The sequence below is a fragment of the Parabacteroides sp. Y3-G-102 genome, from assembly GCF_023656845.1.
GTDB classification, from domain to species: Bacteria; Bacteroidota; Bacteroidia; order Bacteroidales; family Tannerellaceae; genus Parabacteroides; species Parabacteroides distasonis.
In genome coordinates this window covers 1-108,187 of the sequence record NZ_JAMOKU010000017.1, presented here as the reverse complement: position 1 = coordinate 108,187, position 108,187 = coordinate 1, and the positions used below count along the sequence as shown (strand labels likewise).

The window sequence follows — 108,187 nt, the reverse complement described above, 5'->3', positions numbered from 1 at the left end:
ACTCCTTCAGCATACGGAGCTTGAACTCCATGCTGTAATTTTTACGTTCTCTTAACTTGTTTGACATGTTACACACGTTCTTTTAATTGTTAATTACGTGTGAAGTAAATCTGTATCATGTCAAAAGCTAAAGACAACACATTACCACTAATAACAACAAATGTTTTATTCAAGCCTCTGTTTAGTTCCTTCCAAAAAATATTTGTCAAAAAGAACACACTAAGCTGTATAATACAAGCAATACATAAAGTACGTATGGTATACCCCACTAATTGCAGCCAATTCTCCATCGCTTCTACATCTACAGTAATACCAAAGAGGGTCACCGCATAAATCAATGTTATAACCATCATTAATCTATGTTCTTTCTTTAATCCAAGTACCAGATCAAACATTCTTTCCCACATACTATCCTTATATTTTTTCGCCAAAGATACAAAGATTGCTTTAAGCACATGGTATATAATAAAAAAGTGGATAAGCCTTTTCTCATATCCACTTTTTTATTTGTTACTTGAATAAGAAGCTACTTCTTGCTATCGATTACCAATAACGGAGTATCGGTGTGGAATAACATCTTTCTCGCGATCGAAGGATTGAACATTCGGGCTAGGATATTACGGCGATATGTGCTTAGGGCTATAACATCAATTTGTTTATCACGAACAAATTTCTCGATGGCTAACAGCAAGTCACCATCGGCAAGCACCGTATGGGAAATATGGGCATGTGGATATTGTTTCTTGAAATATTCACGGACGCCTGTCAAACGAATCTCATTCCATTCATCTTTGCTGGTAGAGATATTGAATAGATGAATATTAAAATCAAAGCCTTTGATGATTTCCATGAACTCGTCGAAAGCGACCAAATCTCTCTGGTTAAACGATGTAGCGAAAGCGATATTCTTAGCGTCTCTCAAATCCGTGAAAGGAACATTCTCCGGTATCGCCAATACAGGAACCCGGTTCACCTCGATAACCTCTCCGGTCACGCTACCGATCAGATCCATATCTTTTTGGCTCTTACCTCTCGTTCCCATCACGATCAATGTCGGATGATACTCCTTGCTATAAGCGATGATCTCCTCTTCCGGCAAGCCTTCACGTAATACATAATCGTATTTTACCTTGGGTAATTCGCCAGAGGACATCTTCCGGTTGATATGCGTACAAATATTCTCCATATCGATACGGACACGTTGTAAGATATGCTGTACGGATTCCTCCTCGTTTACTTGGTAAGCTAATGTATCTCCCATCGGGATAGCAGATGGAAAATAGGGGCTGAAATAGGCGTGCATGATCATCACCTCCGCACCTACCGCATGAGCGTAATTAATTCCCAACTCACAAGCCTTGGCGGAATAATCCGAGAAATCAATCGGGATCAGCACTTTCTTGACCGCATTAACCTTCGCCTCTTCCTCCTTTGGTTCCTCAAACCACTTATTGTCTTCAATAATGCGTAAAGCATGCGGTAAATCACTCTCCTTAATACGCACACGCACTCCTGCCGAAACGACCGGCTGAATCTGGTTTACATTATGTATATAGACCTCTATGCCTTCTGTTTCGAGGATTGTCTTGAGAATCTGGGCTTTCTCGAACGTGTGGATAGCCAATGTCACTAATTTATCTTCCATACTCAATACATTTTTATAGATGAAACAATCGGGATTTATGAATTGTTGAATATAAAAAAATCCCAAAGCGTTCTTTCATTTAGCTATGGGATTTTTTATACGAATGAATTTCTCTTACGCTTTCTGTGCTTCGGCATCCTGACTCTCGGCCAGTATCTGCAAAGCACGCTCGAAAATAGTCGTATCATCTAAAACAACCAACCCTCCGTCTGGACCGGGCTCGATATGGAAACCACAACTCCGTCCATCTTGAAAATTATGTCCACCGAAATAGTTGCGAACTGTCTCAACCTTTAATCCCAACTCATCAGCGATGCGTTGTATACTTCCGTCAGGTAACGAATCTTTAATTCTTCTCAGTTCGTTAAATGTAATCGTCTTTGTCATGGCTTTCTTATTTTGAAGGTTAATACTTTTGTTTAATATTATGGCACTAACTTAGTCATTTAATAGCATTGAAACAAATTATTATTGAGAAAATCAGCTGAAAACAAATATGCTTTACGACATACTTAACGAAAATCTCTTATATTAAGCACGATACCAATTGCTCATTAAATAGAGCTATTAAAAGGATGGTCAACCAAATCGCATAGGTGATCAAACGTTTCCGGGTATCCGAGTAAATGGCCTCCGGACGTACCCAAGAATCTGCCGGAATCAATTTAGGCCTTATATAGAGGTATAACAGATATACAAGATACCCGAATAGCAGACCGGATAAAGCTCCCGGAATAATATCCGTGATAAAATGCACTCCTAAATAAATACGAGTATAGGAAGTCAAAATCGCCCAAAAGAAAATAGTCCATCCAAATAGCTTATTCCGGAAGATCAGCGCCATCAAGGTAGCGAAACCGAAAGCGTTCGCCGCATGGCTGGAGATAAATCCATACATACCTCCCCGATAACCGAACACCACCTTTACCTGATCCATAAAATCAGGGTGATGAGTCGGACGGAAACGGGTGAAGATGGGCTTACAAACATGCGAAGCGAACTGGTCGCATAGCGTGATCGTCAAGACTATGGCCAATAAGATCAACAACCACTCCTTCCAGTTCTTCTTATAGCACAATACCACCAATATAAAAAAGGCTAACGGTAGCCAAACCGCCTTGCCTGAATAGATCCACATAAAGCGATCTAAAAAAGCGGAGTCGCTACCGTTAAGCATAAAGAACGCATCACGTTCCCAAACCAATAATTGTTCTAGCATGTATCAGATTTTTTCTATGTCTTTACTAGGCATCCATCCTACGTTCCCATCCTCAAGCTCGATCTCGCTCCATTCGCCGAGCGTACTCTTCACGGTCACGTTCGTTCCCTCATGTAATACGAAAAGATCCGTACCGCTAGCGTCGGGCGAGCTTTTCACCGTAACGGTCGGGGCGAATACGATGGCATGTTTACGGTTTATCATCTCATCCTTCTGGTCGCTGGCGAATATATTGGCAAAAACAACCATGATAATAAATAGGACACCCAAATAGAAACCGATCTTCTTCAAGCGTACCCAACGGGAGAAAAAGAACAAGATCAAGCAACCGATAAACAACAGGAAGCACACGATACCTGTCTTCGCCCAAGAGTCTGCGGAACCGAGGTTCTCCACGCTCTTAAACCATTTGACCAAGAAAAAATCACCAACCGGCTCAATCTTATCGATCGTCTTCTGACGGGCCATCTGTAAATTGAAGCGAGCATCGCTATCACCCGGATCCAGCAGAAGACAACGTTCGTAGTTCAATATAGCCGGAGCGATCTTACCCGCCTTATAATAGGCATTTCCCAAATTATAATAAACGGCGGCAGACTCGCCATTGCTCTTCAAGATTCCCTCATATAGCTCGATCGCCTTCGCATAATCTTCTTTCGTATAAGCGACCTCGGCCTCCTTCAAGGCGGTATCTTGCGCATAAGCGGATCCTATCAGACATAGAGTCAATAAGAAAAACAATACCTTTCTTAAATTTATAGTCATCTTCATCTTCTTACTTTTTAATTGTATTCTCCATTTTACCAATAGCGTCTACCGTCAGCTCATACAGCTTATCCATAGCGTCTGACGCTTGGGACGGAGCGTAACGAGCGAACTCACAAGTATTCAAGATATCCATGAACTCATTCGTCAAGGATTCGTCTACACCGTATTTAGCCAATTCTGTCTCTACGTTATCCTTGGTCAGATCGGATTGCGGGATACTCAGCTTATCGCTCAAATAGCCCCACAACGCACGCAGTACCTCGTCGTAGAATTCTTCCTTCTTGTTCTCTTTCATCAGCTTGCCGGCGTTCTTCAGACGTCTAACCGCCATCTTGTTCGCCTTCTTGGTACGAACCAAGGCGATGTCGGCGTTTTCCTTCACCTGCTTACGATAAATAAAGAAGAATACGATAAACAAGATAGCCGGTACGATATAGCAAAGATAATACATAAAGGAACCGAAGAAAATACCATCACCTCCCTCGATAAAGGAGAAGCCTTTCGTCTTTAGGTAACGGATATCCTTGCCTAAGTATTTCACGCTCTCTTTATTACTGAAGTTCGATACGACCGGGGAAGAACCACTACCACCCTTGCCTTGCTCCACATGCAACTTATAAGGCTCGGACTTGATGGTCTTATAGGAACCGGACTTGATATCGAAATAGGAGAAAGCGATCGCCGGGATCTCGAAATCACCTGCGTAACGGGGTATCGCCATATATTCGATCGTCTTGCTTCCACTGACACCGGCAGTCGTGGTCTTGATGTCCATCTCTACTTTTGGGTCGTAGACATCGAAATCGTTCGGGAAAACCACTTCCGGGTTCTTCACCAACTTCACGTTTCCGTTACCCGTGATTTTCACCTTTATGGTTACAGCCTCGTCTGTCTTGACGTTGTTCGAGCTGATATTAGCCGTCATGGAGAACGTACCTACGGCACCGGAGAAAGAAGCGGGCTTACCGGAGGGCAAAGGCTTCACGTCGATAGTAACCGGAGAGGTGGTCAACACCTTGCTCACATCCCGATACGAGTCGAAGAAGCTATCGAAGATGCTACCGCCGCCCGCTTGTTGCATACGGACACGCACCACGGCATCATACTTTCCACCTTCGATCGTGATCTTACCGGAACGTTGGGGATACAGGATCACCTGACGCATCACGGCCGACTGGTAGTTACGCCCGTTGTAGTTTTCCAAGGTCAGTTGTTTCTCTTGCGGCAACTCAACCTCTTGTACCAAGAAACCCTCGAACTCCGGATATTTCAATCCCGTAATCGAGAAATTTTCCAAGGAATAGACCTTGAAAGTCACCAAGAAACCTTCTTGCTCGAACACGCTTCGTTTGGATACGTCCATCTTCACGAACAGCCGATCGTTAGAGATCGCCCCGCTCGCCGTCGTTGTCTCCGCCTCTTGCTTACCCGCCTTATCCGCCGGAAGCACCTTGATGGCCAAGCCATTCGATGTATAATTAGAGCCGTTCACCTTGATCGTTGCCGGAGCTATATTAAACGTACCTTCCTTCTTCGGCATCAAGACATACGTATACGTAACGGTTGTCTCGCTGGTACTCTTCCCGTTCACCCAGCTACTGCTATAGGAGGTGGATTGGGAGGGACCCATTAATACGTCAAAGTCTGGCATCTCCTGCACTCTCAAATCCTTGCCTTCGGCATTGACGGTGAAAGTCAAGCGAAACTGCTCTCCCATTACCACCGCTTGGGGCGCCGAGGCCTTGAAGGTCACATCCGCGGCCTTTGTCGCCACCCCTACCGTTAACATCAGGATGAATAAGAAAATTAATTTCCTCATTGTGTATCTCATTTTTTCGTTAATTATCCAGTTTACCACTCCTTCTCGGTCTTCCGGCGTTGTTGCTGCTGCATCTGCGCCTTCTTCACCTTCTCTTGGGTGTCTTTCTCATCTTGCAGGAAGGCGTCCAACATCTGCTGGGCATTGTCCTTGCTCATTTGCTCGTTGGATTGCTGTTGCTCTTGGGTCTTATCCTGCTTCTGGTCGTCTTGCGGCTGTTGTTGTTGCTGTTGCTGCTGATCGTCCTTCTGATCCTTGTTCTCCTGCTTGTCGTCGTTCTGTTGATCTTGGCTCTGATCCTGATTCTGCTGATCCGACAGCAGTTTCTGGGCCAAGGCCAAGTTATAACGGGTCTCGTCATCTTTCGGGTTCAAGCGAAGCGATTGCTTATACACCTCCACGGCCTTGCCGTAATCCTTGTTCTGCATGAAGATATTCCCCATATTATGATACACCTCCGACAAGCGTGCCTTCCCTTCCGGCGTAGCCACCATCTTCTCCCCTTGCCCGGCGATCAATTGATATTGCTCGGCGGCCTCGGGGAACTTGCCTTGCTTGTATAGGGAGTTTCCCAGATTATAGGTTCCTTCCGTAGAGCGGGGATTCACCTCCAAGCTCTTGCGATAAGCGATCTCGGACTCGGTGTATTTCTCGCTCTCATAAAGCTTATTCCCCTCACGCACGTTCTTCCGTTCCGCTTTCTGGGCAGAGACCGCCCCAGCGCTGAGCGCCAAGACCGATACCCATATCATAGATTTATATATACGTCTCATCACTTCGTCGAATTAAGAGAATAATTTTACTTTCCTAAATATACGGTTCTTACGATCCAAGGTCATGAAATCGGCGATCAAGAGGAACAAAGCTATCCAAGCGAAAATCTGGAACTGCTCGTCATACTCGGAATAAACCTTGCTATCCAGCTCCGTCTTATTCATTTTCTCGATTTCTTTCTGAAGGGCTTTCAAGGCAGAATTCGTATTGTCCGCACGTACGTACATACCGTTTCCGGCGGCGGCGATCTCTTGACCCATCTGCTCGTTCAGCTTCGTGATCACCACGTTTCCATCCTTATCCTTCATATAATTATTGCTTCCTTGGATGGGGATCGGAGAACCTTTCGGATCACCCATTCCCACGATGTTCACGTGGATGCCCTTCTCGGCGGCGGCTTTGGCGGCACCGATAGCGTCGTCCTCATGGTTCTCGCCGTCGGTGATCAAGATGATCGCCTTATCGGTCGTCTCGTCCGGGGTAAAGGAACGGGCGGCCAAGTTGATGGCGGCACCGATCGCCGTACCTTGCGTAGAGACCATCGACGGGTTGATAGAGGACAAGAACATCTTGGCGGAGATATAATCCGAGGTGATCGGCAACTGCGTGAAAGCGTCGCCGGCGAACACGATCAAACCTACCTTATCATTCGTAAAGCCGTCCGTCAATCGGGATAGCATCTGTTTGGCTTTATCCAAACGGTTGGGCGACACGTCCTCGGCCAACATGGAGTTGGATACGTCCAGACACACCATGATCTCTACTCCCTGACGCTTCACCGTCTCCAGTTTCGAGCCGAATTGAGGCCCCGCTATAATAAAGATAACCATGGTAATGGCTCCGAACAACAGCCAAAACTTCAGATGCTGGCGCTTGGTCGATACCTCGGGCATCAACTCGGCCAACAACGTAGGGTTACCGTATTTCTTTATCGCTTTCTTCTTCACGATCATGGCATACACGTAGAACGCCACCAATGCGGGAAGGAGAAAAAGCAAATATAAAAAGTCCGGATGCGCAAATCGAAACATAAGCCTTTTATCTTTATGGTATATTTCTCAACAATGTATTTCTCAATAAGATCTCCACCAGCAACAAGGCGAACACCAGCAAGGCCCAGTTCTTATACTCCTCCTGCTTCTTGCTGTACTCCTGTACGCTGATCTTGGTCTTCTCCATCTGGTCGATCTCGGAATAGATCTCCTTCAGGCTGGCGTTGTCCGTAGCACGGAAATATTGCCCGCCCGTGGTAGAGGCGATCTGCTTCAACGTAGCCTCGTCGATCTCTACCGGTATATTCTGGTACTGCACGCCGAAAGCGGTCTGGAACGGATACGGCGCCATGCCTTTCGTTCCGACTCCGATCGTATAGACACGCACGCCGAACGTCTTGGCGATCTCAGCGGCGGTAACCGGAGCGATCTCGCCGGCGTTGTTCGAACCATCGGTCAGAAGGATGATCACCTTCGACTTAGCGTGGCTGTCCTTGATACGGCTCACGGCATTCGCCAAGCCCAACCCGATAGCCGTTCCGTCTTGGATCATACCGCTTTGGATATCCTTGAAGAGATTCAGCAAGACCGTATGATCGGTTGTCAACGGGCATTGCGTAAAGCTCTCGGCAGAAAAGACCACGAGACCGATGTTATCGTTCGGACGGCCGTTGATGAACGACGCGGCCACATCCTTCGCCGCCTCCAAGCGGTTCGGTTTCAAGTCTTGCGCCAGCATACTACCCGAGATATCCATCGCCAACATGATATCGATACCTTCCGTGGAAGAATTGGACCAACTATTCGTGGATTGCGGACGGGCCAAGATCACGATCAGCAACGCTACCGCTACCATACGCAACACGAAAGGCACGTGACGCAAGTACACGATCCATGATGTCGCTCCCGGCGCCTCGAACGCCTCCGACGAGGAGACCTGCAAGCTGGCCTGACTCTTGCTCAGCTTGTAGACGTACCATCCGATCATCGGAATGAGCAACAACAATAAATATAAATAATTAGGATTCGCAAATACCATCTCTTAATCCTTTAAATTAGTTGTATCGTTCGTAGATTCGGGCTCTTGCATCTCCTCCACCTTCGTCTGGTTCACGAACAAATACGCATTCATCATACTCAAATCATTCTCATCCGGCAGCGGGTTCATCTTGGCGAATTTCACGAAGTCGGCCAATTGCAGAATCTGCCTCAAGTTATCGTACACGCTCTGCGCCTCAGAGTTCTTGCGGATCAGCTCCAAGATCTCACCGGAAGTCATCTCCATGGCATTGATACCGAAACGTTCCTCGATATACTTACGCAGCGTATCCGTGATCAAGGTGTAATACTCCTTGCTTCGTCCTTGCTGCCAGAGTTTCTGTTGCTTGATCTCGTCCAGTTCCTTGATAGCCTGCTCGTGAGGCGGAAGTTTCGGCTCCTCTTTCTTGAATGGGATCAACGACTTCTTCGCACGGATCCGTTTCACGATATAGGCGATCACGCAAATCAAGAACAGGGCCAGCAAGATCCCGTAAATGATCGGATAATAATCGGCCCATACGAAAGGCGGCTTCCATACGGTCTTGATGTCGTTGAACTCCTCCGGCTTGTCCGCGTTCACGGGAATCGTGGAGACCTTCAAGGCGACTTGGTTGGAATATACGGTATCCACCCCGTCTATCACCTTCAACGGAGGTAATAGATAGAGTGACGAATCAAACGAGGTAATCAATACATCCTGCTTGATAACGAGCCGGTCGTTCTCGATCTCCGTGGAGTCCGCCTTGGAGAGATTCAACACCTCCACACCCGTCATCAAGGTATCGTTCGGGATCACGATCTGCACAGGGCGATCCTTATCCGCCGTTACCGTAAGGTGCAAGGTAGTCTGCTCTCCGATCAATATGGCGGCCGAGTCGATAGCGACATCGATCAACGGTCTCTGCGCATATGCCCTTCCCCCCGCGAGGGAAGCGGCGGCGACCAGAAACAGGATACTTTTCTTTATCAATTTCATCTGCTTGCTTTAATTACGTTTGTCAAAAAGAGCAATCAATGCTTTCACATAATCATCCTCGGTACGGACAGAGACGGAGTCTACACGGCATTTCTTGAACGTATCGCTCATCTTCGCCTGCCGTTTCTCCCACCATTCCTTATAGGCCGCACGCACACGGGCGGAGGAACTGTCTATCCATTGCTCCTTCCCGGTCTCGGCGTCCTTGATCTTCATAAGGCCTACGGCGGGAAGCTCGGTCTCACGACGGTCGTACACCTGAATGGCTACCATGTCATGCTTGCGGTTGGCCACCGTCAAGGCGTCCTTGAAACCCTCCTTGTCAATAAAATCGGAGATGAGGAAAGCCGTGCAACGCTTCTTGATGGCGTTGGTCAAGTATTTCAACACTTGGCTGATATCCGTCCTCGTCTCCTCCGGATGGAAATCGATCAGCTCCCGGATAATATATAAGATATGTTTCTTTCCTTTCTGGGGCGGGATAAACTTCTCGATCTTGTCCGAGAAGAACACCACGCCGATCTTATCGTTGTTCTGTATCGCCGAGAAAGCCAAGGTAGCGGCGATCTCGGTGATCACCTCCTTCTTCATGACGTTGACGGAGCCAAAGTCACGGCTACCGGACACGTCGATCAGCAGCATCACCGTCAGCTCACGCTCCTCCTCGAACACCTTGACGTAGGGGCGGACGTAGCGGGCGGTGACGTTCCAGTCGATATCCCGGATATCATCGCCGTATTGATATTCCCTTACCTCGCTGAACGCCATACCACGGCCCTTGAAAGCCGAATGGTACTGGCCGGCGAAGATGTTACGGGAAAGACCACGGGTCTTTATCTCGATACGGCGGACCTTTTTTAATAATTCACTTGTCTCCATTTAAGGAACTTCTACTTTATTCAAGATCTCGCTGATTACCTCCTCTGAAGTCAAGTTGTTCGCCTCGGCCTCATAACTCAAGCCGATACGATGGCGCATCACGTCGTGGCATACCGCACGGATATCCTCCGGGATCACATAGCCCCTACGCTTGATGAAAGCGTACGCACGGGCGGCCAACGCCAAGTTGATAGACGCACGAGGGGAAGCGCCGAAAGAGATCATGCTCGCCAAGTTCGGCAAACCAGCCTCAGCCGGGAAACGGGTAGCGAAGACGATATCCACGATGTAACGCTCGATCTTCTCGTCCAAATAAACCTCACGAACCACGTTACGGGCGTCGAGGATCTCCTCTTTCGTCAAGATCGGCTTGATCTCCGGACGTTCTCCGGATATATTCTGGCGTATGATTAATTTCTCTTCCTCCTTCTTCGGATAATTGATGATCACCTTCAACATGAAACGGTCTACCTGCGCCTCAGGCAACGGGTACGTACCCTCCTGCTCGATCGGGTTCTGGGTAGCCATTACCAAGAAAGGCTTCGGCAACTTGTAGGTATGCTCGCTGATCGTGACCTGACGCTCTTGCATGGCCTCCAACAAGGCACTCTGTACTTTCGCCGGGGCACGGTTGATCTCGTCCGCTAACACAAAATTAGCGAAGATCGGGCCTTGCTTTACCTGGAACTCTTCGCTTTTCTGACTGTAAATCATCGTACCGATCACATCGGCCGGAAGTAAGTCCGGGGTGAACTGGATTCGGCTGTATTTAGCGTCGATCAACGACGACAATGTTTTAATGGCAAGTGTCTTAGCCAAACCCGGCACACCTTCCAACAGGATATGTCCGTCCGAAAGCAAACCGATCAACAAGGATTCAACCAAATGCTTTTGTCCGACGATTACTTTGTCCATACCCATCGTAATCATGTTCACAAACGAGCTTTTACTTTCAATTCGCTCATTCAACTCACGAATGTCTACTGTCTGACTCATAAGATTTATTCTATTATATTGTTATTATATTGTCCCAATTTTACGTTGATTTTTTAGGATGCACAAAATTAGAAATGTTAAATTCGTATCCTTCACTTTTGCAGTTAAATAATACTAACCAACACTTCCTCGTTTTGTTTTATTTTACTTAAAAAAGGGGGATTTCTCTTACTCCCCGGCAAGTATCTCTGTTTGTAGGGCGGCGGCTTTCTCCCGCGACTCACGGCTCTTGGCATCGATGCCATACGATTCCGGTGCGGGTATCTCGATCACGGTACCGATCGGGACGTTGTTCGGGTCTTTTATAACAGCCTTATTATGTTGGTAAATATACACCCAGAATAATTTATTGCCATAATATTCCAAGGCGATCACGGTGAGGCGGTCGCCATGCTTGATCTTCACCTGCCCCAATGGTTTTGGCGCCGGTTCCACATAAGGCTCCGGTTCCGTATGCGGGGTCTTCTCCGCTACCGAGTCCGGATGAAGCATCCAAGCTGATTCTTGAACCGTGTCCTTGGCCGTATTCTTGGCTTCCGTTATCACCTCTTCTTGGGCAGGCGCCGGTTTCCAATTATTTCTTCCCAGATAGAAGAATACAGAGATTACGATTATCAAAAAGGCGACGATCATTAATACCCCCTTTTCCTCCGGTTTCCTACGGGCTTGCTCTTCCGGTCTCTCTGGTATGGGAGATGGCTCCGCGGGCGGTTCCGGTTCCAATCCACGTTCCGGTTCAGATACCGATGACGGCTCCGGATCAAACGCTTGCTCTGGCTCAGGCAATGGTTCAGGTTCAGGTTCTAGTATCGGTTCGGGCTTCTCTTTGGGCTGAGTATTTGCCAAAGGGATTTCCTTATCCGGCATTACCTCCTCCACGGACTCGTCTTCCGTTTCCTTCTCCTCTACGGACTCATCCATGTCCGAGAAATCCACGTTCTCGTTGATCTCTGTCGTCTCAAAGATAGAGAAAGGCTTGTTTACCTGTTCCCGCAGGTCTTTATCCGGCAGGAAAGAGAATTTATAATGTTCGGGGATCAAGAAACGTTCACCGGTATTCACGTGGATACTCTCCCGCTTCTCCACAGAGATAATCTTGAAAGTACCCAAGCCCTTTACTTTTACGATCTTATCCGTATAGACCCCTTCGGATACCACCGAGATAAAATCTCTCAAGAAACGCTCTACCTCTCCTCTGTCCTTGCCGGTACGCTCCGATAATAAACCGGCTAAATCTTGTATATTCAGCCGGTTATTCATGATCACCCAATTCCTTTAAACGATTCTTCACGGTCGTTCCGGGCTTGAACACGGGAACTAATTTAGGGGGAACCAGATATCGCTTCCCGTTCGCCGGATTCACGGAAATACGTTCCGCTTTCTTTTTCACCTCGAACTGGCCGAAGCCTTGCAGATAGATCGTATCGTTATCCACTAATTTCGAACTTACGACGGAACTGAGCGCAGAAAGCATGTCGGATACCTCCTTCGAGGTCCAATCCATGCGATTCGCCAATTCCGTTATAAGTTCCTTGTTTTTCATATCTAATTCCATAACAGTTCGTGCTGCTATATTAGTTATTTTTTCGTTAACCGACAAATATATTGACAGTTTTTACATCAATTCAACACTTTACCATACAGATCAAACGCTTGTGCGTCAATCACCTTTACTTGGTAAAAGCTACCCGGACTCAAGGGAGTATCCTTGGAGATCAATATTTCCGGATCTACCTCGGGCGAGTCGTATTGCGTACGTCCCACGTAAAAATCCTCCTCCTCCCGGTCTACGATCACTCGGAAGGTCTGCCCTACTTTCGAGGCGTTCACGTCGGCGGAGATGCCTTCTTGCACACGCATCAAGTAATCCAGTCGGTCTTGCTTCACCTCCTGCGGGATCTCGTCTTTATAATGCTGATAAGCATAGGTACCCTCCTCATGGCTATAAGCGAAAGCGCCCATACGCTCGAAGCGGATATCTTTCACGAAGCGGATCAACTCCTCGAAATCCTGTTCCGTCTCGCCGGGATGACCCACCATCAAGGTGGTGCGTAGATGGATGCCCGGCACTTCCCGGCGCATACGCTCCAACAGCTCATAGGTCTCGGCCTTCGTGATATTGCGGCGCATCATCTTCAACATCGGGTCGCTGATATGCTGGAGGGCGATGTCCATATACTTGCAAACGTTATCACGCTCACGCATCACCGGCAACAGGTCATAGGGGAAATGAGACGGATACCCGTAATGCAAACGAATCCACTCCACGCCCGGGATGTCGGATACCCGCTCCACCAGTTCCGGCAAGGCCATTCGCTTATAGCGATCGAGGCCATAAAACGTAAGATCTTGGGCGATCATCTGGAATTCTTTCACGCCTTGCGCGACCAAGCCACGCACCTCGTCTACGATCTCGTCCATCGGACGGGATTGATAAGCCCCGGTTATGATCGGGATCGAACAGTAAGAACAAGTACGGTTGCATCCCTCCCCGATCTTCACGTAAGCGTAGTGCCTCGGGGTGGTGAGCACACGATCCGTAGCCAGCTCTTGATGGTACGACTTGCCCAGATCGGAGATCAACTCCTTCCAATTGAATTTCCCGTAGAAACGATCTACCTCGGGAAGTTCCTTCTCCAGATCTTTCAAGAAACGCTCCGACAAGCACCCCATCACGAAGAGCTTCCCGATCCGTCCTTTCTGCTTTTGCTCGCCCAGCTCGAGGATCATATTGATCGATTCCTCTTGGGCGTCGCCGATGAAACCGCAGGTATTCACCACCACGATCTCGCCATTGATCTTATGGGGATCATGCTCTACCGTATAGCCATTGGCAACGAATTGGCGCATAAGTTGCTCCGAGTCCACTAGGTTTTTCGAACACCCCAGCGTAATAATATCTACTTTATTTTTTCTCATTCTCCAAATAACGAATTGACAAACTCACGTTTGCGGAATACTTGCAAATCCTCCATCCCCTCGCCGAGTCCGATATATTTCACGGGGATACGGAAATGGTCGGAGATACCGATCACGACACCCCCCTTGGCGGTACCGTCCAACTTGGTCACGGCCAAGGCGTTCACCTCGGTGGCGGCGGTAAATTGTTTCGCTTGCTCGAAAGCGTTCTGCCCGGTAGAGCCGTCCAATACCAACAATATCTCGTGGGGGGCGTCCGGGATCACCTTCTTCATCACGTTCTTGATCTTGGTAAGCTCGTTCATCAAGTTGATCTTGTTATGCAGACGTCCGGCAGTATCGATAATCACCACGTCGGCATCGTTCGCCTTGGCGGAGCTCAGCGTATCGAAAGCCACGGAAGCGGGGTCCGAGCCCATGTTCTGCTTCACGATAGGTACGCCTACCCGCTCGCTCCAGATCACTAGTTGCTCCACGGCGGCGGCACGGAACGTATCGGCGGCGCCCAGATAGACCTTCTTGCCGGCTTTCTTGAACTGGTAAGCCAGCTTACCGATCGTGGTCGTCTTACCCACCCCGTTCACGCCTACAACCATGATCACGTAGGGTTTCTTGCCCTCCGGAAGTGCGAATCCCTCGGCATCCTCCGTATTGTTCTCTGTCAGCAAGCTAGCGATCTCGTCACGCAGCAGGGTGGTCAATTCTTGGGTGGTGACATACTTGTCACGGGCCACACGCTTCTCGATACGGTCGATGATTTTCAACGTGGTATCTACACCGACATCCGAGGTAATCAGTACTTCCTCCAAATTATCCAACACATCGTCGTCCACCTTACTCTTACCGGCGATCGCCTTGGTAATCTTGGAAAAAACACTCTCCTTCGTCTTCGACAGACCTTTATCCAAGGTTTCCTTCTTGTCCTTACTGAAAAAGCTAAAAATACCCATATTTATTTTGTTTCTGTTTTTATTTACTTCAAATCACACTTATCAAGTAGTTTCCGGATCTCCTTAACGGACATAGACTCAATCTCGCTCTTATCATACATCGTCACAAGAAAAATTGTTCCTTCATCAACGCTGACAAGTACCGTAAAAGTTATCACCCGAGCTCCCCCTCTCTTGCCCTGTGATTTCGAGTGGATGGACATCCGGACCTTACGGAGGCCACCTCCCAAATCCGTTCCCGACAAAGGGTTCTCCAGCAGTTCGTCCCTCAACCTTAGGATATCTTCTTTCAACGACTTATATCGTTTCGCCAAATATTTCACCTCCTTAGCGAAGGGCGGTAATGCCTCAATCTTATAACTCATTCAATAGATCCTCCAATGGGCGAGAAGTTATTTTTCCCGCCTTCAAGTCTTTTACGCTCTGGAAAGCCTCTTCCAGCACCTCCCGCTCGCTTCGCTTGGCAGGCGAGAAGGTCTTCTCTTTTAAGTTCCGCAAGAGCGATAAAGCCTTACGCATAAGCTCCTCATTATCCAAGATACTCATGGCTTCCTCCATGTATGTATATTTCAACTCATTCGCTGTCATGGTCATATTCCTCCCTTTGCTTGTTTTTAATCCATCCTGTTCTTATAATCCTCATAGCCGAACGTACGGTACATCACCAGCTGGTTGTCCTTGTTCCAAAGGGCCAAGGAAGGGTGCGGTATGCCGTTGAACATATTCGTCTTCACGATCGTGTAGTGGATCATATCCTCGAAAATCAGCTTGTCGCCGATCGCCAAAGGCTTATCGAACGACCAATCCCCCATATAATCACCGCTCAAACAGCTATTTCCCCCGATCCGGTAGGTAGGTTTCCCTTCCACGGCATCCGTAGCGAAACGGATAGCCGGTTTGTAGGGCATCTCCAAGCAATCCGGCATATGGCAGGTGAACGAGGCGTCGATAATCGCCGTCTTGATACCGTGGTTCTCCACGATATCCACCACGGTTGTCAGCAAGAACCCGGTCTGCCAAGCGAAGGCGCTACCCGGCTCCATGATCAACTCCAAGTTCGGATATCTCTCCTTAAAGCCTTTCAGTAAAGCGATTAAATGCTCCACGTCGTAATCCTTACGGGTCATCAAATGACCACCTCCCATATTCAGCCACTTGACGTGAGGCAGGAAACGGCCAAAACGCCTCTCCACCTCGGCCAGCGTCCGCTCCAGATCATAGGAAGTGGACTCGCACAAGGTATGGAAATGCAGCCCCTCGATACCCTCCGGCAACGTGTCTCCCAGCAAGTCGCCGGTCACCCCCATCCGGGAACCCGGAGCACAAGGATTATACAAGTCCGTCTCCACGTCCGAGTATTCCGGATTGATCCGCAACCCACAAGACACCCGGTTACCATCCGCCCGCACCATCGGATAAAAACGATGGAACTGAGAGAGCGAGTTGAACGTAACGTGACTACTGTATCTCAAGATCAACGGGAAATCAGCCTCCGTATAAGCCGGGGAATAGGTATGCGCCGGACTTCCCATTTCCTCGAAGGCCAACTGGGCCTCAAATTTAGAACTTGCTGTCGAAAAAGGAATGTACTCACGTACGATCGGGAACGCTTTCCATAAAGCGAAAGCCTTAAAAGCCAATATGATATTCACTCCCGCACGTTCTTTTACGCTCTTGATCAAGGACAGGTTGTTTCTCAGTAATTTCTCCTCCATCACATAGCAAGGCGAGGGTATCTTGTTGATGTCTATCATGCTGTATCTCAATATTTCATATTAACATGCAAATATAAGAAAAACATTCTGATATTACAACTATTATCGGGGTAATTCATTGAATATGTCGCAGAAAAAAGACAGTTGTGTTAACTTGCGAATACTACTGTGTTCGTAGACAAATACTATAGTACTTGGGCACAAGCACTATAGTATTTCTGGGTTCTTTTCATTCTCTTTTTAATCGAAAAAAAAAGAAAGGAGGCATCTTGCCTCTATTCTTTATATTTTTATTATAATATCTATTTATATCTTATATGATGCGAAAGTGAGTTCGAAAGCCCATTCGAAAATAAACCTTTCCTTTTCTGCCAATCATTAAAATCCAACGACTTAGCTTCAAAAAGCAGTGTTCGATTCGGCATTCGAAAATGAATTCGAGCAAAAACGCACTTAGCCTAACACGCTGAGTTTGGCAAACTTAAGCAAAAGTCGCCTTTCTCCGAAATTCTTGAAGGCGACCGTCACTTTCGCATCACCTCCCTCACCTTCCATCGAGACGATCTCGCCATCGCCGAAACGGTCGTGATTGACCTTCTGGCCCACCCTCAAAACAGAGGCATCCGTGGCCGGAGCCGCCGAAAAGGACGATTCCATCGTGTTTTTTAACTTCGTAAGATGCCCTTGACGCTGTGCCGCTTGCTTCACCGGCGACACGAAATCATCCTCAACCGCCCTTGGTTGCCGGAATGGAGAGGCAAAAGCCGGGCGCCCGTAGCGTTCACGGGCCGAGGCGAATGCATCTGAAGCGCCGGCATCCGAAGGCATATCCAGATACTTAGCGTCTATATCCTTCAAGAAACGGCTGGGCGTACACATATCCGTCTTCCCGTTACGATAGCGGCTCTTCGCATAGCTCAATACGCAATTTTGCTCCGCACGGGTAATCGCCACGTAGAACAAACGACGCTCCTCCTCTACCGCTCTCGGGTTATCTTTCGATAGGGACGAGGGGAATAGGTCTTCCTCCAAGCCTACCACGAAAACATTCGTGAATTCCAATCCCTTGGCGGCATGTACGGTCATCATCGTGACCTTATCGGAGTTTTCCTCTTTATCGTTATCTTGATCGGTGAGCAAGGATACCTCCGCCAAAAAGTCGGACATGGCGACTTGCTCCATGCCCTCCTCACGCCGGATCTCGCAAAACTCGGCGATACCTTTCAGCAACTCCTGCAAGTTCTCTTGCTTGCTCACGCCCTCTACGGAACGGTCTTGAAACAGGTCGGAAACGATGCCGCTACGCTTCACCACCAAGGTAGCCAATTCCTCTGCGGAGAGTTTTTTATTCTCTTCAATGAAAACTTCAATCAAACTACGGAAATCGCTCAGTTTCTTAGCTGTACCGTTATTTATCGGTAGCGAATATTCTAAGGGGGCTTGAAGCACGGTCCATAGACTTACCCCGTATTCGGTAGCGGCACCGACAAGCTTACCTACCGTCGTATCCCCGATTCCCCGGGTGGGATAATTGATGATTCGCTTCAAGGCCTCCTCGTCGTGCGGGTTCACGATCAGGCGGAAGTAAGAGATCACGTCCTTGATCTCTTTCCGCTGGTAAAAAGACAAACCGCCGTAAATCTTGTAAGGGATGCCCCGCTTTCGCAACGCCTCTTCCAAGATACGGGACTGGGCGTTGGTACGATACAGGATAGCGAAATCGGCATACGAGAATTTCCCTAATATCCCGTGCATCTCGTTGATTCGGGCGGCTACGGTGTAGCCCTCCTCATAATCGGAGTACGAGGTGAAAACACTCACCTTGTTGCCCGCCTCCTTCTCGGAATAGACCGTTTTGGGTATCTGACGTGTATTCTTGTCGATCAAGCTATTGGCGGCGTTCACGATATTCTGGGTGGAACGGTAATTCCGTTCCAGCTTGAAGATACGGCAACCGGTATAAAGATTCTTGAATTGCAGGATATTATCTATATTAGCGCCTCGGAAGGAATAGATGCTCTGGGCGTCATCCCCTACCACGCAGATATGGCCGTGTCTCTCGCAAAGCCGTTGCACGATCAAGTGTTGGGCGAAGTTCGTATCTTGATACTCATCCACCAATACATACCGGAAGAAGTTCCGGTATTTCTCCAAGACGGCCGGATGATCCCGGAACAGGATATTGGTTTGCAGCAACAAGTCGTCGAAATCCATGGCTCCCGCTTGCAGGCAACGGCTCTGGTAACGTTTGTAGATTTCCCGGAGCAAGGGGACCTTGGCGTTTATATCGCTTTCCACGAGCTCTTTATTTTGCTCGTAGGCCGTATAAGTTATCAAGGAGTTCTTCGCGTTGGAGATCCGGCTCTGCACCATTCCTAGGCGGTACACCTTATCGTCCAATTGCATTTCCTTGATGATGGATTTCAGTAAGCTCTTGGAATCAGTGGCGTCATAAATCGTGAAATTGGAAGGATAACCGATATGCTCCGCCTCGTTCCGTAAAATACGGGAGAAGATGGAATGGAACGTTCCCATCCATAGCCGACGGGCCGTTTGGTCACCGGTGATGGCCGCAATACGCTCTTTCATCTCCCGGGCCGCCTTATTGGTAAAGGTCAGCGCCAAGATACTATAGGGAGGCAATCCCAATTGCAATAAATAAGCGATCTTATAGGTCAGTACCCTTGTCTTACCGGAGCCAGCCCCGGCCACGACCAAGGATGGCCCCTCATTGTAAACCACCGCTTCCCGCTGGCTCTCATTCAGTTGATTCAAATACTCTTCCACATTCATCCGTTTTAGGGATACAAAATTAGGGAAAATAAGCGATTCCACATAAAAAAGTTGGGCAGGTCGCCGATAATATATACATTTGCCTGCATATAATCAGTAGTATTAACCAAAACAAGGGACTATGGGAAATTGGGAGAGACAACAGACAATGAGGAAAGAACGGGACAAGGTCCGAAGGGAGACTTTAGGGAAGTTCTTTTTTGACTTGGCTAAATTAATGTTTACGACGATGGTATTAGGAGAAATGCTCCTATTAGCAAAAGACATCGGCGACATTAATAATTGGGGTATGTTAAATATAGGGATTTTAGGTACTTACCTATTAGCCCGAGTTGGAAATAGAATATTAAAATAATATGATTATGATAAAAGATTTAAATGGATTGACAGTGTTGATGCTCGTTGTTACCATTTTAGCCGCTATCTTCTTAGCTTGGCTTTACACAAAGCCCGGCAAGAAATGGTTGGATGAGTTATGATACCGTAGGTGGTGTGCCATATTGTGGATCATGGCACACCATCTTCTTTATTTAGCGTCCAACAGATCATCATTCCTTATGCTCCTCCCCGCCTTCTTCACGCTCGCTTTTAAATCACCGATCCGGTAGCTGATAGCGATGCCGAAACCACGGCTAAACATACGCTCGGTCTGCCGGATATGAAAGTCCGGATATCGCTCGTTAATCTGTATCGTCTTATGATCTCCCAGAAAATCTTGCGCCCGCAGCGTACAAGTCAATTTATCATTCAAGAAGCTCTTTACCACACTCAAGCCGTAAAAATAAAAGCCGTACGAGTCCATCCCCACATTCGGCTCGGAGCGCACGTATCCACCCGACAGGACAAAACGCCACCCGTACTTAAACTTCTGCGAGAAATCGACAAAAGCAGAGCCACAAAAGCCGGAATTACGCACATCCGTATCGTAAACCTCATTCCCCTCCTGCGCCCGTAAATCCAGATAATGCAACATGCTGTTCAGCGACACGCTTGTCCGGGGCGAAGGATTATAGCTTAGATAAAGGTTTCCTCCCGCTGCTTTCACGTCCACGAGATTATCATACGTACTATTCACCACATTCGCCGAATCAATGAACAGATACTCATCAATCACCCCTTTTCCCAAGGTGCAGAGCACGGAAGCCTGCACATTCAATTTCGTTCCGTAATAACTGTATGACGCCGAAAGACGATGATGTTTCTCCGATACCAATCCCGGATTTCCATACGAGATAGAGGTCCCAGACACGAACACCGTAGGATTCAAATAGCTGATATTCGGGCGACGTAAACGTAAGTTGTAAGCCAAGCGAAACAAATTCCGGTCGTCCAAGCGGAAAGCGGAGGTCCAAGAAGGAACCCAATCCGTTACACGATAATTAAAATCCTTGCCTTCGCCTTGTTTATAAGTCACGTCCTGCCAAGTATGTTCCATACGAATGCCCGGGTTCAAGCTCCATTTACCATACTTAAATCCATATCCCGCATAGGCGGAGCCTATATTCTGCACATGCCGATATTCCACCAAAGGTTGTAAATCAGCGGGTAACCAGACACCCTCACCCAACTCCTTTACCTCCGAAGTAGCGTGGCTCGTACTGTTACGCCGAATCAGCTTCAAACCGCCCTCGATGGAATGCGTACTTGTAAAAGGATTCACGTAATCAAGCTGGGCCGTATGCTCATGGGTGCGGGCATGACTGATTTGCCGGGTATAATCGGCCTCCAGTTGGGGTAACGAGACATTGCCCATCTTGTCCTTATCATGAAACACGCTATAAATATCGTTCGGGATATAATCGTACTGATAGGAAAGCGTTAGCATCTCTTCCTTATTTCGTTTGAATAAACGCTGATAATCCGCTTTTAAGGAGGCACTACCCCATTCGTTCTTCTTACTCATATCCTCGTTATAAGCATAGATTTCTTCCCCCTCTTTATCAAACCTGCTATAATGGCTATTCCAAATAGAGTTGCTGTTTCCGATATTCAAGTTTCCGGACAAGGAGATCAAATTCAATGTATCGATCTCGAAACTGCCTTCCAGACTTCCATAATGGGCCGGATATTTCACGTCTACGTCCGAGAGCATCCGGAGCTTCGCACCGTCTCCCGACTGAGTACGGAGATAATCCGACTCGCTCTCGGACGATTGTTGGCTAAACGTATAATTTCCGGAAAGCGATAATCGGCCATATTTCAGCGTAGCGAAACCACCGACACTCTTAAATAAGTTCATCACCGTAGTGTTTATACTCGCGTTATATCCCTCGAACTCCGCTCCTTTCGTCACGATATTCAAGATTCCGCTGACACCCTCCGCATCGTAACGGGCACCGGGATCTGTTATCACCTCCACTTTCTTGATCATGCTGGCGGGGATACTACGCAAGACCTCCTTGGGATTATTGGAGAACATATTCGAGGGACGCCCGTTCATATAAATCTTAAAACTGGATTGTCCGTTTACCTTCACGTTATCCTCGCCATCCACGGTCACTAGAGGGACTTTTCGCAACATCTCCAGCAAAGTATAGGTTCGGGAATCCGGGTCCTCGGCGATACTGTAAGTAGTCTTATCCGCCTCTGCCTTTATCAAGGGTTTCACGGCGACAATGTTTATCTCGGGCAAGTCCTCGTTCAAATACAATGAATCGGGAGAGACGAGTTGGGCAGTCAACGTCGAGTTCCAGTTTCCCACAAGCCCTATCAAGGCCATCATCATCAGAAATCTTTTCATATCCGTATCTTATTTGATTTGTTTTCGGGCAAAAGTAGAGGCAACAGACAACAACAACGTAAATAATCGCCGGATAAGTAGCTGACATTTCCATGACATTTCCATGACATCCGGTCATTTAGCAGGATTTAGGTCTATTTCATCCCGAATCCTATCGAAAAGGATACTTTCCTTCTATAATATTTAGTACCTTCGAGCGTTCTTTTTATGTTAATTCTAATCTAGCGAATAATGAATACACGACTATCGGCCAATCTATCCGTTTTGGGTACCTCCTTAATGCTGATCCTCTCGTTCAGCTTCGGTTTCCATAGTTATACGGAAGCCAAGAAAACGATCGTGACAGACTTGAATCAAGCGTTGCAACAAACGATCCTGCAAAACTCCCACCTATGGATGAGCCAAGATTCCATACGCACCTATGCCAATCTATCCAAGCTTTTCGGCAATCCGGTATCCATAGAAAGTTATAACAAGGACTTTTCCGACGCATTGAGTTATACGCCCGACAAGAAGAAAACGGGAATCGTGATCCACGTACTCAATAAAGATCCTCAAACCGAAAACGCTCCCGCTAATACCAACAAGAAACTCAACGAATATTATATCGCCAGCGATACGATTATCTGGGCATCATCCATAGCGAACAGCCCCAATACTGCCACGGATCATATCGGGATCTCATTCCAAGGGTACGCCAATTGCTCCACCCTTGCGGTTATCGGGCTATCGGACAAATCTTTGCCCGGCCTATTCCTCGGGCTTGCCTTTTTATCCGCTACCCTGCCCCTATTGCTTAAACGTTATAGAAAGGAGTTGATAATGCCTCAGCCTATCCATCCGGGAAAGACCATCTCTTTCGGTAATTTGAACCTTTCTTGCGAGACCGCCTCCTTCTATAAGGAGAATGAGGAGAAACTAAAACTCACCCCTCAGCAATATGCCTTGATGGAGATGTTTTTCCTATCGCCTACGCATATCTTGAACCGCTCGGATATCTGCGAAAGTTTATGGCCGGGAAAGATCAACGCCGACGAGACCTTGAACACCTTGATCCGAAGGCTACGGCCTTTAGTGGAGGAAAACAGTAACCTAAAGATCACGACAGACAGAGGACGAGCTTATGCGCTTGAAATAAAAAAGAGCGACCATCTCTGATCGCTCTTTCCTTTTTATCTAGATAGAATTAATATCTTCCACCATCCCGGTTAGAACCATAACCGCCACCTCTGTTAGAGCCATAGCCACCGCCTCTGTTGGAACCGTAACCGCCACCTCTGTTGTTATTGAAACGACCACCTCTGTCGCCTCTATCCTCTCTAGGTCTGGCTTCTGTTATATTGATGACTTTGCCGTCATAACTTGCTTGGTTTAACTCCTCGATAGCCTTTTTAGCTAGCTCATCATCGCTCAGCTCAACGAAACCGAAGCCTCTTGAACGGCCGGTTTCTCTATCCATAATAACTTTTGCTGAAGTAATCTCACCGTAATCAGCAAATAACTGTCTTAAGTCCTCATCAGAGATGTTGTAACTTAGATTTGAAATGTAAAGATTCATTTTGTAAACTTTAATTAAATGGTTAATTGAGCTGAGTATGTCGACTAAAAAAGTTTACCTAACAAATCAAGTTGTGAGCAAATACTTTCTAATACTAACTTAAATCAATCTCAAATATGCTGCGAATGTAATGGTTTTATTCGAGCATACAACTATAAATCCAATAAATTTCGAAAAAATATAAGGGCGGGGTCTGCCCGCCCCCACGAAATTAGAATACGGTAACTTCTTGTCCCGCGGTATTCGCACGGATTAAATAATCGTACATCGCCTCGCAATACACCGGAGGCAGGTAGAAGCGGCCCGGGTAGACTGCGCAAAGATTGATCTTCACGGTCACTTGACTGCCTGCCGGCAGACGGTCTATATAACTATAAACACGGTCGTCACGAATATCCTGATAATTCACTCCGGCGGTCAGGCTGTCCGTAGCAGCTCCATTCAGGAAGCGGGTATTCAGTATTTCCCATCCGGCAGGGAAGATCTCCGATAATACCAAATTATTATATCCCCGGGCCGAAGGGTTCTTTACCGTAACCACGGCGGAGAAATTCGTACCTTGCTCCAATTGGGCGACATTGACCGGACGTCCGTTCAAGTCCACATAGCTAACCGCCAACGAGACACCATTCGCATACGCTTTTTCCTCTCCCTGCTCCGGTATTCCCTCGGTTATAATACGGGCGAAGAGCGTAGATTTACCCGTGTTCTTCAACTCGACGCTCGCCGAGGTTCCCGCCTTATCCAATAAGGTCTCGGACCATATATTCTTATCCGTTTTCACCTGTCCATCCTTTCCGCCACAAGCGTACGTGAAATCCATGGCCCCGTCTACCCGATATTTAGCTAGGTAGTCCGACAAGGCAACTAAAGCGAATGCCGTAGATTGTGTGCTCAACCAATCATCCGAAGAAAGCTGTTTGGACAATTCTTCCACCAAAGTAGCGGCCTCCTTGCCTTTATCCAACAAGCAAAGCGTCATTAACTGGATGGATTGATCCCGGACATCACTGCCGAACGTCTCGTCATACTCGGAATAACCGGAAGGAAGAGCCGTCGTCTTACTGATCAAGTCTTGAGCGACATCCTCACGGCCGACCAAGGCATAGGCGGAAGCTAGCGACCAGCGACTCATGGAGGCCAAGTCTTTCATCTCTTTCAAGCGGTTCATGGCACCCATCTCCGGCGACCCGGCCAAAGCCAATACATACAGGCGATAGGCTTGGGTAGTCTCTTCCGAATCCATATAATAAGAGGTAGCCGGCTTCCAATTACGGGCTACCCGGCGTAGATTATTCAATACGCTTTGTTTCATGGCCTCGGGAACCAAGTAGCCTTTCTTCGAGGCTTCCAGCAAGAAATGAGTAGCGTAAACCGTACCCCAGCCATTGCTGCTCGTTCCACCCGGCCAATAGGCGAAAGCCCCATCTACGGTCTGGTAAGAGCGCAGACGGCGGATCACCTCTTTCACGGCTTCCTCCGTGGATTTCGCCTGTCGCGGGGTCAAATCCGTAAACGAGGAGATATAAAGCTGCGGGAATCCTTTCGAGGTGATCTGTTCCAGACATCCGTGAGGATAACCCAACAAATAAGATAGACGTGAGGATAAGTTCACGGGGGCGATATCCGACACTTCCAAAGTCAACTGGTTCGTACCCGTGGCACCCGGCATCGCAACCGTCTCTTTCCAAGACTTGCCGGCCTCCAAGGTAGCGGCGGTAACTTTCACTTGTGGGCGGCGTACCGTACGGATCTCCAGTTCCGTCTCATAAACGGATTTATCCCCTTTACCCGTAGCGGTTATCGTTACCTTCCCGATACCCGGGTTCTTCTTCACCCGGATACGGAACGAGGCTTGCTGATCCCCTTTCCGCTCGAAGCTCAAGCTCCTCGTCGCCTCGCCGACCACTTCCATATTCGAGCTGCAAGCGATAGATACATTCACGGCTCCTACGCCATCCTCGGTAGCGAATACCGTAGCGGGTACTACCATCTCCTCGCCCACGCCGATCACCCGGGGCAAGGTTCCTAGCAGCATTACGGGCTTACGTACCATCACGCTCTTATCGGCATGTCCATAAGCCTCCCCGTTTCCGGCTACCACCATGATCTTGACACGCCCGTTATAATTCGGCATCTGATAGGTATGCCGGGCGGTCTTCCCCTTCTTCAGCAAGAACGGGCCGTCAAATCGCACCACGGGCTTGAAGCGGTTCACGATCGCTTTCGGGCCTTTGTTCAGCGCATCGTCGCCGCCGATACTGAACAATTGCTCGATACGGCCGCCGTAAGCGCCAACCACGTAGTTATACAAATCCCATGTATTCACGCCCAACGCTTCCCGGGCGTTAAACGCCTTCCAAGGCTCCGGCGTACGGAAACGGGTCAAGTCCAGCAAGCCCTCATCCACGATCGCCAGCGTATAAGCCATCTCCTTTCCATTCTTCTCGGAGACGGAGACGGTATAAGAGGCATCCGGTTTCAGCTCGGCGGGAGATTGGATGACCGGAGTCAGATGGCTCTCCGGAGAAGTTACCGTGAACGGGACCACGCCATACAAGCGGATCGGCAAATCGTTCTTCGTGATGCCATGAGGCTGCAAAAGGGTGATATAGACGTAAGCGTTCGGCTGCATATCTTTCGTCACATCCAGTCTCACGGTCGTTTGTTTATCCTCGCACGTATGTTCCGTCAAGGAAAGGACACGCACGCCGTTCTCTATACTGATAATCGCACGGCTTCCTTTCGTAGAGGGGAAGGTGACTACCATCTTCTCGCCGGGCGTATAACTATCCTTATCGGTCTTGAAACTAAGCATCGTGGCGGACTCGCTGCCATCGGTGTTACGTCGGCCCTCGTTATAAGGCCAGTCGAAATAACTCATCACTCCCGTAGAGTGCTTACTCTCCTTATCTTTCACGGAGATGAAATACGTTCCCCACTCCTTATCCGGGAAAGAGAGCTGGAACATACCCCGGCCGTCCCCATCCGTACGGATGGCAAATGTCTTTACCGGCTTATTGTAGGAATCCGATACGTAATTGGCCAAACCGCTACTGTTGGAGTCCCACCACCAATACCAATAGACCTTATATACTTTCACGTCTAATTCCGTATTCGCTTGCGGTTTCCCTAAATAATCAACAGAAGCGACCTCGTAGGTATAATTGGCTCCGGTATTTAGTTGTTCCTTATCTTTCTGCGGAGATTTGATACCGGCATACCGGCGATAAGGCGAGTAAAGCATCCGGTCCGCGTCGATACTGAAATCTCCGGATTCCTCATAGACCCGGGTCACTAGGTTTGCCAGCAACATTCCGGGAGCGGTAGAACCCAGCTCGAAGCGGGCTTGTACCGTGGCATCGCCCCGCTCATTGGTAACGCCGGAGATCAGCTTGCTCTCTTCCGTATTAAATACACGGGAAGGATCGTCGAAATAGAAACCCTTATAGCCCTCGAAGGTAGTCGGGGTAGCGATAAAGGTTCCTTGTATATCGTATTTCAAGTTACGGGCGATAGCTCCTTGCAGCCATTCCACATGCAGGCGGGCATCCATAGGCTCACCACGCAACAAGGTCTTCTCCGGCATGGATAAGGCGATCTTCAGGCGGTTCGGCTTGATGGACTCGATGCGTAAGCGCTTCGAGAAAGAGACCCCACCCACTTGCGCCTTCACATTCCACGCACCCGTGGGAGCATCCGCCTCGGTAACGAAATCGAAGACATAAAGCCCCAGCTCGCCACGGGTCTGCGTCTTACGGGCATACATTTGCCCTAACGGGTTGTACAGCTCCATCACCACCGGATGCTCTGCCGGCAATTGCTTCGCCCGGTCGTTCAGCATAAAACCCAGATGCAACGTATCACCCGGACGCCATACGCCCCGCTCACCATAGATAAAGCCCTTGATCCCTTTCTGGACGACCTCGCCCGATACATCGAACGAACTGAGCGAGAGAGCCGATCCGTTATCCACCCGCAGATAGGAACGTTGGGTTCCCTGTGAGGCGATCAGGTAGAACGGACGTCCCGAGGAGAGATCCAGCCGTACCTGCCCCTTGTCATCGGTCGTGCCCGAGGCCAACGCTTGGTGTTGGTAATTATAGGCGGTAACCGTAACTCCTCGCTCCGGCTCCGTATTCTGTATATTATGCACCAACACGGTCATATCATTATCCTGCCCCATCAAGGCGACCAGTCCCAAATTGGTAGCCAAGATATTCTTTCCCTCTACCTTATTAAAGTAATAACTATCCGAGCAAGGATCGTTCCATTCTTTCCAATTATAACTAGACCAATCGTATTGACGGTAATAATACGCTCCCTCGTCAAAACGGGCGGACTCTTCCTTGAAACGGATCTCGTCCGAGGCCAAGATCTGCTCCTTCGAGATCTTCAACGTATCATTCCCGCAAGGATAGGCCGACAAAGGCCGGTCAAACGAAAGCTCCAGACGGTAGATAGCGCCCGGTTCCGGCTCGATCAACCGCTTTAAATCGACCGCAAACGTATTCCACCGGGACAGGTCAAGACCCTCCTCATCCAAGAAGATCGTCTTACGGGCGATCAAGCGTCCGACACGCATCAGCTCCCCGGACTCATCCAAGTTGTTCGATTGCAGGAACTGACCGATATTCTGCTCCAATATCTTGATAACGCTCACCGTAACCCCTCGCAAATAAATCGCTTGGAAAGGAACGGATAATTGCGTGGATTGCGGGATGATCACTCCTTTCCCGATAAAACGGACACCGGGTTTCTGCTCATCTAGGATTATTTGACGCACGACAGCCTCTTTCAGGTTCAAGCCGCTCTTGCTGCGGATGCCTTGGTTCAGGTGGATATTCATCACGCCCTTTTGCCACAAATCGGCATCCGGATATAGGCGTAGCTTGTTTCCGTCCACGGTTACGGTCTCCGACGTATTCTCGGCGATAAAGGCCAAGCCTCTCATATCTTGGCTCGCATCCAATAACTTCGTGAAAGCGACCTCCACGTAACGCTCCGGCTCGGACACATACGTCACGTCGTACACCGAGAAATCATTCTGATCCGGAACGCTCACTGTCACGACATCGGCCTTTTCCACGCCTAGTTTATTAGAAGAGACGGAAAGCCTAAGTGTCCGTTCCCCCTCCATCCCGGCGGAGACATTGAGTAAGGTCACCTCATGTTTCTTTCCATCCGGGCTGTGTTGCCAAGTAGCGTCTACCTTCTCCGAGAAATCCACCAACGACTCCACGGTCTCCGGAGATTCCTTATCCGGCGTGAAAAGCACGGCGGTCAGATCGTACCCATTCTCGTTTTTCTTGTTGATATCCATCGATTCCAGATTCCCCCGAAGGGCTAAAGGGAGCGTGGTAAAACCAAAAGCGAACCACTTATCCTTACCTTGTGCCTCAAACCATTCGGACAAATCGGCTTTCACTTGATAAGAGGTGTTTCGCTCAAAGCCTTTCTCCGGCTTGAATACCAACGTCCGGTTATTCTCGAAAGCCCATTTCCCCGGCACATCGGGCTTGAGGCGCACGAGTTTCCCCAATCGGTCCGCCTTTAATCGATCCGCCGGGATCTCTTGATTAAAGATCAGGTAAACGGGAGAATACCGGGAAATCTTCCCGGTAGTAAACGCCTCTACATTCGGATTATAAGGGGGGAGATCTTGATCCGTGGAGCTTGTCGTATGACAACTTGTCAAGATAGACAAGAGACAAAGTACGCAGAATAAACCGATAGACCGTATCATACACATGAATGTTTAAATGGTTAATCCACAAATGTACATAAATAGAAGGATTTCTCTCCTATACTTTCAGACAAACTGATAATTTTCGTACATTTGTCTTAAATATGGAGCGACCAGTATGCCACCAAAGAAGTACAGGAGTCGCTAAACAAGAGGAAAGAAAAGTATATGGCGAAGAAATTCGAAATTCGAAATAGCACGGCGGAATTCCTTATCTTCATGCTAGAAGGCAAGGAAGATGGCATACAGGTAATGTATCATAACGAAACCATCTGGTGCACGCAGAAAGCGATGTCTACCCTGTTTGACTGCTCTACAGACAATATCGGATTACACCTAAAGAACATCTTTACATCCGGTGAATTACGGAAAGATTCAACTACCGAGTTTTTCTCGGTAGTTCAAATCGAGGGCGGACGGCAAGTATCCCGAAAAACATTGTTTTATAACCTTGATGCGATCATTTCTGTCGGTTATCGTGTAAACAGCGTTCGTGCTACACAATTTCGCCAATGGTGCACATCGGTCATCCGTCAATTCGCTATCCGTGGTTATGTGATAGACAAGAAGCGTATGGAGAACGGCTCTTTCATCGGTGAAGATTATTTTGAACATCTACTAGCCGAGATACGGGAGATACGGTTAAGCGAGCGTCACTTTTACCAAAAGTTGACCGATATCTATGCTACCGCTATTGACTATAATCGTGACGCACCAACCACCCGCCTCTTTTTCCAAAAGGTACAAAATAAGATACATTATGCCGTACACGGTCATACCGCCGCCGAGTTAATCGTGAACCGAGCCAACTCGGAAAAAGAACATATGGGACTGACCACATGGGAAAATGCGCCTAAAGGGAAGATCGTAAAAACAGATGTGGCCATTGCCAAGAACTACCTTAACGAGATGGAGTTGGACGACATGGGACATTTAGTCAACGCAGTTCTGGATATGGCAGAGCGCATGGCTAAACGACATATACCCATGACCATGGAAGACTGGGCAAAACGTATCGACCTGATACTCGAAGCCGGAGGTAATGACTTATTGACCAACGCCGGCAAGGTGACAGCCGAATTAGCCAAAGCTTTCGCAGAAGCCGAGTTCGAGAAGTATCGGGTCATTCAAGACCGTCTCTTCCAATCGGATTTTGACCGTTTCGATAGCGAGACCTTGTTCCCGACAGATTTCAATCCCGATAATACATAAATAGCAACATCATGACCAAGAAACTACACAAGGAAATCCCCATCGACTACGCCGTCTGCCAGCAACAAGATTGCCCTCGGGCCGAGAAGTGTCTGCACCAGATCGCCTACCGGCCGCTCATCGAACAACCGGCAACCGTATTACGGCTGCTGAACCCCACCCTCTGTACCCGGGATGGGGCTTGCCCCTACTTCCGAGACTCCGCTCCCGTCACCTACGCACGGGGCTTCACCGGAATACAGAGCCGGATGTTCCCGGCGCAATACCAGCAATTCATGTCGATACTCATGTCCCATTTCGGACGTAACCCCTACTTCGAGCGGCGAAGGGGCGAATTTCCACTCTCACCTAAAGAGCAAAGGATCGTGCTAAACGCCTTGCGAAGGGTCGGAGTGACGGAAGAGCTAAGGTTCGATCATTATGAGGAGAGTGTCAATTGGTATGATTGAGGCAGTACTCCTTATAAAGTACCGCAATACTCAGCCGGACAGTACCGCAGTACTTCTTAAGGAGTACCGCAGTACTTTGCTCACAGTACTACAGTACTTCCTACGAAGTACTGGCAGATACCTCAGCCATCTATCCAAGTCGCTACTACCGAGGCCGGGACGAGTGCCATGGCACCTCCTCGCATCCCTCTTGGGGATCGGCGGGGCGGCGTGGTGTATCCTGTATGGCATCGTGCCCCGGCAATTATTTCCCGCCCCCTGCTCTACCTTATTATATTCGGCCGAGGGCGAGCTTTTAGGCGCACGTATCGCACCGGACGGGCAATGGCGTTTCCCGGCGGCGGATAGCTTGCCTGATAAATTCGTGGATTGCTTGCTCACGTATGAGGATAAACGGTTCTTTTACCATCCCGGTATAGACCCCGCCGCCATCTTCCGGGCGATCCGCTTGAACGGGAAAGCGGGGCGTGTGGTGAGCGGAGGAAGTACCTTGACCATGCAATTGGCACGCATAGCGAGAGGGAACCAAGACCGGACCTTCTACGAGAAAACGATCGAGATGTGCTGGGCGCTCTTTCTAGAAACCACCTATAGCAAACAAGAGATACTGAACCTCTATGCCTCGCACGCTCCCTTCGGGGGAAACGTGATCGGGCTGGAGACCGCCGCATGGCGTTATTTCGGGCGAAGCGCCTCCGAGCTATCGTGGGCCGAGAGCGCCACGCTCGCGGTTCTTCCTAACTCCCCCGCCTTGATCCACCCCGGGAGAAACCGGAAACAATTGAAGGAGAAGCGGGATCGCTTATTGGCTTCCCTTCAAAAGAAAGGTGTATTGGAGGAGACCGAATACGAGCTGGCCTGCATGGAGCCACTTCCCGAAGCCCCTCTCCCTTTACCTAATGATGCCCCTCACCTGTTAGAAAGACTGGCCGCAGAACAACCGGGACAACGCATCCAAACCTCCGTCCGCCAAGCCCTGCAACGGCAGACACAGGCCCTCGTAAACCGTTATGCCCGTGAATACAGTTCCAACCATATCTATAATCTGGCGGCGATCGTAGCGGACGTGGAGACCGGGGAGGTATTGGCCTACGCCGGAAACGCTACCTATCCGGCCGACGAGCGGCGGGGGAACCAAGTGGACATCATCACCTCGCCCCGCAGCACGGGAAGTATTCTCAAGCCCTTCCTGTATGCCGGTATGCTGCACGACGGGCTGTTGCTCCCCTCCATGCTGGTATCGGACGTGCCCTTGAATATAAACGGCTTCTCCCCCCATAATTACAACAAGACATTCTACGGGGCGGTACCGGCCCATGTAGCCATAGAGCGCTCCTTGAACGTGCCCTTGGTACGTATGCTCTCCCAGTATAATACCGGACGCTTTATGTCTTTACTGAAATCGTGGGGAATGACTACCTTACGTTTCTCCGAGGAACATTACGGGGCCTCCTTGATCTTGGGAGGGGCCGAGGGAACCTTATGGGATCTTTCCGGTATGTATGCCTCCATGTCTCGTGTGCTTAAACATTACCGTACTTACAACGGACGCTATAATCCGGCGGATATCCATCCGCTGACTCCCTTTCCTGCGGAGAGGAAGGAACCCATCCGTTCCCTTACCGATAGCCGGCTCACCGATAAGGCGCTCCTTTCCTCCGCGGCCCTGTGGTACACGTTCGAGGCGATGTCCGCCCTGAACCGTCCCGAGGAAGAGGCCGACTGGCAACAATTCGAGTCGATGAAACGGATCGCGTGGAAGACCGGGACGAGTTACGGGGGACGAGACGCTTGGGCGATCGGCACGACTCCCCGCTACGTCGTCGGCGTATGGGCCGGTAACGCTTCCGGCGAGGGCCGTCCAGGACTTACGGGTGTCGGCAACGCCGCCCCGGTCCTTTTCGATCTCTTTTCCCTATTGCCCGGTAGCGAATGGTTCGACCTGCCCTACGATGAGACGCTTCCCCTGGCGATCTGCCGGAACAGCGGACATAAAGCCTCGCCCTACTGCGAGCAAACGGACACCTTATACATGCCGCTGTCCGGCAATAACACGGGGATTTGCCCCTACCATAAGCTCGTGCATCTATCGGCGGACGGACGGTACAGGGTCAATAGTTCCTGCGAGTCTGTCGACCGGATGATCAGCCGCCCGTGGTTCGTGCTTCCTCCCGCACAGGAGTATTACTACCGCAACTATCACATCGATTATATCCCGCTCCCTCCGGTAAAACCCGGCTGCGGGCAAGACCTGAACCGCCAGATCGAACTGATCTATCCCGAGCATAACGCCATTCTCTACCTTCCGAAAGGCTTCTCCGGAAAGTCCGAGAAATTTATCTTCAAGGCCGCCCACGCCCGCCGTGACGCTACGATTTACTGGCATCTGGACGAAAGCTATCTGGGAGAGACCACCGAGAATCACCAGATCAGTTGCTCCGTGAGCCAAGGAAAACATCTCCTTACCCTCATCGACAACGAGGGGAACCAGAAGAAAATACAATTCGAGGTCAAGTAAAGCATCCGTTAAGCCTTGACCCAAACAGCCAATTTGCCTCCCTTGACAAGGAAACGGCCCTTCCCTTCCTCATCAATCGTCACGGTATCTTTTACCGAGCCTGTGATCTCATGCCATACCTCGCCTTTCCGGTTCTCCCCCACAGACATTGTTTTCTCTCCATCTTCCCCGTTCGAGATAACCACCGCCAAGCCCGAATCAGCATGTCCCGGATCTCCCAAGCGTACGAAGCCGATCGTGTTCGGATGATCAAAATAATCCACCTCTTCCCCGTACGCATATTCTTTCCGGACACGCAATAGCATATCCAATACCTTACGATGGGGAGATTTCTTCCCTTTTACGCCATAATAATCCCCATAAAAGATACACGGATACCCTTTCTTCATCAACAGGATCAAACCGTAGGCGGAAGGTTTGAACCAATCCTTCACCTGCGACTCCAAAGAACTGTTTTTCTGGGAATCATGGTTATCCACGAAGGTGACGGCTTGATCCGGGCATATCTCGACCAAGGTCCCTTTTAATAGATCGCGTAAATCATAGTCACGACCTTTCTCGGAAGCCTCATTCAAGTTATAATGTAAGGCTACGTCAAACAAATCCACGTTATATTCTACTTGCGACAGGTAAGCCTCCAACGATTCGGTATCGTTTTTCCAATATTCCCCGACAGCGTAGAAACCCTCTCCCCGATCCGCTCTCACCGCCTCCAGAAAATGCTTGATAAACTGGTCGTTCATATGCTTGATCGCATCGAGTCGCATACCGTCCAAGTTTAGTTCGTTCGATACCCAGATCCCCCATTCCTGCATCTCACGCACGACTTCAGGGTTATCGAAATCCAGATCGGCGAACATGAGATAGTCGTAATTTCCATTCTCATCATCGACTCCCTCACTCCAATGTTTTCCCTCTCCCAGAATCTGGAATATACCTTCCTTCTTGCGGGACACATCATAGTCCGTCCCGGAGAAATGAAACCAATGCCATTTAAAATTAGAATACATATTGCCACGCCCCGGGAAGTCGAAGCCGGTCCATCCCTCTATCTCATGGGGTTCGCTGGTAGCGTTTTCCCGTTGCCCAGGATCTACCTCTTGCGCCATAAACCACTCGGTATAATCGGCTCCCGCCTTATGGTTCATCACGGCATCCAGATATACGCCAATCTGGTTCCGGTGAAGTTCCTCGATCATTTCTTGAAGTTCCTGTTTAGTTCCATACTTGGTGCGTATGGTCCCTTTTTGGTCGAACTCCCCCAAATCATATAGATCATAGGTTCCATACCCCTCGTCCGCTTGCTCATGGCCTTTGTAAGCGGGTGGAATCCATACGGCGCTGATCCCGATCTCATGTAAATGCGAGGCGTCATCCTTCAGCCGTTTCCACAGCATTCCATCGTTCGGCAGATTCCATTCGAAATACTGCATCATTACTCCATTTTCCATATGTTTCTTCTATTTGTTGATAAAACAACACTTCCTAAGCGTCATAAGTTGCTGAAACTAACCACCACATCCTTTTGTTATAGTAAAAAACTAAAGAATAATAAGATGGATTCAAAGCATGTTACAGAGAGTACGTCCGGTCAAGAGGACATTCAAAAGACTTGGTGGAAAGAAGCGATTATATACCAAATCTATCCCCGTAGCTTTCAGGACAGCGATGGCGACGGAATCGGTGACTTAAACGGTATCACCTCCCGCTTGGATTATATACAAAGCTTGGGTGTGGATATCATCTGGTTAAACCCGATCTTTCTCTCTCCCAACGATGATAATGGTTACGACATCAGCGACTATCGGGAAATCATGAGAGAATTCGGTACGATGGAAGATTTCGACCGCCTCCTGAAAGAGATTCATAAACGGGAGATGCGACTGGTACTGGACTTGGTAGTAAACCATACCAGCGACGAGCATCCTTGGTTCGAGGAAGCCCGTAAATCCAGACATAATTCCTATTATAATTATTACCATTGGTGGCCGGCCGAGAAAGGTGAGCCTCCCTTGCGCCTCAGCTATTTCGACGAGGAAGGCAACGCTTGGACGTATAACAAGCCAACCGACTCGTATTACCTGCATTATTTCTCCCGGAAACAACCCGACTTAAATTGGGAGAACCCAGAGGTACGCCAAGAGATTTTCGATATGATGCGCTTCTGGTTCGATAAAGGGATAGACGGTTTTCGCATGGATTCCATCTCTCTTATCGCCAAAGATCCCTCATTCCCTCTCATAGATTCCAAGAAATATCCGGATATCTTTTCTTTCTATGCCAAAGAGCCTCGCCTACACCTCTATCTTCACGAGATGAATCGGCAGGTATTAAGCAAATACGATTGTATGAGTGTTGGAGAAGGTTCGGCCGTGATGGTAGATGATGTCGCTAAATTTGTCGATCCGGCCCGGGAAGAGTTGAATATGCTTTATCATTTCGACGCCGCCCGTATCCGGAATACAACCCTACCGGACAATCCGGAATCCGGTATAGACTATAGCTTGATCGCCCTAAAGAAGATGTTTACGGAATGGGATAAGGCGGTAGATAAGGGTTGGCCCTCGATCTACTTGGGTAATCATGACCAGCCCCGTATGGTCAGTCGCTTTGGTAGCGATAAGGATGAGTTCAGGGCCTTGTCCGCTAAGATGCTTATTACTTTTCTGCTTACGATGAGAGGAACGCCTTATTGGTTCGCCGGGGACGAGATAGGTATGCGTAACATTCGGTTCGACCATATCGAGGATTATAACGATATCGATACGATCAACCGCTATAAGAAAGCGAAAGCAGAGGGTAAAGATCCGCAGGCGGTATTGGACGAACAGAAAGAGACCGGACGAGACAACGCCCGCACTCCTTTCCAATGGGATCGCTCGCCGGAAGCGGGATTTACGGCAGGAACCCCTTGGTTAAAGGTAAATCCGGATTATACTTGGATAAACGTAGCGGACGAAGAAAAAGATCCGACCTCCATACTTAATTATTTTAAGAAAGTAGTCAGTTTCCGTAAGGAGAATCCGAGTTTGATTTATGGCAGTTATCATTTGCTGGATGCGGAGAATCCCCAATCCTATACCTTCTTACGCAAGACTGGGGCCGACACTTATCTGATTATGCTCAATTTCTCCCCCAAGGCGGCAATCTCCACTCCGGGGATAGATATGAGTAACGCACACGTCCTATTGGACAATTACGGGGACCGAAGTCATATGGCGCCTCAAAAAGATATCACGCTCCGTCCTTTCGAAGCGATTGTCTTTCAATTGAACCATCCCGTCTATGAATCCTTCATCGATTCGCTAGATCTTTTGGAATGATTCGTTAAAAAGAGGTACAAAGCGCAACTAAAGACTTTTAGGATGTGTTTAAATACAAAGCATCAGAACTTTTTAATAAAATATAAAACTATTCGTTATGGGATTTATTTGGTCTATTATCATCGGTATCGTAGCCGGTTATCTGGCTGGTAAGATTATGCGTGGAGGAGGTTTCGGGGTCATTGTTAATTTGATCCTAGGTATTATTGGAGGTGTATTGGGTGGCTGGGTATTCAGCTTACTAGGCATATCGGCCGGTGGTATCTTAGGAAGCTTGATAACCTCTACGGTCGGAGCTATTTTGTTATTATGGATCGGCTCGCTATTCAACAAATCCAAAGAGGTTTAAGAAGGCGTGCTCAATTATCAAATCATATATTACATGGCAACAAGATCTCACGAAACTTTAGTTACGGCATAATATAATGTAAAAGGCAGTCCTTTGCAGGACTGCCTTTTTATTTAGATCGTTTCCACTTTTTCTTTAGGTAAAACCCATTTCAATACCAGATAACCGCAAAGACCGGATATAAACGATCCCGTGAATACACCCAGCTTCGCCTGATTCAAGAGATCGGCACCCGCCGCCGTACTGCCGTCAAAGGAAAGATTCGCTATAAACAAAGCGACCGTGAAACCGATTCCTCCCAACATGGATACTCCAAATAAATTACGCTTGCTCATGCCTGTAGGCATGGAGGCAAATGGCGTACATGCGAACAAGTAAGAGAAAGAGAATATACCTAATGTCTTTCCTACAAATAGGCCCACGAACACCGCCAACGGTACATTAACTAATGTCTGGGGTTGGATATCCCCGAATGTCACACCGGCATTCACGAAAGCGAATAAAGGAAGTATCACATAGTTTACCAAAGGATGCAACTTATCAGCGATGGTCTGCAACGGACTGATCGTTTTATCTGCCAACGTATGGATGTTATTCAATACCTGAATTTGTGTAGGCGTAAGCACTTCCGCTTTACGGGACTGACGAACCTCGGTATAGTCCAGCATATTCAAATACCCGGTCATATCACACGTGAAATCATCTAGCTTAACAACCGGACGGGCTGGAACCGTAAAGGCGATCAACACGCCGGCGATTGTCGGATGGATTCCTGACTCCAGAAATAGCAGCCAAACGATAAAGCCACCGATATAGAAAAACAATCGGTTGTGTACCCGGAACTTTCCTCCCACATACAACAAAGCGAGGACTATCAGGGATATCAACAAAGGCTCGAAAGCGATATGCCCGCTATAAAACAGGGCGATAATTATAATACCTCCAATATCATCCACCACAGCCAAGGCGGTCAAGAAGATACGCATGCTCAACGGCACCCGCTTCCCCAACAAGCCCAATACGGCCAAGGCGAAAGCGATATCCGTAGCCATCGGAATAGCCGCCCCGTTTACCTCGGGAGGCGTATTACATACTAACATATAAAATAAGACCGGCACGATCATTCCACCACAAGCGGCGATAATAGGCAATAGCGCCTTCCGCACGGAACTCAACTCACCGATCAATACCTCTTGCTTGATCTCCAGACCGATCACGAAAAAGAAAACCGCCATAAGGGCGTCGTTCACGAAAGCCAACATAGACATAGTCTCGCCATGATGCGCGAAGAAGTTAAACTGCCCGGCTTGCAGATCGATTGGAAAAGCTAATAATAAATGATACTTATGTGCCCAAGGCGAATTGGCCAAGACCATAGCGATGATGGTGGCGGCGAATAGTAAAAGACTGGCGTTCGGCTTCTGTATAGCGAAGCGACGCAACGGTTTAAGGATAACATTAATCGTACGGTCCATAAATAATAAGTTAGATGAAGGTCTTCAACAATTGATCGTACTATGACTATTCCCGTTCCCTCCCAAGAGGGAAACGGGATATCATCTTGAAATACCTTCAAGTGTTTTTTCTATTAATTGACAGCTTTGGCTTTTCCTGCTTGCTCCAGGTTATAAGCGCTGCGTGTGAGTTTCTCTACCCAGATGACAAAGATACCAGTTAAAATTAAATTAAACACAATAGTTAACACAGAAATTATCAACATAGGGCCACCTAATCCATACCCCAAGGCTATGAAAATAACGCCGGCTCCTACCTCTCCACGGGTAAACATACCGATAGACAGCGCCAAACGCTCCCGTTTCATCCGGTCACGGTAGAAAAACAAAGGAAATAGTTTACCGATATTGGATAAGAATGAGACGATTACGACGTGTAAAGCGATCATCGACCATGACATCATCGGCTGGGAACCTGTCACCGTAGTTACTTCCGCCGCTTGCTGAGCGAAATCCACGCCCATAAACACCGGCATGCTCACTCCGACAAGGAACATAAAGAGATAAGAGATAAAATCGGACACTTGGTGCTCGATCTTGGTATCGATATGCTTATGCCGCATGATCATACCTACGACAAACGCAGGTAAAAGTACCTCGATATGGATGCTAGCCTCCTCCCCGTACATATGTTTCGATACCAGATAAATCACTTGCGTGATACCAAACGTCACGACGGCATAGAACAAGATGGCTTTCCAGTCTTGACGTACATTATAATATCCCATTTTCTTCCAGCCCAGGATCAAGAGCAATACCACAACCAGAATAATGACTCCCAATTGCCAGCGCAAGCCGATCATCATGATTTGCAACGGGATCATCAACAGGATCGTATCCAAGTCGTCGAAGATCGCCAATACCTGTACTTTCTTATATACCCAAGAGGCTTTTAGCCCGGCGGCGGCCAACATCGTAAACAAGATACCCGCCGAGGTAGGCGCGGCGAACCGGCTTAGCAACAGGTTCTCCTTCCAAGCGTCCCAACTTCCCCATAAATCACCCGGAAGCAAGACAAACATATAATATAAAGCCACGAATATCCACGGAAACGCAGCCGTAGCCATCGCTATGAAATAATCTTCGGTATAAGACTTCCACCGGGTCTTATCAATCTCGAACTCACGCCCCACATTAATCATGATAAACGCAAGGCAAATAAACAAAAACGTATTAGAGATCGTCTTTACCAGCGAATACTGTTCCCCCACCATAGCGGGAAGCATTTGCGACACGACCAAACCCAACACTAGAAAAAGAGAGAATAAAAGAACTTTTTTCATTCAGATAAAACTATATTAATATTTACACAATAAAATGCAGGGGCAGGGTTCCTCATGAGCCTTGTCTCTACAAAAAACAATTGAAAATTGAATTAGTTGATCGCTTGCTACTCTTTTAGATAAGCGGTCTCAACCTTTAACAAGCGATTCTTGAGGCGTTCAGCCTCTCCTTTACGGATACGAAGCGTCATCTCGCAATCCATCTCGAACTTCTGTGAGATGATAGCGGGGTTATCCTCTTTTACGATACGCATGATCCCGTTCAGGTATGGGTATTCGAAAACGACCGTGATGTCCTCGTCTACCGTACGTTCCTCGATCTCGGCGGCGGCGATAGCCTCGGCGGCGGCCGTGCGATAAGCGACGATCAGCCCGCTGGTACCTAACTCGATTCCACCAAAGTAACGTACTACGACAATCAATAAATCGGTCAGCTCATTCGAGTTGATCTGTCCGAGGATCGGTTTCCCGGCCGTGGAAGAAGGCTCCCCGTCATCGTTGGCCCGGAACGTCTGCCGCTCTGGACCTAACATATACGCCCAGCATACATGGCGGGCATCATAATATTGTTTACGGTATTTCTCCAGTTGCTCCTTCACCTCTTCCACCGTACGCACGGGGATAGCATACGAGATAAAGCGGCTGCGCTTCTCGGTATAATATCCCTCGGCTACTTGCTTGATGGTCTTGTAACTGTCGTCTGCCATAAATCAATCCGGTATTTTAGTGTTAGACACTTCCTCCCGATACGCCCGGAAATCTTTCATGATCTCTTCGATCTCCTCGATGAAATAAGGATCTTTCACCTTATTCCTCACCTCCTCATAATAGGTCTCTATGGCAGCCAACGCACATACGTCCTGCCCTCTCAGCACGAAGTAAGGTTCCTCCTTCTCCACGCACTGCTTGATCATTTGTATAGGATTCTTCATTTTTTCTTATTTGCTATATCTAACTCTTCTTTCAAGAACGGAGCCGTAAACCCGACGCCACTCTTCGCTAAAGCCTCCGGAGTCCCTGTGAAAAGGACGTTACCTCCACGGCGACCGCCCTCGGGGCCCATATCGATCAAGTAATCGGCGCTTTTGATAACATCGAGGTTATGTTCGATAACGATGATCGTGTTGCCTTTATCCACCAACTTGTTCAATACCCCCAGCAAGACCCGGATATCCTCGAAGTGCAGACCGGTGGTAGGTTCATCCAATACATAAAGCGTCTTTCCCGTATCCCGCTTCGCCAGCTCGGTAGCCAGCTTGACACGTTGGCTCTCGCCACCGGATAAGGTAGTAGAGGGTTGCCCCAACTTGATATATCCCAGCCCTACATCCTGCAGGACCTTGATCTTTGATAAGATCGTCGGGATATTCTCGAAGAACTCCACTGCCATATTAATCGTCATATCCAAGATATCCGCAATTGATTTCCCACGAAAACGAACCTCTAGGGTTTCCCGGTTATATCGCTTGCCGTGACAATCCTCGCAAGGCACCAGCACGTCCGGAAGGAAATTCATCTCGATCGTCTTATAGCCATTTCCCTTACAGGTCTCGCACCGTCCGCCCGATACGTTAAAAGAGAAACGTCCCGGTTTATACCCTCTCACCTTCGATTCCGGAAGTTCCACGAACAGATTCCGGATATCCGAGAATACCCCCGTATAGGTAGCCGGGTTGCTCCGGGGGGAACGACCGATCGGAGATTGATCCACATTCACGATCTTATCGACATGCTCGATTCCCTCGATGGCGTCGTATGCCAAGGGGTCTTCCAGCGAGCGATAGAAATGCTGGCTCAAGATCGGTTGCAGCGTGCGGTTTATCAAGGTAGACTTTCCGCTACCCGACACACCCGTGACGCAAATAAGAGTACCCAAGGGGAAAGACACGTCCACATGCTTCAGGTTATTGCCGCTGGCTCCCTTGATCGTAATAAACTGCCCGTTGCCTTTCCGACGCTCGGCAGGAACGGCTATCTCCGTGTTTCCATTCAGATAGGAAGAGGTCAAGGTATCTACACGCAGCATCTCCTTGGGCGTTCCCTCAAAAACGACCTCACCCCCCAGACGGCCCGCTTTAGGCCCCATATCCACCACGTAATCGGCACTCAGCATCATATCCTTATCATGCTCCACGACGATCACGGAGTTTCCCGTATCACGCAATTGCTTCAAGGAGTTAATCAGACGGACGTTGTCCCGCTGGTGCAAACCGATACTCGGCTCATCCAATATATAAAGTACGTTCACCAATTGGCTTCCGATCTGGGTAGCCAAACGGATACGCTGGCTCTCGCCACCGGACAAGGTAGCGGAACCCCGGTTCATGGAAAGATAATCCAATCCCACATCCAGCAAGAAGCGCAGGCGGGAGCGTATCTCCTTCAATATCTCCGTAGCGATCCGAAGCTGTTTCGGGTCCAGCTTCTCCTCGATACCCTCCAGCCACTCGTATAATTCCGAGATATCCATGGCCGACAACTCGGCGATATTCTTTCCCGCTATCCGGTAGCTCAACGCCTCCTTATTCAACCGCCAGCCGTTACATTCCGGACAAGTGGCCATCTTGATGAATTGTCCCGCCCATTTCTGCGCCGAGGCGGATGCCTCGCTCTCCTGTTGCATCAAGATATACTTGGCGACTCCCTCATACGACAAGAAATAGTTAGACGATCCTAACGAGTCATTCTTGATCTGCAACCGCTCGTCCGTACCGTTCATGATCTCGTCCATCGCCTCCTCGGGAATATCCCGTATAGGCGTCTTGATCGTCACGCCATGCTTTTGGCAAAGCGCCTCGATCTGCCAGAATATCAACGAATTCTTATATTTACCCAAAGCGACGATGCCACCGCTATATATACTTAAGGATGGATCGGGAACGATCTTGTCCATATCCAACAAATTGACCTGTCCTAAGCCTTTACATTTCGGACACGCTCCTTGAGGGGAGTTGAACGAGAAATTATGCGGAGCCGGCTCACTGTAAGACAATCCAGTCACCGGGTCCATCAAGCGACGACTATAATGGCGAACCTCGTTAGTCTCGGCATCCAGTATCAGCACAAGGCCATCGCCTTGCTTCATGGCGATCTTCAAGCTCTCTTTCAAACGACGCTCGTCTGCCTCGGAGACAATCATCTTATCGATCACCACCTCGATGCTGTGCATCTTATAACGATCCAGCTTCATCCCATGGAAGATCTCTTTCAACTCGCCATCGACACGGACGTTCAGATATCCTTTTTTACGTATCTGCTCGAAAAGTTCCTTATAGTGCCCCTTACGATTACGGACCAACGGAGCCAAGAGATACGTTTTTTTCCCGTTGTACTCATCCAAGATCAGCCGTAAGACTTGATCCTCGGTATATTTCACCATCTTCTCCCCGCTCAAATAGGAATAGGCCTCTCCCGCCCTAGCGTAAAGCAAACGGAAAAAGTCATAGATCTCGGTAGTCGTACCGACGGTGGAACGAGGATTCTTATTGGTTGTCTTTTGCTCAATGGAGATAACCGGACTCAGACCCGTTATCTTATCCACATCGGGTCTCTCCATATTCCCTAAGAAATTCCGGGCGTAAGCCGAGAATGTCTCCACATACCGCCTTTGTCCCTCAGCGAAAATCGTATCGAACGCCAATGATGACTTGCCGCTACCACTCATGCCGGTAATCACCGTCAACTTATTCCTCGGAATCTCTACATCTATATTCTTCAGATTATGAACACGTGCGCCAAGTATGGATATGCGCCCGCCTTCCAATGCCTGCTTATCTTTTATCATCTTTTACCTATCTGGTTTTAGGGGCCGTAAAGATACGAAAAAAACAGAAGCCAATCAAACTTTCCAGCAAATCATAGTGTAATCTCAGCCACTTCCTCCAGCCTGTTTGTTCCCTACGGGAAGACCTCGCAGTATCCACCGTAAGGAACCAGGGTTTCTATTTATCCTTCACCTCTGGCTGGGGAGAAGGAGCCTGTATGTTCTCATAAAACCTCTTTTTCTCCTCGTTACTTTTTTGGACAAGGCTTGTCACATATACCGTAAATATTGGAAACATCATCATGCCCAAAGCAGCCAATACGACTGAGAGGACTCGTCCCGTAACCGTAATAGCGGATATGTTAGAGCCAACCGTCGTCACATCCATAAACGCCCACCATAGAGCGTCCCCATAATTAGCCACCAACGGGTTCACCTTATGCTCCAAGACAAAAAATATAAGACTTGAGAAATAAACCGTGGCCAACAACATCGTCAAGTAAGAAACAAACAAGCCGGATGCCTTATTATACGATAACCATCCCACCACGATCGCCAACGCATACCCGCCCCGTACCAAAGGAACGAAACGTAAGAAATAACTAAGCTCGGGTGAGGTGATAATATGATAATATTCTATTATATTTTGGTAAGGGATCGCTACGAGCAAGAAAATAAAGTGCGTTCGCAAATAACGTAATTTATCTTTCGATAGGAAAAGTTCCAAAACAAAATCGAAAAGAAAAAACAAACAGATCCATAATTGAATCTTCTTATAAGAAGTTTGCGTGTAAAAGGGAATATTCTTAAATGTATCGATGGAGATACTGATAACCAAGAACAGCGACAACAATAGTATAATGATATGTAACACACCATATACCCCCTTCTTTCTCAATGCGAAATCAAATACGGCCATTTTCATAAGCGTTACTATTTATTTAATTATAATCCTTTTCATTTTGGTTTATGACAACAAACCTCATATACCATTTGTTTAAACAGCGAAATGTGTTAATTAACCAAGTTTTACGTAGCAAAAACAAAACAACTTCTTTGATTCGCTGTTATAAACTCAGACTTAAACGAGAGAAGTAATTCTCATTTTTAAAACATAAATCTATGGCAAATATCAACAAGACAGTAAAGCTAGGTGTGTTTACCCTAGCAATCATGAACGTGACGGCAGTAGTATCTTTACGCGGACTGCCAGCAGAAGCCGTATACGGACTAAGTTCGGCTTTCTATTACTTATTCGCGGCAATCGTATTCTTAATCCCGACCTCTTTGGTGGCAGCGGAATTAGCGGCAATGTTTCAAGACAAACAAGGTGGTGTATTCCGTTGGGTAGGTGAGGCCTATGGAAAACGTCTAGGCTTTCTGGCTATCTGGGTTCAATGGATTGAAAGTACGATCTGGTATCCGACTGTATTAACTTTTGGAGCCGTATCCATCGCCTTCATCGGTATGGATCATCCCGAAGATATGCTGCTGGCGAATAACAAATACTACACGTTAGCGATCGTGTTAATTATTTATTGGCTGGCTACATTTATCTCACTAAAGGGATTGAGTTGGGTTGGAAAAGTAGCGAAAATCGGAGGTATGGTAGGTACTATCATCCCGGCGGCGTTACTCATCATTTTAGGTATCGTATACCTAGCGACTGGCGGGCATTCCAATATGGATTTCCACAGTAACTTCTTCCCCGACTTCAGTAAATTCGACAACTTAGTCTTAGCCGCAAGTATCTTCCTTTTTTACGCAGGTATGGAAATGGGCGGTATTCACGTGAAAGACGTTGACAATCCTTCTAAAAGCTATCCGAAAGCTGTATTTATCGGTGCCTTGATCACCGTTGTAATCTTCGTACTAGGAACTTTTGCGTTGGGTATTATTATCCCAGAGAAAGACATCAATCTTACGCAAAGTTTATTAGTGGGATTCGACAATTACTTCAAGTACATTCATGCCTCATGGTTATCTCCAATTATCGCTATCGCTTTGGCATTTGGCGTATTAGCAGGAGTATTGACATGGGTCGCTGGTCCTTCCAAAGGTATATTCGCAGTTGGTAAAGCAGGTTATCTGCCCCCGTTCTTCCAGAAGACCAATAAGATCGGCGTACAGAAAAACATCCTTTATATCCAAGGAGCGGCTGTTACACTTCTTAGCTTATTATTCGTGGTAATGCCATCCGTACAAAGCTTTTATCAGATCTTATCACAGCTTACGGTGATCTTATATTTAATAATGTATATGTTGATGTTCTCCGGAGCGATCGCATTACGTTATAAGATGAAAAAGGCAGGTCGTCCTTTCCGTATCGGAAAAGGTGGCAATGGCTTGATGTGGTTGATCGGAGGTTTAGGATTCTGTGGTTCCTTATTAGCGTTCGTATTAAGTTTCATTCCTCCTAGCCAGATTTCTACAGGAAATAATACGGTTTGGTTCGCCGTTCTCTTCATCGGTGTAATTGTTGTCGTTGCGGCACCGTTTATTATCTATGCGTCTAAGAAAGCATCTTGGGTAGATCCGAACACTGAATTCGAACCGTTCCATTGGGAAGTAAAAAATGACGTATCCGAGACGAATACGACAAAAGCATAACACACATTCATCTCGATAATTACCTAGTCCGGGCTGCGAAAATATTGCAGCTCGGACTTTTTCGTAAAAATAGCACAGAATATTTACGTTTTATTATGTGTATTATAAAAATGTAATTATCTTTGCGATAGTATTCATAAAATAAAATATCAAAAGAACTATGGCACGTACAGTAGATTATTCAAAAAAGGCAGAGAAAATCAAAGAGCAAGTAGATGAATTAGTACAAGAATTAATGGCTGCTAAATCGGCTCCGGTAGTCTCCAAAAGAAGTTTAAAAGTAGCTGACATCAATTTCGAGAACGAGGATGTTAATACATTAATGCAAATACAAGCTCGCCTCGCTCGAGTTATCTTGGAGAAGAGCAAATAAGAAAAAACTCTGCTAAGGTTTTAATAAAAGCGCCTTTCCCGTCTTTAAGGATGTTTCGGGAAAGGCACTTTATTTTTCAGGTCTCGTGCGAACTTTCAAAGAAAAAGCTTATCTTTGAAAACCTAATCAATAACATGTATGGAACTAACACTCCCAACGAAAGTTAATGTGACACATCCCATCATGCTAGACACGAAGATATTAGTCGTGATCGGAGCGAACGGTGCGGGGAAAAGCTCTTTTGGCAGAGATTTATTGGAGAGATATGCGGGTCAAGCGAAAAGAATATCCGGTATACATGCCTTATTCATCAGCGATGACGAATCTAAATTATCGGCCTCCAATGAATTCGCACGTTTACAGTCTATGATCAAAGAACGACTGTTCATGCCACGTATTTCTGAATACGAGAAACTGATTTTGCAACTCCAGAGCGAGGAGTTCGAGGCGGCAGTCAATTTCAAGGAAGCCTGCAAGACTAATAACGAAGTAGATCCTCCGATCACCAAGATAGATATTATACAAGCGATCTGGGAAAAGATGTTTCCGCATAATCGTCTGATACGAAAGTCGGGATTTATCGAGCTTGTATCCACGGGGCGTGATTCAAATTCCTATACCGCCGGACGCATGAGCGATAGCGAGAAACTGGTGTTCTACTTGATTGGGGCCGCATTATGCGCATGCCCGAACGCCTTGCTCGTGATCGAAGAGCCGGAAACCCTTCTCCACAACTCCATAAAGAACCAGCTTTGGGACGAGATTGAGGCGATACGCCCGGACTGTACGTTTGTTTATCTCACACATGACATTGATTTCGCCACCTCCCGCTCCGACAGCAAACGGATCTGGATTCGTTCTTACGACGCAGATCATTCCGTATGGGATTACGAGTTGATCGAGAGTAATGAAAGTTTTCCAGAAGAAGTATATATGGAAATACTTGGCAGCCGGAAACCGATCTTGTTTATCGAAGGGACCGACACGAACAGTATCGACAGCAAGCTTTACCCCTTCATATTCCCCGATTATTTGGTGAAACCGATGGGTGGTTGCCAAAAAGTAATCGAGACAACCAAAGCGTTCGGCCAACTGAAAGACTTCCATACATTAGATAGCAAAGGTATCGTAGATCGTGATAGGCGTACGCAAGGAGAAATAAACTATCTACGGGAACAACATATTTATGTACCGGACGTAGCGGAAGTGGAGAACCTATTGATGATAGAGGATGTGATCAAGACGGTCGCCAAACGGTTGATGAAAGATCCGGACGATGTTTTCAAGCAAGTGAAAGAAAACGTAGTACGTCTTTTCCAAAAAGAACTGGATTCGCAAGTAATCCTTCATGCCAAACATCAAGTCCGTAAAAAACTGGAGACTACCGTTGATCGCAAGATAACGACGGTGGAGCAATTAACCGAACATGTAGAGAGTATCCGTCTGAACATCCATGCGGAAGAAATATACAAAAACATAAAAGAAGAGTTCGAGTCTTATATAGAAACGGAGAACTACAAAAGCATCCTCCGTGTTTATAATCAAAAAGGGATGTTACCACAGAGCCGCCTATGCGCGATCTGCGGTATCAGTAACAAAGAGAGTTATTTAAACCTGATTCTCTCCATATTAAAGGAAAACAAGGAGGATGCGGAAGCGATACGAAAGGCTATCAAACATTCATTGGGCACATAAAAAGTTTCTAAAAATGCGGGGAAAGTCCATAAAAAATTGTTCTTTTGCAAACTGTTTTATAACATTAATGGGCCAAAGCCCTATATATTAATTGTCATATGCGTACACCTACACTTCAATATCTTTACTTGCAAAAGCCGGTAACCATGATGGTAGTAATCTGTATTATATCTGTGTTACCTTGGATTGGCCTCGGCGACTTTTCCACCAAAGGGGAACCTCGGGAAGCGGCTGTAGCGATCTCCATGCTCGAGACAGGTAATTGGGTCTTGCCACAATCTTACGCGAACGAGTTCGCTTTTAAGCCACCGATGGCGCATTGGTTAATGGCTGCTTTCTCCTATCCACAGGGATATGTTTCCGAGTTCACCTCCCGCTTGCCATCGGCTTTAGCCTTTATTACCTTGATCGGGTTCGTATTGGTCTTTTTCGGTAAACGAATCGTAAAGTTTCAGGAGGCATTCATAGCGACCCTCCTATTGGTCACCTGCGTAGAGATACATCGGGCGGCCATGACGACTCGGGTGGATATGTTGCTCACTACTTTCATCGTCATAGGGCTTTTCCAGCTATATCGATGGGAAGATAAATTAGAGCTGAAAGGACTTCCCATATTCATACCTTTATTATTAGGATGCGCCGTTCTGACCAAAGGACCGGTAGGCGTAGTATTGCCCCTATTCGTATTCGGCATTTATCTATTAATGTTAGGTCAATACAGTTATCTCACCATATTCAAGACTTTATTATATGCGGGAATTTCCTCTTTATTCCTACCGATGTTGTGGTATACCGCTGCATGGAAGCAGGGTGGAGATGAGTTCCTTAATGTCGTATTAGCGGAGAATTTCGCTCGTTTCTTACACCTAAACACTCCTGAAATTTCCTATGATCTGGGGCATGAGAATGGTGTTTGGTACAATTTCATGACGTTGGCGGCAGGCTTTATACCTTGGACTATTTTCTTTTTCTTCTCTTTATTCGGGCTGAAACTTAGTAAGCCTGAGCAACCTATTAAAGAGATCTTAAAGAATACGTGGAAACGTATCCGCTCCATGGAAAAAGTTCGTTTATTTAGTTTGGTTGCTTTAGTCGGCATCCTTTTCTTCTATTCGATCCCTTCCAGTAAACGAAGCGTATATTTAATGCCGGCTTATCCGTTCATTGCCTTGTTCTTGGCTCAGTATGCCTTATATATTACAGAATACCGTACGAAAGTAACTCGGGTATTCGCTGCCTTTTTAGCTTCCGTAGTAAGTGTCGTCATGATAGCGATCTTGCTTACGGTATTCAGTATTATTGATCCTGTTGGTATCGTCGGTCAATATACACAAAACGCATCGACCTTGGACATGGTACAAATGGTATCAAAAGTATTAGTTCACCCCAGTACGCTTACGATCTGTATTATCTTCATAAATCTATTGATATTAGGAACGGTCTATTACCAGATGTTCAAGAAAATAAATATCAAGATTCTCTACGCTACGATAGCCTTGACATTCTCGGTTAATTTATTAATTGATGGTGTCATTATGAGAGGTATTCGTGAAGGGGATTCTTGCCGTGTTTTCGCTGAACGTATCCTGAAAGAATATCCATTGAATAAAAAGAATGTATATGTCGTAAATAACCTTCGGATTTATCGGAATCTGTACGGGTTAAACTTCTATATGGGAAATATCTTCCATGACTTCGATAAAGAAACACCCGCCAAAGGTTATTTCCTGATCGGAGAAAATGAGATGGAAAAGGTACTTTCCACATACGGGGATAAATATACCTTCCGTACACTGACTAAGTCAGATCAAACGTTCAGCGAGCTAAAACAAAAAATCGTGCTTAGCGAGTTCGAGTTGAAATAGAAATGTAATATCTAATAGTATACCATGAATAGTTCCTATATTTCCCCTTTCGCCAAGCCGGTCTACATCATGTTGAAACCGGTTGGTTCTGTTTGTAATTTGGCATGCGAGTATTGTTATTACCTTGAGAAAAGTAAGTTCTATCCGGACGTGAAGAATCACATCATGACGGATCAGATACTCGAGAAGTTCATCAAGGAATACATGGAATGCCAAACCATGCAAGAAGTCTTGTTTACATGGCATGGAGGCGAGACGCTGATGCGGCCGATCAGCTTCTATAAAAAAGCCTTGGAGTTGCAGCGTAAGTATGCGGGAGGACGGCAAATAGATAACTGTATCCAAACCAATGGTACCCTATTGAATGATGAGTGGTGCCAATTTTTCAAGGAAAATAATTTCTTGGTGGGTGTATCTATCGATGGCCCGCAAGAGTTCCACGACGAATACCGTAGGAACCGGCAGGGACTCCCCTCTTTCTATAAGGTGATGAAGGGAATCGAGTTGCTGAAAAAACATGGGGTAGAATATAACGCCATGGCCGTCGTGAATGATTATAACGTGGATTATCCGCTGGAATTCTATAATTTCTTCAAGGAACTGGATTGCCGTTTCATCCAATTCGCCCCGATCGTGGAGCGTATCGGCCGGCACAAGGAAGGTACCAAGCTATCTTCTCCCGAGGAACAAGACGCTGCGATCGAGCTAGCTCCGTTCTCGGTAGATAGCGAGAAATGGGGGGATTTCCTTTGCGCCTTGTTCGACGAGTGGCTGAAAGAGGATGTCGGCAAGTTCTACATCCAATTATTCGATTCCACCTTGGCCAACTGGGTAGGCGAGCAACCCGGGGTCTGCTCCTTGGCCCGCCATTGCGGTCACGCCGGGGTAATGGAGTTCAATGGCGACGTATATGCTTGCGACCATTTCGTATTCCCGGAATACAAACTCGGGAATATCCAAACAAAGACATTAACGGAGATGATGTACAGTCCGGTACAACAAAAGTTTGGAACGGATAAAGAAGATAAGCTCCCTACGCAATGCAAGGAATGCGAATATCTTTTCGCTTGCCATGGGGAATGCCCGAAAAACCGGTTCCTCCATACGCCGAATGGAGAACCGGGACTAAATTATCTATGTAAGGGATACAAGAAATTCTTCAAGCACGTAGCTCCTTACATGGATTTTATGAAAAAAGAGTTATTGAATCAACGTCCACCCGCAAACGTGATGGATTGGGCTAAACAACAACAACATGAATATTAACAGACGTGATTTCATTAAAACAGGAAGTATGGTTATGCTTGGAACATTAGCGGCTCCTTCCCTACTAGGAAGTTGCACCGGTAGTGAGAGTGATAAAGCAGCCGGTATTTCATTCGCCATGAATTATTTCAAGGTGAGTGAGGGGGATTTGAGGAAAGTATTGGCAGCAGCCTTGGAGAAAGGCGGGGATTATGCCGATTTGTTTTTTGAGCATTCATACAGGAACAACGTGGGGTTGCAGGATGGTGCCGTAAACCGTGCCTCATCTAACATCGATTTTGGGATGGGCGTACGTGTTTTGTCCGGCGACCAAACGGGATATGCCTACGTGGAGAACGTCAGCTTGGACGAGATGCTGAAGGCGGCTCGTACGGCCGCACGGATCGCCACCGGATCAGCGAATACCGCTCCTATCAACTTAACGGAAGAAAAGCATACGAACAATTTCTATAGCGTACAAACACCTTGGGACGAGATAGCCATTAATGACAAGATGCCTTTCTTGCAGAAACTGAACGATCAGATCTTCGCCAAGGACAAGCGGGTCACCAAGGTGATGGCCTCTTTGGGAGACACGACCTCTCATATCTTATTCTGTAACTCGGAAGGGCAGATTTATTACGATTATCGCCCGATGAGTGCTTTGAGTGCCGTCTGTATTATGGAGGATAACGGGAAGATCGAGAACTCGTACGCCGCACGGGCTTTTCGTATGGGAGCGGAATTCCTGACGGACGACCTGATCGACGAGCTTGCCCAAGAGGCGGTGGATAAGACCTCTATCTTATTTCAGGCGATCAAGCCTAAAGGCGGGGAAATGCCCGTTGTCATGGGTGCCGGTGGCTCTGGCATCTTATTGCACGAGGCGATCGGCCATGCTTTCGAGGCAGATTTCAACCGTAAGAACACCTCTATTTTCTCTGATCAACTGAACAAGAAAGTTTGTAACGAGCATATCAACGTGGTGGACGACGGCACGATTCCTTTCAACCGGGGCTCGGTCAATATCGATGACGAGGGTGTGGACGGACAAAAAACCTATATCGTACGGGAGGGAGTCTTGACCAGTTATCTGCACGATCGTATCAGCGCGAAACATTACGGCATCCCCTCTACGGGCAATGGCCGCCGGGAGTCTTTCCGTCAGATGCCTATCCCCCGTATGCGTGCCACTTATATGGAAGCGGGAAACGTGACGGAAGAGGAGATCATCTCTACCGTAAAGAAAGGTATCTATGCCGCCAACTTCACGAACGGGCAGGTACAGATCGGCGCGGGCGATTTTACCTTCTTCGTGAAGGATGGTTACTTGATCGAGAACGGCAAGCTTACCCAACCTATCAAGGATATCAATATCATCGGTAACGGCCCGAAAGCGTTGGCGGATATCACGATGGTGGGTAATAATTATAAAATGGATAACGGCACATGGACCTGCGGTAAGGATGGACAGTCTTGCCCGGTAACCTGCGGTATGCCGTCGGCTTTAGTCAGCAAACTTACAGTAGGAGGAGAAAACTAATATGATAACAAACGAAAATAAGAAATTGGCTCAATGGGCCATGGAATATGCCTTGAAGAATGGTTGCCAATCTTCACGTGTCACGCTTTACAATGGTTCCAGCAGTTCGTTTGAGATACGGGATATGAAAATAGACCGTCTGCAACAGGCGTCCGAGAACAGCATGGTGGTTCATTTGTTCGTGGACGGCCGTTACGGCTCCTACTCTACCAATCGCTTGGATAAGAAAGAGCTGGAGAAGTTCATCAAGGATGGTATCGCCGCCACTCGTTTCCTCGCCGAGGACAAGGCTCGCACGCTGCCGGACGCTTCCTTGTATTATAAAGGTGGGGCGGCGGACTTGCGATTGGTCGACCCGAATTTCGACTCCGTGCAACCGGACGACAAGGTAGCGTTGGCCATGAGCGTCTGTGAGGAGATCATGGGCAAGGACGACCGGATCATCTCCGCCAACGCTTCCTACAGCGACGAGAAGGACTTTAAGTACATGGTAGCCAGCAACGGTTTCGAAGGCGAGGCTTCCGGTTCCTCTTATGGCTTGGTGGGGAGTGTCAGCATCCGTGGGGAGGGCGACGCCCGTCCCGAGTCTTATTGGTACGACTCTTCCTTGTATTATGACGAGCTGGTGAAGACCGGTATCGGTACGAAAGCGCTGGAACGGGTGCTTCGAAAACTGGGACAGCGGAAAGTGGCGTCCGGTAAATATACCATGATCGTGGATAACATGAACTCCAGTCGTCTGCTTTCTCCAGTAATCGGAGCCATTTACGGTTCCTCCATCCAGCAAAAGAACTCTTTCTTGTTGGATAAGATCGACCAAAAGGTAGCGAGCGACAAGATGACCTTGATAGATGAGCCTCATTTGGTAAAGGCTTCCGGCGCACGTTATTTCGATAGCGAGGGTGTTGCCACGAAACGTCTTCCGGTATTCGAGCAGGGTATATTGAAAACGTATTATATCGATACGTATTCCGCCAACAAGATGGGCATGGAACAAACGATCGGCTCTCCCTCGATTCTTACCATGCGGAATGGTGATAAGGATCTGGACGGATTGATCGCCTCTATCGACAAAGGTATATTGGTGACCGGCTTCAACGGTGGAAACTGCAATAGCACGACCGGCGATTTCTCGTATGGCGTGGAAGGTTTCTTGATCGAGAGAGGCAAGCTATCCCAACCGATCTCCGAGATGAACGCCACGGGTAATATGCTCTCCCTATGGAGTAACCTAGCGGAAGTCGGAAACGACCCCCGCCTATCCTCCAGCTGGCGAATCCCTTCCTTGCTTTTCAATGGGGTTGATTTTAGCGGATTATAAATACGAGAAACAACATACGGAAGAACAAGAAACAAAGAAGCCGGAACCGCCAAACACAGTTCCGGCTTCTTTATTTTTCCTTACACCAAATTATAGATCGCTATAAAATGGCAAACCGTTCCCCCGAGAACGAATAAATGCCATGCGGAATGCATATATTTATATTTATCCAGAAAGAAGAAAATCGTTCCTAAGGAATAGAACAAGCCTCCTCCGATCAGCCAATATAAGACATACATCGAATCCGTACGCTGGAAAACATCGATCAAAGGTTTGAAAGCGATAATCACCACCCAACTCATCAGCAGATAACAAACCGTTTTCAGATTATCCTTTTTCTTCATCCGACGGAAACTAAACCATACGCCGATAACCGCGGCCAGCCAAACCGTAATAAATAATCCCCAGCCCCAGAAACCCTCGTCGCGGAGAGCCACCAAGGTAAATGGCGTATAAGTACCTGCGATATGCAAATAAATAGCGCTATGATCCCAACGGCGCAACTGGCATTTTCGCTTGGGATCGGAAGCGGCGTGGTAAAAGGTAGAGGTCACATACGAGGAAGTCATGCACAACGCATAAACGGCGAAACTACCGATCACCCACGGATCACCTGTACGAATCCCGGCGATCATCAAGACGATAATCGCCGTTAAGCCGAACAACATACCCGCGCCATGCGTAAGCACATTCGCTACTTCCTCACCATGAGTCTGTCTTTGTTTTCTCATCCATCCGATCGCTACGACTACAAGGCGCTGGCCTTGAAACCGGCCTCCGATACGGCTGAAAGAATGGTCTCCGCCGGAAGATCGGTTGTTATAGTCAATGTTTTATCCGGGGATTTCAAGTCGATCGACCATGCGTCCTCTTTTACTAATTTATTCAACTTAGCGCCGATAGCCGCTACACATCCGCCACATTTAGCGTTTGTCTTAAATTTTAATGTTGCCATATCTCTACTTATTATTTAAAGTTTACTCCATTTCAACCGTAAGCTATTTAATACCACCGACACGGAACTGAAAGCCATCGCGGCGCTCGCCAACATCGGGTTCAGTAACAGTCCGTTCACCGGGAATAAGACACCCGCCGCCAATGGGATTCCGATCAAGTTATAGATAAATGCCCAGAATAAATTCTGGTGGATCGAGCGAACCGTACGTTTCGACAAGCGGATCGCATCCGGCAATAACATCAAATCCGAAGTAATCAACGTGACCATCGCCACATCCATGGCGATATCCGTTCCCTTACCCATCGCAATGCTCACATCCGCACGGGCTAAAGCTTGCGAGTCGTTGATACCATCCCCAACCATAGCCACTTTCCTTCCGGCGGCTTGCAAGGAACGGATATACTCCTCCTTATCGCTCGGCAAGACATCCGCCTTATAATGACGGATATCCAGCATGGCCGCAACAGTCTCGGCAGTCCGTTTCCCATCGCCGGTCAATAAATGAACCTCGATACCCATTTCTTTCAAGGCCTCTACCGCCTCTCCCGACGTAGGTTTCAACCGATCCGAAATAGCCATGACCGCAAGCAATTCCGCTTCCCAACCGTAATAAACGATACTCTTGCCATCCTCTTCCCACCGGATGATTTCCCGCCCAGCCTCGGGCGGAACCATCGCCTTGAAGGTTTCCAAAAAGCCTTTGCTTCCTACCCAATACGTCACGCCATGTACCTGCATTTGGATACCACGCCCCGTTACGCTCTCGAAACTATCAGCGTCGATCTCCGCAGCCTCCGTTCCTTTCAACCATGAGAGGATAGCGGACGCCAAAGGATGCTCAGACTTCATCTCGGCAGTATAAAGGATATCCAGCATATCCCGGCTCGCCTCCGATATCCAGAAAGAGTCTGTCACCTCGGGCACGCCCTCGGTCAAGGTCCCGGTCTTATCCAGCACGACGGTATCCACCTTACAAAGGTTTTCCAAGGCAAATGCGTCTTTGATCAATATATGATGCTCGGCGCCTTTACCCATCCCGACCATCAAGGCAGTTGGCGTAGCAAGTCCCAACGCGCAAGGGCAAGCGATCACCAATACCGATACCGCCGATAAGAGAGCGTACGAGAAGTACCCGCTTCCTCCTACTACCAGCCAGACGATAAAAGTGAGTATCGCCAATCCGACAACGATCGGTACAAATATACCACTTATTTTATCAACGATACGCTGCACGGGCGCCTTACTTCCTTGAGCGGCTTGTACCATCTGTACGATTTGCGATAATACGGTAGCGCTCCCCACCCCGGTCGCCTCCATCAAGAAAGCGCCCTTTTGGTTGATCGTCCCGGCCAAGACCCGGTCACCTTGTGATTTCACGACAGGGATCGGCTCGCCACTCAACATGCTCTCATCCACGGAAGAGGAACCTTGAGACACCATGCCGTCCACCGGGATCTTCTCACCGGGACGGACACTGACAAGATCTCCCACCCGCAAGAACGAGATAGAGACCTCTTCCTCCTGACCATCTCGCACACGACGGGCGGTTTTAGGCTGCAATCCCATCAAGCTCTTGATAGCGGAAGAAGTGCTGTTCTTCGCCCGCTCCTCCAGAAGTTTGCCCAACAGGACGAACGCTATGATCACGCCGGATGCCTCATAATAAACATGCGGCTCCAATCCTTTCTCATACCAGAACCGCGGATATACGGTATTGAAGAAACTGAACAGGAAAGCGATCGAGGTACTCAACGCCACCAATGTATCCATATTGGCGCTACCGTGCAACGCATGGCGCACGCCGTTCACGTAGAACGACCGCCCGAACACGATCATAATCACCAAGGCCAGCGCCATCATGATCCAGTTACCGCCGGGCGTATGCATAAACACCATTCCCAGCAGGGCCAGCGGAATGGAAAGTACCCACGCCCCGATCGTATTCCGGCGTAGCTTCCGGTAATGCTCTCGTGCCATCTCTTCCTGTACCGCCGTCGGATCCTCTACCTCCACGACCAAATCGTATCCGGCCTCCTGCACGGCCTCTCTCATTTTCTGAGGAGTAATCAAGGATGGATGGTATTTGACGGAAAGCGTATTCACCGCGAAATTCACCGATGCCTCCTCCACGCCGGGAAGTCCCTTCACCGTATTCTCTACGTTATTGGCACATACGGCACAACTCATCTCGAGAACCGGTAGTATAATTGTCTCCAAATCTTTCATAGATCGTATCACCTGTTTAGTTATATATAAATGAATAACAAAGATACGATAAATATGATTGCAACCAGATTGCAAACTTTACGAAACAGTATTTACGTACGTTAAGAAACCTAGGAACTTAATAGATTTATTTGAGAAATATGACTATTATTTAACAGGGAAATACCCGACATTTGTAACGATTTTCAAACCAATTACTAAAACTTAATAACAATATGATTCTAGACTCACTTGAGAACTCTAAGCGGATCGAATGTATCCATCCGCTGTTTAAGCAGGCTTTTGACTATGTTAAGTCTACTGATTTTTCAAAAATGGAAGATGGTAAATACGATATAGCGGACGCTGGTTTCACGGTTAGCATCGCCAGCCTCTTCGGAAAGGAGAAGTCGGAAGCGGCCATCGAGACCCACAAGAAATTTATCGATATCCAATTCCCCTTATTGGGCGTAGAGAAAATCGGATGGAAACCGGGAGATCAATTACTAGAGGAGTCCGTTCCATACAACGAGGAGCAAGATATCGCCTTTTATATCGACAAACCTACCGCCTATACGAAAATCTATCCCGGACAATTCGCCATTTATTTCCCGGAAGACGGGCACGCCCCGGGTATCGGCCAAGGGAATATCCGGAAGGTGGTTATCAAGATCCCGGTCCAATAGTATCGAATACCCTATCTGTTCCGCAAGAATAATCAGCTGAATACTTATATATTCTATATCGGATCTACTTCTATTCTACAAACCACGGCGTGGTCTTTGTAAACCACGCCATGATCTGTAAAGACCACGCCGTGGTTTATAGGATTCACGACGAGAATCAAGGAATAGATACAGATACGATTATCTTTATTCATAAGAAGATTTCCCTATTCAACCGTATATTCGCATATATGCGTTTGTAATACTTTATTCACCTCAAATCCACTTAAATCTCGTAAATTCTTGTTACCTTTGATGCCCGGTACAAAATAAAAGTAATACAAAGGAAGATGATTTCAGAAGAATTGAAGAACGACCTAAAGATAAAATGGGATCGGATGAGAGATGGTATGGCAAAAATGGGTATGGATGCCTGTTTGCTTACCGTAGATGTAAATCTTTATTATACGACAGGACAAATCTATAGTGGTTATTTTTATTTGCCGGTAGACGGTGAGCCGTGGTTCTTGATCAAGCGACCGAACGGGCTTTCAGGACATCAAGTGGAATACATCCGTAAGCCGGAAGACATCCCACCCTTATTTGCGGAACGAGGAATTAAGATGCCGAAAAGACTCTTATTAGAGGCAGATGAGTTAACTTATAATGAATATATCCGTTTACAAAAGGTATTCCAACCGGAGGAGGCCGGTAACGCCACCGCTTTCATGCGAAACCTTCGCCGGGTAAAAACCCCTTGGGAGATCGGGCAATTCCGTATCGCCGCCCGCAAGCACGAGGCTACTTATAGCGAGATCCCGGAATGCTTCCGTCCCGGTATGACAGACTTGGAGTTTCAGTACGAGATCGAGAAACGTATGCGCAAGAACGGCTCGATCGGTCTTTTCCGTGCTTTCGGAGCCAATATGGATATCTATATGGGTAGTATTCTCGCCGGGGAAAACGCCGAGACCCCATCCCCTTTTGATTTCGCTTTGGGCGGAGGCGGCATAGACGCTTCTTGTCCGCTAGGCGCTAACGGTACTTTATTAAAAGAAGGTACCGCTATCATGGTGGATATGGCCGGCAATTATACGGCTTATATGACGGACATGACCCGTGTCTTCTCCGTAGGCCGCCTGACGGAGGAAGCATATCGGGCGCATCAAGTGGCCCTTACGATACAACAGGAGGTGGAAAACGCTACCCGCCCGGGAACCGCTTGTTCGGATTTATATAATATAGCGGCGAATATCGCTAAGAAAGAAGGTCTTTCGGCTAACTTTATGGGAACCGAGCAACAGGCTAAATTCGTAGGACATGGCATCGGTATACAGATCAATGAGCTACCTGTGCTTACCCCTCGCTCGAAAGAGGAGCTTTTACCGAATATGGTATTCGCCTTGGAGCCCAAATTCGTGATCCCGGGTGTCGGTGCCGTGGGTATCGAGAACAGTTTCCTTGTAACGGAGACGGGCGTGGAGAAGTTGACACGGTTCAACGAGGAGATCATCCCACTTGGAAATTAAGATTTAATAGAAGAATTTGTTATACATTATTAAATTAAAGCACATGAAAAAAACATTAGCTTTTCTACTTTTGCTGGCTATTATCATTATGCCGGCCAATGCCGTGGAAAAGGAGAACGTGAAGCCTGTCAAGAACGTGATTCTCTTAATCCCGGACGGAACCTCATTGGCGACTATCTCTATCGCCCGTTGGTTACAATGGTACCAAGATCCCAGCAAACCGAAATTGAACATCGACCCGTATTTGTGCGGAACGGTGCGTACGCATTCTTCTAACGCCCCTATCGGCGACTCCGCTCCTACTACATCATGCTACATGACCGGACAGCCGAGCCGTACGGGTTATGTATCCACTTACCCGGAGAACGACGGTGATAACGATATCTACCCGACCGACCCGGCCCGTGCCTTCCAACCGCTTACCACCGTATTGGAGGCTGGCAAGATGTTGCAGGGCAAAGCTACAGGATTGGTTTTCACTTGCGAATTCCCACACGCTACCCCGGCGGACTGCTCCGCTCATAGCTACAATCGTGGTAAATACGACTGGATCGCTCCGCAGATGGTTCATAATGATATCGATGTCGTTATCGGTGGTGGAGTTTCTATCCTTACAAAGGATATGGAAGATTATCTATTGGCGAACGGATACAATGTTTATAAAAATGACTTGAAAGGTATGCGTGCCGATAATAATCAGAAGATGTGGGCTTTATATGGCAACAAGGAAATGGCTTACGATATCGACCGCAATCCGGAAGAGCAACCTTCTATCGAGGAAATGACTCGTAAGGCGATCGACAAATTATCCAAGAACCCGAATGGTTTCTTCTTAATGGTAGAAGGCAGTAAGGTAGACTGGGCCGCTCATGGCAATGACCCGGTAGGTATGGCTACCGATTTCTTGGCATTCGATCGTGCCTGCGGTGCCGCATTGGAGTTCGCACGCAATAACGGCGAGACTGCCGTTGTCATCGTACCCGACCACGGAAACAGCGGTATCAGCTTAGGTAGAAGAGATTGTAAAGGTTACGATAAATTGACGAAAGACCAATTGTTCCACCAATTCTCCCTGTATAAATTGACCGCCGAGGGTTTCGCCAACAAGGTAAACAGCGTTCCTAACTCAGAAGTGCAAAACGTATTCCGCACCTACGCCGGCTTCGAGCTGACTCCGGAAGAGATGAACGCGTTAAACAATTGCAAGGATTATAAGAATAGCCCGATACCGGAAGACCAACGCAAACCGGAAGATAATTCCTCCATGTACAGTGGCTCGTTAACCGGATTGATGGCGCATATCATCACTTCCCGCACTTGCTTCGGTTTCACGACCGGCGGCCATACGGGCGAGGAAGTATTCCTAGCCGCTTACCATCCGCAAGGAACCTTACCCCTAGGTATGAATACGAACATCGAGCTGAATGAGTACTTATGCAATTTGTTCGGATTGACACACGAAAACTTGGAAGATCTTACAAACAAGAACTTCGCACGCCACACGGACGTATTCGAGGATTACACTTGCGAGATCGTCCCTGCCGCCGACGAGAAAGGTTCTCCAACCTTGATCGTTAAGAACAAGAAAGATAAGAAAAAACAGCTAACGATCACCCCGTTCTCCAATATCGTGAAGTCCGGGAAGAAAGGCCAAGATGAGATACGGTTAAACTCTGTCGTCGTTTATGTCGATAAAAATAACACGTTCTATCTTCCGGCAAGTCTAGTTGATTTCTTAAAATAAAATATAAAGCGGAGGCCCTTCGGTCTCCGCTTTTTTTATACATTCGCGTACATAAGACAGAATATACACAACCTATGAAAAGTAAAAGTTTAGTTTCTATCGATCAATGTTCCAAAGAGGACATTCTTCGTATTCTGGATAACGCAAGGAAGTTTGAGGAGAATCCGAACCGGAAATTACTGGAAGGCAAAGTCGCCGCCACCCTGTTCTTCGAGCCCTCTACACGTACGAGACTGAGTTTCGAGACAGCTGTAAACCGTTTAGGTGGACGGGTGATCGGTTTCTCGGACGCTTCCACGACTAGTTCCTCCAAGGGCGAGACCTTGAAAGATACGATCTTGATGGTAAGCAATTACGTGGACTTGATCATTATGAGACATCATCTGGAAGGAGCCGCCCGCTATGCTTCCGAGGTGACGGATGTCCCTATCATCAATGCTGGTGACGGGGCGAACCAACATCCCTCGCAAACCATGCTGGACCTGTATTCCATTCGCAAGACACAAGGCAAGCTGGATAACCTCACCATCACGATGGTCGGCGATTTGAAGTATGGCCGTACGGTTCACTCCTTGATCGTGGGAATGTCTCACTTCCATCCGACCTTCCACTTCGTCGCGCCGAACGAGCTGCGCATGCCGGACGAGCAAAAGAACTTCTGCGACAAGCACGGACTCAAATACGAGGAGCATACCGATTTCACGGAAGATATCATCAACCAGACGGATATCCTTTATATGACCCGTGTACAACGTGAGCGTTTCACAGACTTGGAAGAGTATGAGCGGGTAAAGAACGTGTATATCCTGCGTAACGACATGCTGAGAAACAGCCGTGAGAACCTGCGTATCTTACATCCGCTACCCCGTGTGAATGAGATAGCTTACGATGTAGATGACAATCCAAAGGCTTATTACATCCAGCAGGCACGCAACGGGCTGTTCGCACGCCAAGCTATCATTTGCGAAGTTTTAGGTATATCTATCGACGAATAAAAACGAAGTTTTATGTCAGCAGAAAAGAAAAAAGAGTTGCAGGTAGCCGCTTTAGAGAACGGTACCGCCATAGACCATATTCCTCCCAGCCAATTATTCAAGGTAGCCTCTTTACTGGGACTGGAGAAAATGAACAATACGATCACGATCGGCAATAATTTCCATAGCAACAAGATGGGATGCAAGGGTATGATCAAGATCGCCGACAAGTTTTTCGAGGAGGACGAGATCAACCGTATCGCCATGATCGCCCCGAATATTATTTTGAACATTATCCGTGATTATGAGGTTGTAGAGAAGAAGACGGTTACTTTACCCGACGAGCTGATTGGCTTGGTCAAATGTAACAATCCGAAATGTATCACCAATAATGAGCCGATGCTTTCCCGCTTCCACGTGATCGACAAGGAGAAGGGAACCATTAAATGTCATTATTGCGAACGTAAGATTAATAAAGAGGACATAATCATTAGATAATTGAAAATTAAGAATTGAGAATTGAGAATTAGCTTTACGGAATCTTTAATTCTCAATTCTCAACTTTCAATTATAAAAACGCAGTTTTTATTATGAAGCACGATTGGAAACCGGGAACCATGATCTATCCATTGCCTGCCGTAATGGTGAGTTGTGGGAATGAGCCTTCCGAATACAATATAATAACAGTCGCATGGGTCGGTACGATTTGTACGAATCCGGCGATGTGTTATATATCCGTACGTCCGGAACGATTCTCTTATCCGATCTTGAAGAAGAATATGGAATTCGTCATCAACTTGACGAATCGTGAGCTGGCCTACGCCACGGATTGGTGCGGGGTAAACTCAGGGAAAGACCATCATAAATTCGAGGAGATGAAGCTCACTCCCGGAAAAGCGACCGTCGTTAACGCCCCTACGATAGACGAGTCTCCGCTTTGTATCGAATGCCGGGTAAAAGAGGTAATCGCTCTCGGAAGTCATGATATGTTTATCGCTGATGTCGTAAACGTACAGGCCGATGACCGATATCTAGACCCAGAGACAGGGGCTTTTGATATGCAGAAAGCGGATCTTTTGGCTTACTCGCATGGTAAGTATTACGGGTTAGGTGAATTTGTCGGTAAATTCGGCTGGTCCGTGAAAAAGAAAAAATAACGGTATGAAAAAAGTCTACCTTATAGGAGCGTTGCTATCTTTCGGTCTGTTAGCAGAAGCCCAGAGCTTCATGCGTTTCGAGGACAAAGCATTCAACTTTGGAGCCAAAGTAGGATTCAACGCCACTTTCCCAGTCATAAACTCCCTTTCCATCAATGGGAAGGAAGCGGAGAATATAGACATCGAATATAAGGTAGGTTATCTGGCCGCGGTCTTTTGCCGGGTCAATATCGAACGGTTCTTCCTCCAGCCTAGTTTCTCATGGCATCGTTCTGAGGGAAATATCCGTTTTTCCATACCTCAAAGTTTGCCGGAAAATAATATGATGTCCAATACATCGGCAACTACCGACCTCTTGATGATGAAAACCAGTTCCTTAGAGGTTCCCATAATGGTAGGCTATAACCTAGTGAAGAAAGGGCCTTACGGACTTAGCCTTATGGTCGGCCCCAAATTAAAATACAACTATAAGATCGCCTATACGGTAGAGTCTTCCACCACGCACGTAGAATACGTGAATGACAACACCCCGTTCGGAGTCAATATCGCTACGGGCGTAGGGGTTAGCATCGGACGGCTATTCTTCGACTTTGTCTATGAGTTCGGATTGAATCAAGTGGAATCCGATTTCGAGAAAGTCAACAACCCGGTTCCCGAGATTAATTATGATATCAATATTGACAAGCGAACGAACGTGATGAGTATCTCACTCGGCGTACTCTTCTAAAAAGACATTTTACCCATTTTTCAAGTACTTGACCAAAACCTTATCGATCCGGGCGCCATCCATATCTACGATCTCGAACTCAAAGTCCAGCCACTTTAATTTCTCACCCGTCTTCGGTACACGTTCCAATATCTCTAGGATCAAGCCGCTCAAGGTATTATAATCATGCTCGGCATACAAATCCTCCATGTCGAAATATTCCAAGAAATCATAGAAAGAATATTGGCCGTCCACCAACCAAGTACCATCCTCACGTTGTATGATCTCGGACTCCTCTCCGACTTCCGGTACTTGCCCGATCAAGCCTTCCATGATATCCTTCAAGGTTACGATACCTTGAATGCCTCCGAACTCATCCGTAACGAGTCCATATTTCACGTGTGTCTGCTTGAAAGATTCCAAGGCGTTATATACGCTCTGGTTCTCGGGAACGAACTGTGCCGGGCGAAGTACTTGGTTGATCGAGAAATCCGGTTGGTCGATCCTTCCGAACAAATCTTTCAGATAAACGACTCCTACTATATTATCGAACTTCTCCGAAGCCACGGGATATATATTAAATAAGTTCTCCTCCACTTTCTCCCGAATCTTCTCCGTACTATCCGTCACATCCAGCCAAACCAGCTCGCTACGATGCGTCATGATAGAACCCACGTTACGGTCTCCCAGATTAAAGACCCGCTCTACGATGTCCTGCTCTACCTCTTGCACCTCGCCACCGTCGAAGCCCTCTTTCACGATCGCCTTGATTTCTTCCTCTGTTACCCTATTTTCCTCTTTCGTATCCACGCCCGTCATCTTCACAGCCAACGCCGTACTCTTTGAAAGTAGCCAAACAAAAGGAGAAGATATCAAGGAAAGAAAATTCATGGGTTTAGCAACTAACATAGAGACCTTCTCGGCACACCCCATGCCGATCCGCTTCGGTACCAACTCTCCGAATATAAGTGTAAGATACGTCACGATAATAACGATCGTCGTTTTAGCGATCCCCAACGCATACGGTTCTAGGGCCGGTATTTGCGCTATTATAACAGCGAAATTATGAGCTAACGCCTCGCCAGAGTACAAACCGGTCAAGATACCGATCAAGGTAATTCCGATCTGGATGGTTGAGAGAAACTTATCCGGCTCATTTGCCAGCTTCAAAGCAGTGCCCGCAGATTTATTACCACGTTTCGCTTCGGTTTCCAACCTAGCCTTCCGGGCCGAGACCAAAGCGATTTCCGACATCGCAAGAATTCCATTCAGTAAGATAAGGCCAATAATAATGACTATTTCCATTAATTAATTTATAGTTTGATTATGCTGCGAAGATATATAAATACTTTAATATATAAAACAAGACACCTAAGTGTCTGCGCTTACATTTAACTAAAAAACCTTACGAATCCCTTGCGGTTTCAAAAGAAAGGCGTACTTTTGCATGACAAATACAAAGTGTGATTAGAAATGCTCGATAAAATTAAGGCTCTGCTTCATGAAGTAGAGAATATGAAAGCGGCAAATGCCGAGGAACTAGAAGCTTTACGTATAAAGTATCTCAGCAAAAAAGGCGAGATATCGGCGTTGATGAATGATTTCCGTAATGTGGCGGCTGATCAAAAACGTGAGGTTGGTAAATACTTGAACGAACTGAAGGAAACAACCCAGAGCAAGATCAACGAATTAAAAGAAAGCTTTGAGAATGTACAGACCGCAAACGATGATATTGATTTGACTCGTACGGCTTACCCGATCGAACTAGGCACTCGTCATCCTCTATCACTTGTAAAGAAAGAAATTTGCGATATATTCGGACGGTTAGGATTCAGCATCGCTGAGGGACCGGAAATCGAGGACGACTGGCATGTCTTCTCTTCCTTGAATTTCGCCGAGGACCATCCTGCCCGCGATATGCAAGATACGTTCTTTATCCAGCATAACCCGGATGTATTGCTTCGCACACATACTTCTTCCGTACAGACCCGAGTAATGGAAAAGCAAGAACCGCCTATCCGTATCATCTGTCCGGGACGTGTATATCGTAATGAGGCTATCTCCTATCGTGCTCACTGTTTCTTCCATCAAGTAGAAGCGTTATATGTAGATAAGAACGTCTCATTCGCCGACTTGAAACAAGCCTTGTTGTTCTTCGCCAAGGAAATGTTCAGTCCGGATACAAAAATTCGCTTGCGTCCTTCTTACTTCCCGTTCACGGAGCCATCCGCCGAGATGGACATCTCCTGCAACATTTGTGGAGGTAAGGGTTGCCCCTTCTGTAAAGGAACCGGTTGGGTAGAGATCCTCGGTTGCGGTATGGTAGACCCGAACGTGCTTGAGAACTGCGGTATCGATAGCAAGGTTTATTCAGGCTACGCATTGGGAATGGGTATCGAGCGTATTACCAATTTGAAATACCAAGTAAAAGACTTACGCATGTTCTCGGAAAACGATGTTCGTTTCTTGAGACAGTTTGAGTCGGCCAATTAAATTGAAAACCTAAATCATTTACCATCTCCCCGGGCCTTAACCTAGCCCGGGGGAAACACACTAGGTTAATTATGATAAAGGTTTTTCTTTTAATAATAGGAGGAGCTATCGGATCTGCGCTACGGTTCGGAGTTTCCACGTGGGTGCAACGATCGATGCTTTACTCCTTTCCTTTTGGTATCTTGTCGGTCAATGTGATCGGCTCCTTTTTAATCGGCTTCTGCTGGAGTATAGCGGAAGCCTATAATTTTTCTATCAATACAAGAGCTTTCCTATTCACTGGTCTTTTCGGTGGTTTCACGACTTTCTCTTCTTTCGCTCTCGACACGATGGTACTTATGCGTACCGGAGAATACAAGATGGCACTACTCAATGTACTTGCCAGTAATATCCTTGGTTTGATAGCGGTCTTCCTTGGGATCATACTTGGGAAGAATATCATTGCAATGATCAAGTAAATAAATAAAAAAACACGGCACAAGTCAGTCATGACAAGGCCGTGTTATATCGAATAAAGCTGTTTCCAAATTATCTATTTACTAACCTCAAGAATACTTTCTTAGAAAAATAAGAAGGTAAAAACAGAATAAAGAAATACAGATACGAAGCCATCGGGGAATATCCGAGAACCGTTCTATAAACACGTAAATTATACTTTATGAGAGACCATTTATTCCGAGAGATAGAACTTGAGTGAATTCGGTAAATCGCCAATGGCTCTTTCAAGCCGTAAGCGACCTCACAACGCCTAAGTATGGTAAGCCATAACCCCCAATCTTGCCGTTTACGTAATTCCGGCATAAAGACCTTTCCCACTTTCTCCGTATCATAGACAGCGGTCAAGCAGCCAATCCCATCATCACACCGCATAGAGAAATAGGTCTCCCTTCTTTTTCCGATAACAATGCTGGAAATCTTTCCACTCTCGTCGCAAGTCATATACGAGGTATAAGATAAGGCACAATCCTTCTCTCGCATAAAAGCCAACTGTTTCTCCAGCTTCTCCGGACACCATCGATCATCACTATCGCAAAAAGCGATAAATCGTCCTTTGGCCTCCGAGATAGAGCGATTCCGGCAAACACCCGCCCCACAATTCTTTTCTAACCGGAACAACTTAATACGGGAATCCCTTTGAATATACCGCTCTATGATCTCAACAGAACGATCCGTAGAGCAATCGTCAGTAATCAACAGTTCCCAATTAAGATAAGTCTGCGAAAGAATCGACTCAATGGTTCCCGCTATAAAAGACGAAGAATTATAAGAAGGAGTAATAATGGAGACCAAACCGAAATTATACATAACTATTTTCCGATACATTCATAGGTAAAGCCTAGCTCACCCAATTCCTTCGCGTCATAGATATTGCGACCATCCAGCAGCAAAGGTTGCCTCATCACTTTCTTGATCACGGCCCAACTTGGCAAGCGAAACTGTTTCCACTCGGTCAACAACAACAATGCGTCTGCATCGATTACCGCCTCATACATATCCTTCGCGTAAACAACCCGATCAGCAACTCTACGTTTGCACTCGCCTATCGCCACAGGATCAAACACCTTGACCACGGCACCCGCTTTCCGTAAAAGATCAATCATCACCAAAGAGGTAGCCTCACGCATATCATCCGTCTCCGGCTTGAAAGACAAGCCCCAGAGAGCGATCGTTCTCCCCTCCAAAGAGTCAAAATGTTTTCTAAGCTTCGTATAAAGGATCGTCTTCTGACGTTCATTCACCTCCTCCACGGCCTTTAGCACTCCCATCGGATAACCATTCTTTTCCGCCGTCTTGATAAGAGCCTTCACGTCTTTAGGGAAACAACTACCTCCATAGCCACATCCCGGATACAGGAATTTATTACCGATTCGACTGTCCGAACCGATCCCCTTCCGGACCATATTCACGTCAGCGCCAACCAACTCGCAAAGATTCGCTATATCATTCATGAACGAGATACGAGTAGCCAACATGGAATTAGCCGCGTACTTAATCATCTCCGCCGAGGGAATATCCGTAAAGATCACCCGGAAATTATTCAGGAGGAACGGACGGTAAAGTTTACGCATCATCTCCTTCGCCCTCTCCGACTCCACACCGACCACTACCCGATCCGGACTCATGAAATCCTTGATGGCCGCACCCTCCTTCAAGAACTCCGGATTCGAGGCCACATCAAAGGGGATATCCATCCCACGTTTACTCAACTCCTCTTGAATCGCAGCCTTTACCTTCCGTGCCGTACCCACGGGAACCGTACTCTTGGTTACCAATACCGTATATTTCTTAATATATTGGCCAAACGTACGAGCGACCTCCAACACATAACGCAGGTCGGCGCTACCATCCTCGTCCGGTGGCGTACCCACGGCGCTAAAAACGATATCCACGTTATCCAGACAAGAGGCCAGATCCGTCGTAAAATGAAGTCTGCCTTCCTTGGAATTACGCAATACCATCTCTTCCAACCCCGGCTCATAAATCGGGATATTCCCCTCCAACAAGCCATTTATTTTCTCCCGGTTGACATCCACGCAAGTGACATCAACCCCCATCTCGGCAAAACAAGTCCCGGACACCAGGCCTACGTAGCCGGTGCCGATAATTGCGATATTCATAAGTTATAAGATTATATATTTCAGGAAATCTATAGAGAAGTCAAGTTTTGGTATACGTATATTACGCATACCAAGCCAAATGATATGCGATATTCAATTTTTTAAACTATTTACGGCAAAGAAGACAAGGATAGCCTCATGCTTTTCCCTCTATCAACGAAAGCAAGGTATTCAAATAATTATCAACAGAATCCATCAAGGGAAGAATCTCATTGGCATCGATCACAATCCAATCATCATAATCCCCACTTTGTCTCAACTCAAATAGTTTACTATAAAAACGTCCCAAGTCTTTACTGATTATTCCTGTACTTACAAAATGAAGACCTAATAAACGAATCACTCCTGAATGCGTAGAAGCCTGAAAGCCATTTTTAATTAACAGTGCCGTGGTCATATAATAACAAGCATAATACATTCTATTAGCGGCCGCATGCCAATAACCACACTCTACGATCCCTTTGGTTTCCTCCCAAGTATCAAAAGCTCTAGCCTTTCTTGCTATAACAAGGGCTTCCCGTTCTTCATCTGTTAGATTCATAGTTCTATACCATCTAATTCCACATTCTTGAAAAAAGGAGTACCTTTACGTTTCATCCATTCAGTAAAGGTATATAACTTAGTGCTAAAATATTCGCCAAATTGCCATCCTAGGTCGATTAAAGGATAGGCATAGGTATCAAAATCCGCAGAGGTTATCTTTTCCTTGTCCAACAATATTAGAATATCCCAATCCGATTCATCATGGACATCTCCACGGGCTTGCGAACCAAACAAAAAAACCTTTGTTCCAGCTGGCATCACTTGCTTTATCAAAGCCCTAAGAGAATATAATATATCGTCCTTCCTCATTGTTGTACAAAATAAACATATTATCATACGATCGATCATATTGATTTACAGCCATCGCACGATAGTTACCACCACAAATATACTTACTTTTAGCTAGGCCACAAATATTCTTCTTGATTTTTATCGTATAAGACACCTTGCCTACATAGCCGGTACCGACAATGGCATTATATACAACCCCCGTTTTCCAGTACGAGGCGAATCAAAGCATAGGTACTTCCCAGAAGGGGATACTCTGGGATGTAAATCGCAAGCTATATGGCATTTAAAATCTTTCGTTTGAAACTCTTTGGGAGAATAGATACTTAGCAACAAATCCGCACTTTGAGTATTGATATCAGCCTTATAGATTTTTGCCATCCTATATTTATCCGGATAAGTATCCGCCACAAAAGACGTATCCGAGATAAAGGACTGATGACCATCCGAATTCAACACATCCCCTGCTATTATTTGATAATGAGCTACATCTTTCATGTCATACAATACATGACAACTGTTACCATTTATAATGCAAGACGCTATCAATTGATTCCTGTTATTCCATACATAATGAGAACCGGACTCTTGAGTAGGTAAGGTAATAAGTCGCCGATCACGCAAATCATAAACCATGATCTTGGTATGCCGCCTCATATAATCCCCATCGGTTGGTATTTTCCGGTATAAGAAAGAAAGATACCGACCGTCTTTCGAGAACTCCGAATGGGTTACAAAATGCATATACCCCTGCCTATAGGATTCATCTTCCATCTGTGCCAACTCAGACAAAGAGATAAGCAACTCTGAAGTATTCTCCTTTAAATCCACCAAGAGCAAACCGCTATCTTTAGGTGCCGGATCATCCAATTTCCCTCCATCCCGATAAGGATAACCATACCCGGGCATACAACGCTCCAAGCGCTCATAACTAAAAGAAGAGGCCAAAGATCTTTGCTCATCTTGATAGACCGCATCAATCGGGCAGTCTATTACTTGGTATTCCCCTGTCGATAAATCATGAATCTTAGACACAAGCCGATTCGCTATCGCCGTATTATAAATCATCCGGTTCTTATCCAACCATTGCAGCCTGCATCCTTTATGATAATTCCATGCGTAAGAGGTATCCACCCTATGAAAGTCCTTTATAAGGCCTTGCTCCAAATCAAAATATCCGACATCCAGTCCTTCCGTAGGTAAAGGCATACGCAAATCCAACCTATTTTGATTCGCCAATAGCTTGGTCTCATCAAAAGAAAAAGGCGTGACATCGTGAAATCCGAAAAAGAAGCCTTCTCGATATTGATAGGGAGAGGCGAAATACTCCTTCTTCCTTGGCAGCAAATCAAATATGTCTTGATACATATTCCGCACGAACTGCTTTAAGGCTGGATTTTTACGGACGAGGTTATAGATGGTAGATTCTAGTTTATTCATAAATCAACACGATTATTTTTTCAATTCAGAGACGACCGCCTTAAACTTCCCTGCTTTTGTACGGGGAATCTCATCCACATACTCAAATTTTACCTTTATGGTAGGGCTTATCCATTGAGATATATTTACCAACAATTTCTTCTCCGTAGCCACACTATAGGAATTCCTTCTCACAATACGTAAAATCATTTCACCAAATACTTTTTGGACTACTTGACACTCCTTCACCTCCGACGTATCTTTGAAAATATAATCCAGACGCTGAATGTGAAGCCCCTCTGGTGTAACTATATAGTCTTCATTGCGACCAACAATATCTTCTATAATTTGGCTATGTAATCCACATCCACATTCCCGGTCGGAGAACACTGCCGTATCCCCATTTTGATAACGAATAAAAGGCATACCAAGATTAGCGAACCCGGTAGCCAAAATCTCACCCTGCATCCCACTCTCTGTAGGAACAGCTTGATCCAATTCCATATGACCAATCTCGAAATCCTCGTGATAAACCGAGTGGATACAATGGGTAGCGATAGCGGCTTGCTCAGAAAAACTATACAACTCATGGATTTGGACACCTTTAAAAACAGCCTGTAAGATATTTTTCTGATTCTCGTATAACTTCTCGGCACCCGTGAATATGTGTTTAGGAGGAAAATCCAAAGCCATCTCCGCATTAGTCAACTCATTTGCGAAAGCTGCCATAATAGATGGATATCCTATAAACATTTCTATACACTTTGAATTAATCCAATTTACAATATCCCGTATTTTCACTTCATTCAGCTGATGCATATTGATGAAATAACGGTTCAAGACACGATCATATCTCCAGTAAGGAGGTTTTGAGGTTGAAATAGGAACGATAGGACGACCGGAAAAGTTAACGCAAGCCTTTCCCAAAGTAAAACCAAACCTATTTTTATACCTTTGGTCTACCGCCCAATAATAAGCTGCGCTATATTTAGTCCAATAGAAGTCCAACGCTTTTCCCGTTGAACCACTGGTGTTAAATCGTATAAGTTCCTTTCGGGGAATATTATCAGCCACTAGGCCAAGCCAATTCTCACGGATTTCTTCCTTCGTCAGAATCGGGAACTTTTGCAAGTCTCCCAATTGCTTAAAATCAGAAGGGGATAAACCTACGTCAGTATATTTCTTTCGATAATAAGGACAGTGATTATAAGCTTGTTCCAATATTTTAAAGGTATGTTCTTCTTTATAAGAACGAATCTGTTCTTTTGACCAACCATGGGTTGAGTTCAAGAAGTCCAAGATCTTATAAAAGTCATCGTTAAAACGCTGTTTCTTTAGCTTGTATCCGTGAAGGGATACGGCTATATTCTGCAGCCAATAAGGAAGGGATGAGTAAATAGATATAGTATTCATCAGTCGTTCGTCTTTTGATAATTAGGCAATTCCAGATGGCCTTTCCAACCAAAATAAGGAACAAAATCAAGATGATCTTTATCTCTCAGTTCATCCAAACTACCACTCCAATCTTTAATATCACTGACAACATTTATATTTTGGGGATCAATTTCAGATATAGGCATTTCATGCTTTGAGAAGGCCTCATATACCACTGGTAATTTCTTCCAATCAAAGCCCATCAGTGTTGTAGCGACAGCATCCACACTAGCGGGATCCTCTCCCGATATATAGATACCACACACTTTCGGATCTCCTTGCATCGGACCAGCTCCTTCCATGGCAATAACACCATCTATAACTGAATAATAACGTTTTTTTGTTTTCCGAAACGTACCATCCGGATTCCCATATATCAGACAACGATTCAAATCCAGTGTCATTCGCCAAGTGGTATCATTCCCATACCAGTTCCCACTCCGGATTGTATTGTGCGTAGCGCCAAATACCTTCTCCCCCTCTGCACGAAGTATTTGAGCCATCTTAATTCCTATAAATGGAATATTGATTATTATCCTTTTTACGAACTTGGATCCCCATGTCTCGAATTGTCGTTTAAATGAAGTATCAGGATAATCATCGCCTCCATGTTTGGGAGACCCCCATGTATGATGGGGCAAATAATTCTTATCAGCCGTTATCCCTACAAAGTTCTTAATACTTAAAGTAACACCTGTTTTTTTATGTGTTTTCATTTTTGGCAAGGAAATTACCACATCTGCCATAATAGGAGTAGCGCAAAGTAAATATTCTTGCGTTGTTCCCCTATGATGTTTATTCAGCTCCTCATAATTAGAGTCTGCTCCAAAATAGTTACCTTCTCCCTTATGCCCATAAAACAAACTGTTCTTTTCTAAATTAAAAAGGACTGTTCCATTTGGGTCACCGGCCAATTTCTTTTTATGTGTGATAATCCCTTTCTCACTTGTCCACTCTTCATTCCGCAAATCAATTATTCGTACCGGCACTCCATACTTAGAGGTACAATCCGAAGCTATTTTTGTTAGGCCTAGTTTTTTATCTATCTGCTCGAAAGAGGAATCGGTTTGAGGAGCGTCACAAATAAAGACCTCGCCCTTCCCTTGTAATTTCTCACATACATAATTCGCTACATACCGAATCAACTCTGGAGATGTAACAACACATTTCCATTCATTTTTATCTGTTTCCTTTCCCTCTTTTACGAGATTTGGCTTCAAAACCACTCGATCTCCCGGACGGATATCCATGAAATCAAGATAAGGAAATTGTTCATTTACATATACGTTCATACGCCAGACTATAAAATTTTCTATTATATTTCACTCACTTGTAATCCCATAACTAAATGCGACAACAGGATGTACCTCTTGTTTTTCCTTAGGAGGAATCACCATATAATCTTTTCCATATCGATTTTTCAAATAGGTATCAACTCTATTAGGGATAAAAGCCTTAAGTCCTTCAAAGACGGCCTCTTTAGCAGGATCAAATACATCCGAAGGAACCATTTCTCCAAAATAATGAAGATAACCAGTTGGGATTGTCACATATTTACCTTTTCTTTTATTAAAGAGAGAAACCCATTTATCCAAACAAGAGCACCAAGTAGCATAACTAAAGAATGAAAAAAGAATCCCTATAAACAAACGAAAATAATACATGATCCTAGACTTCATAGTTAAAGAGAAGAAAGTGTCACAATACTTATTCTTACACAAATACATTTTTCTAGAGTTTCCTATAAATAATAAACAATTAGAAATAAATCCATGTAAAACTCGTAGAATGCAATTATCAGGAACATACTCGTAAGTACAAATATCTATCGCCACTCCATTCGGATATAATTTAGATAAATCAAACAAAGATATCAATGTAATATCTTTACGAATTATATGTATACAAAGGTCTTTATATTGTGTTATTGAAAAAGGAGACGTAACATAGTATTTATCGCCAAATTCTTCACAAAAAGCTTCTACAAAACGATAATATTCATCTCTAGATATTAGCATATCCATATCATCATCCCACGGAATAAAACCCTTATGACGAACAACCCCTATCGCACTTCCTGCCACCATCATCACCCTAATGCCAGCCTTTTCGCATACAGATAGGACATCTCTATAAATGTCCAATATACTCTCTTGAAGAAATTTCAGTTCTTGTTCACTCAATATCTTCAAATCTATTTTATTCTGTAAATCAGTACGTTTCACATAATCTCCTATACTAAACATATCCTAACTTATCTATTATAATTATTAAACTTCGACTTTCCAAACACTCAATCACGGATAAATTCCCAACACCCGCTTCATCCCCTTCTCCAAAGAGACACAAGGCTTCCAGCCCAAAGCTTCCAATCGGGAGGTATCCAAAGCAACCCTTATATAATCACAATAAACAACAGACTGATTCTCGGGAATGTCGTAATCAATTCTTAAACCTTTGTCCGGACTCATCCCTATCAACGTTTCCGCTAGCGAACGGACGCTTGTCTCCTCCGTTTCGTTGGCTAAATTGTAGGCAGATGCTTCCTCTCCATAAAAAAGAACAAACATCAATCCCAACAAGGTATCTGTTATGTAGCAAAATGCTCTCAACGCTTCCCCTTTACTCCTTAGTACGATATTTTTATTTTGAATAACAAAATTCAGTAAATCTGCCATTACACGACCATCGTTCTCTAATCTCATCCCTGGTCCATACGTATGGGCGATTCGTACCGAATTGAAGTCTATCCCATATTGCAGATAATAACTCTTACACAAGGTCTCTGCCGCACGCTTACTTTCCGGATAACAGGAGCGGGCATCCAAGCAATCCAGCCTACCAAAGGAAGACTCCGCCAAGGATGCTTTCCCCGCATTATCTCCATAAACCTCACGAGTAGAAGCGAACAGCACCTTCTCTGTTTCCTTTTCCCTTGCCAGCTCCAACACGTTAATAGTCCCTAATAAATTACTCTTCATAATCCCTACGGGATCATTCTGGATGTAATAAGGACTGGCATTTCCTGCGAAGTGGAATATATAATCCATACCCCCTTCCCTATGGATCGACTCACACACATCTTGGATCAACAATTCAAAATGGGGATCCTCCAAAAAGTCAGCGAAAAGTTCCTCTGCCCTCTTCCGGTCGCGAGACAAGGCTACGACACGGATATCCATCCCCTTATCCCTCACGAGAGACATTAGCAAATAAACCATATACGTGGCAATCATTCCATTCGCCCCAGTCACCAAGCAAGACTTCCCCCCCAGCTTGTCCCAAGGAAGATTGACACGAAGCATCTCCTCCATATCGTTCCTCACGATCGTATTTTTATATCTAAACATATCGTTAAAATCCAAATATCTGTTGATTTTCATGCACACCCACCATCGCCTTAAATACAAAATAATCGGTTGGTGTCGTGATTTTTATATTTTCCATCGGGCCGATGATCGTATGTAGCTTATGACCATATGCATTCATCATAGAGCAACTATCTATAAAATCATGCCGCCCTTCCTCTCGTGCCCTCCGGTGAGCTGTTAAAATATCAGACAAGACAAAACTCTGTGGAGCCCTTGCCACTAAAGAGTCCTTTCGAGAAGGTATTTCCAAATCTCCCTCCATCTTGGAGACTACAAATGTTTCTATAGCAGGAATACAAGTAATGCTAGATCCGTACAAACGTACGGCTTCTATATTATCAGAAACCGTTTGCTCAGTAATCAGAGGACGAACCCCGTCATGAATCAATACGCAACTATCCTTGGGATATAAATTTTCTACAGCTATCAATCCATTATAAATAGAATCTTGCCCCGTCTCTCCACCGGGAACTATAGCTCGCACCTTGGTAATCTCAAACTTACGTATCAATTTCTCCAAATAAGGAATCCACTCCTCTATACACGAAACGACAATTCCGCCAATATCAGGATGATTATCAAAAATCTCAAGTGTATAGATTATGATAGGTTTTCCTCGATACTCCAAAAATTGCTTGGGTTTAGCCACTGTATTCATACGCTTGCCGGAACCTCCGGCAAAGATTATGGCGATGTTCATGATTATTCTTTTTTTATTTAAAACAACAAAATTTGAACAGGATTTTATTTTTATTAGTCGTCATTTATCTCCCCAATAAGAATGCAATATTGATCTTTCTAAGGGCTCGTCCTTGTCAAAAACAGAAGTGTAAGGAAAAAACTCCGCATAACCATGTATACGTAATTTATAGTCATCAAAAACCCTCTCAGGCCTTGCTAGCATATAGATTCTGAGTCCAAACATAAGACAAAAACATATTAAAATAAAAATACTATGTGATACTTTATTGAAATTAATGATATACAGACAAGAAGCATACAATATAGCTACTATAAAATACATATAATTGGAAAATCTCAAAAGAATGGACATATCTATGCTTAAAAATAGCAATAAAGAATATAATAAAACACAGCTTATCCATAAATTTTCTTTTAAAAGAAATATAACTTTACACTTTACGCAAAAATACAAGTAAAAAAATATAGACACGATAAGCAGAGGAAACAAATTATATACAAATCCAGTTAAACGCCACATATTTGAACCATATCTATCCACAAAAAAATAATTAACCAACTTATTTGCTACAACAGAAGGAACAAAAGTTATAATACAGGTTAATATCTGAATTTTAAACACGAGCCATACCGTCAATAATAATATAACTACAAATATTTTTATTCTCAAATGATATCGCATTAAAGTAAGCAATGGGAGCAAAAACAAAAGAATAGCAAAAAAATGAAACATAAATGCACATAATGACCATATATAATATTTCAATACTTTTCCATTATTCAAACAAGTAACACCAAATAGAAAACAAGAAATAGCCAAAGACTCTCTCATTATCTCCATCGAGAAATAGAAATAACTATAGAGATAATAAATAGTTAATACAGTAAATGGCTTCGTACATGACTTACAGAGAAAACAAAAAACAGAAGCATGAAAGAATGCACTGACAAATATTTGCACAAGGGTAAAACTACCAAGACCTTTACAGACAGCATTCAGCAAGAGCCAGAATGGCTGATATCGGGACTCTGTAATGTATTCAATAGATAATTGAGATAATGGAGGCATTTCATATTGAAAAAAATTCATATAATTAACAGTATCTACTCCTAAACGCCATCTCAATCCTGCTATTAGTGTAAAAAGGAAATACAGTACAATATAATTTGCCCTTAAATGTAGCTTCCTCTCATATACATCATACAAGATGACACAAATCAGTAGATACATGAATATGAATAAGTAAATCATCTTTCTATTATTTTTTTACCATTACTAGTGTAGACAGGAACGTCATATAAAAGCATGTGTAAATGTTAACATTATACAGAAAAGTATATTTATCAATTATCAAAATATTACCTATTTCTCTTTCTTATTTCTCCCCACAGCATCCTTATCTCCACACTTCCAGAGACTATGGAGATTCCGGCATATAAAGTTATTCCTACGAATATACCTGAAACTATCAATAACAGATCCGAATAGATGAGATACTTCAGAAAATGAACTAAAACTCCCATAAGCATAGCCTGCAACAAGATAGGCAACAAGTTTCGCATCTCTTCCATAAAGGTAACTTGAGATAATATACGGCGAGTAAAACGAGTCATGACATAAACATCGACAATAAAGTAAGCTAATACTCCAAAGCAAACCGCTTTGATCCCAAAAAAGAGCATAATAACCAATAAAACAATCGCAATAGATTTCTTGATAATCTCCGCTTTTAGGCAATAATCGCTACGATGCTTGGCGTTCAGCAGTTGCCAATTCATATGCGACGCTGGTCTCCAAATCCATGCAAAACAAAGGATTTGTATTAAAGGACACACAGCCAACCATTTCTCCGTCAACAGTAGCCGTACCACCGGTTCGACCAATGCCGCCAGACCCATCATTAGAGGAAATAAAACGAAACACGCCATTCGAAGCATCTGGAAAAAACGCTGTTGTAACTCTTCTTCCTTGTCTTGCAGTTCACATTCGATGGGATAAGCCACACGAGCTATTATATCCGTGATAGTTTGGGGCATCAGACTCGTCATCTGTATGGACTGACTATACAAACCTGTCACCGTAGGAGAAAAGAATTTTCCGATCAGAAGGAACGATCCACTGGAATAAACGGCATCTACTGTACGACTTATCAATAGTTTTGACCCAAAGTTGAACAACTCCTTGAATGAATCCTTGGAAAAAATCAACGTAGGTTTCCACTCGGCAGAGATCCAAAGTAACACTACGTTCAAAAAGTTCTGCAAAAGTTGCTGCCATACCAATGTCCAAACACCAAAACTGTGATATGCCATCCACAGACCTACTCCGCCACTTGCAGATATAGCAATAACAGAAATCCAAGCCTGACGACGAAAGTTCATCGCAATATTCAACTTCGCTTGTTGCACCGTACGAAAGGAGTTGATAACGAACAAAAGCGACAACCATATAAGAAGTTCTTTTAGTAATGGTTCCTTGTAAAAACTAGCAACCAATGGAGCCGAGATAAACAATATACTATAAATAACCAACGCAACTCCAATATTAAACCAGAAAGTAGTAGAAAAATCAATTTCTGTGCGATCTTGTTTTTGAATAAGAGCTTCCACAAAACCAGAATCCACAAAGATCTGCGCTATAGCTAAGAGTATAGTAAGCATTGCTACTAGCCCATAGTCAGAAGGCGAAAGTTGTCGTGCAATCAAGATAGTGAAGAGTGCCATCAATCCTTGACGAGCAAACTTTTCAACAGCACTCCACGCTACACCACGTATAGCCTTATTTTTAATCAACTCTGACATATATTATATTTTAACTTTTTCCTATAAATGGTAAAATGTAAATTCTGGCTAATGCTCCTAATAGTTTTTTCAAGGTATATGCCCAAAATTCGGGTTACGACGAATATAAGACACCAATCTAGCGCCCGCCATTTTTCAGACAGTAACACAAGTTTTATCTTTATAAAAAGTGCTTTTGATTCAATATTTTTTATGCAATATCTTTTCTATTTGCATACAGCGGCTCATATTTGAAAGTTAGAGCATGGCTTTCTCTAAATAATCTTTCTTTTTAAATTATGAAGGCAGGTAACAGATACTCATACCACTTTTATGCTATAATAGCGGCATCAAGAAAGTGCCAAAATATCCTCTCGTATTTTGTCCATTTCCCAATACCCCATGGTCTGTATATTATCTAATAGAATATCTTTTTCAAAGTCTATTCTGGAGCGGTAGCAAAGGCAGTTACCTATTGATTTTATCAATGTATAGATTGTATGCCCTTTTATGTGCAGATATACATTACTTTCATTTATTCCTAAATGTTGAAAGTATGCCTTGTCCTGCGCATTTACATAAGGGAAATCTGTTTTTATCTTACCAATGAGTCCTTTTCCATTTTCCGCTAACTCACTTGCTATTGCATTGTCGGGGAATAGATTCATCAAAACATCTTAATGGAAAGTCTTTTTTGAATCCACGTTTTCTCATCGTAAGGAAATGCAGGAAGTCTGCATATATGATAGACAAAAATTCATTGATGAAATGCGAGAAACTGAAAGCCGGTAACTTTTTCGGACATTTTTCTTTCCACGACTTTTCTAACTTCTCGGCATAGCAATAATGATTTTCCCATGAATATCCGTATGTCTGCAAAATAAAGTGATCACTATCTATACCTTGTTCCTCTGACAAATATCTCAAATCGCTATCTATGCAGATGAAAAAATTAAGAGGAACAGAAGCCCTATATGTTCTGTCTATAATGGGAATATTGGCAAAGTACTCGGCTTGCGCCTCTATGGCAGACACTGATTCAGGCATAGTTTACTTTATTATATCCTCCATATAAACTACTTTATCCCCCCATCCTGTTCCAAACATGCTTGGTGAATGGGTAGCAATGATGATTTGACAGAAAGGATTTATCTGACGCATCCTATCTATTATCTCTCTTTGCCATCTAATATGCAATGAAATTTCAGGTTCATCCATAAATATGATAGCCGGTTTCTTCTCTAATAAAGAATCTCCTGATATTTATACTTTCTTAGTTCTTTCGCGTCATTGGTATAATAAGCATACATGATATTCATCAATGTAGTCTTTCCACTGCCATTAATTCCAACCAGCACATTGACATCGGGATTAACATTCAACCACTCCACATTTTTATGCCCCCATAATCCTTGCAGGGAAAACGATCTTATGTATGTTTTACAAGAATCTTCCATCCCTCGATCGTTCTCTTCTCCGTACTGAAATTGATCCCCACCTTCACCACCGGCAGGCCGCAGAGGGCGAAACGTTCGGGGTAATCCTTCAAATTGATTTGCTCCATGGCAGCCTCGGCGCTTTGGTCCAATTTCAGCTCGATCACGTAAAGCGTGGAAGGTGTGCGGAGCACCATGTCCACACGGCCTTGCGGCGTACGGACCTCCACATCGACATAATTACCGATCAGCGTGAAAATGACATAGAGCAATTGCTGGTAATGGCCTTCGTAATGCGTGTTATCGCAATAGGGGATCGTGGAGAGATAGGTGCGCATCAAGCGCAACGCACCATCCATGTCACCGTTGTAGATCATCTCCGCCATTTCCGCCACCATCGTATTCAACTCGGCAGGACGTTGCACATAGTTGGGCAACAGGCTGCGCATCAAGCCGATCCGGACCTCTTTATTCGGGATATCAAGCTTATAAAGACCGGAAAACGCCGAGTAGCCCTTGATCGTGATATAACCGCTTTGATAAAGCAATGGCGTGATACTCGTCATCCGTTCCGTAGGAGCGTCAAAATCAGCCGCCACACATTTACGATTACCTATCTCTTGCGGGATTACGTGGTACTTACGCAGCATCTCGACCAAGTAGGTCGGCGTACCGCTACCGAACCAGTAGGAGTCGATCCGGCCATCGGCCAATGCGTTCAACAAACCGAACGGATTGTATATATCGGGCGACGGCCACGTGAAATGATAACCGTCGTAATTCTGTTTCAAGACTTCCAAGGCCTCTTCCGGAGTAACGCCGAGGTTGCCGGCCAAACGGTCGATGCCCTCACCCATCTGTTCTCGCATCTCCTCTTCCGTGATACCGCAGATCGATCCATACTCGGGGAGCATACTGATATTCTTGATATTATTCAGCTCGCTGAAGATACTCAACTGGGAGAATTTCGTGATGCCGGTCAGGAAGACGAAACGCAGGTAGGGGTCGCATGCCTTCAGTGGGCTGTAGAAGTTGCGCATCACGTTGCGCAACACGGGCAGATTCTTCTCCTCATGCACCACATCCAGCAAAGGAGCGTCGTACTCATCGATCAAGACAACCACCTTTTGTCCGGTCTGCTCGAAGGCACGTTTGATAAGGCTCTCCAAGCGGTCGTTCACCATAAGCGCATTCTCATCACGCCCATAAATGGACTCCCACTCTGACAAACGACGCCCCAAATAATGTTCCAAACCCTCCCGATCCAAGTGCTTGCCGAGGCTCATATCGAAATGAAGCACCGGATAACTCTTCCATTCCTTCTCCAACTTCTCGATAGCCAAGCCCTCGAACAGCTCCTTCCGGCCCTCAAAGTAGCTGCGGAGCGTGGAGGTCAGCAAGGACTTACCGAAGCGACGAGGACGGCTCAAGAAGATATAACTCGACGCTCCATGCGTCATACGGTACACCAACTCAGTCTTGTCCACGTACACATAATTACCCTCCCGTAATTTCGAGAATGTCTGGATACCTATCGGATATAATCGTCGTTGCTCCATAGCTATGAAGATTTATGATTTTGAAACACAAATATAACACATTTCCGGCAAACTATCAACCATCAATCACAAATCCCCCTCTCTTTCTCCACCCTCTCCCTCACCTTCTCCGGTAACCGATAGCTCAGTTCCAGTATCCGGCTGCGGGAGTACTGAAGCTTCCTTCGCTCGGCCTCACGTTCCTTCTCCGGGAAATAGAAGGGCACCAAGTGGAGAAAGATGGCGTAGACATGATCCAACGATTCCAGCCGCAGGCTACCATCCGGATGGCTTGGGTTCAACTTCGATAGTGTTTGGCGGCTGATGCCCAAGAACTCGGAAGCGTCTCGCACGGAGGACAGCCCCCAACGATCCAAGATGAGGCATACCTCGAAGGACGCCACACGAATCCAAGGGTTCGGATCCGAGCTTTGTGGTTCGATCATTACGTCTCAAAGGGGGAAATCTCCCCATGGTGAAACGCTAAGACCTTGAAGAAAGATCAAAATAAGTTATAACACTCTTAAATTGGCGCACCCATGAGTGTACCACCCACAAATTCAAAGGCTATATCTTTACCTGCGATCCGAAGCGAAAGCCTTGGATCATCATTGTTTAAACCTTATTAAAAAACAAACACAATGAAAGAATCCATCATGTCTTTTTACAACGCTCCAATTACCAATCAAGTGCCAAACGGAGTGGTCAGTATCGACCAATTGTACACCTACGTCAGCACCAATGAATGGCTACGGGATCGGACGGACCGCACACGTGTCGCACTGGACGACGAGAAACGGTTCAGGCAGTTGAAGCAAAGCCTGCTGCCCTATGTCACGCCCGCCGGGGTATTCTCCTACCGAAAGGAGGACCGGTTGCTTTTTCCCTCGGGTGAACTGGTTATCGATATCGATCATCTCGCCTCGCCCGAGGAGGCTTGTACGTGGCGAGACACACTGTTCGCCGACGAGCGGCTACGCCCCGACCTCGCCTTCATCAGCCCCAGTAACACAGGCGTAAAGCTCTTCGTGCCTTATCGTTTGTCCGTTACCGCCACGATCGAGTGGGCCTTCGACGAGGCACGACGATCGGCTTGGGAATACCTTGAGTGGAGATACGGACTGAAAGCCGATACCTCAAACGCCGACCTGTCAAGGGCTTGTTTCCTTTGTTCGGATTCCTCTGCGAAACTGAGAAAGTGAAACCATTGACTTTTTAGTTGGCAGTTGACAAGTGACAGTTATAGATCGTTCTTCATTAATCATTATTCATTCACCATGAACACCATTCAAGATTTAGAGCGGCTCGTGGCCGCTATCGAGAAACAGGGGGCGAACGTCGCTCCCACCTATCAAGAGTATATGCCGCTGGCCTTCGCTATCGCCAACGATTGCGGCGAGGCGGGACGGTCGTTGTTCCATCGCATCTGCCGTATCTCGGAAAAGTATGTGTCCGACGAGGCGGATAGACTCTTCGACCACGCCCTCAAAGGGGGCAACGGGCGAAACGGAATCGGGTCTGTCTATCACTGGGCAGAGACCGCCGGCGTGAAACTCGACAAGCAACTGGCCGGTACCGCCCGGAGCTACGCCGGGAAACAGCCCGGAACTTGCGAACTTGCAAACTTGCAGCCCTCTCATCCTCTCACACACACCTGCGCACATGAGGCGTACATTAATATGCCCGTCTTCGGAAACTATGATTGGCCCCCTTTCTTGAACCAGCTCATCGACTGCGGTGACTCCCCGGCGCAACGGGATATCCTGCTGCTAGGTGCCGTCACCGTGCTAGGCGCTACCCTCAACAAGCACTTGCGCATACTCTACGGACGTAAATACCATTATCCCTGCCTGCAAACCTTCATCGTGGCACCTCCCGCCTCGGGAAAAGGGGCGCTCACTTGGGTACGCCACCTAGCCGAACCGATCCATGAGGCAATGATGGAGGAATTCAAATCCCTACGCAAGGAATACCGGCTGGAGAAGGCACGCTGGGGATCCCTTGGCAAGGAACGAGCGAAAACCCCCGAGCCGGAAGAGCCAAAGCCTAAGATGTTCCTGATCGCCGGCGACAACTCTGGAACGGGCGTATTGGAGAACCTCATCGAGGCGGACGGCGTGGGGCTGATCTGCGAGACCGAGGCGGATACCGTCAGCACCGCCATCGGCACGGATTACGGTCATTGGAGCGATACCTTGCGCAAATGTTACGATCATGACCGGCTAGCCTTTAACCGGCGTATGAACCATGAGTATCTGGAATGTATGAAATCTTTTCTCAGTGTCTTGTTAAGCGGGACACCGGCACAGGTGAAACCGCTCATTCCCTCGGCCGAGAACGGATTGTTCTCACGCCAGATGTTTTACTATATGCCCTCCATCACCGAATGGGTAGACCAGTTCGACCTGTCCGATGAGGATTATGATTCCCGGTTCACCGGATGGGGCAAACAGTGGAAGACGTTCATCGAGTGGCTCGGCGCTTCCGTGAATCTCATTCAGCTCAAGCTGTCCGAAGAGCAAAAAATCCGTTTCAACGAACGTTTCGCGCAACTTTTCGGCCATGCGGGTTTCACGCATGGGGGAGCCATGAGAAGCACCGTGGCACGTATCGCCATCAACATCTGCCGAATCCTAAGCGTGGTGGCCCTGCTACGAGCCACGGAAAAACTCCTCCCACCACACAAAACAATTTTCAATTCTCAATTCTCCATTTTCAAATGCCCCGGTCTCTCCCCTTCCGATGACATACCGGAAGAGAATGTCCGAGACGGTATCGTACCGAAACTGGACCTGACAGCGACAGGGGCTGATTTCGAGGCCGTGCTCAACCTCACCGAGCCTCTTTACCGGCACGCTTGCCATATCCTGTCTATCCTGCCCGCCACCGACGTGCAACAACGGGAACCTACACCTCAGGAGGCGTTATTCGATGCCCTCCCCCTCGCCTTCAACCGCCAAGAGGCGCTCCGGGAGGCAAAGAGGATCGGCATGGGTACCGATACCCTAGACTCTCACTTACGGCGTATGCTGGAAAAGGGCGTGATCCAAAAGAACGCACGGGGTGAATATATATTCACGGCCAAACAACGCCAGACACCCCAATCCCCTTTATAATGTACATGTATGTGTGTGAGGTATGGAACCGACCGCAAGTTTGCAAGTTCGCAAGTTTCATTTTCCCAGATTCATAATCCATAAACAATAAATCAAATGTCCTTACCATTAAGAAAGTCCGCATTGGCGGCATCCTATTTCCCGGAACTGGCCTCCCATCAAGCCTGCAACCGTCTACGCCGCTGGATCATCCGATGCACGGAGCTGTACGACAAGCTGCGGGAGACGGGCTACCGCCCCGAGCAACGTATATTCACGCCACGACAGGTGGGGTTGATCATCCACTACCTCGGAGAACCGTAAATTAGTTGACAGGTGACAAGTGACAGTTGCGCACGGCGGTGAATTAACTGCCACTTGTCAACTATCAACTAGAACGCCCATCCAAGGCTCCTTACAATGCCCATTCAAAGAGGCTTACAATGCCTATCCAAAGGGGCTTACGATGGGCAGCGTAGTCCGGCGGCCATTGGCTACCATTATTCATTGTTAATTATTCATTATTCATTCCCTAAGGTATCACCCGGCATCACCGCCCCTTATGGCGGCACCTATCTTTGTAACGTTGATCAACAAACAATTAATTTTCTATTATCAACTTTTAATTTTCAATTACCATGCCACAAGCATTTCAAGCACGAAAGTTTTTTATCCCCAAGACGGATCCCAAGCAGGAGGTGTACAAGCCGGTTCCCTATTATTTCGGTACCCTGTCCACGCAAGACGCGGCCGATCAGATCGCCGAGGAGTCGTCGCTCACGAAGGGTGACGTATTGAACGTGTTGGACCGCTACCAGCGGTATGTCATCAAGAACCTGCAGAAAGGCTACAAGGTGGAGCTGCTGGGATTCGGAACCGTCTATAACCGCTTCGTCACGGAGAAGGGGGTAGCGACCGCCCCCGAGGTCAAGGCTACGCATATACGGACTATCGTACCGGGATTCTCGCCTTCCTATACCATACTGAACGGGGCACGACGGTACTCGCTGCTGGGCGAGAAGACTTCGTTGCTCAAGGTGACGATACTCGGGACGCCGGTGGAGGAAGGGGGCGGTTCCGATTCTGAGTCGCCTGATGAGATCTGATATGTCACTTTTGGCTTGACCCAAAAGTAACCAAAAGGTCAAGGCTGACGCTGACGGGCTACTTCGAGACCTACGCTCGCTGTCGCATCCCAACTCGCTTCGCTCAGACAGGGATGCTCCTCACGCTCGCTGCGGTCTCTTCGCTTGACGCCCGTCCGCTGAGGCCGTCCCAAGGAAAGCGAAGCTTTCCTCTTATATCAGCCGGGATTCCTAATTCATAACTCATAATTTAAAATTCATAATTCATGAAAAAGTCCGTATGGAGTACTATTATCAAAGTGATCATCGCCGTAGCTACCGCCATCGCGGGAGCACTTGGCATCCAATCCTGTATTCTCTAATTTTCAATTATCATGGGTAAGGCTTATTGTTTCTACCAGAATTATAGGGAGGTCAGACTCCTTGTAATTCATTGCTCGGCCACACGATATGACAGGGATTTTCCTGTGGAGGCGCTCCGTTCATCGCACAAGGCACGGGGATTCGCCGATATCGGGTATCATTTCTATATCACACGGGACGGGGAATTACACCGCTGCCGACCGGTCAACCAGATCGGGGCGCACGCAGCCGGATGGAACGACAAAAGTATCGGTATATGTTACGAGGGAGGACTCGACGAACAGGGCCGTCCGGCCGATACCCGGACCTACGCCCAGCGCTGTACCTTGATGGATCTGCTACGGCAATTACGAAGGGACTACCCGGAGGCACGTATTCTAGGGCATTACCAGCTTAGCCCCTATATAAAGAAGGCTTGCCCTTGCTTTGACGCAAGGAAGGAGTATGAAACCTTATGAAAGCCATACTATGCCTCCACAAAAAATAGTCGTCATTCATCTATTGGATATAAATTATTCTTTACTAATTCATAGAAGGCTTGAACTAAAACATTACGTTTCGAATTATTTTTATTTAAATAAATAGAAACGTAAAGCAGGTAATCATCGATTTGGGTGGAAGCATCGTATTTTATGATGCTTCCATCATTATAAGCAGAATACCATTTAGAGAACAACAATCTGCGCTTTTTTTCTTTGCCATCTAAATTATCACAAACCATTATCATCGCATGGTCGTTCCTTGAGAAGAATATCCGTAATAACGAGACTATGGTCATCGCTATACGATTATCTATCGGATGAGGTCTATCTGACTCCGGCTCTATATTAAAAGTATAGACATTATCAAATGTCGGATGGTATATTGAAAAATCTATAAAATAAGCATGATAAACAATGCCATGCTTAGTCTTAAATGAATAATTCCAATCACTTTCCTCTACTATATCATAAGGGAGTGGCAAACTTGATTCCACGTTGTCGTGCTATTTCTTTTATATCACCTCCCTTTTGAATACATTCTCGAATAATTCGTTTGTCTTCCAATATCTTTTGAAAGACAGACACTGGTCTCATTTCTTTTTTTTTGTTATCCATAGAGGTTTCGTTTTTTATGTTATTACGCAAAGATAGCTATATTATCTTACAAACAAAGTTTTACCACAAGATATTACAGAAATATCAGAATTTCTTACCGAACGCTATATTCAAGAAGGTCTTCACCAATATCTTGAAATCGAACAGCCAAGAGCGATGTTCCAGATAGAACAGGTCGTAACGCAAGCGGCGGAGCATCTTATCGACCGTGTCCGTATACCCATTGTAGAGCGTGGCGTAAGAGGTAACGCCCGGACGGATCTGGTAGAGGTAACGGTAACGGGGATCACGCTCCATGATCTGGTCGATGTAGAACTTACGCTCGGGACGGGGACCGATAAAGGACATGTCGCCCACGAAGACATTCCATAACTGGGGCAACTCGTCCAAGTGATGTACCCGGAGGAATTTTCCGACACGGGTCATACGGGGATCTGCCCCACCCTTGTAAAGGGCCGGACCGAACTTCTCCGCGTCCAGACGCATACTGCGGAACTTATAGATGTTGAACGGGCGACCGAAACGACCGATACGCTCTTGCTTAAAGATCGCCGGGCCTCCATCCTCCCGTTTTACGGCGATATAACAAAGTAAAAACAGCGGGGAGAATACGATCAAGGCCAAAAACGCCAGCGCACAATCCCCTATACGTTTTACATTACGTTGGAACATACCCATCCCATCCGGGATGAATCGCTCCGGTTCCGCTCCCTCACTTTTTCCGAATGGTGTAGTTTTCTTTTTTTCAGCACTCATACTCTCTCACTTAATAAAGGTAGTCCCTCCACCTCGCCGGCGTGCCATTCACGGTAGTCTGCCAAGGAAAATCCGGGGACGGTCAATAGCTTGTAATCCGACTCGTCTCTTCTCAAGATATGTTTGCGGGCGTACGAGCGGAGCGAGCGATCCGTAACGGACACCATCACGATCGGGAACGGGTAGGCGAACAGGCGCAACGGCATGGTCTCGCTATCCGGAAATGCACGATACAACTGATAGGCCGAACACTCAAAAGCCACCCAGTAAGCCCCCGTACGATACAGGTGTATTGAGTTTTGGTTCGCACGCTCACGATCCATGATCTCTGTCAAATGCTCACGCAACAAGTTCATCAACCGGATGCCGGAAGGAACCTCGCACGTCTCTCTCTCTTTTCTCATATCTTTCATTTATCGCTATGCGCAACTTTTACTTATCAACTGATCCCGTGTCCGAACCAACGGTCGTAATCACGTAAACGACGTATCAACACGGCCTTGCTCTTCTTGGGAGAAGCCTCATCCATCCAAGGATCAACCAACTCGTGCGCCATGCGCTGATAGAGGCTGCTGTCCGTACAGCCGTACAGCGTGACCAGCAACAAGGCACGGGATTGCGGCGCTTTTATCACGGGGAGCATGCTGCGCATCGTGGAGCGCAAACGATCGAACTCATCCTCCTCGCCTAAAAGCTTATAGGCAGGAAGGAGCAACGAGTAAAGCTTGCAACGGATCACGTCGGTCTCACCACGGAGAGAGGCGTAGCCACGCAGGACCTCACGGGCCAGACAGGCATCCTCATCCACTACGCTGCCGGACGAATGGTAACGCCCCAAGGCCCCGTGCAAGCCTTCCGACAGACGGTCGTTGTCCAAATGGGTATAGACGTGCTTGCCCCCCATGTTCAACTCGATCAACTCATACTCCCCAGCTCTCACCTCGAACAAGGGAACCCACATGCAATCGAGGATACGCACCATCACGTCCTTATGGCCACCGCCCGGCTGTACCACCACCTCGGCCTCCATGTCGGCAAACGGACCGGAGGTGATACGCACACGGTCGCCTTTCAACAGGTGGCCGCTATCTGGCACGTACACCGGAAGCTCGTTGGAGTAAGACGCCGCGACCCAACGTAAGGTATCCATCTCACGATCCGAGAGGTAGGGAAAGTAAGACTGTCCACCCGAGGAAACCCGGGGTAGGAAATTGTACAGGGGAAGCATACGCTTCAGACTAAAGATCTCGTTCTCCGAGGCGTGGATGAACACGTAGTTGTACAGCAGGGGCCGTTTCGTGTTGACCATCTTGCCGCCCACCTTCCTCGCCTCGACATACGAGGGGGAGAAATACTCGAACAAGGCCTCCCCACGACGCTCGCGGCGGGAAAGCTCAACGTCCAGTCCCTTCGAGGGGCTGATCTTGTCACGCCCGTCACCGGCGGTAGGAAGCGTGAGCACGTACCAGCGGACAGCCTCTTGATCACGTCGCTTACGAACATGCGCCATGAACCTATCCGAGCACTTGCCTGTCAATATATCCATCTCTATGATTATCTTTTCTAGTGGTTATCCCATGGCCCGAAAACAGACCCCATGGCAATTCAGAGCCCTACCAAGAATCATTTACATCATCTTGATAAACAGCGTTTTATATTTTCAAATATGGCATTACTGAAAATTACCATCTCTTGAAATCTTAGGCTACTTGGAGAGTAGCGTAAAAAGGTAGGAGAATGGTTATTACCCAGTTGTAGAGACGGAGCGTGCTCCGTCTCCCACCGTCTGGGAGTAATTTTAAATACCATTTTGAAGGGATGAGACGGGGCACGCCCCATCTCTACAGGGATACACACAGATTATGAGACATGGCGGAATGATACCGAAAACAAGGAGTCGTTTCGCCCGCATCACCGTGTCTATACGTCTAGGAAAAAATGGAAAAATCAAAGAATAGAGAGGGTCAAACACCAATAATGAACAAACAAGCGGATCTATTCGCTTGTTTTTAGCTATTTTTTATTACATTTGCGCCGTGAAAGAATACGCTACTCTCCAAGTAGCCTCACCCCGCTTGAGATTCATAATTATAGACACCGCCAAAGCAGGCGCTATTAACCTCCGTCATTTTCCCTAAAGAGAAACTCCTTAAATAAATTTGTGTTGTCTTGATCGATTTATGCCCCAATAGTTCGCTGATCATTTCAATCGGGACATTTTGTTCTTTTAATGTCATGGCAAAAGAATGGCGAATCGTATAAGAGGTGACATCCGAGGTAATTCCCGCAAATTCTTTCAACGCTTTTAAATTCCGGTTAAATCGAAATAGTGCCGCATTGTATTCGAGGTATTCCTCACGCCCCTCTCTGGTGCCACTCAGAAAGGGAAATAAATATCCGGAATCTCGCACTTTCTCTCCTGACAATTCCTTATACATTGTCTCGGCTGTCTCCAAGATCTCCAGTCTCATCGGTGTCCCGGTCTTCTGACGGTTGTAATCTAATATACCGTTTTTGATATTACCGGTCTTCAAGTGGGCAAAGTCAACGAAAGACATACCCCCAAACAGAAACATCAAGCAAAGCGCCAACTGTGTCTTTCTCTGTTTCCCATCCTCCACCGGGACTGTCATCAGACGGTGTAAATCCTCGATAGGCAAGGACTTCTTACGCTTACTTTCCACACCCGTAAAAATCCCCTTGAATAAAGTGGGAATAAATTCCGCCTTACCGTTCTCCACCGCCTTGTTATAGATACAACGCAAACGCCGCATATAAGTGGAAATCGTATTGCGCATACAGCCGTTCTCCAATAAATAAGCCTCGTACCGGCGAAGATTATCCTTATTAATAGCCGAGTAAGCTATACAGTCGGTTCCGCTATACCTTATAAAGGAGTTCAATGCGTCTTGATAACTCTTAGCCGAGGAATATCGCTTTTCTCGATTCAACTGGGCTATATACTCCCTCATACCTTCTACAAATCCTTTCTCATCCATATCCCTATTTTAAATACTGTTTTGTAAATGAATGAACAAATGTATTTAAAAAGACATCCCCTTTACCCTATCTCACGAATGAGAATAGTAAAGGGGGAAGACTAAAGTTATTTCTTCAATTTTATCTCGATAACACCATTACGACCTTTCTCTCCAAATTTAGCGATCGCCTCGTTTCCTTTGTACACATTCATAGACGCAATATGATCGGGATTCAAATTGTCCATCCTCTCTTTAGATGATTCCACTCCATCGATGTAAACAATACCGGAGAAAGAGGATTTTACCTTTGATGCCTCCTTAACAGCCTTCTCATTGATATCTATGGCTTTCATGGCCTCCTCTATGGTTCGGTTGATCTCCGGTTGGATCTTCTCCATTTCGGCGGCAATAGTCTCATCTATCTTTGCTGCCTCTATCGCCGCTTGCACAGCCTTGTCGATCTCAACTTGGTGTTTCGCCATTTCCGCAGAAACGATCTCGTCGATATTCGCCGCTTTCACAGCCTTTTCGACCGCCTTGTCAATCTCCGGCTGGTATTTCTCCATCACGGCCGAGACCTTTTCCTGTATCGCTTGCATATCTTTTTCAGAAACGACCGAATCCCTCGCGAGGGTCTCAACCTCTACATTTCTTTTAGGCTCTTTTTTTTCCTGAACCGGAATAATTTCGCTAATTTTGACACTCGAAATCTTCTCCAATTCGTGAGAGATTTCCGGACGGGCAAAGGCTACCACCGTTAAGGCTGCCAACGGGAGTACATACAGATACTTCAACCGTGCCCATGGACTTGATTTTTTTTTTAACATCATAGCTATTCGCTTTTTAAGTGAACTGTGATTAAAGCTGTTGGCCATAGAAGTGAAGCGCTGTGCACCAACAGCTTTTTTGATTAATAATAATTGATATCTTTTTGCGTCGACGCCTTGATTTAATACGCTCTCGTCGGCCTCGTATTCATGGATATTTTGTAATTCCTGCCTCAACAACCAGACAGATGGGTTGAACCAATGGAACAGGATACAAATCTCGGAGATCAGCAGATCAATGGAATGACGGGCTTTTATATGCGCCATCTCATGCGTCATGATCTCTATCCCACTTTCCTCAAAATCCTTCCGGCTTATTACGATCGTTCGCATCCAACTGAACGGGACGACTGGTTGGTCCGTAAGAATCAGATGGATTCCGTCCACCAGCTTCGGTGTACCTTGTCTCATCAACCGAAACAAGGCATAAAATGAATATGCGAATTGACAAAGCGTTAATATCCCTCCAATTATATAGGCTATCACCATAACTCGTAACCATACAGGTTGGCTAGCGGATTCCGCCGACGTTCTCATGGAAACCGCCGCTAGCAAATTCTCCAAATCCATGACCGGACGCTGAATGGCCGTCGCTTCCTCCAAAGTAATCTCACAAAATGGGATGATAACCGAAAGCATGATCAAGCTTAATAAAGCGATCCGGTTGAAACGATGGAAGGTATCACGGCTCAACAATAGCTTATAAAACAGATAAAATATCGTCAAGCACACGGATGATTTAAGGATATATACAAAGAAGATTCCCATATTCGTTCTTATTTACGATTCCCTTGTTCTACATCATCTATTAGTTTTCGCAGATCATCCACAGAGATATCCTCTTCCTTGATCAGCGTAGAGACAACCCCCAGATAAGAATTATTGAAATACTTAGCGATCACATTTTTCAGCGTGCCGTTGCTATACTCCTTTTCTGTTAAGACCGCATAATATTGATAGCTATTCCCGAAATTCTTATGGGCGAGGAAACCTTTCTCCTCCAAGCCTCGGACAATCGTAGAAAGGGTATTGAAATGAGGTTTAGGCTCCTCGTAATATTCAAGTAGCTCCTTCACGAACAATGGGCCTTTCTGCCAGAACCAGCCCATGATTTCTTCTTCTTTCGCCGTAAGTCGTTTCATAACCTTATCTTGTTTGCGACAAAGTAACTAAAACTTTTAGTTACAAAACTAATTCGTATAGTTAATAAACTAAAAGAGATAGTTTATTCATTGATCCAATCAAAAAAGCCGCCCCGGGAATGTCCGGGACGGCCTTTATTATATCCAGATGTTTGAATGATTAGGCGACAGGAATCGTTCCGCCAATCAAGATCACAACCAATAAGGCCAAGATAGCGTATAACTCAGGGAATACGGCCATTACCATCGTAGCACCGAATACGTTGTGTCCGGCACCAACACCAGCGATACCATTCGCACAAACTTGAGCTTGGCGGATTGAAGAGTAAAAACCAGCGAAACCTAACACTAAACCAGCGCCGAAAACAGCCGTAGCGGCCAACATGGAAATATCAGCGACCAAGAACTTCTGCATCATAAAGTAGCCCACGAATCCATACAAACCCTGTGAAGAAGGCAACGCACTTAAAGCGATGTACGTACCCAGAGCATCCGGATTTTTCTTCATCGCACCTACCACCGCATTACCTGCGATCGTAACACCATAACTACTGCCGATAAAAGTTAAACCTGTCATCAACGCAATACCTACATAAGCTAATAAAATTGGTTCCATAATAAAATGTGTTTTTAAATTATTCTTTTATTGTTTTATTTTCTCGTTTAATTGTTATGCTTTTCTGAATGGCTCATAAGCCTTACCTCCACCTTCGAACTCCGCGTTCTTGTAATATTCCACGAAGATCAAACGAAGCGGGTGTACCAAGGAGCTGATCGTACAAAGAGCGATATTGATGGAGTGACCCACTAACAAGATCAACAACATACAGATCGCACGTGCCACGATATTCATACCGTCTGTCATCGTAACCGCCAACGTATTAAATACGCCACCCAAGATGGAACCGGTCAGACCGATAGCGAACAAACGAATGTATGATAACGTATCACCCAGCAATCCGGAGGCCATATTGTACGTGTTCCAAAGTCCGGTACCAAAGTTCAAGAATACGTTCTTGCCCGGTGTATTGTACAAATAAGCGACAACCAGACCCAAGATGGCGATTCCGTAACATACCATAACGACAGCGTTCGGCAAGTGAACGTTCAACATCGGAAGTCCGAACGCCAATGCCAAGGATATGATCACGAACACCCAAGCGAACGGAGCGATACTGTGTTTCGTTCCTTTCTGTATCTTGATCTTGTAAGCAGCGACACATTTACCGAATATGATCTGTACCAAACCGATGACAATAGAGAATGTCATCAAGTTGTCGCTATTCACAAAGTAGTTCTTGATCTTTGACAAAGCCGGGATATCCGCCAAGGCCACTCCGAAGAAAGATCCCGTACAAGTACCCACCAATAAGGCGGCGAAACCTAAATACTGGAACAAGGTCAAATAAGGCTTGAAATCCGGGTTCACCTTCTTCTTCAAGATCGTACAAGCGATCATGACCAACAAACCGTATCCGCCATCGCCGAAACAAAGTCCGAAGAACAGCATAAAGAACGGGGCGAACAACGGGGTCGGATCAAGTTCACCGTAATTAGGCAAGGAGAACATCTTCGTGATAGGCTCGTACAGCTTACTGAATTTATTATTCCGTAACTTGATAGGCACCTTATCCCCATCCTCGATCTCTAATTGCTGGAAGAAATAACCTTGCTTATCCAGTTCGTGCTCCAAGGCCGGAGCGTTTTCCGTCGGCACCCAACCTTCCAACAACATGAGCTTATCACCCGCTTGCCGGTCTGTCTGCACTAACGCATTAGAAAGATTAAACTCGTCCTGCAGGTTCTTATCGAATTCCTCCAACGTTTTATAATCCTCCACGGCACGATGTTTCAGCTCATCCTCCACATTCTGGATATCCTTGGTACGTTGATCCAGACGGGCACGCAACTTCGCCAATCCTTGAACCGGCATCTTCGGACGTTCAGCGTCTATATCGATCAAGATACCTTCCTTGGTAATCGTGATAAAATACGTTACCGATTGGAAGTTATTGATCAGAATGGCGTTATACAGCACGCCCCATTCCGGCTCGTACTTAGCAGTAGGACAGGTAAAGAACGTAACATCGTATCCCGCTCTTTTCAGACGGTTGATATTCTGATAACTGAACTCACCCCATATTTCCATATAAGCCAGATCCTTCTCGATCGATTGCTTGGAAGCGATCAATTGCGCTTTCTTATCTTGCAATTCCTCTATCTTACGCACCAACTTCAAGCCTTCCTCTTTCGTCAACTCACGGGCCGGGGCAAACTTAACGTCTTTCTCCGCCGCATGGAGGTTCTTAAAGTAACGCATCAGCGTATTGATCTGTTTACGCTCAGCCAGAAGCTCTTGCAACCTCTCGTTATCCATCACGGAGTTTGTCTCCTTGATATGGACGACACCTAAGTCACGAAGCGTAGAAAGGAACGTATCATACTCCTTATGGTACACCATAAAGGCATATTTACTCATCTTTACTATCATACCTCGGCCTCCTCTTTTTCTTCTTTTGCCTTACGTTTCTCCTGATTGGCTCTCATGATCTTCTGTGAGGACTTAGAAAGACTCTCCTCGTCTTCCATAAACCGTTTCACCTTACGGATCGCATCCTTATAACCCGGAATCTGTACCTTCTCAAACAGGTTCACCTTCTGAGTGGTCTTTTTCCTAGCATGCTCCAACAACTCCAGCTTCATGCCCGAGAACTCCGCCTCGATACCGGTACGAGCCAGCTTTTTCAGCAACTCGATACCATCCGTATACCATGCGGGGGCATTAAAGAGACTATAATGTCCGATCTCGAACTTGATCTCGTCCAATAACGGGACGATCACGCCGGCGATCTTCTTCGTGGAGAGCGTAACGTCCTTCACGGAGATCAGCTCCGGATTGAACTCGTTCCACAAAGCCACCATATTCTCGTAACTCTGAATCTCTCGTTCTAGCTGAAGTTCCAATTTATTCACTTCGTCCTTGGTCCGCTTCACCTCGATACGCAGGGCGCTCTCCTTGCTCTTGATCGTAGGCAGGGAGCGTTCACGCATCTTCAGTTGCTTTTCCAATTGCTGAAGAGAGGTTTTATTATATTGAAACTTTATTGCCATGTTTATTTAATTTACTTCCAGTACTTATCAACCAATCCTTGTTTGATATTTACCTCCTCCGGGCTGAAATATCTAGCGAACAATCCCCAAGCTACGTCCAGCATCTCCGTCGTATCCAAGTTTACGTCGATAGCCAACAGCTTAGAAGAATAATCCTTGGCGAAAGACAAGGTACGGTTGTCGTAGTCGGTCAAGTCGAAACCGTTCTCCAGCTTGGTCTTAGCGTTGGCGGCATCGGCATACAAACGTACGGCGGCGTTCATTACCTGTGGATGATCCTCACGGGTCTTCTTTCCGGTTACCAGCTGTTTCAAACGAGACAAGCTTCGGAACGGATCGACGATGACCTTACCCACATCGCTATCACGACGCAAATACAACTGACCTTCCGTGATATAACCCGTATTATCAGGTACGGCATGCGTGATATCACCACCGGATAAGGTCGTTACGGCGATAATCGTGATGGAACCTCCCGCCGGGAATTGAACGGCTTTCTCGTAAATCTTCGCCAAATCCGAATACAAGGAACCCGGCATAGAGTCCTTAGACGGGATCTGGTCCATACGGTTTGATACGATCGCCAAGGCATCGGCGTAGTTGGTCATATCGGTAAGCAATACCAAGACCTTCTCATTCTTCTCCACGGCGAAATACTCAGCGGCGCTCAACGCCATATCCGGGATCAAGATACGCTCCACGGACGGGTCCTCGGTCGTGTTGATAAAACTAACGATACGGTCTAGGGCACCGGCGTTACTAAATGTATTCTTAAAGAACAGGTAGTCGTCGTTCGTCATACCCATACCTCCCAAGATAATCTTATCGGACTTCGCACGCAAGGCTACCATCGCCATAACTTGGTTGAAAGGCTGGTCGGGGTCGGCGAAGAACGGGATCTTCTGACCGGTTACCAAGGTATTATTCAAGTCGATACCGGCGATACCCGTAGCGATTAATTCAGAGGGTTGTTTACGACGTACCGGGTTCACGGACGGACCTCCGATCTCGACCTCACGTCCCTCGGGGATCGGGCCGCCATCGATAGGCTCACCATAAGCGTTGAAGAAACGTCCGGCTAACTGGTCACCTACTTTCAAGGAAGGGGCCTTCCCCATGAATACCACCTCGGCATTCGTACGGATACCTTCCGTTCCGGAGAATACCTGCAACGTCACCTCGTCGCCGATAATCTTTACCACCTGAGCCAGCTTTCCGTCTACAGAGGCCAACTCATCATACCCAACTCCCGTTGCTTTCAGCGAACAGGTAGCTTTTGTGATCTGGGTAATCTTCGTATATATTTTTTGAAATGCTTTTGTTGCCATAACTCTTTTAATTTTCGATTCTCTCCTTCAAAAGTTCATCCAGTTCCGTATTAAACTTCTTGAATTGGTCACTCTCATATTCCGAATAGTTCATCTGCTTAAAGATGTTGATCATCTTCTTAAAGTAGTCCATAACCTCAAGGAAGTTATCAAACTTAAACTCTGAACGGCAAACATTTACGACTCTATCCAGCATGAATTCCTGACGTTGCAACGGAGTAACCGCATCGATGGCATCGAAAGCATCCTGTTGCAAGATCACGAAGTCGATCAACTCGGACTTCCAGAATGTAACGTGATACTCGACAGGCACACCATCATCACCCAAGATATTGATTTGCTCGGAGATCTCCTTACCACGCAACATACGGGTCTTGATCTCGTTTACTTTCTCGATCCATTCCGGGGAGATATGTTTAGCGATGTATTCCTGAAACTCCGGATACTCGATATACTTGGAATAACTCTCGATCGGGTTTACGGCCGGATAACGTTTACGGTCGGCACGCTCCTGCTCCAAGGCATAGAAACAACGGGCCACCTTCTTCGTATTCTCGGTCACCGGCTCCTTCAAGTTACCACCGGCCGGCGATACCGTACCGATGAAAGTGACGGAACCTGTAGCGTTGTTTTTCAAATGGACGAATCCCGCACGAGCGTAGAAGTTCGCCACGATAGCGGACAAGTCCATCGGGAAGGCATCCGGTCCGGGCAACTCCTCCAAACGGTTGGACATCTCACGCAAAGCCTGTGCCCAGCGGGAAGTAGAGTCGGCCATCAACAGAACCTTCAAGCCCATGCTGCGATAATACTCGGCGATGGTCATCGCCGTATATACGGATGCCTCACGAGCGGCTACCGGCATGTTGGATGTATTGGCGATAATGATCGTACGTTCCATCAATTTACGTCCCGTATGCGGGTCTACCAATTCCGGAAACTCCGTAAAGACCTCCACTACTTCATTCGCACGCTCACCGCAGGCAGCGATAATCACGATATCCGCTTCCGCTTGTTTAGAGATAGCGTGCTGAAGCACCGTCTTACCCGTACCGAACGGACCGGGGATAAATCCGGTACCACCCTCAACGATCGGGTTCACGGTATCGATCGTACGAACGCCCGTCTCCAGCAATTTGAATGGACGGGGCTTTTCCTTATAACAAGTGATGGCTTTCTTTACCGGCCATTTCTGGATCATCGTCACGTTTACGTCCGTGCCATTTTCGTCCGTAAGGACAGCCATCGTATCATTGATGGTATATTGTCCGGCTGGAACCACCGATTTCACAGTATAAGATCCCTCGAACTTAAAGGGGACCATAATCTTATGAGGTTGGAAATTCTCGTCCACCTCTCCCAGCCAATCACCGGCGCTCACGGTATCGCCCGCTTTAGCCAGAGGCTTGAAGTCCCACTTCTTATCATAGTCCAACGCAAACGTATAATCGCCACGTTTCAAGAATACACCTTCCATCTTGTCCAAGTCATTCTGCAAACCGTCATAGTTGCGGGACAACATACCCGGACCCAGCGTAACTTCCAACATATGCCCTTGGAATTCAGCCTCGTCACCGACACGCATACCACGTGTGCTCTCAAATACTTGTACAAAGGCATTCTTACCTATCACCTTGATTACTTCCGACATCAGCTTCACGCCTCCGACAGAAATGTAACAGATCTCATTCTGAGAAACCGGACCATCCACCTCTACGGTTACTAGGTTGGATACGATTCCTTTTACAATTCCTTTCGTAGCCATAATTTATTTTATATTGTTTCTTTTAAATTCTTCCAACGCATTCTCACTACCCATCTTCATGGCGCCTACCAATTCACGGAAAGTCTTCTCGCCTCTCGCCTTATCCAAGGTTACCCAGCGCTCTATCATCTCCAATTTCAATAAATAAGCGAATACACTCTCTATGTCGAACGTCTTGAAGAAGGTATTATCGTCCAGCCATTTCCATTTCAAAAGATCGATTTTCTTCTCACGAACGATCAGATCGGTCTCTTCGGCGATGCGTTGTAACTCGGGCAAATATTCCACGGAATCGCCCAAGCCGAAATCACGGGCGTTCGACGTACGGATATTTTCCGCTATCTCATTATGCCCCACGATATAATTGGCCTTATCAAATCCATATTTACGGCAAGTGATCGCAGTAAGAACATTGTTGATATTCAAGTTAAGCTCGAACCAATCGGCCACGAACTTATTCCCACATTTCATGGCATATTCATAATATAACGCAGCCAAGCGGTCTTCCCATGATATATATTCTTTCTCACTTTTGGTGTCCTTAGCCTCTTCGGCTAGATACAGTTTAAAAAAGTCCACGAAATAAGGCGGGAGATTATCATTTTTGGGAATTTTTTCCTCATCCTTCAACGCTTTATATAAAGTATTGAACTCATCATACGTTATTCTTCCTCTTTGATCCGGATCGGAGTCCGGTCTTTTAGCGTGAGCCAGCAGATTTATATTATCATATTTCAAATAAAATAAATCAATCAGCTTTTTATCCTTAGAAGATAGCATATCCTCTATTTCCGTCCGGAACTCACAGACCGAATAGGCTAGTTTACTATCATCCAACGCTATGTTAGGAAGTCCGGAGATTAAGTAGTAATACTTACTCATATCAGAACAGCATTTCTACTAATTGCGGACGCAAGAACTCTTTAAAGAACTCGATGAACTCGTCTTCGCCAAACGTCACTTTATAAGACCCATCCGCCGGGATAATAGAGAAAGACGCTTTCTTTCCGCTTACCTTCTCGATCTTATACCCTTTCTCTAGCAAGCCTTTGGCATTGGCCTCAAAATACGCCTTCAAGCCATCGGAATCAGAAGCTTGGATAGTCAAGAACTCATTAGCGGGCCAGCTTTTCACAAGCTCAAGGATCACTTTCTGCATATAGGCGGGATCCATCAACGCCGCTTTCACATTCGAACTAGCGATATCACCAGTGATAAGGTTTGTCACCTCGCTCTTTAATGCCTCGACAGACTGGGTGGCGAACAATTTCAATTCGGCTTCCGTATTCTTCTTCAACTCGGCAGCTTGTTTCTCAGCAGCCGCTACGATACGTTTCGCTTCCGCTTCCGCATCTTTAAGAATCGTATCCTTTTGAGCATTGGCCTCGGCGATTATACGCCCCGCTTCTTCGTTCCCCTTCTCTACACCTTCCTTGTAGATCTTGTCTGTTAGTTCCTGAATCTTTGTATCCATTTCCTATTATGTATTTGAATTGTATTTTTCAATAGTAAACGCCCACAAAGTTATTATTTTTCGCGGATTAACATCAAAATAAGTGTGAAATCAAGCTAAAAAATAACACTAGTCAAGTAAAATTCTATTTACATTCGTCTATATTGTATTTTTGTTCGTCTATTTGTATCTTTGTGAGTCAAAATACAAAATTAACATGTTTACGATTAGAAAAGCGACTATTGATGATCGTTCTCTTATTCATGATCTTGCCTCACGCATTTGGGAGAACACGTATGGAAAGATACTTTCTAAAGAGCAATTGGATTATATGTTCGATATGATGTACGCTCCGGATAACATTCTTAAACAAATGGAAGAGTTACATCATCAATATTTTATTATATTGGCGGACGATATGCCGGCAGGCTATTTATCCATAGAGAAAACAGGTGAAAACACGTACAATTTTCAAAAGATCTATTCCCTACCGGAAATGCATGGCACGGGAATCGGGCGTTTTATCATCGAACAAGGTATTAATTATTTGAAGGAGGTACATACCGGGCCTTTCACTATAGAATTATACGTAAACCGTTACAATCCCGCCATAGGCTTCTACAGACATATGGGATTACGGGAAATAGGCACACGGGACCATCATATAGGAAACGGCTATTTCATGAACGATTATATCATGAGCATGGAAGTGGAGAATAAATAGACAGTCATCCCCTATTCGTATATTTATATATAGAATAGGGGATGATGATTGTCAACGGGTCTTCCCTCTTTTCGGATTACGAGGTTTCTCTAGGATTCGTACACTACTAACTTTTACAGAGTAAATAACAGCGATCCTATCATTCTTCGGATTCTCAATCGCAAGTTGAGAGTTCCAGATTTTCTTTTCTTGTTTTTTATCCATAACGCTACAATTTAATAGTTCATATTTAATAAGTCAAACCTTGACTGTCTTTTTCTCTTTTCCTTCCGCTATCTCAACCAGATAAACCCCGGCGCAAATACAGATAATGGCGAACGTCTGTGTCCAACTGAAACGGTCTTGCCCGATCAATAGGGATGTAATCGTTGCCACGATCAAGATCAGATAGCCATAAATAGCCACCAACGTAGTTTTCAAATACTTCAATCCGATAGGAATCAACAGATAACTAATTACCGTAGGGAAAATAAGCACAAACATCAATACGGCAAAAGGCCACCAATGAAATGGCTCCGAGAATAAAGGAGCATGAAAGCCCTCTATCGGCAAAATCAATAGACTGGAAAAAGCGGCGCCCGTGAATGTATATCGAAGCATCGTCATCGTCCCTACTTTTTGTAAGATCCGCTGGCTTAATACCAGATACACGGCATAAAACACGGAGCTAGCCAGACATAGCATATTTCCATTAAAAGCGTCCGCCGCTAAATCGTCGCTTTGCTGGGTCAAGATGCAAACCAAGGCCCCAGATAAACCAATCAAGATACCGAGTATTTTCATCCAAGTAGCCTTTTCCTTATAAAAGAATACCATAATCAAAAATACCCAGATCGGTTGCAAGCTCGTGAAAATAGAACTCGAGACCGGCGTTGTCTTGCTAAGCCCCACTAAATAAAGAAACATAAAACCATAGATACCGATAGCGCCTAGTAAGAATAGCCACACCTTATCTTTCGTCGTAGAAACCTCCGGTTTCATAAACCAGCCGATCACCCAAAACGCCACGGCCGCAAACACGCATCGGAAAGAAGCGCCCGTCAACGGGCTCATCCATAAGGGAAGCAAGTATTTCAAGGCGTTCATATTCAATCCACTGAAAGTTTTTGAGACCACCATGCTAATATTAGCTTCTGTTTTCTTATTTTTCACTGTCTATCATTTTTTAGTTTTATATTCGTAAATCAAATTTTATCGTTGAAAAGGAACGAGTCTCGTTTTACATAAGCCCAGATCGTAGCGACCAGCGCAATACAGAGGTTAAAAATAAACGCGAATTGCTGGCTCTTGACATGGAGTATAGACTGGAAGAAATCGATAATAAACGGACAAAGTAATATCGCCAAATAATTCATCGCCATCACGAAAGCTAATGCCAATGTAACTTTCTCAGGAATGGCCGTACGAGTCGTTTTATCATAAGCGATTGGCTGGATAACACCATATCCAAAACCGATAAAAATACATCCCAATCCAATTAGCCATTCCGTACGAGATATCAAAATCAAGGCCATCCCTAAAGCGATCGCCAATAGACTGACAAATTTTGTCTTTTGCTTAAATAAATCAACGATCTGATTCAAGATAAAACCGGGAGCCATAATAGCCAAGAAAAACAATGAAATCATTAATCCGGAATTACCGCTTGTAAACTTATATTCCTTCATTAAAAACGGTAAGTTAAAGCTGACTATAATCACTAAATACGTAGCCAATCCATAAAAACACATGATTTGTACCAGATGCTTTATATCCACACCATATTTACCCGGAACCGTGACGGGATCTGCCGCAACAGGGGCTTTCACTTCTGATTTCGATACGATCGCCGGCTCATTCTCCATACTCCTTTTCAAGTATACGGAAAGTACGATGGAAATCAAGGGTAATAGATAAACGGCAAACGGTAAATGCCAATTCACCTCCGCCAGATATCCCGTTAAGATCGTGGCTAATACCAACGTTACATTTGTAATAGCAGAACTTAAACCAAATTGCTTCGTCCGGTATTTCCCGATAAAGAAACGAGAAATCAAACCGGTCGATAAGGGTACGATCAAGCCAGATCCGATTCCCATTAAGGCGCTCACCGCTATCAACTGCCACATCTTATTAGAGAGTAAGTATAGAATACCACTTAGGGCAAAGATCACCAAGCCTAATTGCAATAGACGTATCTCATTTACTTTCTCCGTTAATTTACCCGACAATATAATAAATGGAATTATCAATAACGATGGCAAAGAGGAAAGCATCTGAATATCCAGTTCCGTAGAATGAGGAAAAATAACGGAAAGTTTCCCTAATATCGGAGAAACCGCTAAACCCGGTAATGCATTTAAAGCGGAGATAGACCATATCCCTACCAGAGTTATAAGGGGAATTGTGCCCCGGCCTGTCTGTATTCTCATAAAGATTTAGTTTTACGTTTTTATCTAATCAAAACAAACATTTTATGTGAAAGTTCATCATTTTCGTTCTTTCCAAGAGGACTGGACTTGTATCGCTAATAAACCCCAAATAATGTAAATCCAAAAAACATTCCAATCCATAATCTGTTTTGGCATAAACGCTCAGTGGAAGCAGTATTCCATTGACTCAAATCATTTTATTAACAAAAAAACTAAAGAAAAATGAAAGACTCAAATTTCAGAAATGGCGATGCCAAAACAGCGATTTTTGGCTCAGAAGTGATGTTGACACCCTCTCCAGTAGATAAGATTCCTGATGGCCCTACAACCCCGGAGATCGCTTATCAAATGGTTAAAGACGAGACTTTCGCACAAACACAGCCTCGCTTGAACCTAGCTACATTCGTTACTACGTATATGGACGAGTACGCGACAAAATTGATGAACGAGGCTATCAACATCAACTATATTGACGAAACAGAGTATCCGAGAATCGCTGTTATGAACGCCAAATGTATTAATATCATGGCGAGTCTTTGGAATTCTCCCGAGCAAGAAAAATGGAAAACCGGAGCCTTGGCTATCGGTTCTTCAGAGGCTTGTATGCTAGGTGGTGTAGCCGCTTGGTTACGTTGGCGCAAAAAGAGACAAGCACAAGGTAAACCAACTGACAAGCCTAATTTCGTGATCTCTACTGGCTTCCAAGTCGTATGGGAGAAATTCGCCCAGCTATGGCAAATCGAAATGCGTGAAGTTCCCTTGACTTTAGACAAGACGACACTTGATCCGGAAGAAGCGCTTAAGATGTGTGACGAGAACACGATTTGTATCGTTCCTATCCAAGGTGTAACATGGACAGGACTGAACGATGACGTAGAAGCCTTGGACAAAGCGCTCGACGCATACAATGCCAAGACCGGTTATGATATACCTATCCACGTAGATGCCGCCAGCGGTGGTTTTATCCTTCCGTTCTTAAGCCCGGAGACAAAATGGGACTTCCGTTTGAAATGGGTTCTTTCTATCAGCACATCCGGACATAAATTCGGATTGGTTTACCCGGGATTGGGTTGGGTTGTTTGGAAAGACAAGAAATATTTGCCGGAAGAAATGGCATTCAGCGTAAACTATCTTGGAGCGAATATCACTCAGGTTGGTTTGAACTTCTCTCGTCCTGCCGCACAAATCCTCGGACAATACTATCAGTTTATCCGTCTCGGATTCGAGGGCTACAAACAAATCCAATATAACAGTATGGAAATCACGAAATACATCCACCAAGAAATCGGTAAGATGGCCCCATTCGTTAATTACAGCAACGAGGTTGTGAATCCATTGTTTATTTGGTACATGAAACCGGATTACGCTAAGAACGCCAAATGGACACTTTACGATTTGCAAGATAAATTGCAACAAAGCGGTTGGATGGTTCCAGCGTATACACTACCGAAGAAGCTGGATAACTACGTGGTTATGCGTGTCGTAGTTCGTCAAGGTTTCAGCCGTGATATGGCCGATATGTTATTAGGTGATATCAAGAACGCTGTAGAGGCATTGGAGAAACTTGAATATCCGACTCCTACTCGCATCGCTCAAGACAAAAACGTTCCGGTTAAGGGTAAGGTATTTACTCACACCGCAATGAGCAACGCTAAGAAATAAAAACAAAATTCATCAAGGCGTGCATGAAAGGACTATCAGTGTTTTCATACACGCCTTCTTTAATCCAATTCATATATGGACAAAAAAATAACGATCGCCCAAATAAAGGAAGTAGCTCAACAGGCTTACGATCTTTACAAGACAAATACGGATGGTAAGAATGCCGATTACATTCCTTATCTGGCGAATATCAATAAAAATCTATTCGGAATCAGTATTTGCCTTTTAAACGGACAAACCATCGAGGTGGGGGATTCCGAATATCGTTTCGGTATCGAATCCGTATCGAAAGTACACACCGCTATCTTGGTACTGCGCCAATACGGAGCGAAAGAATTATTGGAGAAAATTGGTGCCGACGCTACCGGATTGCCATTTAACTCCATCATCGCTATCCTATTGGAAAACGACCATCCTTCTACCCCATTGGTAAATGCCGGCGCTATCACGGCTTGTAGTATGGTGAAGCCTGTCGGTGATTCCAAACAGAAGTGGGATGCTATCGTAGCCAATATCACGGATTTATGCGGAAGCGCACCGCAGTTGATCGACGAACTCTACAAATCCGAGTCCGCAACGAACTTCAATAACCGCTCCATCGCTTGGTTGCTAAAGAATTACAATCGCATTTATGACGATCCGGATATGTCTTTGGATCTGTATACCCGCCAATGTTCTTTGGGTATCACGGCTAAGCAACTATCTGTCGCTGCCGCTACGGTCGCAAATTTAGGTCTTAATCCTGTGACAAAGAAACAAGTATTCGATGCAGAGTTATCTCCGAAGATCACTTCCATGATCTCTACCGTAGGTTTTTATGAACACACCGGTGATTGGTTGTACACTTCCGGTATTCCCGCAAAAACTGGTGTAGGCGGTGGTGTCATGGGTGTACTTCCCGGACAATTCGGTATTTCCGCATTCGCTCCTCCTATTGACCAAGCTGGTAACTCTGTAAAGGCACAGCTTGCTATTAAGTATGTAATGAATAAACTCGGATTGAACGTGTTCAACGGTCACCGTGTGACGATCGTTGACTAATAGACAGAATCAGTTTAAACGAGAAGTAGTATAGAAAAAGTGTTTCATTACGATGGGCTGTTATACCATCCTCAAATCCGCAACTAAGCTCTTCAGCGTCCTTCTTGCGTCTAAACGTCCTCTCATCACTGAATTAGCAGATAAATTGAGGCTGAAATACCCACTTCTGCCCACAATATCCCCTTGCCCCAC

Annotated in this window: 104 protein-coding genes; 32 read left to right on the top strand and 72 right to left on the bottom strand. The window is 46.1% G+C overall.

The annotated features are described in order from the left end of the window. Nucleotides 1–89 precede the first annotated feature (89 nt). The 20 genes from NBH16_RS10645 to NBH16_RS10550 all read right to left on the bottom strand — a co-directional run bounded on the left by NBH16_RS10645 (nucleotide 90) and on the right by NBH16_RS10550 (nucleotide 19,486). Nucleotides 90–455: a hypothetical protein gene (locus NBH16_RS10645; protein ID WP_250788496.1), complete on the bottom strand. Its 366-nt coding sequence runs from the start codon at nucleotides 453–455 to the stop codon at nucleotides 90–92. 71 nt (nucleotides 456–526) lie between these two features. After that, entirely contained in the window at nucleotides 527–1,645 is a 1,119-nt protein-coding gene (locus tag NBH16_RS10640; protein WP_005862634.1) for a universal stress protein, read from the bottom strand. Nucleotides 1,646–1,759: 114 nt separating this feature from the next. Continuing rightward, nucleotides 1,760–2,032 (bottom strand): hypothetical protein, encoded by a 273-nt coding sequence (locus tag NBH16_RS10635; RefSeq protein ID WP_005862635.1) that lies wholly within the window; start codon nucleotides 2,030–2,032, stop codon nucleotides 1,760–1,762. Nucleotides 2,033–2,171: 139 nt separating this feature from the next. After that, nucleotides 2,172–2,864, bottom strand: a complete 693-nt coding sequence (locus NBH16_RS10630) for a phosphatase PAP2 family protein (protein ID WP_008772270.1) — start codon at nucleotides 2,862–2,864, stop codon at nucleotides 2,172–2,174. Nucleotides 2,865–2,867: 3 nt separating this feature from the next. Next, on the bottom strand, nucleotides 2,868–3,635 hold the full coding sequence (locus NBH16_RS10625) for a tetratricopeptide repeat protein (RefSeq protein ID WP_008779812.1): 768 nt from the start codon (nucleotides 3,633–3,635) through the stop codon (nucleotides 2,868–2,870). Between the two features lie 4 nt (nucleotides 3,636–3,639). Beyond that, a complete protein-coding gene (locus NBH16_RS10620; protein ID WP_048927246.1) occupies nucleotides 3,640–5,451 on the bottom strand; it encodes a BatD family protein in 1,812 nt (603 codons plus the stop codon). 32 nt (nucleotides 5,452–5,483) lie between these two features. Next, nucleotides 5,484–6,224 carry a tetratricopeptide repeat protein gene (locus tag NBH16_RS10615; RefSeq protein ID WP_005862642.1) on the bottom strand — a complete coding sequence of 247 codons (741 nt, stop codon included), beginning with the start codon at nucleotides 6,222–6,224 and terminating at the stop codon, nucleotides 5,484–5,486. Between the two features lie 12 nt (nucleotides 6,225–6,236). Beyond that, nucleotides 6,237–7,256: a VWA domain-containing protein gene (locus NBH16_RS10610; protein WP_005857235.1), complete on the bottom strand. Its 1,020-nt coding sequence runs from the start codon at nucleotides 7,254–7,256 to the stop codon at nucleotides 6,237–6,239. 13 nt (nucleotides 7,257–7,269) lie between these two features. Then, nucleotides 7,270–8,256, bottom strand: coding sequence for a vWA domain-containing protein (locus tag NBH16_RS10605; RefSeq protein WP_005862644.1), 987 nt, complete (start codon nucleotides 8,254–8,256; stop codon nucleotides 7,270–7,272). Nucleotides 8,257–8,259: 3 nt separating this feature from the next. Then, entirely contained in the window at nucleotides 8,260–9,234 is a 975-nt protein-coding gene (locus NBH16_RS10600; RefSeq protein WP_005862646.1) for a hypothetical protein, read from the bottom strand. 9 nt (nucleotides 9,235–9,243) lie between these two features. Then, nucleotides 9,244–10,113: a DUF58 domain-containing protein gene (locus NBH16_RS10595; protein WP_005857241.1), complete on the bottom strand. Its 870-nt coding sequence runs from the start codon at nucleotides 10,111–10,113 to the stop codon at nucleotides 9,244–9,246. Then, on the bottom strand, nucleotides 10,114–11,109 hold the full coding sequence (locus NBH16_RS10590; RefSeq protein ID WP_005857243.1) for an AAA family ATPase: 996 nt from the start codon (nucleotides 11,107–11,109) through the stop codon (nucleotides 10,114–10,116). It abuts the gene before it with no gap. 168 nt (nucleotides 11,110–11,277) lie between these two features. Then, complete coding sequence (locus NBH16_RS10585) at nucleotides 11,278–12,369, bottom strand: HU family DNA-binding protein (protein WP_005857245.1); 1,092 nt, start codon at nucleotides 12,367–12,369, stop codon at nucleotides 11,278–11,280. Beyond that, nucleotides 12,362–12,652 (bottom strand): HU family DNA-binding protein, encoded by a 291-nt coding sequence (locus tag NBH16_RS10580; RefSeq protein ID WP_008778384.1) that lies wholly within the window; start codon nucleotides 12,650–12,652, stop codon nucleotides 12,362–12,364. Before NBH16_RS10580 ends, NBH16_RS10585 begins: the two co-directional genes overlap by 8 nt. Nucleotides 12,653–12,729: 77 nt before the next feature. After that, nucleotides 12,730–14,028 (bottom strand): 30S ribosomal protein S12 methylthiotransferase RimO, encoded by a 1,299-nt coding sequence (gene rimO, locus NBH16_RS10575; RefSeq protein WP_011966255.1) that lies wholly within the window; start codon nucleotides 14,026–14,028, stop codon nucleotides 12,730–12,732. Continuing rightward, a complete protein-coding gene (gene ftsY, locus NBH16_RS10570; RefSeq protein ID WP_005857252.1) occupies nucleotides 14,025–14,978 on the bottom strand; it encodes a signal recognition particle-docking protein FtsY in 954 nt (317 codons plus the stop codon). The genes rimO and ftsY overlap by 4 nt, the downstream gene beginning before the upstream one ends. Before the next feature lie 23 nt (nucleotides 14,979–15,001). After that, complete coding sequence (locus tag NBH16_RS10565) at nucleotides 15,002–15,343, bottom strand: type II toxin-antitoxin system RelE/ParE family toxin (protein WP_005862653.1); 342 nt, start codon at nucleotides 15,341–15,343, stop codon at nucleotides 15,002–15,004. Continuing rightward, a complete protein-coding gene (locus tag NBH16_RS10560) occupies nucleotides 15,333–15,572 on the bottom strand; it encodes a hypothetical protein (RefSeq protein WP_005857256.1) in 240 nt (79 codons plus the stop codon). Before NBH16_RS10560 ends, NBH16_RS10565 begins: the two co-directional genes overlap by 11 nt. Before the next feature lie 20 nt (nucleotides 15,573–15,592). Then, a complete protein-coding gene (gene nspC / locus NBH16_RS10555) occupies nucleotides 15,593–16,732 on the bottom strand; it encodes a carboxynorspermidine decarboxylase (RefSeq protein ID WP_005862655.1) in 1,140 nt (379 codons plus the stop codon). Between the two features lie 414 nt (nucleotides 16,733–17,146). Then, complete coding sequence (locus NBH16_RS10550) at nucleotides 17,147–19,486, bottom strand: ATP-dependent helicase (protein WP_250788494.1); 2,340 nt, start codon at nucleotides 19,484–19,486, stop codon at nucleotides 17,147–17,149. A 121-nt stretch (nucleotides 19,487–19,607) separates the two neighbouring features. Between NBH16_RS10550 and NBH16_RS10545 the strand changes: the two genes are divergently transcribed. Next, the gene (locus tag NBH16_RS10545; RefSeq protein WP_005862659.1) at nucleotides 19,608–19,841 is read left to right on the top strand and encodes a DUF6722 family protein; all 234 of its coding nucleotides are present in this window, start codon (nucleotides 19,608–19,610) and stop codon (nucleotides 19,839–19,841) included. Between the two features lie 171 nt (nucleotides 19,842–20,012). Here the strand turns inward: NBH16_RS10545 and NBH16_RS10540 are convergent, their stop codons facing one another. Continuing rightward, nucleotides 20,013–22,226, bottom strand: coding sequence for an outer membrane beta-barrel family protein (locus NBH16_RS10540; RefSeq protein ID WP_048927240.1), 2,214 nt, complete (start codon nucleotides 22,224–22,226; stop codon nucleotides 20,013–20,015). Nucleotides 22,227–22,457: 231 nt separating this feature from the next. On the opposite strand from NBH16_RS10540, the gene NBH16_RS10535 reads away from it, so the two are divergent. Further along, nucleotides 22,458–23,384, top strand: coding sequence for a helix-turn-helix domain-containing protein (locus NBH16_RS10535; RefSeq protein ID WP_022192601.1), 927 nt, complete (start codon nucleotides 22,458–22,460; stop codon nucleotides 23,382–23,384). Between the two features lie 28 nt (nucleotides 23,385–23,412). On the opposite strand, the gene rbp is transcribed toward NBH16_RS10535, so the two are convergent. Further along, nucleotides 23,413–23,784: an RNA-binding regulator gene (gene rbp, locus NBH16_RS10530; protein WP_005862667.1), complete on the bottom strand. Its 372-nt coding sequence runs from the start codon at nucleotides 23,782–23,784 to the stop codon at nucleotides 23,413–23,415. A 211-nt stretch (nucleotides 23,785–23,995) separates the two neighbouring features. Beyond that, on the bottom strand, nucleotides 23,996–29,530 hold the full coding sequence (locus NBH16_RS10525; RefSeq protein WP_250788492.1) for an alpha-2-macroglobulin family protein: 5,535 nt from the start codon (nucleotides 29,528–29,530) through the stop codon (nucleotides 23,996–23,998). Nucleotides 29,531–29,698: 168 nt separating this feature from the next. On the opposite strand from NBH16_RS10525, the gene NBH16_RS10520 reads away from it, so the two are divergent. From NBH16_RS10520 to pbpC, 3 genes are read left to right on the top strand one after another with little or no spacing between them, the layout of a single operon-like run. Beyond that, on the top strand, nucleotides 29,699–30,742 hold the full coding sequence (locus NBH16_RS10520; protein ID WP_009017314.1) for a virulence RhuM family protein: 1,044 nt from the start codon (nucleotides 29,699–29,701) through the stop codon (nucleotides 30,740–30,742). A gap of 11 nt (nucleotides 30,743–30,753) precedes the next feature. Continuing rightward, nucleotides 30,754–31,191 (top strand): DUF6078 family protein, encoded by a 438-nt coding sequence (locus NBH16_RS10515; protein ID WP_044545321.1) that lies wholly within the window; start codon nucleotides 30,754–30,756, stop codon nucleotides 31,189–31,191. After that, nucleotides 31,163–33,709, top strand: a complete 2,547-nt coding sequence (gene pbpC, locus NBH16_RS10510; RefSeq protein ID WP_250788491.1) for a penicillin-binding protein 1C — start codon at nucleotides 31,163–31,165, stop codon at nucleotides 33,707–33,709. Before NBH16_RS10515 ends, pbpC begins: the two co-directional genes overlap by 29 nt. Nucleotides 33,710–33,717: 8 nt before the next feature. Here pbpC and NBH16_RS10505 read toward each other — a convergent pair whose 3' ends face one another. Continuing rightward, the gene (locus NBH16_RS10505; RefSeq protein WP_005862678.1) at nucleotides 33,718–35,160 is read right to left on the bottom strand and encodes an alpha-amylase; all 1,443 of its coding nucleotides are present in this window, start codon (nucleotides 35,158–35,160) and stop codon (nucleotides 33,718–33,720) included. 105 nt (nucleotides 35,161–35,265) lie between these two features. On the opposite strand from NBH16_RS10505, the gene NBH16_RS10500 reads away from it, so the two are divergent. Both NBH16_RS10500 and NBH16_RS10495 read left to right on the top strand, forming a co-directional pair. Further along, the gene (locus NBH16_RS10500; RefSeq protein WP_122114917.1) at nucleotides 35,266–37,032 is read left to right on the top strand and encodes a glycoside hydrolase family 13 protein; all 1,767 of its coding nucleotides are present in this window, start codon (nucleotides 35,266–35,268) and stop codon (nucleotides 37,030–37,032) included. A gap of 97 nt (nucleotides 37,033–37,129) precedes the next feature. After that, nucleotides 37,130–37,381 (top strand): GlsB/YeaQ/YmgE family stress response membrane protein, encoded by a 252-nt coding sequence (locus NBH16_RS10495; RefSeq protein WP_005857281.1) that lies wholly within the window; start codon nucleotides 37,130–37,132, stop codon nucleotides 37,379–37,381. 113 nt (nucleotides 37,382–37,494) lie between these two features. Here NBH16_RS10495 and nhaA read toward each other — a convergent pair whose 3' ends face one another. The 6 genes from nhaA to NBH16_RS10465 all read right to left on the bottom strand — a co-directional run bounded on the left by nhaA (nucleotide 37,495) and on the right by NBH16_RS10465 (nucleotide 44,866). Continuing rightward, nucleotides 37,495–38,856: a Na+/H+ antiporter NhaA gene (gene nhaA, locus NBH16_RS10490; protein WP_005862682.1), complete on the bottom strand. Its 1,362-nt coding sequence runs from the start codon at nucleotides 38,854–38,856 to the stop codon at nucleotides 37,495–37,497. Nucleotides 38,857–38,969: 113 nt separating this feature from the next. After that, the gene (locus NBH16_RS10485; RefSeq protein WP_036611485.1) at nucleotides 38,970–40,178 is read right to left on the bottom strand and encodes a cation:proton antiporter family protein; all 1,209 of its coding nucleotides are present in this window, start codon (nucleotides 40,176–40,178) and stop codon (nucleotides 38,970–38,972) included. A gap of 107 nt (nucleotides 40,179–40,285) precedes the next feature. Next, the gene (locus NBH16_RS10480; RefSeq protein WP_005857285.1) at nucleotides 40,286–40,885 is read right to left on the bottom strand and encodes an IMPACT family protein; all 600 of its coding nucleotides are present in this window, start codon (nucleotides 40,883–40,885) and stop codon (nucleotides 40,286–40,288) included. Between the two features lie 3 nt (nucleotides 40,886–40,888). Next, nucleotides 40,889–41,110 carry a hypothetical protein gene (locus NBH16_RS10475; protein ID WP_005857287.1) on the bottom strand — a complete coding sequence of 74 codons (222 nt, stop codon included), beginning with the start codon at nucleotides 41,108–41,110 and terminating at the stop codon, nucleotides 40,889–40,891. Further along, a complete protein-coding gene (gene uvrA, locus NBH16_RS10470; RefSeq protein ID WP_005862688.1) occupies nucleotides 41,107–43,962 on the bottom strand; it encodes an excinuclease ABC subunit UvrA in 2,856 nt (951 codons plus the stop codon). Before uvrA ends, NBH16_RS10475 begins: the two co-directional genes overlap by 4 nt. Nucleotides 43,963–44,119: 157 nt before the next feature. Continuing rightward, the gene (locus NBH16_RS10465) at nucleotides 44,120–44,866 is read right to left on the bottom strand and encodes a potassium channel family protein (RefSeq protein WP_005862690.1); all 747 of its coding nucleotides are present in this window, start codon (nucleotides 44,864–44,866) and stop codon (nucleotides 44,120–44,122) included. 197 nt (nucleotides 44,867–45,063) lie between these two features. On the opposite strand from NBH16_RS10465, the gene gadC reads away from it, so the two are divergent. From gadC to NBH16_RS10430, 7 genes are all read left to right on the top strand, one after another. Then, on the top strand, nucleotides 45,064–46,551 hold the full coding sequence (gene gadC, locus NBH16_RS10460) for a glutamine/gamma-aminobutyrate antiporter GadC (protein ID WP_250788490.1): 1,488 nt from the start codon (nucleotides 45,064–45,066) through the stop codon (nucleotides 46,549–46,551). A 160-nt stretch (nucleotides 46,552–46,711) separates the two neighbouring features. Beyond that, the gene (locus NBH16_RS10455; RefSeq protein WP_005857296.1) at nucleotides 46,712–46,924 is read left to right on the top strand and encodes a hypothetical protein; all 213 of its coding nucleotides are present in this window, start codon (nucleotides 46,712–46,714) and stop codon (nucleotides 46,922–46,924) included. 138 nt (nucleotides 46,925–47,062) lie between these two features. After that, nucleotides 47,063–48,619, top strand: a complete 1,557-nt coding sequence (locus NBH16_RS10450) for a DUF4435 domain-containing protein (RefSeq protein ID WP_005862693.1) — start codon at nucleotides 47,063–47,065, stop codon at nucleotides 48,617–48,619. A gap of 98 nt (nucleotides 48,620–48,717) precedes the next feature. Further along, nucleotides 48,718–50,484 carry an ArnT family glycosyltransferase gene (locus tag NBH16_RS10445; RefSeq protein WP_005862695.1) on the top strand — a complete coding sequence of 589 codons (1,767 nt, stop codon included), beginning with the start codon at nucleotides 48,718–48,720 and terminating at the stop codon, nucleotides 50,482–50,484. A gap of 24 nt (nucleotides 50,485–50,508) precedes the next feature. Next, on the top strand, nucleotides 50,509–51,750 hold the full coding sequence (locus NBH16_RS10440) for an anaerobic sulfatase-maturation protein (RefSeq protein WP_005862697.1): 1,242 nt from the start codon (nucleotides 50,509–50,511) through the stop codon (nucleotides 51,748–51,750). Further along, nucleotides 51,740–53,272: a TldD/PmbA family protein gene (locus NBH16_RS10435; RefSeq protein ID WP_008772291.1), complete on the top strand. Its 1,533-nt coding sequence runs from the start codon at nucleotides 51,740–51,742 to the stop codon at nucleotides 53,270–53,272. Before NBH16_RS10440 ends, NBH16_RS10435 begins: the two co-directional genes overlap by 11 nt. Nucleotide 53,273: 1 nt before the next feature. Further along, a complete protein-coding gene (locus NBH16_RS10430) occupies nucleotides 53,274–54,593 on the top strand; it encodes a TldD/PmbA family protein (protein ID WP_005862700.1) in 1,320 nt (439 codons plus the stop codon). Between the two features lie 80 nt (nucleotides 54,594–54,673). Here NBH16_RS10430 and trhA read toward each other — a convergent pair whose 3' ends face one another. Genes trhA through NBH16_RS10415 form a run of 3 tightly spaced genes read right to left on the bottom strand, consistent with a single transcriptional unit; the run spans nucleotide 54,674 to nucleotide 57,777 of the window. Next, entirely contained in the window at nucleotides 54,674–55,324 is a 651-nt protein-coding gene (gene trhA / locus NBH16_RS10425; protein WP_009275107.1) for a PAQR family membrane homeostasis protein TrhA, read from the bottom strand. 17 nt (nucleotides 55,325–55,341) lie between these two features. Beyond that, nucleotides 55,342–55,548: a heavy-metal-associated domain-containing protein gene (locus tag NBH16_RS10420; protein ID WP_005857310.1), complete on the bottom strand. Its 207-nt coding sequence runs from the start codon at nucleotides 55,546–55,548 to the stop codon at nucleotides 55,342–55,344. 15 nt (nucleotides 55,549–55,563) lie between these two features. Then, complete coding sequence (locus tag NBH16_RS10415) at nucleotides 55,564–57,777, bottom strand: heavy metal translocating P-type ATPase (protein WP_250788488.1); 2,214 nt, start codon at nucleotides 57,775–57,777, stop codon at nucleotides 55,564–55,566. A gap of 215 nt (nucleotides 57,778–57,992) precedes the next feature. On the opposite strand from NBH16_RS10415, the gene NBH16_RS10410 reads away from it, so the two are divergent. Continuing rightward, nucleotides 57,993–58,442: a NanQ anomerase/TabA/YiaL family protein gene (locus NBH16_RS10410; RefSeq protein WP_005857314.1), complete on the top strand. Its 450-nt coding sequence runs from the start codon at nucleotides 57,993–57,995 to the stop codon at nucleotides 58,440–58,442. 53 nt (nucleotides 58,443–58,495) lie between these two features. Here the strand turns inward: NBH16_RS10410 and NBH16_RS10405 are convergent, their stop codons facing one another. Next, nucleotides 58,496–58,636, bottom strand: a complete 141-nt coding sequence (locus NBH16_RS10405; RefSeq protein WP_005857316.1) for a hypothetical protein — start codon at nucleotides 58,634–58,636, stop codon at nucleotides 58,496–58,498. A 135-nt stretch (nucleotides 58,637–58,771) separates the two neighbouring features. On the opposite strand from NBH16_RS10405, the gene NBH16_RS10400 reads away from it, so the two are divergent. The 6 genes from NBH16_RS10400 to NBH16_RS10375 all read left to right on the top strand — a co-directional run bounded on the left by NBH16_RS10400 (nucleotide 58,772) and on the right by NBH16_RS10375 (nucleotide 64,552). After that, on the top strand, nucleotides 58,772–59,950 hold the full coding sequence (locus NBH16_RS10400) for a M24 family metallopeptidase (protein ID WP_009017302.1): 1,179 nt from the start codon (nucleotides 58,772–58,774) through the stop codon (nucleotides 59,948–59,950). 43 nt (nucleotides 59,951–59,993) lie between these two features. Next, nucleotides 59,994–61,694 (top strand): alkaline phosphatase, encoded by a 1,701-nt coding sequence (locus tag NBH16_RS10395; RefSeq protein ID WP_022192594.1) that lies wholly within the window; start codon nucleotides 59,994–59,996, stop codon nucleotides 61,692–61,694. A 74-nt stretch (nucleotides 61,695–61,768) separates the two neighbouring features. After that, complete coding sequence (gene pyrB / locus NBH16_RS10390) at nucleotides 61,769–62,689, top strand: aspartate carbamoyltransferase (RefSeq protein ID WP_005857322.1); 921 nt, start codon at nucleotides 61,769–61,771, stop codon at nucleotides 62,687–62,689. A 12-nt stretch (nucleotides 62,690–62,701) separates the two neighbouring features. Further along, nucleotides 62,702–63,166 (top strand): aspartate carbamoyltransferase regulatory subunit, encoded by a 465-nt coding sequence (pyrI, locus tag NBH16_RS10385; RefSeq protein ID WP_005862713.1) that lies wholly within the window; start codon nucleotides 62,702–62,704, stop codon nucleotides 63,164–63,166. Nucleotides 63,167–63,258: 92 nt separating this feature from the next. Then, nucleotides 63,259–63,825 (top strand): flavin reductase family protein, encoded by a 567-nt coding sequence (locus NBH16_RS10380; RefSeq protein WP_005862715.1) that lies wholly within the window; start codon nucleotides 63,259–63,261, stop codon nucleotides 63,823–63,825. Between the two features lie 4 nt (nucleotides 63,826–63,829). Further along, complete coding sequence (locus NBH16_RS10375) at nucleotides 63,830–64,552, top strand: porin family protein (RefSeq protein WP_005857327.1); 723 nt, start codon at nucleotides 63,830–63,832, stop codon at nucleotides 64,550–64,552. Between the two features lie 9 nt (nucleotides 64,553–64,561). Here NBH16_RS10375 and NBH16_RS10370 read toward each other — a convergent pair whose 3' ends face one another. Continuing rightward, the gene (locus tag NBH16_RS10370; protein ID WP_005857328.1) at nucleotides 64,562–65,836 is read right to left on the bottom strand and encodes a hemolysin family protein; all 1,275 of its coding nucleotides are present in this window, start codon (nucleotides 65,834–65,836) and stop codon (nucleotides 64,562–64,564) included. A 168-nt stretch (nucleotides 65,837–66,004) separates the two neighbouring features. Between NBH16_RS10370 and pheS the strand changes: the two genes are divergently transcribed. Further along, a complete protein-coding gene (gene pheS / locus NBH16_RS10365) occupies nucleotides 66,005–67,024 on the top strand; it encodes a phenylalanine--tRNA ligase subunit alpha (RefSeq protein WP_121962298.1) in 1,020 nt (339 codons plus the stop codon). 71 nt (nucleotides 67,025–67,095) lie between these two features. Beyond that, on the top strand, nucleotides 67,096–67,482 hold the full coding sequence (gene crcB, locus NBH16_RS10360) for a fluoride efflux transporter CrcB (RefSeq protein ID WP_008772297.1): 387 nt from the start codon (nucleotides 67,096–67,098) through the stop codon (nucleotides 67,480–67,482). A 70-nt stretch (nucleotides 67,483–67,552) separates the two neighbouring features. On the opposite strand, the gene NBH16_RS10355 is transcribed toward crcB, so the two are convergent. The 18 genes from NBH16_RS10355 to NBH16_RS10275 all read right to left on the bottom strand — a co-directional run bounded on the left by NBH16_RS10355 (nucleotide 67,553) and on the right by NBH16_RS10275 (nucleotide 83,600). Then, nucleotides 67,553–68,329: a glycosyltransferase family 2 protein gene (locus NBH16_RS10355; RefSeq protein WP_250788485.1), complete on the bottom strand. Its 777-nt coding sequence runs from the start codon at nucleotides 68,327–68,329 to the stop codon at nucleotides 67,553–67,555. Between the two features lie 2 nt (nucleotides 68,330–68,331). After that, nucleotides 68,332–69,642, bottom strand: a complete 1,311-nt coding sequence (locus tag NBH16_RS10350; RefSeq protein ID WP_196008679.1) for a UDP-glucose dehydrogenase family protein — start codon at nucleotides 69,640–69,642, stop codon at nucleotides 68,332–68,334. Nucleotides 69,643–69,778: 136 nt separating this feature from the next. Next, nucleotides 69,779–70,183, bottom strand: coding sequence for a HEPN domain-containing protein (locus tag NBH16_RS10345; RefSeq protein ID WP_005857332.1), 405 nt, complete (start codon nucleotides 70,181–70,183; stop codon nucleotides 69,779–69,781). After that, the gene (locus NBH16_RS10340) at nucleotides 70,180–70,494 is read right to left on the bottom strand and encodes a nucleotidyltransferase domain-containing protein (RefSeq protein ID WP_008778387.1); all 315 of its coding nucleotides are present in this window, start codon (nucleotides 70,492–70,494) and stop codon (nucleotides 70,180–70,182) included. The genes NBH16_RS10345 and NBH16_RS10340 overlap by 4 nt, the downstream gene beginning before the upstream one ends. Before the next feature lie 141 nt (nucleotides 70,495–70,635). Next, complete coding sequence (locus NBH16_RS10335; protein WP_250788484.1) at nucleotides 70,636–71,913, bottom strand: TolB-like translocation protein; 1,278 nt, start codon at nucleotides 71,911–71,913, stop codon at nucleotides 70,636–70,638. A 12-nt stretch (nucleotides 71,914–71,925) separates the two neighbouring features. Continuing rightward, nucleotides 71,926–73,305 carry an acyl-CoA synthetase family protein gene (locus tag NBH16_RS10330; RefSeq protein ID WP_250788483.1) on the bottom strand — a complete coding sequence of 460 codons (1,380 nt, stop codon included), beginning with the start codon at nucleotides 73,303–73,305 and terminating at the stop codon, nucleotides 71,926–71,928. Continuing rightward, nucleotides 73,305–74,618 carry a DUF362 domain-containing protein gene (locus NBH16_RS10325; protein WP_195473386.1) on the bottom strand — a complete coding sequence of 438 codons (1,314 nt, stop codon included), beginning with the start codon at nucleotides 74,616–74,618 and terminating at the stop codon, nucleotides 73,305–73,307. The genes NBH16_RS10330 and NBH16_RS10325 overlap by 1 nt, the downstream gene beginning before the upstream one ends. A gap of 30 nt (nucleotides 74,619–74,648) precedes the next feature. Further along, nucleotides 74,649–75,572, bottom strand: a complete 924-nt coding sequence (locus NBH16_RS10320; RefSeq protein WP_121962294.1) for a LicD family protein — start codon at nucleotides 75,570–75,572, stop codon at nucleotides 74,649–74,651. A gap of 51 nt (nucleotides 75,573–75,623) precedes the next feature. Continuing rightward, entirely contained in the window at nucleotides 75,624–76,676 is a 1,053-nt protein-coding gene (locus tag NBH16_RS10315; protein WP_158563037.1) for an NAD-dependent epimerase/dehydratase family protein, read from the bottom strand. 4 nt (nucleotides 76,677–76,680) lie between these two features. Further along, nucleotides 76,681–77,397 carry an IspD/TarI family cytidylyltransferase gene (locus NBH16_RS10310; RefSeq protein ID WP_121962292.1) on the bottom strand — a complete coding sequence of 239 codons (717 nt, stop codon included), beginning with the start codon at nucleotides 77,395–77,397 and terminating at the stop codon, nucleotides 76,681–76,683. Between the two features lie 60 nt (nucleotides 77,398–77,457). Continuing rightward, entirely contained in the window at nucleotides 77,458–78,630 is a 1,173-nt protein-coding gene (locus NBH16_RS23410) for an EpsG family protein (RefSeq protein ID WP_350457262.1), read from the bottom strand. 128 nt (nucleotides 78,631–78,758) lie between these two features. After that, nucleotides 78,759–80,201 (bottom strand): lipopolysaccharide biosynthesis protein, encoded by a 1,443-nt coding sequence (locus tag NBH16_RS10305; RefSeq protein WP_250788481.1) that lies wholly within the window; start codon nucleotides 80,199–80,201, stop codon nucleotides 78,759–78,761. Nucleotides 80,202–80,530: 329 nt separating this feature from the next. After that, entirely contained in the window at nucleotides 80,531–80,848 is a 318-nt protein-coding gene (locus tag NBH16_RS10300) for a hypothetical protein (RefSeq protein ID WP_121962289.1), read from the bottom strand. Beyond that, nucleotides 80,814–81,227, bottom strand: coding sequence for a DUF4435 domain-containing protein (locus tag NBH16_RS10295; RefSeq protein ID WP_250788479.1), 414 nt, complete (start codon nucleotides 81,225–81,227; stop codon nucleotides 80,814–80,816). Before NBH16_RS10295 ends, NBH16_RS10300 begins: the two co-directional genes overlap by 35 nt. 3 nt (nucleotides 81,228–81,230) lie before the next feature. Beyond that, nucleotides 81,231–81,398 carry an AAA family ATPase gene (locus NBH16_RS10290; RefSeq protein WP_250788477.1) on the bottom strand — a complete coding sequence of 56 codons (168 nt, stop codon included), beginning with the start codon at nucleotides 81,396–81,398 and terminating at the stop codon, nucleotides 81,231–81,233. A gap of 23 nt (nucleotides 81,399–81,421) precedes the next feature. Continuing rightward, on the bottom strand, nucleotides 81,422–81,571 hold the full coding sequence (locus tag NBH16_RS10285) for a hypothetical protein (protein WP_250788475.1): 150 nt from the start codon (nucleotides 81,569–81,571) through the stop codon (nucleotides 81,422–81,424). Nucleotides 81,572–81,609: 38 nt separating this feature from the next. Beyond that, on the bottom strand, nucleotides 81,610–83,175 hold the full coding sequence (locus NBH16_RS10280; protein ID WP_250788473.1) for a PD-(D/E)XK nuclease domain-containing ATP-binding protein: 1,566 nt from the start codon (nucleotides 83,173–83,175) through the stop codon (nucleotides 81,610–81,612). A gap of 62 nt (nucleotides 83,176–83,237) precedes the next feature. Beyond that, nucleotides 83,238–83,600 carry a hypothetical protein gene (locus tag NBH16_RS10275; protein WP_121962287.1) on the bottom strand — a complete coding sequence of 121 codons (363 nt, stop codon included), beginning with the start codon at nucleotides 83,598–83,600 and terminating at the stop codon, nucleotides 83,238–83,240. A 195-nt stretch (nucleotides 83,601–83,795) separates the two neighbouring features. Between NBH16_RS10275 and NBH16_RS10270 the strand changes: the two genes are divergently transcribed. From NBH16_RS10270 to NBH16_RS10255, 4 genes are all read left to right on the top strand, one after another. Beyond that, nucleotides 83,796–84,356, top strand: coding sequence for a BT4734/BF3469 family protein (locus NBH16_RS10270; protein WP_250788472.1), 561 nt, complete (start codon nucleotides 83,796–83,798; stop codon nucleotides 84,354–84,356). Between the two features lie 75 nt (nucleotides 84,357–84,431). Next, complete coding sequence (locus NBH16_RS10265; RefSeq protein ID WP_250788470.1) at nucleotides 84,432–86,270, top strand: DUF3987 domain-containing protein; 1,839 nt, start codon at nucleotides 84,432–84,434, stop codon at nucleotides 86,268–86,270. A gap of 96 nt (nucleotides 86,271–86,366) precedes the next feature. Next, entirely contained in the window at nucleotides 86,367–86,573 is a 207-nt protein-coding gene (locus NBH16_RS10260) for a DUF4248 domain-containing protein (RefSeq protein ID WP_005857347.1), read from the top strand. Nucleotides 86,574–86,887: 314 nt separating this feature from the next. Beyond that, nucleotides 86,888–87,355 (top strand): HU family DNA-binding protein, encoded by a 468-nt coding sequence (locus tag NBH16_RS10255; RefSeq protein ID WP_005857915.1) that lies wholly within the window; start codon nucleotides 86,888–86,890, stop codon nucleotides 87,353–87,355. Nucleotides 87,356–87,393: 38 nt separating this feature from the next. Here the strand turns inward: NBH16_RS10255 and NBH16_RS23295 are convergent, their stop codons facing one another. Next, nucleotides 87,394–87,528, bottom strand: coding sequence for a hypothetical protein (locus NBH16_RS23295; protein ID WP_255420292.1), 135 nt, complete (start codon nucleotides 87,526–87,528; stop codon nucleotides 87,394–87,396). 72 nt (nucleotides 87,529–87,600) lie between these two features. Here NBH16_RS23295 and NBH16_RS23405 point away from each other — a divergent pair, with 72 nt between their 5' ends. Together NBH16_RS23405 and NBH16_RS10245 are read left to right on the top strand one after the other, a co-directional pair. Continuing rightward, on the top strand, nucleotides 87,601–87,696 hold the full coding sequence (locus NBH16_RS23405; RefSeq protein WP_005855736.1) for a smalltalk protein: 96 nt from the start codon (nucleotides 87,601–87,603) through the stop codon (nucleotides 87,694–87,696). A 12-nt stretch (nucleotides 87,697–87,708) separates the two neighbouring features. After that, entirely contained in the window at nucleotides 87,709–88,155 is a 447-nt protein-coding gene (locus tag NBH16_RS10245) for an N-acetylmuramoyl-L-alanine amidase (protein ID WP_008772314.1), read from the top strand. A 32-nt stretch (nucleotides 88,156–88,187) separates the two neighbouring features. Here the strand turns inward: NBH16_RS10245 and NBH16_RS10240 are convergent, their stop codons facing one another. The 15 genes from NBH16_RS10240 to NBH16_RS10170 all read right to left on the bottom strand — a co-directional run bounded on the left by NBH16_RS10240 (nucleotide 88,188) and on the right by NBH16_RS10170 (nucleotide 102,178). Continuing rightward, entirely contained in the window at nucleotides 88,188–88,673 is a 486-nt protein-coding gene (locus tag NBH16_RS10240; RefSeq protein ID WP_005862747.1) for a DUF6169 family protein, read from the bottom strand. After that, nucleotides 88,645–88,794 carry a hypothetical protein gene (locus tag NBH16_RS10235; RefSeq protein ID WP_005862749.1) on the bottom strand — a complete coding sequence of 50 codons (150 nt, stop codon included), beginning with the start codon at nucleotides 88,792–88,794 and terminating at the stop codon, nucleotides 88,645–88,647. The genes NBH16_RS10240 and NBH16_RS10235 overlap by 29 nt, the downstream gene beginning before the upstream one ends. A gap of 84 nt (nucleotides 88,795–88,878) precedes the next feature. Then, nucleotides 88,879–89,550 (bottom strand): sugar transferase, encoded by a 672-nt coding sequence (locus NBH16_RS10230; RefSeq protein WP_250788468.1) that lies wholly within the window; start codon nucleotides 89,548–89,550, stop codon nucleotides 88,879–88,881. Continuing rightward, entirely contained in the window at nucleotides 89,547–89,954 is a 408-nt protein-coding gene (locus NBH16_RS10225) for a hypothetical protein (RefSeq protein WP_250788466.1), read from the bottom strand. The genes NBH16_RS10230 and NBH16_RS10225 overlap by 4 nt, the downstream gene beginning before the upstream one ends. Nucleotides 89,955–89,989: 35 nt before the next feature. Further along, nucleotides 89,990–91,096 (bottom strand): transcription termination/antitermination protein NusG, encoded by a 1,107-nt coding sequence (nusG, locus tag NBH16_RS10220; protein ID WP_250788465.1) that lies wholly within the window; start codon nucleotides 91,094–91,096, stop codon nucleotides 89,990–89,992. A gap of 520 nt (nucleotides 91,097–91,616) precedes the next feature. Beyond that, nucleotides 91,617–92,549: a tyrosine-type recombinase/integrase gene (locus NBH16_RS10215; protein WP_005857356.1), complete on the bottom strand. Its 933-nt coding sequence runs from the start codon at nucleotides 92,547–92,549 to the stop codon at nucleotides 91,617–91,619. 107 nt (nucleotides 92,550–92,656) lie between these two features. Then, nucleotides 92,657–94,126, bottom strand: coding sequence for a M56 family metallopeptidase (locus tag NBH16_RS10210; RefSeq protein WP_250788463.1), 1,470 nt, complete (start codon nucleotides 94,124–94,126; stop codon nucleotides 92,657–92,659). Between the two features lie 8 nt (nucleotides 94,127–94,134). After that, nucleotides 94,135–94,500 (bottom strand): BlaI/MecI/CopY family transcriptional regulator, encoded by a 366-nt coding sequence (locus NBH16_RS10205; RefSeq protein ID WP_005857360.1) that lies wholly within the window; start codon nucleotides 94,498–94,500, stop codon nucleotides 94,135–94,137. Between the two features lie 160 nt (nucleotides 94,501–94,660). After that, on the bottom strand, nucleotides 94,661–95,116 hold the full coding sequence (locus tag NBH16_RS10200) for an ATP synthase subunit C-like protein (protein ID WP_005857362.1): 456 nt from the start codon (nucleotides 95,114–95,116) through the stop codon (nucleotides 94,661–94,663). Nucleotides 95,117–95,170: 54 nt separating this feature from the next. Further along, nucleotides 95,171–96,991 (bottom strand): V-type ATP synthase subunit I, encoded by a 1,821-nt coding sequence (locus NBH16_RS10195; protein WP_250788461.1) that lies wholly within the window; start codon nucleotides 96,989–96,991, stop codon nucleotides 95,171–95,173. Next, nucleotides 96,988–97,611 carry a V-type ATP synthase subunit D gene (locus NBH16_RS10190; protein ID WP_005857366.1) on the bottom strand — a complete coding sequence of 208 codons (624 nt, stop codon included), beginning with the start codon at nucleotides 97,609–97,611 and terminating at the stop codon, nucleotides 96,988–96,990. Before NBH16_RS10190 ends, NBH16_RS10195 begins: the two co-directional genes overlap by 4 nt. A gap of 11 nt (nucleotides 97,612–97,622) precedes the next feature. Next, a complete protein-coding gene (locus tag NBH16_RS10185; RefSeq protein WP_005857368.1) occupies nucleotides 97,623–98,939 on the bottom strand; it encodes a V-type ATP synthase subunit B in 1,317 nt (438 codons plus the stop codon). Nucleotides 98,940–98,946: 7 nt separating this feature from the next. After that, nucleotides 98,947–100,704 carry a V-type ATP synthase subunit A gene (locus tag NBH16_RS10180; RefSeq protein WP_250788460.1) on the bottom strand — a complete coding sequence of 586 codons (1,758 nt, stop codon included), beginning with the start codon at nucleotides 100,702–100,704 and terminating at the stop codon, nucleotides 98,947–98,949. Between the two features lie 3 nt (nucleotides 100,705–100,707). Then, nucleotides 100,708–101,586 (bottom strand): DUF2764 domain-containing protein, encoded by an 879-nt coding sequence (locus tag NBH16_RS10175; RefSeq protein WP_005862767.1) that lies wholly within the window; start codon nucleotides 101,584–101,586, stop codon nucleotides 100,708–100,710. Nucleotide 101,587: 1 nt separating this feature from the next. Further along, nucleotides 101,588–102,178: a hypothetical protein gene (locus NBH16_RS10170; RefSeq protein WP_005857375.1), complete on the bottom strand. Its 591-nt coding sequence runs from the start codon at nucleotides 102,176–102,178 to the stop codon at nucleotides 101,588–101,590. Nucleotides 102,179–102,374: 196 nt separating this feature from the next. Here NBH16_RS10170 and NBH16_RS10165 point away from each other — a divergent pair, with 196 nt between their 5' ends. Continuing rightward, nucleotides 102,375–102,881 carry a GNAT family N-acetyltransferase gene (locus NBH16_RS10165; protein ID WP_005862768.1) on the top strand — a complete coding sequence of 169 codons (507 nt, stop codon included), beginning with the start codon at nucleotides 102,375–102,377 and terminating at the stop codon, nucleotides 102,879–102,881. A gap of 51 nt (nucleotides 102,882–102,932) precedes the next feature. Here the strand turns inward: NBH16_RS10165 and NBH16_RS10160 are convergent, their stop codons facing one another. The 3 genes from NBH16_RS10160 to NBH16_RS10150 are packed head-to-tail and all read right to left on the bottom strand — an operon-like array spanning nucleotide 102,933 to nucleotide 105,292. Next, complete coding sequence (locus tag NBH16_RS10160; RefSeq protein WP_005857379.1) at nucleotides 102,933–103,085, bottom strand: hypothetical protein; 153 nt, start codon at nucleotides 103,083–103,085, stop codon at nucleotides 102,933–102,935. Nucleotides 103,086–103,118: 33 nt separating this feature from the next. Then, nucleotides 103,119–104,033 (bottom strand): DMT family transporter, encoded by a 915-nt coding sequence (locus tag NBH16_RS10155; RefSeq protein WP_005857381.1) that lies wholly within the window; start codon nucleotides 104,031–104,033, stop codon nucleotides 103,119–103,121. A gap of 32 nt (nucleotides 104,034–104,065) precedes the next feature. Then, nucleotides 104,066–105,292: an MFS transporter gene (locus tag NBH16_RS10150; RefSeq protein WP_005857383.1), complete on the bottom strand. Its 1,227-nt coding sequence runs from the start codon at nucleotides 105,290–105,292 to the stop codon at nucleotides 104,066–104,068. A gap of 222 nt (nucleotides 105,293–105,514) precedes the next feature. Here NBH16_RS10150 and gad point away from each other — a divergent pair, with 222 nt between their 5' ends. Next, nucleotides 105,515–106,954: a glutamate decarboxylase gene (gad, locus tag NBH16_RS10145; RefSeq protein ID WP_005857385.1), complete on the top strand. Its 1,440-nt coding sequence runs from the start codon at nucleotides 105,515–105,517 to the stop codon at nucleotides 106,952–106,954. A 75-nt stretch (nucleotides 106,955–107,029) separates the two neighbouring features. Further along, nucleotides 107,030–107,995, top strand: coding sequence for a glutaminase A (glsA, locus tag NBH16_RS10140; RefSeq protein ID WP_005857387.1), 966 nt, complete (start codon nucleotides 107,030–107,032; stop codon nucleotides 107,993–107,995). Nucleotides 107,996–108,187 lie beyond the last annotated feature (192 nt).

Bases quoted from the DNA above. Each gene is read 5' to 3' on its own strand.
- NBH16_RS10400 (WP_009017302.1), top strand. From the start codon at position 58,772: ATGATTTCAGAAGAATTGAAGAACGACCTAAAGATAAAATGGGATCGG.
- NBH16_RS10405 (WP_005857316.1), bottom strand. From the start codon at position 58,636: ATGAATAAAGATAATCGTATCTGTATCTATTCCTTGATTCTCGTCGTG.
- NBH16_RS10495 (WP_005857281.1), top strand. From the start codon at position 37,130: ATGGGATTTATTTGGTCTATTATCATCGGTATCGTAGCCGGTTATCTG.
- NBH16_RS10635 (WP_005862635.1), bottom strand. From the start codon at position 2,032: ATGACAAAGACGATTACATTTAACGAACTGAGAAGAATTAAAGATTCG.
- gadC (WP_250788490.1), top strand. From the start codon at position 45,064: ATGGCAAATATCAACAAGACAGTAAAGCTAGGTGTGTTTACCCTAGCA.
- NBH16_RS10335 (WP_250788484.1), bottom strand. From the start codon at position 71,913: ATGAATAAACTAGAATCTACCATCTATAACCTCGTCCGTAAAAATCCA.
- NBH16_RS10615 (WP_005862642.1), bottom strand. From the start codon at position 6,224: ATGAGACGTATATATAAATCTATGATATGGGTATCGGTCTTGGCGCTC.
- NBH16_RS10325 (WP_195473386.1), bottom strand. From the start codon at position 74,618: ATGAACGTATATGTAAATGAACAATTTCCTTATCTTGATTTCATGGAT.
- NBH16_RS10230 (WP_250788468.1), bottom strand. From the start codon at position 89,550: ATGAGTGCTGAAAAAAAGAAAACTACACCATTCGGAAAAAGTGAGGGA.
- NBH16_RS10280 (WP_250788473.1), bottom strand. From the start codon at position 83,175: ATGGAGCAACGACGATTATATCCGATAGGTATCCAGACATTCTCGAAA.
- NBH16_RS23410 (WP_350457262.1), bottom strand. From the start codon at position 78,630: ATGTATCTACTGATTTGTGTCATCTTGTATGATGTATATGAGAGGAAG.
- NBH16_RS10515 (WP_044545321.1), top strand. From the start codon at position 30,754: ATGACCAAGAAACTACACAAGGAAATCCCCATCGACTACGCCGTCTGC.
- NBH16_RS10190 (WP_005857366.1), bottom strand. From the start codon at position 97,611: ATGGCAATAAAGTTTCAATATAATAAAACCTCTCTTCAGCAATTGGAA.
- NBH16_RS10595 (WP_005857241.1), bottom strand. From the start codon at position 10,113: ATGGAGACAAGTGAATTATTAAAAAAGGTCCGCCGTATCGAGATAAAG.
- NBH16_RS10550 (WP_250788494.1), bottom strand. From the start codon at position 19,486: ATGAATGTGGAAGAGTATTTGAATCAACTGAATGAGAGCCAGCGGGAA.
- NBH16_RS10355 (WP_250788485.1), bottom strand. From the start codon at position 68,329: ATGTATAATTTCGGTTTGGTCTCCATTATTACTCCTTCTTATAATTCT.
- NBH16_RS10585 (WP_005857245.1), bottom strand. From the start codon at position 12,369: ATGAATAACCGGCTGAATATACAAGATTTAGCCGGTTTATTATCGGAG.
- NBH16_RS10440 (WP_005862697.1), top strand. From the start codon at position 50,509: ATGAATAGTTCCTATATTTCCCCTTTCGCCAAGCCGGTCTACATCATG.
- pbpC (WP_250788491.1), top strand. From the start codon at position 31,163: ATGAGGAGAGTGTCAATTGGTATGATTGAGGCAGTACTCCTTATAAAG.
- nusG (WP_250788465.1), bottom strand. From the start codon at position 91,096: ATGGATATATTGACAGGCAAGTGCTCGGATAGGTTCATGGCGCATGTT.
- NBH16_RS10160 (WP_005857379.1), bottom strand. From the start codon at position 103,085: ATGGATAAAAAACAAGAAAAGAAAATCTGGAACTCTCAACTTGCGATT.
- nspC (WP_005862655.1), bottom strand. From the start codon at position 16,732: ATGATAGACATCAACAAGATACCCTCGCCTTGCTATGTGATGGAGGAG.
- gad (WP_005857385.1), top strand. From the start codon at position 105,515: ATGAAAGACTCAAATTTCAGAAATGGCGATGCCAAAACAGCGATTTTT.
- NBH16_RS10580 (WP_008778384.1), bottom strand. From the start codon at position 12,652: ATGAAAAACAAGGAACTTATAACGGAATTGGCGAATCGCATGGATTGG.
- crcB (WP_008772297.1), top strand. From the start codon at position 67,096: ATGATAAAGGTTTTTCTTTTAATAATAGGAGGAGCTATCGGATCTGCG.
- NBH16_RS10270 (WP_250788472.1), top strand. From the start codon at position 83,796: ATGAAAGAATCCATCATGTCTTTTTACAACGCTCCAATTACCAATCAA.
- NBH16_RS10430 (WP_005862700.1), top strand. From the start codon at position 53,274: ATGATAACAAACGAAAATAAGAAATTGGCTCAATGGGCCATGGAATAT.
- NBH16_RS10290 (WP_250788477.1), bottom strand. From the start codon at position 81,398: ATGGATGAACCTGAAATTTCATTGCATATTAGATGGCAAAGAGAGATA.
- NBH16_RS10200 (WP_005857362.1), bottom strand. From the start codon at position 95,116: ATGGAACCAATTTTATTAGCTTATGTAGGTATTGCGTTGATGACAGGT.
- NBH16_RS10345 (WP_005857332.1), bottom strand. From the start codon at position 70,183: ATGAATCTAACAGATGAAGAACGGGAAGCCCTTGTTATAGCAAGAAAG.
- uvrA (WP_005862688.1), bottom strand. From the start codon at position 43,962: ATGATAAAAGATAAGCAGGCATTGGAAGGCGGGCGCATATCCATACTT.
- NBH16_RS10330 (WP_250788483.1), bottom strand. From the start codon at position 73,305: ATGAATACTATATCTATTTACTCATCCCTTCCTTATTGGCTGCAGAAT.
- NBH16_RS10260 (WP_005857347.1), top strand. From the start codon at position 86,367: ATGTCCTTACCATTAAGAAAGTCCGCATTGGCGGCATCCTATTTCCCG.
- NBH16_RS10480 (WP_005857285.1), bottom strand. From the start codon at position 40,885: ATGGCAGACGACAGTTACAAGACCATCAAGCAAGTAGCCGAGGGATAT.
- NBH16_RS10640 (WP_005862634.1), bottom strand. From the start codon at position 1,645: ATGGAAGATAAATTAGTGACATTGGCTATCCACACGTTCGAGAAAGCC.
- NBH16_RS10370 (WP_005857328.1), bottom strand. From the start codon at position 65,836: ATGGAAATAGTCATTATTATTGGCCTTATCTTACTGAATGGAATTCTT.
- NBH16_RS10195 (WP_250788461.1), bottom strand. From the start codon at position 96,991: ATGATAGTAAAGATGAGTAAATATGCCTTTATGGTGTACCATAAGGAG.
- pyrI (WP_005862713.1), top strand. From the start codon at position 62,702: ATGTCAGCAGAAAAGAAAAAAGAGTTGCAGGTAGCCGCTTTAGAGAAC.
- NBH16_RS10475 (WP_005857287.1), bottom strand. From the start codon at position 41,110: ATGAAGAATCCTATACAAATGATCAAGCAGTGCGTGGAGAAGGAGGAA.
- NBH16_RS10535 (WP_022192601.1), top strand. From the start codon at position 22,458: ATGAATACACGACTATCGGCCAATCTATCCGTTTTGGGTACCTCCTTA.
- NBH16_RS10505 (WP_005862678.1), bottom strand. From the start codon at position 35,160: ATGGAAAATGGAGTAATGATGCAGTATTTCGAATGGAATCTGCCGAAC.
- NBH16_RS10410 (WP_005857314.1), top strand. From the start codon at position 57,993: ATGATTCTAGACTCACTTGAGAACTCTAAGCGGATCGAATGTATCCAT.
- NBH16_RS10305 (WP_250788481.1), bottom strand. From the start codon at position 80,201: ATGTCAGAGTTGATTAAAAATAAGGCTATACGTGGTGTAGCGTGGAGT.
- NBH16_RS10625 (WP_008779812.1), bottom strand. From the start codon at position 3,635: ATGAAGATGACTATAAATTTAAGAAAGGTATTGTTTTTCTTATTGACT.
- NBH16_RS10395 (WP_022192594.1), top strand. From the start codon at position 59,994: ATGAAAAAAACATTAGCTTTTCTACTTTTGCTGGCTATTATCATTATG.
- NBH16_RS10620 (WP_048927246.1), bottom strand. From the start codon at position 5,451: ATGAGGAAATTAATTTTCTTATTCATCCTGATGTTAACGGTAGGGGTG.
- trhA (WP_009275107.1), bottom strand. From the start codon at position 55,324: ATGAGAAAACAAAGACAGACTCATGGTGAGGAAGTAGCGAATGTGCTT.
- NBH16_RS23405 (WP_005855736.1), top strand. From the start codon at position 87,601: ATGAAAAAGTCCGTATGGAGTACTATTATCAAAGTGATCATCGCCGTA.
- NBH16_RS10420 (WP_005857310.1), bottom strand. From the start codon at position 55,548: ATGGCAACATTAAAATTTAAGACAAACGCTAAATGTGGCGGATGTGTA.
- NBH16_RS10600 (WP_005862646.1), bottom strand. From the start codon at position 9,234: ATGAAATTGATAAAGAAAAGTATCCTGTTTCTGGTCGCCGCCGCTTCC.
- NBH16_RS10375 (WP_005857327.1), top strand. From the start codon at position 63,830: ATGAAAAAAGTCTACCTTATAGGAGCGTTGCTATCTTTCGGTCTGTTA.
- NBH16_RS10150 (WP_005857383.1), bottom strand. From the start codon at position 105,292: ATGAGAATACAGACAGGCCGGGGCACAATTCCCCTTATAACTCTGGTA.
- NBH16_RS10215 (WP_005857356.1), bottom strand. From the start codon at position 92,549: ATGGATGAGAAAGGATTTGTAGAAGGTATGAGGGAGTATATAGCCCAG.
- NBH16_RS10205 (WP_005857360.1), bottom strand. From the start codon at position 94,500: ATGAAACGACTTACGGCGAAAGAAGAAGAAATCATGGGCTGGTTCTGG.
- NBH16_RS10295 (WP_250788479.1), bottom strand. From the start codon at position 81,227: ATGCCTGAATCAGTGTCTGCCATAGAGGCGCAAGCCGAGTACTTTGCC.
- NBH16_RS10245 (WP_008772314.1), top strand. From the start codon at position 87,709: ATGGGTAAGGCTTATTGTTTCTACCAGAATTATAGGGAGGTCAGACTC.
- NBH16_RS10275 (WP_121962287.1), bottom strand. From the start codon at position 83,600: ATGATCGAACCACAAAGCTCGGATCCGAACCCTTGGATTCGTGTGGCG.
- NBH16_RS10435 (WP_008772291.1), top strand. From the start codon at position 51,740: ATGAATATTAACAGACGTGATTTCATTAAAACAGGAAGTATGGTTATG.
- NBH16_RS10565 (WP_005862653.1), bottom strand. From the start codon at position 15,343: ATGAGTTATAAGATTGAGGCATTACCGCCCTTCGCTAAGGAGGTGAAA.
- NBH16_RS10500 (WP_122114917.1), top strand. From the start codon at position 35,266: ATGGATTCAAAGCATGTTACAGAGAGTACGTCCGGTCAAGAGGACATT.
- NBH16_RS10170 (WP_005857375.1), bottom strand. From the start codon at position 102,178: ATGGATACAAAGATTCAGGAACTAACAGACAAGATCTACAAGGAAGGT.
- nhaA (WP_005862682.1), bottom strand. From the start codon at position 38,856: ATGGACCGTACGATTAATGTTATCCTTAAACCGTTGCGTCGCTTCGCT.
- NBH16_RS10185 (WP_005857368.1), bottom strand. From the start codon at position 98,939: ATGGCAACAAAAGCATTTCAAAAAATATATACGAAGATTACCCAGATC.
- NBH16_RS10380 (WP_005862715.1), top strand. From the start codon at position 63,259: ATGAAGCACGATTGGAAACCGGGAACCATGATCTATCCATTGCCTGCC.
- NBH16_RS10545 (WP_005862659.1), top strand. From the start codon at position 19,608: ATGGGAAATTGGGAGAGACAACAGACAATGAGGAAAGAACGGGACAAG.
- NBH16_RS10165 (WP_005862768.1), top strand. From the start codon at position 102,375: ATGTTTACGATTAGAAAAGCGACTATTGATGATCGTTCTCTTATTCAT.
- NBH16_RS10235 (WP_005862749.1), bottom strand. From the start codon at position 88,794: ATGGATAACAAAAAAAAAGAAATGAGACCAGTGTCTGTCTTTCAAAAG.
- NBH16_RS10465 (WP_005862690.1), bottom strand. From the start codon at position 44,866: ATGAAAATGGCCGTATTTGATTTCGCATTGAGAAAGAAGGGGGTATAT.
- NBH16_RS10225 (WP_250788466.1), bottom strand. From the start codon at position 89,954: ATGAGAAAAGAGAGAGAGACGTGCGAGGTTCCTTCCGGCATCCGGTTG.
- NBH16_RS10210 (WP_250788463.1), bottom strand. From the start codon at position 94,126: ATGGGAATCTTCTTTGTATATATCCTTAAATCATCCGTGTGCTTGACG.
- NBH16_RS10265 (WP_250788470.1), top strand. From the start codon at position 84,432: ATGAACACCATTCAAGATTTAGAGCGGCTCGTGGCCGCTATCGAGAAA.
- glsA (WP_005857387.1), top strand. From the start codon at position 107,030: ATGGACAAAAAAATAACGATCGCCCAAATAAAGGAAGTAGCTCAACAG.
- NBH16_RS10180 (WP_250788460.1), bottom strand. From the start codon at position 100,704: ATGGCTACGAAAGGAATTGTAAAAGGAATCGTATCCAACCTAGTAACC.
- NBH16_RS10590 (WP_005857243.1), bottom strand. From the start codon at position 11,109: ATGAGTCAGACAGTAGACATTCGTGAGTTGAATGAGCGAATTGAAAGT.
- NBH16_RS10540 (WP_048927240.1), bottom strand. From the start codon at position 22,226: ATGAAAAGATTTCTGATGATGATGGCCTTGATAGGGCTTGTGGGAAAC.
- NBH16_RS10255 (WP_005857915.1), top strand. From the start codon at position 86,888: ATGCCACAAGCATTTCAAGCACGAAAGTTTTTTATCCCCAAGACGGAT.
- NBH16_RS10605 (WP_005862644.1), bottom strand. From the start codon at position 8,256: ATGGTATTTGCGAATCCTAATTATTTATATTTATTGTTGTTGCTCATT.
- NBH16_RS10610 (WP_005857235.1), bottom strand. From the start codon at position 7,256: ATGTTTCGATTTGCGCATCCGGACTTTTTATATTTGCTTTTTCTCCTT.
- NBH16_RS10525 (WP_250788492.1), bottom strand. From the start codon at position 29,530: ATGATACGGTCTATCGGTTTATTCTGCGTACTTTGTCTCTTGTCTATC.
- rimO (WP_011966255.1), bottom strand. From the start codon at position 14,028: ATGAGAAAAAATAAAGTAGATATTATTACGCTGGGGTGTTCGAAAAAC.
- rbp (WP_005862667.1), bottom strand. From the start codon at position 23,784: ATGAATCTTTACATTTCAAATCTAAGTTACAACATCTCTGATGAGGAC.
- NBH16_RS10340 (WP_008778387.1), bottom strand. From the start codon at position 70,494: ATGAGGAAGGACGATATATTATATTCTCTTAGGGCTTTGATAAAGCAA.
- NBH16_RS10520 (WP_009017314.1), top strand. From the start codon at position 29,699: ATGGCGAAGAAATTCGAAATTCGAAATAGCACGGCGGAATTCCTTATC.
- NBH16_RS10485 (WP_036611485.1), bottom strand. From the start codon at position 40,178: ATGAAAAAAGTTCTTTTATTCTCTCTTTTTCTAGTGTTGGGTTTGGTC.
- pyrB (WP_005857322.1), top strand. From the start codon at position 61,769: ATGAAAAGTAAAAGTTTAGTTTCTATCGATCAATGTTCCAAAGAGGAC.
- NBH16_RS10445 (WP_005862695.1), top strand. From the start codon at position 48,718: ATGCGTACACCTACACTTCAATATCTTTACTTGCAAAAGCCGGTAACC.
- NBH16_RS10415 (WP_250788488.1), bottom strand. From the start codon at position 57,777: ATGAAAGATTTGGAGACAATTATACTACCGGTTCTCGAGATGAGTTGT.
- NBH16_RS10350 (WP_196008679.1), bottom strand. From the start codon at position 69,642: ATGAATATCGCAATTATCGGCACCGGCTACGTAGGCCTGGTGTCCGGG.
- NBH16_RS10300 (WP_121962289.1), bottom strand. From the start codon at position 80,848: ATGAATCTATTCCCCGACAATGCAATAGCAAGTGAGTTAGCGGAAAAT.
- NBH16_RS10310 (WP_121962292.1), bottom strand. From the start codon at position 77,397: ATGAACATCGCCATAATCTTTGCCGGAGGTTCCGGCAAGCGTATGAAT.
- NBH16_RS10450 (WP_005862693.1), top strand. From the start codon at position 47,063: ATGGAACTAACACTCCCAACGAAAGTTAATGTGACACATCCCATCATG.
- NBH16_RS10315 (WP_158563037.1), bottom strand. From the start codon at position 76,676: ATGTTTAGATATAAAAATACGATCGTGAGGAACGATATGGAGGAGATG.
- NBH16_RS10455 (WP_005857296.1), top strand. From the start codon at position 46,712: ATGGCACGTACAGTAGATTATTCAAAAAAGGCAGAGAAAATCAAAGAG.
- NBH16_RS10175 (WP_005862767.1), bottom strand. From the start codon at position 101,586: ATGAGTAAGTATTACTACTTAATCTCCGGACTTCCTAACATAGCGTTG.
- NBH16_RS10560 (WP_005857256.1), bottom strand. From the start codon at position 15,572: ATGACCATGACAGCGAATGAGTTGAAATATACATACATGGAGGAAGCC.
- pheS (WP_121962298.1), top strand. From the start codon at position 66,005: ATGCTCGATAAAATTAAGGCTCTGCTTCATGAAGTAGAGAATATGAAA.
- ftsY (WP_005857252.1), bottom strand. From the start codon at position 14,978: ATGGGTATTTTTAGCTTTTTCAGTAAGGACAAGAAGGAAACCTTGGAT.
- NBH16_RS10320 (WP_121962294.1), bottom strand. From the start codon at position 75,572: ATGTTTAGTATAGGAGATTATGTGAAACGTACTGATTTACAGAATAAA.
- NBH16_RS10630 (WP_008772270.1), bottom strand. From the start codon at position 2,864: ATGCTAGAACAATTATTGGTTTGGGAACGTGATGCGTTCTTTATGCTT.